Origin of the sequence: Amycolatopsis sp. GA6-003 (assembly GCF_046267895.1) — a bacterium.
Classification (GTDB): domain Bacteria; phylum Actinomycetota; class Actinomycetes; order Mycobacteriales; family Pseudonocardiaceae; genus Amycolatopsis.
The window spans coordinates 2,387,133-2,502,475 of the sequence record NZ_CP176499.1 but is presented as its reverse complement, the minus strand read 5'-3'; the positions used below and the strand labels follow the sequence as shown (position 1 = coordinate 2,502,475).

General features: G+C 70.9%; 99 protein-coding genes and 1 pseudogene (2 of these 100 cut by a window edge). 73 read left to right on the top strand and 27 right to left on the bottom strand.

What is annotated here, in order from left to right:
• The 3 genes from aroB to F9C12_RS10735 form a co-directional block, all read left to right on the top strand.
• Positions 1-946 carry the 3' portion of a 3-dehydroquinate synthase gene (gene aroB, locus F9C12_RS10745; RefSeq protein WP_409465763.1) on the top strand. The gene continues 170 nt to the left of window position 1, outside the view, so 946 of the gene's 1,116 nt are visible here — the last part of the coding sequence; its start codon lies off the left edge, out of view; its stop codon occupies positions 944-946.
• Positions 943-1,374 (top strand): type II 3-dehydroquinate dehydratase, encoded by a 432-nt coding sequence (gene aroQ / locus F9C12_RS10740; protein WP_409181835.1) that lies wholly within the window; start codon positions 943-945, stop codon positions 1,372-1,374. Before aroB ends, aroQ begins: the two co-directional genes overlap by 4 nt.
• Before the next feature lie 575 nt (positions 1,375-1,949).
• A complete protein-coding gene (locus F9C12_RS10735) occupies positions 1,950-3,440 on the top strand; it encodes a beta-xylosidase (RefSeq protein WP_409466989.1) in 1,491 nt (496 codons plus the stop codon).
• Here F9C12_RS10735 and F9C12_RS10730 read toward each other — a convergent pair.
• A complete protein-coding gene (locus F9C12_RS10730; RefSeq protein WP_409181834.1) occupies positions 3,364-3,963 on the bottom strand; it encodes a B-4DMT family transporter in 600 nt (199 codons plus the stop codon). The two genes, F9C12_RS10735 and F9C12_RS10730, sit on opposite strands and share 77 nt — an antisense overlap.
• 95 nt (positions 3,964-4,058) lie before the next feature.
• Here F9C12_RS10730 and F9C12_RS10725 point away from each other — a divergent pair, with 95 nt between their 5' ends.
• Genes F9C12_RS10725 through nusB form a run of 3 tightly spaced genes read left to right on the top strand, consistent with a single transcriptional unit; the run spans position 4,059 to position 6,215 of the window.
• A complete protein-coding gene (locus tag F9C12_RS10725) occupies positions 4,059-5,150 on the top strand; it encodes a M24 family metallopeptidase (RefSeq protein ID WP_409465762.1) in 1,092 nt (363 codons plus the stop codon).
• A 43-nt stretch (positions 5,151-5,193) separates the two neighbouring features.
• Positions 5,194-5,757 carry an elongation factor P gene (efp, locus tag F9C12_RS10720; RefSeq protein ID WP_009075786.1) on the top strand — a complete coding sequence of 188 codons (564 nt, stop codon included), beginning with the start codon at positions 5,194-5,196 and terminating at the stop codon, positions 5,755-5,757.
• Positions 5,757-6,215 (top strand): transcription antitermination factor NusB, encoded by a 459-nt coding sequence (gene nusB, locus F9C12_RS10715; protein WP_409465761.1) that lies wholly within the window; start codon positions 5,757-5,759, stop codon positions 6,213-6,215. The genes efp and nusB overlap by 1 nt, the downstream gene beginning before the upstream one ends.
• A 1,067-nt stretch (positions 6,216-7,282) precedes the next feature.
• Here the strand turns inward: nusB and F9C12_RS10710 are convergent.
• Positions 7,283-7,771: a transcriptional regulator gene (locus F9C12_RS10710; protein WP_003096372.1), complete on the bottom strand. Its 489-nt coding sequence runs from the start codon at positions 7,769-7,771 to the stop codon at positions 7,283-7,285.
• A 259-nt stretch (positions 7,772-8,030) separates the two neighbouring features.
• Here F9C12_RS10710 and pyrR point away from each other — a divergent pair, with 259 nt between their 5' ends.
• The 14 genes from pyrR (at position 8,031) to F9C12_RS10640 (ending at position 23,774) form a co-directional block, all read left to right on the top strand.
• Positions 8,031-8,627 (top strand): bifunctional pyr operon transcriptional regulator/uracil phosphoribosyltransferase PyrR, encoded by a 597-nt coding sequence (gene pyrR, locus F9C12_RS10705; RefSeq protein WP_406629558.1) that lies wholly within the window; start codon positions 8,031-8,033, stop codon positions 8,625-8,627.
• Entirely contained in the window at positions 8,624-9,556 is a 933-nt protein-coding gene (locus F9C12_RS10700) for an aspartate carbamoyltransferase catalytic subunit (RefSeq protein ID WP_009075805.1), read from the top strand. Before pyrR ends, F9C12_RS10700 begins: the two co-directional genes overlap by 4 nt.
• Positions 9,553-10,839 (top strand): dihydroorotase, encoded by a 1,287-nt coding sequence (locus tag F9C12_RS10695; protein WP_409465760.1) that lies wholly within the window; start codon positions 9,553-9,555, stop codon positions 10,837-10,839. Before F9C12_RS10700 ends, F9C12_RS10695 begins: the two co-directional genes overlap by 4 nt.
• Positions 10,839-11,342 (top strand): transporter, encoded by a 504-nt coding sequence (locus F9C12_RS10690; protein ID WP_409465759.1) that lies wholly within the window; start codon positions 10,839-10,841, stop codon positions 11,340-11,342. The genes F9C12_RS10695 and F9C12_RS10690 overlap by 1 nt, the downstream gene beginning before the upstream one ends.
• On the top strand, positions 11,294-12,466 hold the full coding sequence (gene carA / locus F9C12_RS10685; protein WP_409181829.1) for a glutamine-hydrolyzing carbamoyl-phosphate synthase small subunit: 1,173 nt from the start codon (positions 11,294-11,296) through the stop codon (positions 12,464-12,466). Before F9C12_RS10690 ends, carA begins: the two co-directional genes overlap by 49 nt.
• A complete protein-coding gene (gene carB, locus F9C12_RS10680; protein ID WP_409465758.1) occupies positions 12,466-15,783 on the top strand; it encodes a carbamoyl-phosphate synthase large subunit in 3,318 nt (1,105 codons plus the stop codon). Before carA ends, carB begins: the two co-directional genes overlap by 1 nt.
• The gene (gene pyrF / locus F9C12_RS10675; RefSeq protein ID WP_409181827.1) at positions 15,780-16,622 is read left to right on the top strand and encodes an orotidine-5'-phosphate decarboxylase; all 843 of its coding nucleotides are present in this window, start codon (positions 15,780-15,782) and stop codon (positions 16,620-16,622) included. The genes carB and pyrF overlap by 4 nt, the downstream gene beginning before the upstream one ends.
• A gap of 107 nt (positions 16,623-16,729) precedes the next feature.
• Positions 16,730-17,047, top strand: a complete 318-nt coding sequence (mihF, locus tag F9C12_RS10670; protein ID WP_003096398.1) for an integration host factor, actinobacterial type — start codon at positions 16,730-16,732, stop codon at positions 17,045-17,047.
• Positions 17,044-17,715 carry a guanylate kinase gene (gene gmk, locus F9C12_RS10665; protein WP_409181826.1) on the top strand — a complete coding sequence of 224 codons (672 nt, stop codon included), beginning with the start codon at positions 17,044-17,046 and terminating at the stop codon, positions 17,713-17,715. The genes mihF and gmk overlap by 4 nt, the downstream gene beginning before the upstream one ends.
• The gene (gene rpoZ / locus F9C12_RS10660) at positions 17,712-17,981 is read left to right on the top strand and encodes a DNA-directed RNA polymerase subunit omega (protein WP_020658117.1); all 270 of its coding nucleotides are present in this window, start codon (positions 17,712-17,714) and stop codon (positions 17,979-17,981) included. The genes gmk and rpoZ overlap by 4 nt, the downstream gene beginning before the upstream one ends.
• Positions 17,974-19,206: a bifunctional phosphopantothenoylcysteine decarboxylase/phosphopantothenate--cysteine ligase CoaBC gene (gene coaBC, locus F9C12_RS10655; protein WP_409465757.1), complete on the top strand. Its 1,233-nt coding sequence runs from the start codon at positions 17,974-17,976 to the stop codon at positions 19,204-19,206. Before rpoZ ends, coaBC begins: the two co-directional genes overlap by 8 nt.
• A gap of 89 nt (positions 19,207-19,295) precedes the next feature.
• Positions 19,296-20,498, top strand: coding sequence for a methionine adenosyltransferase (gene metK, locus F9C12_RS10650; protein WP_409181824.1), 1,203 nt, complete (start codon positions 19,296-19,298; stop codon positions 20,496-20,498).
• A gap of 151 nt (positions 20,499-20,649) precedes the next feature.
• On the top strand, positions 20,650-22,752 hold the full coding sequence (locus tag F9C12_RS10645) for a primosomal protein N' (RefSeq protein WP_409465756.1): 2,103 nt from the start codon (positions 20,650-20,652) through the stop codon (positions 22,750-22,752).
• Positions 22,753-23,228: 476 nt separating this feature from the next.
• A complete protein-coding gene (locus F9C12_RS10640) occupies positions 23,229-23,774 on the top strand; it encodes a GNAT family N-acetyltransferase (RefSeq protein ID WP_409465755.1) in 546 nt (181 codons plus the stop codon).
• A gap of 4 nt (positions 23,775-23,778) precedes the next feature.
• Here F9C12_RS10640 and F9C12_RS10635 read toward each other — a convergent pair whose 3' ends face one another.
• On the bottom strand, positions 23,779-24,915 hold the full coding sequence (locus tag F9C12_RS10635; protein WP_409465754.1) for a hypothetical protein: 1,137 nt from the start codon (positions 24,913-24,915) through the stop codon (positions 23,779-23,781).
• A complete protein-coding gene (locus tag F9C12_RS10630) occupies positions 24,912-25,979 on the bottom strand; it encodes a helix-turn-helix domain-containing protein (RefSeq protein WP_409181820.1) in 1,068 nt (355 codons plus the stop codon). The genes F9C12_RS10635 and F9C12_RS10630 overlap by 4 nt, the downstream gene beginning before the upstream one ends.
• Positions 25,980-26,232: 253 nt before the next feature.
• Between F9C12_RS10630 and F9C12_RS10625 the strand changes: the two genes are divergently transcribed.
• The 5 genes from F9C12_RS10625 (at position 26,233) to ggt (ending at position 30,014) form a co-directional block, all read left to right on the top strand.
• On the top strand, positions 26,233-26,853 hold the full coding sequence (locus F9C12_RS10625; RefSeq protein ID WP_409181819.1) for a hypothetical protein: 621 nt from the start codon (positions 26,233-26,235) through the stop codon (positions 26,851-26,853).
• 34 nt (positions 26,854-26,887) lie between these two features.
• Positions 26,888-27,550, top strand: coding sequence for a Crp/Fnr family transcriptional regulator (locus F9C12_RS10620; protein WP_409465753.1), 663 nt, complete (start codon positions 26,888-26,890; stop codon positions 27,548-27,550).
• 119 nt (positions 27,551-27,669) lie between these two features.
• Entirely contained in the window at positions 27,670-27,954 is a 285-nt protein-coding gene (locus F9C12_RS10615) for a hypothetical protein (protein ID WP_409465752.1), read from the top strand.
• Complete coding sequence (locus F9C12_RS10610; protein WP_409465751.1) at positions 27,951-28,181, top strand: hypothetical protein; 231 nt, start codon at positions 27,951-27,953, stop codon at positions 28,179-28,181. Before F9C12_RS10615 ends, F9C12_RS10610 begins: the two co-directional genes overlap by 4 nt.
• Positions 28,182-28,220: 39 nt before the next feature.
• Positions 28,221-30,014: a gamma-glutamyltransferase gene (ggt, locus tag F9C12_RS10605; RefSeq protein ID WP_409465750.1), complete on the top strand. Its 1,794-nt coding sequence runs from the start codon at positions 28,221-28,223 to the stop codon at positions 30,012-30,014.
• A gap of 362 nt (positions 30,015-30,376) precedes the next feature.
• Here the strand turns inward: ggt and F9C12_RS10600 are convergent, their stop codons facing one another.
• Positions 30,377-30,835: a GatB/YqeY domain-containing protein gene (locus tag F9C12_RS10600; protein WP_409181814.1), complete on the bottom strand. Its 459-nt coding sequence runs from the start codon at positions 30,833-30,835 to the stop codon at positions 30,377-30,379.
• 125 nt (positions 30,836-30,960) lie between these two features.
• On the opposite strand from F9C12_RS10600, the gene fmt reads away from it, so the two are divergent.
• From fmt to F9C12_RS10585, 3 genes are read left to right on the top strand one after another with little or no spacing between them, the layout of a single operon-like run.
• Positions 30,961-31,887 (top strand): methionyl-tRNA formyltransferase, encoded by a 927-nt coding sequence (gene fmt, locus F9C12_RS10595; protein ID WP_409465749.1) that lies wholly within the window; start codon positions 30,961-30,963, stop codon positions 31,885-31,887.
• Complete coding sequence (locus F9C12_RS10590) at positions 31,884-33,308, top strand: RsmB/NOP family class I SAM-dependent RNA methyltransferase (protein WP_409465748.1); 1,425 nt, start codon at positions 31,884-31,886, stop codon at positions 33,306-33,308. The genes fmt and F9C12_RS10590 overlap by 4 nt, the downstream gene beginning before the upstream one ends.
• On the top strand, positions 33,305-33,811 hold the full coding sequence (locus F9C12_RS10585; protein WP_409181811.1) for a flavoprotein: 507 nt from the start codon (positions 33,305-33,307) through the stop codon (positions 33,809-33,811). Before F9C12_RS10590 ends, F9C12_RS10585 begins: the two co-directional genes overlap by 4 nt.
• Before the next feature lie 46 nt (positions 33,812-33,857).
• Here the strand turns inward: F9C12_RS10585 and phoA are convergent, their stop codons facing one another.
• Positions 33,858-35,261: an alkaline phosphatase gene (gene phoA / locus F9C12_RS10580; RefSeq protein WP_409465747.1), complete on the bottom strand. Its 1,404-nt coding sequence runs from the start codon at positions 35,259-35,261 to the stop codon at positions 33,858-33,860.
• Between the two features lie 222 nt (positions 35,262-35,483).
• Here phoA and rpe point away from each other — a divergent pair, with 222 nt between their 5' ends.
• The 5 genes from rpe to F9C12_RS10555 all read left to right on the top strand — a co-directional run bounded on the left by rpe (position 35,484) and on the right by F9C12_RS10555 (position 39,178).
• Positions 35,484-36,167 carry a ribulose-phosphate 3-epimerase gene (rpe, locus tag F9C12_RS10575; protein ID WP_409465746.1) on the top strand — a complete coding sequence of 228 codons (684 nt, stop codon included), beginning with the start codon at positions 35,484-35,486 and terminating at the stop codon, positions 36,165-36,167.
• 85 nt (positions 36,168-36,252) lie between these two features.
• Positions 36,253-36,858 (top strand): riboflavin synthase, encoded by a 606-nt coding sequence (locus F9C12_RS10570; RefSeq protein WP_409181808.1) that lies wholly within the window; start codon positions 36,253-36,255, stop codon positions 36,856-36,858.
• 33 nt (positions 36,859-36,891) lie between these two features.
• The gene (locus tag F9C12_RS10565; RefSeq protein ID WP_409181807.1) at positions 36,892-38,223 is read left to right on the top strand and encodes a bifunctional 3,4-dihydroxy-2-butanone-4-phosphate synthase/GTP cyclohydrolase II; all 1,332 of its coding nucleotides are present in this window, start codon (positions 36,892-36,894) and stop codon (positions 38,221-38,223) included.
• Positions 38,220-38,726 (top strand): 6,7-dimethyl-8-ribityllumazine synthase, encoded by a 507-nt coding sequence (gene ribH, locus F9C12_RS10560; RefSeq protein ID WP_409181806.1) that lies wholly within the window; start codon positions 38,220-38,222, stop codon positions 38,724-38,726. The genes F9C12_RS10565 and ribH overlap by 4 nt, the downstream gene beginning before the upstream one ends.
• Before the next feature lie 5 nt (positions 38,727-38,731).
• Positions 38,732-39,178: a PH domain-containing protein gene (locus F9C12_RS10555; protein WP_409465745.1), complete on the top strand. Its 447-nt coding sequence runs from the start codon at positions 38,732-38,734 to the stop codon at positions 39,176-39,178.
• A gap of 3 nt (positions 39,179-39,181) precedes the next feature.
• On the opposite strand, the gene F9C12_RS10550 is transcribed toward F9C12_RS10555, so the two are convergent.
• Positions 39,182-39,967, bottom strand: coding sequence for an exodeoxyribonuclease III (locus F9C12_RS10550; protein WP_409465744.1), 786 nt, complete (start codon positions 39,965-39,967; stop codon positions 39,182-39,184).
• Between the two features lie 176 nt (positions 39,968-40,143).
• On the opposite strand from F9C12_RS10550, the gene uvrC reads away from it, so the two are divergent.
• From uvrC to F9C12_RS10525, 5 genes are all read left to right on the top strand, one after another.
• On the top strand, positions 40,144-42,171 hold the full coding sequence (uvrC, locus tag F9C12_RS10545) for an excinuclease ABC subunit UvrC (protein ID WP_409465743.1): 2,028 nt from the start codon (positions 40,144-40,146) through the stop codon (positions 42,169-42,171).
• Between the two features lie 50 nt (positions 42,172-42,221).
• Positions 42,222-43,079, top strand: a complete 858-nt coding sequence (gene rapZ, locus F9C12_RS10540; RefSeq protein ID WP_020658140.1) for an RNase adapter RapZ — start codon at positions 42,222-42,224, stop codon at positions 43,077-43,079.
• A gap of 1 nt (position 43,080) precedes the next feature.
• Positions 43,081-44,043, top strand: coding sequence for a uridine diphosphate-N-acetylglucosamine-binding protein YvcK (gene yvcK / locus F9C12_RS10535; protein WP_409187046.1), 963 nt, complete (start codon positions 43,081-43,083; stop codon positions 44,041-44,043).
• Between the two features lie 36 nt (positions 44,044-44,079).
• Entirely contained in the window at positions 44,080-45,069 is a 990-nt protein-coding gene (whiA, locus tag F9C12_RS10530; RefSeq protein ID WP_409465742.1) for a DNA-binding protein WhiA, read from the top strand.
• A 751-nt stretch (positions 45,070-45,820) separates the two neighbouring features.
• Positions 45,821-46,795, top strand: coding sequence for an LLM class flavin-dependent oxidoreductase (locus F9C12_RS10525; protein WP_409465741.1), 975 nt, complete (start codon positions 45,821-45,823; stop codon positions 46,793-46,795).
• A 48-nt stretch (positions 46,796-46,843) separates the two neighbouring features.
• Here F9C12_RS10525 and F9C12_RS10520 read toward each other — a convergent pair whose 3' ends face one another.
• Entirely contained in the window at positions 46,844-48,919 is a 2,076-nt protein-coding gene (locus F9C12_RS10520) for a PQQ-dependent sugar dehydrogenase (protein ID WP_409465740.1), read from the bottom strand.
• 175 nt (positions 48,920-49,094) lie between these two features.
• The gene (locus tag F9C12_RS10515) at positions 49,095-49,535 is read right to left on the bottom strand and encodes a PPOX class F420-dependent oxidoreductase (protein WP_409181799.1); all 441 of its coding nucleotides are present in this window, start codon (positions 49,533-49,535) and stop codon (positions 49,095-49,097) included.
• Positions 49,536-49,612: 77 nt separating this feature from the next.
• Here F9C12_RS10515 and F9C12_RS10510 point away from each other — a divergent pair, with 77 nt between their 5' ends.
• Genes F9C12_RS10510 through F9C12_RS10500 form a run of 3 tightly spaced genes read left to right on the top strand, consistent with a single transcriptional unit; the run spans position 49,613 to position 56,361 of the window.
• On the top strand, positions 49,613-51,076 hold the full coding sequence (locus tag F9C12_RS10510; RefSeq protein WP_409187045.1) for a hypothetical protein: 1,464 nt from the start codon (positions 49,613-49,615) through the stop codon (positions 51,074-51,076).
• Complete coding sequence (locus tag F9C12_RS10505) at positions 51,076-51,879, top strand: hypothetical protein (protein ID WP_409465739.1); 804 nt, start codon at positions 51,076-51,078, stop codon at positions 51,877-51,879. Before F9C12_RS10510 ends, F9C12_RS10505 begins: the two co-directional genes overlap by 1 nt.
• 12 nt (positions 51,880-51,891) lie before the next feature.
• On the top strand, positions 51,892-56,361 hold the full coding sequence (locus F9C12_RS10500; RefSeq protein WP_409465738.1) for a hypothetical protein: 4,470 nt from the start codon (positions 51,892-51,894) through the stop codon (positions 56,359-56,361).
• 41 nt (positions 56,362-56,402) lie between these two features.
• Here the strand turns inward: F9C12_RS10500 and F9C12_RS10495 are convergent, their stop codons facing one another.
• Positions 56,403-57,383, bottom strand: coding sequence for a YncE family protein (locus tag F9C12_RS10495; RefSeq protein WP_409465737.1), 981 nt, complete (start codon positions 57,381-57,383; stop codon positions 56,403-56,405).
• 109 nt (positions 57,384-57,492) lie between these two features.
• Here F9C12_RS10495 and F9C12_RS10490 point away from each other — a divergent pair, with 109 nt between their 5' ends.
• From F9C12_RS10490 to F9C12_RS10460, 7 genes are all read left to right on the top strand, one after another.
• Positions 57,493-58,389 (top strand): LysR family transcriptional regulator, encoded by an 897-nt coding sequence (locus F9C12_RS10490; protein ID WP_409465736.1) that lies wholly within the window; start codon positions 57,493-57,495, stop codon positions 58,387-58,389.
• Between the two features lie 54 nt (positions 58,390-58,443).
• Positions 58,444-59,874, top strand: coding sequence for a winged helix DNA-binding domain-containing protein (locus F9C12_RS10485; protein WP_409465735.1), 1,431 nt, complete (start codon positions 58,444-58,446; stop codon positions 59,872-59,874).
• 1,113 nt (positions 59,875-60,987) lie between these two features.
• On the top strand, positions 60,988-61,989 hold the full coding sequence (gene gap, locus F9C12_RS10480; protein ID WP_020658150.1) for a type I glyceraldehyde-3-phosphate dehydrogenase: 1,002 nt from the start codon (positions 60,988-60,990) through the stop codon (positions 61,987-61,989).
• Positions 61,990-61,994: 5 nt separating this feature from the next.
• A complete protein-coding gene (locus tag F9C12_RS10475) occupies positions 61,995-63,209 on the top strand; it encodes a phosphoglycerate kinase (RefSeq protein ID WP_409181793.1) in 1,215 nt (404 codons plus the stop codon).
• Positions 63,210-63,995: a triose-phosphate isomerase gene (gene tpiA, locus F9C12_RS10470; RefSeq protein WP_409181792.1), complete on the top strand. Its 786-nt coding sequence runs from the start codon at positions 63,210-63,212 to the stop codon at positions 63,993-63,995.
• Positions 63,996-64,132: 137 nt separating this feature from the next.
• Positions 64,133-64,363 (top strand): preprotein translocase subunit SecG, encoded by a 231-nt coding sequence (gene secG / locus F9C12_RS10465; protein ID WP_033292761.1) that lies wholly within the window; start codon positions 64,133-64,135, stop codon positions 64,361-64,363.
• Positions 64,364-64,439: 76 nt separating this feature from the next.
• Positions 64,440-64,784: an RNA polymerase-binding protein RbpA gene (locus F9C12_RS10460; RefSeq protein ID WP_009075886.1), complete on the top strand. Its 345-nt coding sequence runs from the start codon at positions 64,440-64,442 to the stop codon at positions 64,782-64,784.
• Between the two features lie 1,052 nt (positions 64,785-65,836).
• On the opposite strand, the gene F9C12_RS10455 is transcribed toward F9C12_RS10460, so the two are convergent.
• Positions 65,837-67,039: a sensor histidine kinase gene (locus tag F9C12_RS10455; protein WP_409181791.1), complete on the bottom strand. Its 1,203-nt coding sequence runs from the start codon at positions 67,037-67,039 to the stop codon at positions 65,837-65,839.
• Between the two features lie 523 nt (positions 67,040-67,562).
• Here F9C12_RS10455 and F9C12_RS10450 point away from each other — a divergent pair.
• Complete coding sequence (locus tag F9C12_RS10450) at positions 67,563-68,216, top strand: GntR family transcriptional regulator (protein WP_409187044.1); 654 nt, start codon at positions 67,563-67,565, stop codon at positions 68,214-68,216.
• 181 nt (positions 68,217-68,397) lie between these two features.
• Here F9C12_RS10450 and pgl read toward each other — a convergent pair whose 3' ends face one another.
• From pgl to tkt, 6 genes are all read right to left on the bottom strand, one after another.
• Positions 68,398-69,171 carry a 6-phosphogluconolactonase gene (pgl, locus tag F9C12_RS10445; protein ID WP_409181790.1) on the bottom strand — a complete coding sequence of 258 codons (774 nt, stop codon included), beginning with the start codon at positions 69,169-69,171 and terminating at the stop codon, positions 68,398-68,400.
• Complete coding sequence (gene opcA / locus F9C12_RS10440) at positions 69,168-70,220, bottom strand: glucose-6-phosphate dehydrogenase assembly protein OpcA (RefSeq protein WP_409465734.1); 1,053 nt, start codon at positions 70,218-70,220, stop codon at positions 69,168-69,170. Before opcA ends, pgl begins: the two co-directional genes overlap by 4 nt.
• 70 nt (positions 70,221-70,290) lie before the next feature.
• The gene (gene zwf, locus F9C12_RS10435) at positions 70,291-71,820 is read right to left on the bottom strand and encodes a glucose-6-phosphate dehydrogenase (RefSeq protein WP_409181788.1); all 1,530 of its coding nucleotides are present in this window, start codon (positions 71,818-71,820) and stop codon (positions 70,291-70,293) included.
• A complete protein-coding gene (locus tag F9C12_RS10430; RefSeq protein ID WP_409465733.1) occupies positions 71,817-73,436 on the bottom strand; it encodes a glucose-6-phosphate isomerase in 1,620 nt (539 codons plus the stop codon). Before F9C12_RS10430 ends, zwf begins: the two co-directional genes overlap by 4 nt.
• A gap of 10 nt (positions 73,437-73,446) precedes the next feature.
• On the bottom strand, positions 73,447-74,556 hold the full coding sequence (gene tal, locus F9C12_RS10425; RefSeq protein ID WP_409465732.1) for a transaldolase: 1,110 nt from the start codon (positions 74,554-74,556) through the stop codon (positions 73,447-73,449).
• A 13-nt stretch (positions 74,557-74,569) separates the two neighbouring features.
• On the bottom strand, positions 74,570-76,669 hold the full coding sequence (gene tkt / locus F9C12_RS10420) for a transketolase (RefSeq protein WP_409465731.1): 2,100 nt from the start codon (positions 76,667-76,669) through the stop codon (positions 74,570-74,572).
• 440 nt (positions 76,670-77,109) lie between these two features.
• Between tkt and F9C12_RS10415 the strand changes: the two genes are divergently transcribed.
• From F9C12_RS10415 to F9C12_RS10405, 3 genes are all read left to right on the top strand, one after another.
• On the top strand, positions 77,110-78,090 hold the full coding sequence (locus F9C12_RS10415; RefSeq protein WP_409465730.1) for a heme o synthase: 981 nt from the start codon (positions 77,110-77,112) through the stop codon (positions 78,088-78,090).
• A 100-nt stretch (positions 78,091-78,190) separates the two neighbouring features.
• Entirely contained in the window at positions 78,191-80,431 is a 2,241-nt protein-coding gene (locus F9C12_RS10410) for a HelD family protein (protein ID WP_409465729.1), read from the top strand.
• Between the two features lie 9 nt (positions 80,432-80,440).
• Positions 80,441-80,947 carry an FKBP-type peptidyl-prolyl cis-trans isomerase gene (locus tag F9C12_RS10405; RefSeq protein ID WP_409465728.1) on the top strand — a complete coding sequence of 169 codons (507 nt, stop codon included), beginning with the start codon at positions 80,441-80,443 and terminating at the stop codon, positions 80,945-80,947.
• 1 nt (position 80,948) lies between these two features.
• Here F9C12_RS10405 and F9C12_RS10400 read toward each other — a convergent pair whose 3' ends face one another.
• A complete protein-coding gene (locus F9C12_RS10400; protein WP_409465727.1) occupies positions 80,949-81,920 on the bottom strand; it encodes a quinone oxidoreductase family protein in 972 nt (323 codons plus the stop codon).
• A 92-nt stretch (positions 81,921-82,012) separates the two neighbouring features.
• Here F9C12_RS10400 and F9C12_RS10395 point away from each other — a divergent pair, with 92 nt between their 5' ends.
• A complete protein-coding gene (locus F9C12_RS10395; protein WP_409181781.1) occupies positions 82,013-82,330 on the top strand; it encodes a hypothetical protein in 318 nt (105 codons plus the stop codon).
• A complete protein-coding gene (locus tag F9C12_RS10390; protein WP_409465726.1) occupies positions 82,327-83,169 on the top strand; it encodes a hypothetical protein in 843 nt (280 codons plus the stop codon). Before F9C12_RS10395 ends, F9C12_RS10390 begins: the two co-directional genes overlap by 4 nt.
• On the opposite strand, the gene F9C12_RS10385 is transcribed toward F9C12_RS10390, so the two are convergent.
• Complete coding sequence (locus tag F9C12_RS10385; protein ID WP_409465725.1) at positions 83,166-84,095, bottom strand: acyl-CoA desaturase; 930 nt, start codon at positions 84,093-84,095, stop codon at positions 83,166-83,168. The genes F9C12_RS10390 and F9C12_RS10385 overlap by 4 nt on opposite strands.
• Before the next feature lie 95 nt (positions 84,096-84,190).
• Positions 84,191-85,162: a COX15/CtaA family protein gene (locus tag F9C12_RS10380; protein ID WP_409465724.1), complete on the bottom strand. Its 972-nt coding sequence runs from the start codon at positions 85,160-85,162 to the stop codon at positions 84,191-84,193.
• A gap of 142 nt (positions 85,163-85,304) precedes the next feature.
• Here F9C12_RS10380 and F9C12_RS10375 point away from each other — a divergent pair, with 142 nt between their 5' ends.
• Positions 85,305-86,300, top strand: a complete 996-nt coding sequence (locus F9C12_RS10375; RefSeq protein ID WP_409181778.1) for a hypothetical protein — start codon at positions 85,305-85,307, stop codon at positions 86,298-86,300.
• Between the two features lie 20 nt (positions 86,301-86,320).
• Here F9C12_RS10375 and F9C12_RS10370 read toward each other — a convergent pair whose 3' ends face one another.
• The 3 genes from F9C12_RS10370 to mptB are packed head-to-tail and all read right to left on the bottom strand — an operon-like array spanning position 86,321 to position 89,664.
• Positions 86,321-87,109 (bottom strand): ABC transporter permease, encoded by a 789-nt coding sequence (locus tag F9C12_RS10370; RefSeq protein WP_409465723.1) that lies wholly within the window; start codon positions 87,107-87,109, stop codon positions 86,321-86,323.
• Positions 87,106-88,032 carry an ABC transporter ATP-binding protein gene (locus F9C12_RS10365; RefSeq protein ID WP_409465722.1) on the bottom strand — a complete coding sequence of 309 codons (927 nt, stop codon included), beginning with the start codon at positions 88,030-88,032 and terminating at the stop codon, positions 87,106-87,108. Before F9C12_RS10365 ends, F9C12_RS10370 begins: the two co-directional genes overlap by 4 nt.
• Positions 88,033-88,038: 6 nt before the next feature.
• Positions 88,039-89,664, bottom strand: a complete 1,626-nt coding sequence (mptB, locus tag F9C12_RS10360; RefSeq protein ID WP_409466988.1) for a polyprenol phosphomannose-dependent alpha 1,6 mannosyltransferase MptB — start codon at positions 89,662-89,664, stop codon at positions 88,039-88,041.
• A 164-nt stretch (positions 89,665-89,828) separates the two neighbouring features.
• Here mptB and F9C12_RS10355 point away from each other — a divergent pair, with 164 nt between their 5' ends.
• The 8 genes from F9C12_RS10355 to F9C12_RS10320 all read left to right on the top strand — a co-directional run bounded on the left by F9C12_RS10355 (position 89,829) and on the right by F9C12_RS10320 (position 96,870).
• Positions 89,829-90,680, top strand: a complete 852-nt coding sequence (locus tag F9C12_RS10355; RefSeq protein WP_409465721.1) for a helix-turn-helix transcriptional regulator — start codon at positions 89,829-89,831, stop codon at positions 90,678-90,680.
• Positions 90,677-92,125: a Fe-S cluster assembly protein SufB gene (gene sufB, locus F9C12_RS10350; protein ID WP_409181774.1), complete on the top strand. Its 1,449-nt coding sequence runs from the start codon at positions 90,677-90,679 to the stop codon at positions 92,123-92,125. Before F9C12_RS10355 ends, sufB begins: the two co-directional genes overlap by 4 nt.
• 2 nt (positions 92,126-92,127) lie before the next feature.
• A complete protein-coding gene (sufD, locus tag F9C12_RS10345) occupies positions 92,128-93,300 on the top strand; it encodes a Fe-S cluster assembly protein SufD (protein WP_409181773.1) in 1,173 nt (390 codons plus the stop codon).
• A 41-nt stretch (positions 93,301-93,341) separates the two neighbouring features.
• Positions 93,342-94,112 carry a Fe-S cluster assembly ATPase SufC gene (sufC, locus tag F9C12_RS10340; protein ID WP_409465720.1) on the top strand — a complete coding sequence of 257 codons (771 nt, stop codon included), beginning with the start codon at positions 93,342-93,344 and terminating at the stop codon, positions 94,110-94,112.
• 49 nt (positions 94,113-94,161) lie between these two features.
• On the top strand, positions 94,162-95,478 hold the full coding sequence (locus tag F9C12_RS10335) for a cysteine desulfurase (protein WP_409465719.1): 1,317 nt from the start codon (positions 94,162-94,164) through the stop codon (positions 95,476-95,478).
• Complete coding sequence (gene sufU / locus F9C12_RS10330; RefSeq protein WP_409181770.1) at positions 95,475-95,924, top strand: Fe-S cluster assembly sulfur transfer protein SufU; 450 nt, start codon at positions 95,475-95,477, stop codon at positions 95,922-95,924. The genes F9C12_RS10335 and sufU overlap by 4 nt, the downstream gene beginning before the upstream one ends.
• Positions 95,921-96,319 carry a metal-sulfur cluster assembly factor gene (locus F9C12_RS10325; protein WP_409465718.1) on the top strand — a complete coding sequence of 133 codons (399 nt, stop codon included), beginning with the start codon at positions 95,921-95,923 and terminating at the stop codon, positions 96,317-96,319. Before sufU ends, F9C12_RS10325 begins: the two co-directional genes overlap by 4 nt.
• Before the next feature lie 128 nt (positions 96,320-96,447).
• Positions 96,448-96,870: a hypothetical protein gene (locus tag F9C12_RS10320; protein ID WP_409465717.1), complete on the top strand. Its 423-nt coding sequence runs from the start codon at positions 96,448-96,450 to the stop codon at positions 96,868-96,870.
• A 703-nt stretch (positions 96,871-97,573) separates the two neighbouring features.
• Here F9C12_RS10320 and F9C12_RS10315 read toward each other — a convergent pair.
• On the bottom strand, positions 97,574-99,505 hold the full coding sequence (locus F9C12_RS10315; RefSeq protein WP_409465716.1) for an ABC1 kinase family protein: 1,932 nt from the start codon (positions 99,503-99,505) through the stop codon (positions 97,574-97,576).
• A gap of 173 nt (positions 99,506-99,678) precedes the next feature.
• Between F9C12_RS10315 and F9C12_RS10310 the strand changes: the two genes are divergently transcribed.
• The 3 genes from F9C12_RS10310 to F9C12_RS10300 all read left to right on the top strand — a co-directional run bounded on the left by F9C12_RS10310 (position 99,679) and on the right by F9C12_RS10300 (position 102,490).
• Entirely contained in the window at positions 99,679-100,221 is a 543-nt protein-coding gene (locus F9C12_RS10310) for a snapalysin family zinc-dependent metalloprotease (RefSeq protein WP_409465715.1), read from the top strand.
• A gap of 425 nt (positions 100,222-100,646) precedes the next feature.
• Positions 100,647-101,846 (top strand): sensor histidine kinase, encoded by a 1,200-nt coding sequence (locus F9C12_RS10305; RefSeq protein WP_409465714.1) that lies wholly within the window; start codon positions 100,647-100,649, stop codon positions 101,844-101,846.
• Entirely contained in the window at positions 101,843-102,490 is a 648-nt protein-coding gene (locus F9C12_RS10300) for a response regulator (protein WP_409465713.1), read from the top strand. The genes F9C12_RS10305 and F9C12_RS10300 overlap by 4 nt, the downstream gene beginning before the upstream one ends.
• Here F9C12_RS10300 and F9C12_RS10295 read toward each other — a convergent pair.
• Positions 102,474-104,153 carry a GGDEF domain-containing protein gene (locus tag F9C12_RS10295; protein ID WP_409465712.1) on the bottom strand — a complete coding sequence of 560 codons (1,680 nt, stop codon included), beginning with the start codon at positions 104,151-104,153 and terminating at the stop codon, positions 102,474-102,476. The genes F9C12_RS10300 and F9C12_RS10295 overlap by 17 nt on opposite strands.
• Positions 104,154-104,298: 145 nt before the next feature.
• The gene (locus F9C12_RS10290) at positions 104,299-105,405 is read right to left on the bottom strand and encodes a lycopene cyclase family protein (protein WP_409465711.1); all 1,107 of its coding nucleotides are present in this window, start codon (positions 105,403-105,405) and stop codon (positions 104,299-104,301) included.
• A 38-nt stretch (positions 105,406-105,443) separates the two neighbouring features.
• On the opposite strand from F9C12_RS10290, the gene F9C12_RS10285 reads away from it, so the two are divergent.
• The 6 genes and pseudogenes from F9C12_RS10285 (at position 105,444) to F9C12_RS10260 (ending at position 112,997) form a co-directional block, all read left to right on the top strand.
• Positions 105,444-107,006 (top strand): deoxyguanosinetriphosphate triphosphohydrolase family protein, encoded by a 1,563-nt coding sequence (locus F9C12_RS10285; RefSeq protein WP_409465710.1) that lies wholly within the window; start codon positions 105,444-105,446, stop codon positions 107,004-107,006.
• Positions 107,007-107,047: 41 nt separating this feature from the next.
• Positions 107,048-107,539: an N-acetyltransferase family protein gene (locus F9C12_RS10280; protein ID WP_409465709.1), complete on the top strand. Its 492-nt coding sequence runs from the start codon at positions 107,048-107,050 to the stop codon at positions 107,537-107,539.
• Between the two features lie 321 nt (positions 107,540-107,860).
• Complete coding sequence (locus F9C12_RS10275) at positions 107,861-110,665, top strand: S8 family serine peptidase (protein WP_409465708.1); 2,805 nt, start codon at positions 107,861-107,863, stop codon at positions 110,663-110,665.
• Between the two features lie 305 nt (positions 110,666-110,970).
• Positions 110,971-111,510, top strand: a pseudogene (locus F9C12_RS10270) (ATP-binding cassette domain-containing protein); the annotation flags it as partial.
• 216 nt (positions 111,511-111,726) lie between these two features.
• Positions 111,727-112,608 (top strand): ATP-binding cassette domain-containing protein, encoded by an 882-nt coding sequence (locus F9C12_RS10265; RefSeq protein WP_409466987.1) that lies wholly within the window; start codon positions 111,727-111,729, stop codon positions 112,606-112,608.
• A 179-nt stretch (positions 112,609-112,787) separates the two neighbouring features.
• A complete protein-coding gene (locus F9C12_RS10260; protein ID WP_003071237.1) occupies positions 112,788-112,997 on the top strand; it encodes a helix-turn-helix domain-containing protein in 210 nt (69 codons plus the stop codon).
• On the opposite strand, the gene F9C12_RS10255 is transcribed toward F9C12_RS10260, so the two are convergent.
• Entirely contained in the window at positions 112,984-114,294 is a 1,311-nt protein-coding gene (locus tag F9C12_RS10255) for a glycosyltransferase 87 family protein (protein WP_409187041.1), read from the bottom strand. The two genes, F9C12_RS10260 and F9C12_RS10255, sit on opposite strands and share 14 nt — an antisense overlap.
• A 226-nt stretch (positions 114,295-114,520) precedes the next feature.
• Between F9C12_RS10255 and F9C12_RS10250 the strand changes: the two genes are divergently transcribed.
• Positions 114,521-115,343: the 5' end (the start) of an ABC transporter ATP-binding protein gene (locus F9C12_RS10250; RefSeq protein WP_409465707.1), read on the top strand. It continues 1,043 nt past the right edge of the window; only the first 823 of its 1,866 coding nucleotides appear in the window; the start codon lies at positions 114,521-114,523; the stop codon falls past the right edge of the window.

The following is a 115,343-nucleotide window of genomic DNA, read 5'->3' as shown; positions in this document are numbered from 1 at the left end:
GCTGGCCGCGGCCGGGCTCGACGCGCACCGCGTCGAGATTCCCGACGCGGAGGACGGCAAGGCCTTCTCGGTCGCCAGCTTCTGCTGGGAGGTGCTCGGCCGGATCGGCCTGGACCGGCGCGGCGTGGTCGTCGCGCTCGGCGGCGGGGCGGTCACCGATCTCGCCGGGTTCGTCGCGGGCACCTGGATGCGCGGCGTCCGGCTGGTGAACGTGCCGACGACGCTGCTCGGCATGGTCGACGCGGCGGTCGGCGGGAAGACCGGGATCAACACCGAAGCGGGCAAGAACCTCGTCGGCGTCTTCCACGAGCCCTCGGCCGTCCTCGTCGACCTCGCGACGCTGGAATCCTTGCCGCGCAACGAACTCGTCGCCGGGATGGCCGAGATCGTCAAGACCGGGTTCATCGCCGACCCGCGGATCCTCGAACTGATCGAGGCCGACCCGGAGCAGGCGCTCAACCCGGCCGGCGACGTGCTCGCCGAGCTGGTCCGCCGCTCGATCCAGGTGAAGGCCGACGTCGTCGCCGCCGACCTGCGCGAATCCGACCTGCGCGAGATCCTCAACTACGGCCACACCCTCGGCCACGCCATCGAACGCCGTGAACGCTACCGCTGGCGGCACGGCGCGGCGGTCAGCGTCGGCCTGGTGTTCGCGGCGGAACTGGCCCGCCTGGCCGGACGCCTCGACGACGCCACCGCTGACCGGCACGCCTCCGTGCTCAAACTGATCGGCCTGCCCACCACCTACGCCCCGGACGCGCTGCCCCAGCTGCTGGAAACCATGAAGGGCGACAAGAAAACCCGCTCCGGCGTGCTGCGGTTCGTGGTCCTCGACGGACTCGGCAAACCCGGCCGGCTGGAAGGCCCCGACCCGTCGCTGCTCGCCGCCGCGTACTCGGCGATCGCGGCCGAGGCCCCGGAAAACGGCGGGAGCGTGCTGCTGTGAAGGCGTTCGTGTTCAACGGCCCCAACCTCGGCAGGCTGGGAAAGCGCGAGCCGGACGTCTACGGCTCCACCACGCACGACGATCTCGCGCACCTGTGCGTCACGACCGGCCAGGAGCTGGGCCTCGACGTCGAGGTGCGGCAGACCGACCACGAAGGCGAACTGGTCGGCTGGCTGCACGAGGCCGCCGACGCGGGCGCGCCGGTCGTGCTGAACGCGGGCGCGTGGACGCACTACTCGATCGCCGTCCGCGACGCCGCCGCCCAGCTCACCGCGCCGCTGATCGAGCTGCACATCAGCAACGTGCACAAACGCGAGGAATTCCGGCACCACAGCGTGCTTTCCGACATCGCGACCGGAGTGATCGTCGGTCTCGGGGTGGAGGGTTACGGCCTCGCGTTGCGCTGGATCGCCGCGCACCAGTCCTGAACTGACGGCCGGAAACCGCCGTGACGAGGCAGTTGCGGCGCCGCGCGGTTTCCGGAAGGCACGGCGCGTTGCGGCCTTCGTCCTGAGTTGACGGGGCGAACCGCGCCTTGCGGCCGAGTAAACCGGCAGTACCGGACGCTCTTCGGTGTTGTGGCCGGGCGATCGTCGGCCGTGGGATGGACCGTTGCGTGAACGCGGTGGACGGGTGCGGTGCCGTGTGCTTTCCGGCGTTGCGGCCGGGCGAATGTCGGCGTGGCTGGTTACGCGAACGTGGCGGGCAGGAGCGGTGCCGCACCGTCAGGCGTTGCGGCCGGAGTGCTCAGCAGAGGCGCCGCCCCTGCCGAGCAGGCGGCCGCGAAACCACCCGCAGCAGGGCAGATCCGGCAGCACAACCCGTTCCCGCCGCCGTCAGCCGCCTCCTCCATCGCGGGCCTGGCAGCCGAAAAGCAAGCCCTCGGCAAACCCGCCGCCCGACCGGCAGATGCGCGACGTGGTTCACCCATCCGGTGCCGTTGTCGCTACACTCGGCGATCATGCACCCGTTTCGTCGTGGGGGTCGGCGACCCGTGCGTCAGCTGCTCTCGCTGCTGATCGCCGGGTCTCTCGTTTCCGGGTGCAGTCAGACGTTGGCCCAGCCGCAGGCCGAGGGCACCGGGCACGGCGGGATCGCGGGCGGGGCTTCGCAACCGCCCAAGGAGCCGCCTCGGGCGGCGGACGTCGCGTTGGCCGCGGGGGCCAGCAGGCAGAGCGGCGGCGTGGTCGTGGCGGGGGCCGCGGACGCGTCCTACAACTACGGCCCCACCGTGATGGTCGAGAACGGCCGCACCCGGATCTGGTGGTGCAGCCAGTACAGCAGCGCCCCGCCGCCGGGCGACGACATTCTTTACGCCGAAGGCCCCTCGGCCGACGGGCCCTTCACCGGGCCGGGTGGCGGCGCGCCCGCCGCGGTGCTGTCCGGCGCGCCCGGCAACTTCGACGGCATGCACACCTGCGATCCGTCCGTGCTGCGCGTCGGCGGCACCTACTTCATGTACTACACCGGCGCGGCGGGCGACCACGCGCTCGGCAACGCGATCGGCATGGCCACCAGCCCGGACGGCATCCACTGGACCCGGTCGAACGGCGGCAAACCGATTCTCGGCGCGTCCCACGACGTCCACCGCGCCAACGTCTACGGCGCCGGGCAGCCCTCGGTGGTCTTCCTCGACGGCTGGTACTACCTGATGTTCACCGACACCACCGGTCGCGCCGCGGGCTGGAACGGGGCCGGCCAGTTCGTGATCCGGGCGCACGACCCGGCGTTCCGCGAGGGCGTGGAAGCGTTGGGGGAGAAGGGATTCGAGCCCACCGCGACGACCGCCGCGCCGCGGACCCGTTCGGTGGTCGACGCGTTCAGCGTGGATCTGGAGTGGGTCGGCGCGCTCGACGCCTTCGCCATCGCGCACGAAACCTCCGACGGCACCACGATCACCTTCTGGGACCGCGATTTCACGATGCAGCCGTACAAATCGGTCGTGATTCCGGGCGCGTGGAAGGAAGGCCCCGGCCTCGTCCGCCGTCCCGACGGGCACGCGCCGACGTCGGTCAGCGATCCGTGCGACCTGGTTTCGCTGGACGTCGTGCGCGCCACCGAGATCGGCCCGGCGGGCGCGCCGACCGGGCTCAAGCACTTCGGGCTCGACGTGAAGGGCGCGGGCGGCTGCTCGACCCACTCGCGCAGCACGGCGACCTTCGACGGCGTCGCGATGCCGTCGCCGGACCGGATGATCGACCTGTACCGCCGCGGCGAGCGGATCCGGGTCGACCGGCGTTCAGTCGCCGCGGTGCTCGCCGGGGAACTGGTCGACCGGCCGCTGCCGCAGGTGCCGGAGGTGCCGGTCAAAACCCGTCTGCGGTCCGGGGCGACCGTCGTGCACGCGTACGGCCGCGGCTACGGCATGGTGCTCGACGGGCAGCTTTACGGCCTGCCGGACACGACGATCGTGGACCTCAACGGTTCCGGGGTGCAGGAGATCGACCCGCGACAGTGGGACGGCGCCGCGCGCGGCTTGCCGCTGGGCGGCTGACCGGCGACGGCTTCGGAGCGGTCCGCGGGGTCGGGCTCGGCGGGAGTTCGAGTTCGCCGGAGCGGCTGCCGGTTCCGTCTTCGTCCTCGTCGTCCGGCTCCGGTGCGGGCTCGGAATCGTCCTCCGCCGCCGGACGGCGCATCCGGCCGCCGACGAACAGCCCCAGTCCGGCGGGCACGAGCACCAGCAGCGCGGAGAACGCCGCCCCGCCGGTGAGCGCCGCGCCCAGTTCGGAAACCCCGGTCTGGTCGACGAAAATCGCCCGCCCGAGCACGTACAGGATGCCGGACACCACGCCCGCGACCAGCGCGGCGATGAACCACGCGCGCCCTCTGTCGCGCAGGCCGCGCCAGCCGTCGATCGCGCTCCACAGCGCCGCCAGGCCGACCAGTACGGCGATGGTGAGCGACGTGAACAGCGTCTGGCCGGTCGGGTGGAACACGGACCACTTGGCGAGCAGCGTCATCGCGGCGGCGTGCACGACCGCCATGACCAGCCCGCGCGTCAACCAGGCACCCAGCATGGACGGAGTGTAGGCGCGCCGAAGTTAACCGCCAGTAGGCCGTCCTGAAACCGCGGCCGGAACGAGGCCCGGAAGCCGCTGGTTAAGCTGGCCGGGTGCCGGAAATCCACGCTCACCGCCGTGCCGCGCTCGCCGCCCTGCTCCACGAGAACGGGGTCGACGCGCTGCTGGTCACCAACCTGCTCAACATCCGCTACTTGACCGGGTTCACCGGGTCGAACGCCGCGCTGCTGCTGCACGCGGACGGCGACGCGAAGACCGTGTTCTGCACCGACGGGCGCTACACGACCCAGTCGGAATCCGAGGTGCCCGACCTGCGGCGCGTGCTCGACCGCGCCAGCGCCCGCGCGCTCGCGGCGCACGCGGCGGAGCAGGGCTACGGCCGGACCGGGTTCGAGAGCCAGCACGTGAGCGTCGAGGAGCACGAGAACCTCAAGGTGCGCTTCGACCGCGTCGAACTGGTCCGCACGCCGGGGCTGGTCGAGCAGCTGCGGGTGGTCAAGGACGAGGTCGAGATCGCCGCCCTGCGCGCCGCGTGCGCCGCCGCCGACCGCGCGCTGGCCGCCCTGATCGAGGCCGGGGGAGTGCGGCCGGGCCGGACCGAGCTGGAAGTGGCCCGCGACCTGGAGAACCGGATGCTGGAGCACGGTTCGTCCGGGATCTCCTTCGAATCCATCGTCGCCGCCGGGCCGAACTCGGCGATTCCGCACCACCGCCCGACCGGGGCCGAACTGCGCCGCGGCGACTTCGTGAAATTCGACTTCGGCGCCACCGTCGACGGCTACCACTCGGACATGACCCGCATGGTCGTCCTCGGCGAACCCGCGGACTGGCAGCGCGAGATCTACGACCTCGTGCACCGCGCCCAGGCGGCGGGCGTCGAGGCCGTCCGGCCCGGCGCGGTGGTGTCCGAAGTGGACGCCGCGGCCCGCTCGGTGATCGCCGACGCCGGGTACGGGGAGCAGTTCGCGCACGGTCTCGGCCACGGCGTCGGGCTGGAAGTGCATGAGGCACCGAGCCTCGCCGCGGCGGGCGTCGGTACACTGTCCGCCGGTATGGCGGTCACCGTCGAGCCCGGCGTGTACCTCGCGGGGCGCGGTGGCGTGCGCATCGAGGACACGCTCGTCGTGCGGGACTCCGGACCCGAACTCCTCACCCTGAGCACCAAGGACCTCGTGGCCGTCTGACGGCCGCGGCCGAAGAGATCGAACACAGGAGACCTGAAGACTCGTGGCCACCACCAACGACCTGAAGAACGGACTCGTCCTCAACCTGGACGGCCAGCTGTGGAGCGTCACCGCGTTCCAGCACGTCAAGCCGGGCAAGGGCGGCGCGTTCGTGCGCACCACGCTCAAGCACGTGCTGACCGGGAAGGTCGTCGACAAGACCTTCAACGCGGGCACGAAGGTCGAGACCGCCACGGTGGACCGCCGGAACATGACGTACCTGTACAAGGACGGCGCGGACTTCGTCTTCATGGACGGCGACACCTACGACCAGATCACCGTGCCCGCCGAGACCGTCGGCGACAACGCGAACTACATGCTCGAGAACACCGAGGTCCAGGTCGCGGTGCACGAGAACGAGCCGCTGTACGTCGAGCTGCCGACCTCGGTCGAGCTGGTCATCCAGCACACCGACCCGGGCCTGCAGGGCGACCGCTCCACCGGCGGCACCAAGCCGGCGACGCTCGAGACCGGCGCGGAGATCCAGGTCCCGCTGTTCCTCTCGACCGGCGAGAAGATCAAGGTCGACACCCGCGACGGCCGTTACCTCGGCCGCGTCTCCAGCTGATGGCGGACAAGCTTCCCCCGCACCCGAACCGCGGCGGCGCGATCAGCAGGCGGCAGGCCCGCCGGCGCGCGGTCGAGATGCTGTACGAGGCCGCGCAGCGGTCCGCCGACCCGGTCACGCTGCTGGCCGACCGGGTCGGCGCGGTCGAGGTCGACCCGATCGCGGACTACACGATCACCGTCGTCGAGGGCGTCACGGCCCACCGCGAGCGGATCGACGAACTCCTCGCCGAACACTCGCAGGGCTGGACCCTGGAGCGGATGCCGCCGGTGGATCTGGCGGTGCTGCGCGTCGGCGTGTACGAAATGCTGTGGTCGGAGGACGTCCCCGACGCGGTCGCGATCGACGAAGCGGTCGGCCTCGCGAAGGAACTTTCGACGGACGACTCGCCCCGGTTCATCAACGGCGTGCTCGGCCGCATCGGCACGATCGCCGACCGGCTGCGCGCGATCCTGTAGCCCTGACGGCTCGGTAGCCGGAGGTAACCCGGCTGGGGGAAACGGCCACCTGAATGGCCGCTGCCTGATCGGGTCACCGCCGGCCCGAGGCGGCTGGTGCGAGGGGCGGTCGGAGAGAAAATTGATCACCGAGCGGAATCAGAACCGGTCGGCAGGCGCCCTTCGCGGGCGTTCGGCCGGGCCGGTTTTCCGGCGATCCGGCGCGGTTGGGGCGGCGGGTTCCCGGACTCGCTGCGGTGAGTGAGCACTTCGCCGGAGCGGTGCGAGAGCCGGTCGGCGGACCTCGGGAAATCGCGGCGGGGCAGGCCATTCCGGTGGCTGGGTGAGGAGCTGGAATCGCGGCTGGGGCGGAAATGTCCTGGTAGGAATGCGGCGAAGCTGGGCTGCCAGGGGTCTGGCGGGGGAGCGCGGCGGGGCAAGCTTTCCGGTGGCCGGATGGGAAGTCGGAATCGCGGCTGGGGCGGAAATGTCCTGGTGGGAATGCGGCGAAGCCGGATGCCGGGAGTTTTGGCGGGGGAGCATGGCGGGGCAGGCCATTCCGGTGGCCGGGCGGGGAGCTGGATCGCGGCTGCGGTGGAAATGTCCGGGTGGGAATGCGGCGAAGCCGGGCTACCAGGAGTTTTGGCGGGGGAGCGCGGAGGCGCCAGCTTTCCCGTGGCCGGTGGCACACCGGAATCGCGGCCGAGGCGGAAATGTCCTGTCAGGTAGCGGCGAAGCCGCATTTCGGAAGAGGCGTCCCGCGCGAAAACCGGTCGCGGACGAAGTAAAACCCCAGGCCAGGCAAGGAATCCGCCAGCCTCCGAAGCTCGCGGCGGGAAGCTGCCAGGGCGGGAAACAGCCTCGGCGTGGAAATGCGCCGGAATTCGCCGGGGATTCCGGGCAGAACAACAGGCGGAGGTCGCCGATGCGCCGCACGGGTGGAACAGAGCAGGTCAGCGCTCCCGGTCAGGCCGGATCACCCGAGGTCCGGCCAGTCGCGGCGGCGAAGCGAAGCGCGGCGGGCGTTCCCGGTTCCCCGGGCGCGGGAAGCCCGCCGCGTCGTGCGCGGCCGCTGCCGCCATCAGTGCTCAGTCCTCTTTGGACGGGCGGGCTTCCGGCGGGAGGACGCCCCAGTCGATGAGCTGCTCGGTCAGCTCGCCGGGGGTCATGTCGTAGATGATGGCGAGCGAGCGCAGGTCCTCGGTGCGGATGGAGAGCACCTTGCCGTTGTAGTCGCCGCGCTGGCTCTGGATCGTGGCCGCGTACCGGGCGAGCGGGCCGACCTTCTCCGCGGGCAGCTGCTGGAGCCGCTCCAGGTTGATCACGATCTTCGTGGCGGGCTCGGCTCCCGAGGGGACCCGGCCCTCCGGCAGCAGTTCGACCACCGGCACGCCGTAGAAGTCCGCCAGCTCGGCCAGCTTCTGGACGGTCACCGCCCGGTCGCCGCGCTCGTACGAGCCGACCACGACGGCCTTCCAGCGTCCGCCGGACTTCTGCTCGACCCCGTGCAGGGACAGGCCTTGCTGCTGGCGGATCCCGCGGAGCTTGGCCCCGAGCGCCTTGGCGTAATCGCCCATCTGGTGGTTCTCCGTTTCATCGCCCCTGCCCGGCCGGAGGACCGGAGAGGGGACTCCTCGAGTCGAATACTCAGAGTAATGGTTACGCATAGTTGTCACCAGGTCAAGCAGAAGGTCGGTCCGCGCAGGTGGCGGCCGTGCGCGTACCACCCGGAAGACTGATTGACCGCGCCTGCTACTGTCGGTGCGGTTTCCGGCAGCAGCCGGTTGCCGACGTCCTTTAAGGACCCGTCCAGAGAGGCGGGGAAGGAGGTCCGCCTTGTCGTCACGTCCGCGTGGCGCGGCGGAGCCGGCGGGAGAGCGCGAGCTGCTTTCTGCCGGCGATGTCGCGCGCACGATCGCGAGGATGGCCCACCAGGTCATCGAGAAGACCGCTCTCGGAGCCGGTCCGCCGGAGCAGTACCCGGTGCTGCTCGGCATCCCCACGCGCGGCACTCCGCTGGCCGCGCGCCTCGCCGGGAAGATCGGCGAGTTCGCCGGGGCCGAGCCGCCGCACGGCGCCCTCGACGTCACGCTCTACCGCGACGATCTCCGCCGCCGTCCGCCGCGCGCGCTCGAGCAGACGCAGCTGCCGCCGGACGGGATCGACAACCGGGTCGTCATCCTCGTCGACGACGTCCTGTTCTCCGGCCGCACCATCCGCGCCGCCCTCGACGCCCTGCGCGACCACGGCCGCCCGCGTGCCGTCCAGCTCGCCGTGCTCGTCGACCGCGGCCACCGCGAGCTGCCGATCCGCGCCGACTACGTCGGCAAGAACGTGCCCACCGCGCGCGCCGAAGGCGTCTCCGTGCTGCTGTCCGAAACCGACGGCCGGGACGCGGTGCTGCTGCGCGCGCCGGAAGGAGAAACCCGGTGAAGCACCTGCTCGCCACCGACGGGCTCGACGCGGACACCGCGACCGCCGTGCTCGACACCGCCGACGAGCTGAAGCACACGCTGCTCGGCCGCGAGGTCAAGAAGCTGCCGACGCTGCGCGGCCGCACCGTGATCACGCTGTTCTACGAAAACTCCACGCGCACCCGGGTGTCGTTCGAGATCGCCGGGAAGTGGATGAGCGCGGACGTGATCAATGTCTCCGCGTCCAGCTCCTCGGTCAACAAGGGCGAATCGCTGCGGGACACCGCGCTCACGCTCGCCGCCGCGGGCGCCGACTGCGTGATCATCCGGCACCCCGCCTCGGGGGCCGCGCACCGGCTGTCGGGCTGGCTCGCCGGTCCGGGCACCGCGGTGGTCAACGCGGGCGACGGCATGCACGAGCACCCGACGCAGGCGCTGCTGGACGCGGCGACGCTCCGCGAACGCCTCGGCTCGCTGAAGGACCGGCGGATCGCGATCGTCGGCGACGTCCTGCACAGCCGGGTCGCGCGGTCGAACATCCACCTGCTCAGCACCCTCGGCGCGGAGGTGGTGCTCGTCGCGCCGCCGACGCTGCTGCCGGTCGGCGTGGAGAAGCTGCCGGTCACGGTGTCCCACGACCTCGACGCCGAGCTGCCCGCGGTCGACGCGGTGATGATGCTGCGCGTCCAGGCCGAGCGCATGCACGGGGGCTTCTTCCCGTCGGCGCGCGAATATTCGATCTCCTACGGCCTCTCCGAACGCCGCCAGGCGCTGCTGCCGGACCACGCCGTCGTGCTGCACCCCGGCCCGATGCTGCGCGGCATGGAGATCTCTTCCGCGGTCGCGGATTCCCCCTCCTCAGCCATTACCGAACAGGTCCGCAACGGCGTGCACGTGCGCATGGCGGTCCTCTACCACCTCCTGGCCAGTGAAGGAGCTGCCGCGTGAGCATCGTGATCAAGGGTGCCCGCCCGTACGGCGAGGGCGAGCCGGTGGACGTCCTGGTCGAAGACGGCGTGATCGCCGCGATCGGCAAGGTGAGCGTTCCCGAGGGCGCCGAGGTGCTCGACGCCAAGGGCCAGGTCCTCCTGCCCGGGTTCGTCGACCTGCACACCCACCTGCGCGAACCGGGCCGCGAAGACACCGAGACCATCGACACCGGTTCCGCCGCGGCCGCGCTGGGCGGATACACCGCCGTGTTCGCCATGGCCAACACCAACCCGGTTGCCGACAACGCGCTCGTCACCGACCACGTGTGGCGGCGCGGGCAGGAAGTCGGCCTGGTCGACGTCCACCCGGTCGGCGCGGTCACCGTCGGGCTCAAGGGCGAGAAGCTCGCCGAACTGGGCACGATGGCCAAGGGCACCGCGGCGGTGCGGGTGTTCTCCGACGACGGCGTGTGCGTCGCGGACCCGCTGCTGATGCGCCGCGCGCTGGAGTACTCGACCGCGCTCGACGCGGTGATCGCCCAGCACGCCGAGGAACCGCGGCTCACCGTCGGCGCGCAGGCGCACGAGGGCGAGCAGGCGTCGCGGCTGGGCTACGCGGGCTGGCCGGCGTCGGCGGAGGAGTCGATCGTCGCGCGCGACTGCCTGCTGGCGCTGCACGCGAACGCGCGGCTGCACGTCTGCCATGTCTCCACCGCGGGCACGGTCGACGTGCTGCGCTGGGCGAAGGAACGCGGCACGAAGGTGTCGGCCGAGGTCACGCCGCACCACCTGCTGCTGACCGACGACCGGCTGGAGACCTACGACCCGGTCAACAAGGTCAACCCGCCGCTGCGCACCGGCGGCGACGCGGAGAAGCTGCGCGCCGCGCTGGCCGAGGGCGTCGTGGACTGCGTCGCCACCGACCACGCCCCGCACGCCCCGCAGGACAAGGACACCGAATGGGCCGCGGCCCGGCCCGGCATGCTCGGCTTGCAGACCGCGCTGTCGGTGGTCGTGGAGACGATGGTCAAGACCGGTCTGCTCGACTGGCGCGGCGTCGCCCGCGTGATGAGCGAGCGGCCCGCGCAGGTCGGGAACCTGGCCGGGCACGGCCGTCCGATCGAAGCGGGCGAACCGGCGAACCTGACGCTGGTCGACCCGGACGCCGAATGGACCGTGCGCGGCGCCGAACTGGCCAGCATCGCGGCCAACACCCCGTACGAGGGAATGCGGTTGCCCGGCGTGGTGACGGCGACCCTGCTGCGCGGGCGGATCACCGCGCGCGAGGGGAAGATCTGCTGATGGAGCGGTTGCTGCTGACGCTGGGGATCGTCGCGTTCTTCCTGCTGTGCCTGTGGGGCATGTGGGTGGGCTGGCGGCGCAAGGCGCGTTCGCAGAGCGCGCGGATCGCGCCGTTCCCGGAGATCCCGGCCAATCCCGGCGAGTTCAAGCTGGAATCGACCGGCGTGTACGTGGGCACCACGACCGCGGGCAACTGGCAGGACCGGGTCGTCACGCGAGGCGCGGGCCCGCGCTCCGGCGCGGTCTGGCGGCTGCACCCGGACGGGATCGCCGTGGAACGCGGCGGGCTGCCGGACTTCTGGATCCCGCGCGCCTCGATCACCGGGATCCGCCGCGACTCCCGGCTCGCCGGGAAGGTCACCGGCACCGACGTGCTGCTGGTGATCACCTGGCGGCTCGGCGAGGTCGCGCTGGACACCGGATTCCGCGGCGACGACCTCGACGACTATCCACAATGGATCGAAGAACTTTCCGATCACGACATCAAGGGAGGTGCCCAGTGAGCACCGGCACTCGCGGCCCCGCCGCCCTGGTTCTCGAAGACGGCCGGGTGTTCCGCGGCGCGGCGTACGGCGCGCGCGGGCGGACCCTCGGCGAGGCGGTGTTCTGCACCGGCATGACGGGGTACCAGGAAACGCTGACGGATCCGTCGTATCACCGGCAGATCGTGGTGCAGACGGCGCCGCAGATCGGGAACACGGGCTGGAACGACGAGGACGACGAGTCGTCCCGGATCTGGGTTTCCGGTTACGTGGTGCGGGATCCCGCGCGCACGCCGTCGAGCTGGCGGGCGAAGCGCACGCTGGACGAGGAACTGGTGCGCCAGGGTGTGGTCGGGATTTCCGAAGTGGACACCCGGACGCTGACGCGGCATCTGCGCGAGCAGGGAGCGATGCGTGCCGGGGTGTTCTCCGGCGACGCGCTGGGCAGCGACGAGCAGATGGTCGCGGAGGTGCTGGCGAGTCCGCAGATGAAGGGCGCGGATCTCGCCGGGGAGGTCTCCACGGAGCGGCCGTATGTCGTTGCGGCGCAAGGCGAACGCCGGTTCCGGGTGGCGGCGCTGGACTTGGGCATCAAGTCGAACACGCCGCGGCTGATGACGCAGCGGGGCATCGAGGTGCACGTGCTGCCGTCGAGCACGAGCGCGGAGGAGCTGCTGGCGCTGGAGCCGGACGGGGTGTTCCTGTCCAACGGACCGGGCGACCCGGCGACGACGACGCACGCGACGGCGTTGACGAAAACCGTTCTGGAGCAGCGGATCCCGTTGTTCGGGATCTGTTTCGGCAACCAGATCCTGGGCCGCGCCCTGGGTTTGGGCACCTACAAGATGCGCTACGGGCACCGGGGGATCAACATCCCGGTGATCGACGTGGCGACCGGCCGGGTCGCGATCACCGCGCAGAACCACGGCTTCGCCCTCGAAGGCGAGCCGGGCCAGCGGTTCGATTCCCCTTACGGGGCCGCGCAAATCAGCCACTACTGCCCGAACGACGACACGGTCGAGGGCGTGCGCGCCTTCGACGTCCCGGCGTTTTCCGTGCAGTACCACCCCGAAGCGGCCGCGGGTCCGCACGACGCCGCGCCCCTGTTCGACGAATTCGTTGAGTTGATGGAGAAGAAGGCCTGATGCCGAAGAGGACGGACATCCAGCACGTGCTGGTGATCGGCTCCGGGCCGATCGTGATCGGGCAGGCGGCCGAGTTCGACTACTCGGGCACGCAGGCCTGCCGGGTGCTGCGGGCCGAGGGCCTGCGCGTGTCGCTGGTGAACTCGAACCCGGCGACGATCATGACGGACCCGGAGTTCGCGGACGCGACCTACATCGAGCCGGTGACGCCGGACTTCGTGGAGAAGGTCATCGCGGCGGAGCGGCCGGACGCGCTGCTGGCCACGCTGGGCGGGCAGACGGCGCTGAACTGCGCGGTGGCGCTGCACGAGCGCGGCGTGCTGGAGAAGTACGGCGTGGAGCTGATCGGCGCGGACATCGACGCGATCCAGCGCGGCGAGGACCGGCAGAAGTTCAAGGACATCGTGCGCACGGTCGGCGCGGACGTGCCGCGGTCGCGGGTGTGCCACGACATGGACGAGGTCCGCGCGACGGTCGCGGAACTCGGGCTGCCGGTGGTGATCCGGCCGTCGTTCACGATGGGCGGCCTCGGTTCGGGCATGGCGCACACGCCCGAAGACCTGGAGCGGCTGGCCTCGACCGGGCTGGCGGAGTCCCCGGTGACCGAGGTGCTGATCGAGGAGAGCGTGCTCGGCTGGAAGGAGTACGAGCTCGAGCTGATGCGCGACAAGCACGACAACGTGGTGGTCGTGTGCTCGATCGAGAACGTGGACGCGATGGGCGTGCACACCGGCGACTCGGTCACCGTGGCGCCGACGATGACGCTGACCGACCGCGAGTACCAGGTGATGCGCGACGTCGGGATCGCGGTGCTGCGCGAGGTCGGGGTGGACACCGGCGGCTGCAACATCCAGTTCGCGTTCAACCCGGTCGACGGCCGGATGGTCGTGATCGAGATGAACCCGCGCGTGTCGCGAAGCAGTGCGCTGGCGTCGAAGGCGACGGGTTTCCCGATCGCGAAGATCGCGGCGAAGCTGGCGATCGGCTACACGCTCGACGAGATCCGCAACGACATCACCGGCGAGACCCCGGCGTCGTTCGAACCGGCGCTGGACTACGTCGTGGTGAAGATCCCGCGGTTCGCGTTCGAGAAGTTCCCGGGCGCGGACCCGACGCTGACCACGACCATGAAGTCGGTCGGCGAGGCGATGTCGTTCGGCCGCAGTTTCCCCGAGGCGCTCGGGAAGGCGATGCGGTCGATCGAGACGAAGGCGACCGGGTTCTGGACCCGGCCCGACCCCGAGGGCGCGACGTTGGAGTCCACTTTGGACTCGCTGCGCACGCCGCACGAGGGCCGGCTCTACGAGGTGGAGCGGGCGCTGCGGCTGGGCGCGACCGTGCAGCAGGTGCACGAGGCGAGCGGGATCGACCCGTGGTTCATCGACCAGATCGCGTTGATCGGCGAGGTCGGCGCGGAGGTCCGCGACGCACCGGTGCTGGACGGCGAGCTGCTGCGGCGGGCCAAGCGCACCGGCCTGTCCGACCGGCAGATCGCCGCGCTGCGCCCGGAACTCGCGGGCGAGGACGGCGTGCGGGCGCTGCGGCACCGGCTGGGGGTGCGGCCGGTGTTCAAGACGGTCGACACCTGCGCGGCGGAATTCGCGGCGAAGACCCCGTACCACTACTCGGCCTACGAGACCGACCCCGCCGCGACCTCGGAGGTCGCGGTGCAAAGCGACAAGCCGAAGGTGCTGATCCTCGGGTCCGGGCCGAACCGGATCGGGCAGGGCATCGAGTTCGACTACTCCTGCGTGCACGCGGCGATCGCGCTGCGCGAGGCCGGGTTCGAGGCCGTGATGGTCAACTGCAACCCGGAAACCGTGTCCACCGACTACGACACCAGCGACCGGCTGTACTTCGAGCCGCTGTCGTTCGAGGACGTGCTCGAGGTCGTGCACGCCGAGCAGCAGTCCGGCACCGTGGCCGGGGTGATCGTGCAGCTGGGCGGGCAGACCCCGCTCGGGCTCGCTCAGCGGCTCGCCGACGCCGGGGTGCCGGTGGTCGGGACGCCGCCGGAGGCGATCGACCTGGCCGAGGACCGCGGCGCGTTCGGCGAGGTCCTGGCCGCGGCCGGGCTGCCCGCGCCGAAGTACGGGACGGCGACCTCGTTCGAGGGCGCGAAGCGGATCGCCGACGAGATCGGGTACCCGGTCCTGGTCCGCCCGTCCTACGTGCTGGGCGGGCGCGGCATGGAGATCGTCTACGACGAGGAGTCCCTGGCCGGCTACATCCGCCGCGCCACCGAGGTCACCCCCGAGCACCCGGTGCTGGTCGACCGGTTCCTCGACGACGCGATCGAGATCGACGTGGACGCCCTGTTCGACGGCGAGGACCTCTACCTCGGCGGCGTGATGGAGCACATCGAGGAAGCCGGCATCCACTCCGGCGACTCCTCCTGCGCCCTGCCGCCGATCACCCTCGGCGCGCAGGACCTCGACGCGGTCCGCCGCTCCACCGAGGCCATCGCCCGCGGCGTCGGCGTCCGCGGCCTGCTCAACGTGCAGTACGCGCTCAAGGACGACGTGCTCTACGTCCTGGAAGCCAACCCGCGCGCCTCCCGCACCGTCCCGTTCGTGTCCAAGGCCACCGCCGTCCCGCTGGCCAAGGCCGCGGCGCTGGTGATGACCGGCTCCACGATCAAGGACCTGCGCGCCTCCGGCGTGCTGCCCGCCGAGGGCGACGGCGGCCGGATGCCCGCCGACTCCCCGGTCGCGGTCAAGGAAGCCGTGCTGCCGTTCCACCGGTTCCGCACCCCGGAAGGACACGGCGTCGACTCCCTGCTCGGCCCGGAAATGAAATCCACCGGCGAAGTCATGGGCGTCGACACCTCCTTCGGGAAAGCATTCGCGAAATCCCAAAGCGGCGCCTACGGATCCCTTCCCACCTCGGGCCGGGTATTCGTCTCCGTCGCCAACCGCGACAAGCGTTCGCTGGTGTTCCCGGTGAAACGGCTGGCCGACCTCGGCTTCGAGATCCTCGCCACCACCGGCACTGCGGAAGTGTTGCGGCGCAACGGGGTTGCCTGTTCGGTGGTGCGCAAGCACTCCGAGCCGGACCCGGGAACCGGCGAGCCGAACATCGTCGACGTGATCCTCGCCGGCGACGTCGACATGGTGATCAACACGCCGTACGGAAACAGCGGACCGCGCGTGGACGGTTACGAAATCCGCACCGCCGCGGTGTCGCGCGACATTCCGTGCATCACCACGGTGCAGGGCGCCGCGGCGGCCGTGCACGGCATCGAAGCGCTTATCCGCGGCGACATCGGCGTGCGCAGCCTGCAGGACCTCCAGGCCGCGCTGAAGGCGACGTCGTGACCGCGCGATTCGGGGCGCGGCTCGCCGAAGCGGTGGCCGCGCGCGGGTCGCTGTGCGCCGGGATCGACCCGCATCCGGGCCTGATCGAGGCGTGGGGCCTGCCGCTCGACGCGAGCGGGCTCGAACGCTTCGCGCTCAGCGCCGCGGAGGCGCTGGGCGAGGTGGCGGCGATCGTGAAGCCGCAGTCGGCGTTCTTCGAGGCGTTCGGCCCCGCCGGGGTGGCGGTGCTCGAACGCGTCGTAGACGTGGCTCACGACGCCGGAGCGCTCGTCCTGCTGGACGTCAAGCGTGGAGACATCGGCTCCACCATGGCGGCCTACACGGCGGCGTACGTGGCCGAGAAGGCGGCTTTCACCGCCGACGCGGCCACGGTGTCGCCGTACCTCGGCTTCGGCGCTCTCGACGCGGCTGTCACGGCGGCGCGCGAAGCGGGCAACGGGCTCTTCGTGCTCGCGCGCACGTCCAACCCGGAAGCGGACGCGTTGCAGCGCGCGCGGCTCGAAGACGGCCGTACGGTCGCTCAGAGCGTCGTAGACGCTGCTGCGGACCACAACGCAGGTGCTGAGCCCTACGGCGACGTCGGCGTGGTCGTAGGGGCCACTGTGGCTCCCGGGGAAGTCGACCTGAGCCGGCTCAACGGACCGGTGCTCGCGCCCGGTTTCGGGGCGCAGGGGGCAACTGAGGCGGATTTGCGGGCAGTTTTCGGGGAAGGGCTCCCGGGCCTGCTCCCGGCGTCCTCGCGAGACCTGCTGCGCCACGGGCCGGACCCCGCCGCGTTACGCCGTGCGGCCCAAGAGGTGAACGGCCGGTTGGGCCGACTGCGCGAAAAAGGCCAATAGCAGGCCCCGGAATCGCGCTCCACCAGCCACCCCCGCATTGTGGCCCCTGCTCAGGGGTGGGTACCGTCGCGTCACCCACCCAGATGTGAGAACTACCGGAGGAAAACGTGGCACTTCCCCAGCTGACAGAGGAACAGCGTGCTGCGGCGCTGGAGAAGGCCGCCGCCGCCCGCCGCATCCGTGCTGAGCTGAAGGAGCGGCTGAAGCGGGGCGGTACCACTCTGGTCGACGTGCTGAAGCAGGCCGAGGAGAACGAAGTCCTCGGCAAGATGAAGGTTTCGGCCTTGCTCGAGGCGCTCCCCGGCGTCGGCAAGGTGCGCGCCCAGCAGACGATGGAACGACTGGAGATCGCCCCCAGCCGCAGGCTCCGCGGGCTCGGCGACCGGCAGCGCAAGGCGCTGCTGGCCGAGTTCAGCGGCGAGTGAGCGGCGTCGGTCAGGACTACCCGGTGACCCGGGGCGCCGACCGCGGCAGTGAGCCGGTGGCGGGGGAGTTCTCCCGCCCCCGGCTCACGGTCGTCTCCGGCCCTTCCGGCGTCGGGAAGTCGAGTGTGGTGGGACAGCTGCGCCGGCTCGAGCCGAACCTGTACTTCAGCGTTTCGGTGACGACGCGGGCGCCGCGGCCGGGCGAGGTCGACGGAAACCATTACCACTTCGTGGATTCCGCCGAATTCGACCGGATGGTGGCCGGGAACCGGCTGCTGGAGTGGGCCGAGTTCGCGGGCAACCGGTACGGGACGCCGCGCGAGCCGGTGGAGAAGGCGCTGGCGGAAGGCCGTCCGGCGGTCCTGGAGATCGAACTGCAGGGCGCCCGCCAGGTCCGGGCCGCGATGCCGGAGGCGCGGCTGGTCATGCTGATGCCGCCGTCCTGGGAGGAGCTGGTCGGCAGGCTCACCGGCCGGGGCACCGAGACCGAGGCCGCGGTGGCCGCCCGGCTGGCCGAGGCGGAACGCGAACTGGCCGCGGCCGGGGAGTTCGACGAACGGGTCGTGAACGCCGACGTCGAGGTCGCCGCGCGGCGGTTGCTAGACTTGATTACCGGCGGTGGCGATTCCGCCGCCGATCGATGTGACGATACGGAGCAGCACGAGTGACTGTGCAACAGGCGACGCTGGAAGAGCTCGAAGGCATCACCAACCCGCCGATCGACGACCTGCTCGAGAAGGTCTCCTCGAAGTACGCGCTGGTGATCTACTCGGCCAAGCGGGCCCGGCAGATCAACGACTACTACGCGCAGCTGGGCGAGGGCCTGCTGGAGTACGTGGGCCCGCTGGTCGAGCCCGGCCCCCGCGAGAAGCCGCTGTCGATCGCGCTGCGCGAGATCCACGGCGGGCTGCTCGAGCACACCGAGGGTGAATGACGCCAGGCCCAGGGTCGTCCTGGGCGTGGGCGGCGGGATCGCCGCCTACAAGGCGTGCGAGGTCCTGCGGGGCCTCACCGAAACCGGGCACGACGTCCGCGTCGTGCCCACCGAGGCCGCGCTGAACTTCGTCGGCGCGGCGACCTTCGAGGCGCTGTCGGGGAACCCGGTGCACACCGGGGTCTTCACCGAGGTGCCGCAGGTGCAGCACGTGCGGGTCGGCAAGGAGGCCGACCTCGTGCTGGTCGTCCCGGCGACCGCGAACCTGCTGGCCAAGGCCGCGCACGGGCTCGCCGACGACCTCCTCACCACCACCCTGCTCACCGCCCGGTGCCCGGTCGCCTTCTTCCCGGCGATGCACACCGAGATGTGGGAGCACCCGGCCACCCGCGACAACGTGGCGCTGCTGCGTTCGCGCGGCATGGTCGTCACCGAACCCGCCGCCGGCCGGTTGACCGGCGTCGACACCGGCAAGGGACGGCTCGCCGACCCGGCCGAGATCGTCGACCTGGCCCGGCTGCTGCTCGCCGAGCCCCGCGCGCTGCCGCGGGATCTCGAAGGCCTGCGCGTGGTGATCTCCGCCGGCGGCACCCGCGAACCGCTCGACCCGGTCCGCTACCTGGGCAACCGCTCGTCCGGCAAACAGGGCTTCGCGCTCGCCCGCGTCGCCGTTCAGCGCGGGGCCGAGGTGACGCTGGTCGCCGGGCACACCGACGAACTGCCGCCCCCGGCGGGCGCGACGCTGCAGCGCGTGTCGACCGCGGAGGAAATGCGCAAAGCGGTGCACGCCGCCGCGGCGGACGCGGATGTCGTCGTGATGGCCGCCGCGGTCGCGGATTTCCGCCCTGCCACGCGGGCCGACCACAAGATCAAGAAGTCCGACGACAGCCCGGACCCGGTGATCACGCTCGACCGCAACGCCGACATCCTCGCCGAATTGGTGCAGGCGCGGCGTTCCGGGCAGATCGTGGTGGGTTTCGCCGCGGAAACCGGAGACGAGAACGGCAGCGTGCTGGACCACGCCCGCGCGAAGCTCCGGCGCAAGGGCGCGGATCTGCTCGTGGTCAACGCGGTCGGCGACGGCAAAGCGTTCGGCACCGAGGACAATTCGGGCTGGCTGCTCGCCTCGGACGGCGCTGAGCAGGTCATCTCGCAGGGCGCTAAAGCCCGGCTGGCGGCCACATTGTGGGACGCCGTAACAGCGTTGACCGAACGTCGACTCTAGCTACAGGCCCGCTGGGTAGGGTGGGCTGTGCCAAGAGCGCCTGAAATCCGGTGGGGCGCCACCGCTTGACCGAGGGAAGTGACGAGGTCGTGTCTGCGTCCACGAAAAGGCTGTTCACGTCGGAATCCGTGACAGAGGGCCACCCCGACAAGATCTGTGACGCCATCAGCGACTCGATCCTCGACGGCCTGCTGAGCAAGGACCCGCGCAGCCGGGTCGCCGTCGAGACCCTGATCACGACGGGCCAGGTGCACGTCGCGGGAGAGGTGACGACCGAGGCGTACGCGGACATCCCCACCATCGTGCGGGACGTCATCCTGCGCATCGGCTACGACTCGTCGGCCAAGGGCTTCGACGGCAACTCCTGCGGCGTGAACGTGGCGATCGGGTCGCAGTCCCCGGACATCGCCCAGGGCGTCGACACCGCGTACGAGTCGCGGGTGGAGTCGGACGAGGACGAGATCAACCGCCAGGGCGCGGGCGACCAGGGCCTGATGTTCGGCTACGCCTGCTCGGACACGCCCGAGCTGATGCCGCTCCCGATCGCGCTCGCGCACCGCCTGTCGCGCCGGCTGACCGCGGTCCGCAAGGACGGCGTGCTGCCGTACCTGCGCCCGGACGGCAAGACCCAGGTCACCATCGAGTACGCGGGCGAGCAGCCGGTGCGGCTCGACACCGTCGTGGTGTCCACCCAGCACGCGGACGGGATCGACCTGGAGCAGATGCTCGGGGTCGACGTGCGCAAGCACGTGGTGGAGCCGGAGCTGGCCGAGCTGAGCCTCGACACCGACAGCACCCGGCTGCTGGTCAACCCCACCGGCCGCTTCGTGATCGGCGGCCCGATGGGCGACGCCGGGCTCACCGGCCGCAAGATCATCGTCGACACCTACGGCGGCATGGCCCGCCACGGCGGCGGCGCGTTCTCCGGCAAGGACCCGTCCAAGGTGGACCGTTCGGCCGCGTACGCGATGCGCTGGGTGGCCAAGAACGTGGTCGCCGCGGGCCTGGCCGGACGGGTCGAGGTGCAGGTGGCGTACGCGATCGGCAAGGCCGCCCCGGTGGGCCTGTTCGTCGAGACGTTCGGCACCGAGACGGTCGACCCGACCAAGATCCAGTCGGCCATCAGCGAGGTCTTCGACCTGCGTCCGGCCGCGATCATCCGCGACCTGGACCTGCTGCGCCCGATCTACGCCCCGACCGCGGCGTACGGCCACTTCGGCCGCCCCGACCTCGACCTCCCGTGGGAAAGCACCGCCCGCGCCGACGCCCTGCGCTCCCTGGCCGGCGCCTGACCCGCTTCGCTTGGTCCGTGAAGGGCTCCCTGGGGGAATCAGATTCCCCCAGGGAGCCCTTCACGGCTTTCCGGCCCGGGCCAGGTCGGCGAGGGAAGCTTGCTGACTCTCGACCGCAGACCTGTCGCCCCCGTCTGGTAGAGATCTTCAGGTGACCAGCTCCGAACCCGCCCCCCTGTGGGATCTCCCGGAGCCTTCGCGCTCCGCCCCGGAGCCGAAGGCCACCCCGGCGAAGAAGCCCGCGCGCAAACCCGCTCGCTCCACAAAGGGCCAGCAAACCCCGGCTCCCGAACTTCCGGTCGCGAAGATCGTCGTAGACATCCCTCTGGCCCACCTGGACCGCCCTTTCGACTACCAGGTCCCGGAGAAACTGCACGAATCCGCGGTCCCCGGCTGCCGGGTGCGCGTCCGCTTCGCCGGGCAGCTCGTCGACGGGTACCTCATCGAACGCACCGACAAGACGGAGTACGAGCGAAAACTCGCCTACCTGGAACGGGTCACCTCCAGCGAACCCGTTCTCCCGCCGTCTCTGCACGCCGTCTGCCGCTCGGTAGCCGATCGCTACGCCGGAACCCTGTCCGACGTCCTGCGCCTGGCCCTGCCCCCGCGCCACGCGAAGGTCGAAGCCGAACCCCCCGCGGAACCGGCCCCCGCGCCGGACGCCCCGGACGTCTCCGCCTGGTCCCGCTACCAACGTGGCGAAGCCTTCCTGGAAGCGATCGCCGAATCCCGGCAGGCGAACGCGGTCTGGCAAGCCCTCCCCGGCGAAGACTGGCCCCGCCGGCTGGCCGAAGCGGCCGCGGCCGCGGCGGCTCAGGGCCGAGGCGCGGTTCTGGTAGTCCCGGACCACCGCGACCTCGCCCGGGTGCACGAGGCCTGCATCGAGCTGGTGGGGGAGAAGGGCGTCGCCGCGCTGATCGCCGGGCTGGGGCCGGCGGAACGGTACCGCCGCTGGCTTTCCGTGCTGCGCGGCGCGGTCCGCGTGGTGGTCGGCACTCGCGCGGCGATGTTCGCGCCCGTCGCCGATCCCGGGTTGTTCGTCGTGTGGGACGACGGCGACGATCTGCACCTGGATCCGCATGCCCCGTACCCGCACGTACGGGATGTGCTGATGGATCGGGCGCACGCCACGAAATCGGCATTCCTGGTCGGCGGTTTCGCCCGGACCGCCGAGGCTCAGCTGCTCGTGGAATCCGGCTGGGCACAACAGGTCCAGGCCGATCGCGCCGAACTCCGGGCCGCCGCTCCGCGCGTGACCCCGGTCGGCGAAGACTTCGACGTAGCGCGCGACGAAGCCGCCCGCGTCGCCCGCCTGCCCGCGGTCGCCTTCGAAGCGGCCCGCCAGGCTTTCGCCGCCGGACTACCGGCTTTGGTCCAGGTTCCGCGCCGCGGCTATGTCCCCGGATTGTCCTGCGGCCAATGCCGAACGCCCGCGCACTGTCGCCGCTGCGCCGGTCCGCTCGCGCTGCCCGGCGGTTCGGCCGACGGCGCCCCGCGTCCGCCCGCCTGCCGGTGGTGCGGCGTTCCGGAGACCGCTTTCCGTTGTCCTGCTTGCGGTTCCGTCCGGTTGCGGGCGGTGGTGGTCGGTGCGAAACGCACTGCCGAAGAACTGGGCCGGGCTTTCCCCGGGGTGCCGGTGCGGACCTCCGGCGCGAGTGAAGTCCTGGCGACGGTGCCCGGACGCCCCGCTTTGGTGGTCTGCACGCCAGGAGCGGAGCCGGTCGCCGAGGGCGGTTACGGCGCGGCGCTGCTGCTGGACGGCTGGGCGTTGCTCGGGCGGCAGGATCTGCGTGCCGCGGAAGAAACGCTCCGCCGCTGGATGGCCGCCGGCGCGCTGGTCCGCCCGGCGTCGGCCGGGGGCCGGGTGATCGTCGGCGCGGAAGCCGGGCTGGCGGTGGTGCAGGCCCTGGTGCGCTGGGACCCGGGCTGGCACGCGAGCCAGGAACTGGAGCAACGCCGGGAACTGGGTTTCCCGCCCGCGACGCGGATGGCGAGCGTCGAGGGAAGCCCGGCCGCGGTGGCGAGCGTGCTGGACGACCTCCCGCTGCCGGACAGCGGCGAGGTCCTGGGCCCGGTCCCGCTGGGCGACTACGACGACGAGGGCAACGCGGAACGCGAGCGGGCGCTGGTGCGCGTGGCCCGCCCGGACGGCCGGACCCTGGCGACGGTGGTGCGCGACGCGGTGGCCCGCCGAGACGCCCGGAAAGCGGTCGAGCCGGTGCGGGTGCAGCTGGATCCGCTGGACCTGATCTAGCCCGGTCGTCCGGGGAGCGCGGTCCGCGACTGGATCCGCTGGATCTGACTGAGCCCGAGGCACGGGTGCCCGGAAAGCGGTCCGCGACTGGGTCCGCTGGGCTTGTTCAGCCCGGTCGTCCCGGGAGCCCGGAAAGCGGGGCGCGCGACTGGCGAATGCCGCTGGATCCGCTGAATTCCCTTCGCCAAACCGCTTATTCCCGCACCACATCCCCGCTTAACACAGTTTTGCGCACTGCCGCGCGATTTCCGTTTGAACCGGTTCGTCCCGGGGTGTATTGGGGACGTGGAAACCGGGGGAGGGGCGCGGTCGCGCGGGACGGCCGGTTGCTCCGTTCGCGGGACCGGGCTGCGGCATTCGCCGTCTTCGCGCCTGCCGGGCGCGCGCTTACCCTTGAGGCCGGGCGGCGAAGATCAGGACCGCGGCGCGGGCCGTCCGCTCGTGTGCCCCGGTCCTGCGGACAGGAGTCGGCGTTGATGGGCGACGTCTCGATCCGGCCGGCCGAGCAGGCGGACCTCGCGGCGCTGGCGGAAATCCTCGGCGACCGGGGGTTTTTCGAGGACCGGTTCACCCGGCAGGCGAAGGGGCTCGGCGTCCTGTTCACCGCGTGGTGCTCCGCGCGGCCGGTCGGCGCCGTCTACCTCTGGCTGGAGGACGCCGAGGAACCGCCGATCCGCGGCCATCTGCCGGGCGTTCCGCTGCTGAACCGCCTGGAAGTGGCCCCGCAGGCACGCAACCGCGGCATCGGCGCGGCTCTCGTGCACGCGGCCGAGGACTACCTGGTCGGCCACGGCCACGCACTGGGCGCGCTCGCGGTCCGCACGGACAACACCCGCGCCGCCCGGCTGTACGGCCGCCTCGGATACCACGACTGGGGACACGGCACGGTGATTTGCTACGCGGAACGTGTCTCGCCGGACGGACGCACGGTCTCCGAGGCCGAGCGTTGCCACGTGCTGGTGAAGAGGCTGCCGGACGATCGTTCCGCACCGTTGGCCAGCCGCAGTTGCGGTGAGCGTTGAGTTTTCAGGATTTGTGCACGATTTCGGCGATCCCCAGCGTGTCGAACGCGGCGTCCGGATCGCCCGTCGAACCGTGTCGGGCGCGCAGTGACAGGAGATGCGTCTGCCACGCCTCCTGATCCTGCCGCCAAGCGCGCAGGTAGCTGACGCACAGTTCCGGCTCGATCAGCAGGCTGCGGCCGTGCGCGGCCTTCAGCGCCGAGATCATCCGCTGCTCGTACGAGCCGGTCAGGTACGGCGCGTCCAGCACCTGGCGCAGCGTGGTGCGGATGAACGCTCGCCGGCTTTCCAGGAAGTCCGCCCAGTACGCGGCGGTCGCGTCGGCGATGCCGAGGCCGTTGTCCAGCAGGCAGTAGATGCCCTCGGCGAGCGTGTCGCCCAGTTCCTCCGACCGGGCGCGCATGGTGTCGCGATAGGGATCGTAGTCGCCCTGGTGCGCGGTGCCGGTGACCGCGGTCGCGCGCAGGCCGGTGTCGCCGAGGAGGAAGAACCAGTCCTCGTTGTAGATGTCCGGGAAGAACGAGGAGAACGCGTCCCGGCCGACGGCCAGCGCGCCGCCGCCGACGAACGTGTCCTGCTGTCCTCCGGATTCGCGGTAGGCGTGGCACACCACGGAGTTGTCCGGCATGCCGGTGTTGGCGAGGCCGACCGCCGCGTACTCGTCGAGCAGGCCCGCCGCCGCGCGCAGGTCGGCGGGGCGCGAAAGATGGATGTCGTCGTCGAGGAAAAGGATGCGCTGCCAGCCCGCGAGGTCCGCCACGAGCACGCCGAGGTTGCGTTTGAAGCTCGTGTCGGCCCGGCGCAGCATGCGAGCCCGCTTCTGCAGCAGCTTGCTCGTCTCGAACGGCGGGATGGCGCCGAGACCGGCGGCCTCGTCGGTGTCGATCGCGCGGACTCGCACCCCGGCGCGCTTCGCGGCGAGCACCGCGTCGGTCGCGCGCGCGTTCTTGCTGCACAGCAGCAGAAGCGTGGCGTCGACCTCGCGGGCGGCGCGGAACGCGTCCTTGAGGTAGGCGGCGGGGCGGCCGTTGGGCACGACGATCGCGTCGAGCCGGGCCTGCGGCGCGTCTTCGGCGGCGACGTGGTGCAGCAGCCGCTGATGCGTCGTGTGCTGCGCCGGCGCTGCGACGGTCGCGGTCATGCGAGGCTCGATTCTGGCCACTCGTGCAGCCGGTTTTCTGGCAGGGTCCAGTCAGGGGTGAGCCCTTGGTTGTCGAAGACCGGGACCCGGCTGATGATGCTGAAGGAATCCGCCCCCGCGAAGCGCTGGTCGAGGTAGGCCTGGTTGCGGTCGCGGAAACGGCGGTCGGTCAGCGCCCGGACAGCCCCGAGGGTGCCGCGGCTGTACATCCCGTTGCACACGGTCACGGTGCGCTTGCGGTTGAGCGGGCTGACGCCGTGGTAGAAGTGCGCGACGTCCTCGATCAGGACGCCGTTGCGCAGTTTGGCGCTGAACAGCTCGGTCGTGCCGTCCGGGCGGGTCACTTCGAACCCGGTCTCCAGCTGTTCCTCGTCGCCCGCGCGGCTGATCTGGCGGACCGGCACGTCGACCCGGTCGAGCAGCGCGCGGGTCTGCGGGTTCCAGTCGACGCCGCCGAGCAGCACCAGGTGCGCGGTGTACTCGTCCGCCGACAGCGTCGTGTGCTGGTCGGTGGTGCGGAAGGTGACCTCGCTCGCCGGGTTGCACGCGCGGATGTGGCCGTAGAGCTCGAGCAGCGCGTCCGGGTCGGCGTAGGTGTAGAGGTTCACGAAGTCCGGGCTGGACGGGTCGGTGTAGGCGATCCGGTACTTCTCCGGCAGCTGCGCGCAGACGATCACGATGTCCTGGTTCGGCGGGAAATGCCACAGGCTCGAGGGCGCGAAGACCGGCTGGGCGGGCGGGTCGTCGAGGTCGCCGCGCAGCGCCTGCAGCTCCGCGAGCAGCTCCTTGCGGACGGTGTGCTCCTCGTCGGTCAGGTTCTCCAGGTCCAGCAGGCGGAGTTTGGGCCCCTGCACCGAACGGCGGGTGGCGAAGAAGGTCGCGTACGCCTCGAGCCGCGGCTGCGGGGGCGTCACCGGTTTCGCCACGTTCTCCCACGACGACAGCAGGCCGGTGCTCACGCCGAAGGCCTCGGCGAGCTGCTTCTGGGTGAGCACCACGTCGGACCAGCTCTCCTTGCGCAGGGTGCGCAGTCGAGCGGCGAGCGCGGGATTGGGCTGAGACACGACTTCAGACCCTTCAGTGAAGTTCAGTCAGGCGTGACTGGCGGGATTCTACACCCGGGAGGCCGCGGTGGCCGGACGGGCTGGGGGTCGAGTGTCGGCGGACATTCAGGGGTGGCCAATCTCGGACTGGACCCGTAGCTGAACTGAAGATGTCGTGTGCGCGACACCATTGTTTCAGTCCGGGCCCACCCTTATAGTAGCTGCTGTGAAAGTCTACTAGATTTCAGTAGCTTCCTGAAATAGGGGGGCGGTCATGGACACCTCAGCAGTACAGGCACCAGTACACCGAGCCATCGTGGTGGTCGACATCGAAGGGTCGACCACCCGTACGAACCCGGCTCGGGCCGGGCTCCGTTCGGTCCTGTTCGCCCTGCTCGACGAGGCGTTCCGGGCCGGCGGCATCACGGAGGAGTTCCGGGATCCGTTCGTCGACCGGGGCGACGGCGCGCTGTGCCTCGTCCGGCCGGTCGACGAGGTGCCGAAGACGGTCCTGCTCGCCCGCGTGGTGCCCGCGCTGACAGAACTGCTCGCCCGGCACGGCGACCAGGACCCCGAACTGGCCTTCCGGCTGCGCGTTTCGGTGCACGCCGGCGAGGTGCACTACGACGCGCACGGACCGTACGGCGAGGACATCGACATCGCCTGCCGGCTTCTCGACGCGCCGGATCTGAGACGCAGGCTGCGTGGTTCCTCCGGCCCGCTCGCGCTCGTCGTCTCGAACGCGATCCACCGTTCGGTCGTCCGGCACGGCTACGCCGGGATCGACCGCAGCGGTTTCGCCCATGCCTTCCACGTGCGCGTCGGCGGCCAGCGGACCCGGGGCTGGGTCCGCACCACCGACGCCGTCCGGCCGGGAGCGGGACTGATCGCCTGAACGGTCCGGCCGACGACGAGGAGGGGGGACCGCCGTGGAGGCGATCGGGTTCTGGCCGGCGCTGGCCGCCGCGGACCGCGCGAAGCTCGAAGCGCTGGCGGTCCGCAAGGCCTACCGGCGCGGGGACGTGCTCTGCCGCGAAGGCGAGCGGGCCTCGGTGGTGCTTCTCCTGCTGGCCGGGCACGTCCGGATCACCAACGCGACGCCGGACGGGCGCGAGGTCGTGGTCGGCGTCCGCGGCGCCGGCGAGGTGATCGGCGAACTGGCCGTGATCGACGGCGGACGGAGGTCGGCGACCGTGCAAGCCCTCGACGAACTGGACGTCCTGGTCGTGCCCGCCGCGCGGTTCGTCGCGCTGTGCCGGCGCGAGGCGGCGATTTCCTGGGCGCTGCTGCGGGTTCTCGCCGACCGGATGCGCGACGTCGGACGGCAGTGGCTCGATCTCGGCGGCGGGACGACCACCCGCCGCGTGGCCGCGCAGCTGATGCAGCTGGCGGTGCAGCACGGCGTGCGGCGCGGCGCGGACATCGAGGTCGCGGTGCCCGGCACGCAAGCGGAACTCGCGATGACCGCGGCGATTTCGCGCGAATCGTGGGCGAGGGTGACGCGGGAACTCCGCCGCCAGGGGGTGATCAGCACCGCGCGCGGCCGGGTGACCATCCACCGGCTCGCGGAATTGCGGCGGCTCGCCCGCTGAACGTGTCAGCTGACACAGATTTCCCGGCGCCGCCGGGGTTTTCTGGGAACACACCACCGAGGGAGGCAGTCATGGAACCGTTTCTTCCCGCTCCTCAGCCGGTTCGCTGGCGTCGGGGGGTGTACGCGGCAGCTCTGGTCGTCCCGTTCACCGTCGCCCAAGTGTGGGCGCTGCTGGTGTTGCTGAGCCTCGACTCGCTCCACGGTCTCGCCGGACAGGCCTTCCTGGTGACCCTCGCCGGTTCCGTCGTCGCGACGGTCGTCGGCTGGCGGTGGGTGTGGCAGCTGGGCTCGGAACGCCGGCGGGTGCGGGCGCGCGAGGAAATGCGCAGGCGGGCTTACGAGAACATGCGCGAATTCGGCCGCGAGGACCTGCGCGAACCGCGGATACAGGTGCGGCTGTGAGCACCGTGCTGGCCGTCGCGCAGGAAAGCGGGCAGGGGGTGCCGGCCGCGGTGCTGGTGCTCGCGCTGGTGGTCCTCGTGGCGGTGATCCGGGTGCTGCGCTGGATCGCCGGGCTGGCGGTGCGGCTGGCCGCCTCGGTCGCGGCGATCTCCGGGCTGGTCGTCGGGGCGGCGGGCGTCGGCGGGCTGGCGACCCTGACCGCGGTGGCGATGGTGGCTTCGAAGTGAGTGTGGACACCGGTTCCGCCGCGGGGCAGACTCGCCCGCATGCCCACGACCGGAAAGCGCATCCTCGCGGCGGCATTCGTGGCCGTCCTGGTGTCCACGGCCGGGGCGGTCGACGCCTCGGCCGCCGTTCCCACTCCTAAATCGCCTGTCGCGACCGGCTATCTCGGCGCGGTGTCGAGCATCGACGCCGACGCCACGGCCACCGGCACGCAGGTGCTGCGCGGCGGCGGAAACGCCGTCGACGCGGCGGTCGCCGTCGCGGCCGCGCTCGGCGTCACGGACCCGTTCTCGGCCGGCATCGGCGGGGGCGGGTTCTTCGTGTACTACGACGCGAAAACCGGCAAGGTCCACACGCTCGACGGCCGCGAAACCGCGCCTCGGACCGCGGACGAGAACCTGTTCGTGGAGAACGGCAAACCGCTGCCGTTCGCGGACGCGGTGACCAGCGGGTTGAGCGTGGGGGTGCCGGGTACTCCGGCTACTTGGCGGGAGGCGTTGCGCAAGTGGGGGACCCGGTCGCTCGCGCAGTCGATCGCTCCGGCGGAGCGGTTGGCGCGCAAGGGATTCGTGGTGGACCAGACGTTCCATGATCAGGTCGCGCACAATGCTGACCGGTTCGCCGCGTTTCCTTCTACCCGGTCGCTGTATCTGCCTGGGGGACAGCCGCCGGCGCCGGGGACGGTGTTCCGGAATCCGGATCTGGCCGCTACGTACGGGCAGCTGGCTCGGCGCGGGACGGATGTGCTGTACCGGGGCGAGATCGGGGCGGACATCGCCCGGACTGTGCAGCGGCCGCCGGTCGATCCGGCTTCTTCGCTGAAGGTGCGGCCGGGGAAGCTTTCCGTCGACGATCTCGCTGCTTATCAGGCTGTTGAGCGGGTGCCTACGCATACGCGGTATCGCGGGCTCGAGGTGTATGGGATGCCCGCGCCTTCGTCTGGCGGGCTTACTGTGGGCGAGGCGTTGAACATCCTGGAGAATTACGATCTTTCGAAGGCCGGCCAGGCGGATTACCTGCAGTATTTCCTTGAGGCTTCGCGGTTCGCGTTCGCCGATCGGAATCGGTGGATCGGGGATCCCGCGTTTGTGGATGTCCCGGCTCGGGAGTTGCTGAGCCAGAAGTTCGCGGACAGCCGGGCTTGTTCGATTTCCCGGGAGCGGGCCGCGGTCAGTCCGGTTGCGCCTGCTGATCCTCGGGACCCGCAACCCTGTGCGGCGGGTTCGGTCGGCGCGCCTACGCCTTATGAGGGGGAGAACACCACGCATCTGACTGTGGCGGATCGGTGGGGGAATGTTGTCGCTTACACCCTCACTATCGAGCAGGAGGGCGGTAGTGGGATTGTCGTTCCTGGGCGTGGGTTTTTGTTGAACAACGAGTTGACTGACTTTTCGTTCGTTCCCGTTACGCCTGGGGTGCCGGATCCTAATTTGCCTGGGGCAGGGAAGCGGCCTCGGTCGTCTATGGCGCCTACTGTGGTGTTGCGGGGCGGGAAGCCGTTTTTCGCCGCTGGGTCGCCTGGGGGTGCTTCGATTATCACCACGGTGTTGCAGGTGGTTTTGGGGCGGGTCGATCGCGGGTTGTCGTTGGAGGGGGCGATTGCTGCGCCTCGGGCTTCTCAGCGGAATTCCGCTCGGGCTGATGTCGAGAGCGGGTTTCTCGCTCAGCCGGAGGTTGCCGAGTTGCGGGGGCGGGGGCAGGGGTTTTCTACGGCTCCGGCGGAGATCGGGGCGGCTACCGGGGTGGAGTATTTAGGGGGTGGGCGGTGGGTTGCCGCTGCTGAGCCGGTGAGGAGGGGGCAGGGGGCTGCTCAGGTGGTGTTGCCTTGGGGGTGAGGCGGCTCGTCGCCTGGCGGCGACATTGCTGTTGATGGGCTGCGTGGGGCACCCCGAAGCTTGATTGTGCTGACGGTTCGGGGGTGCTTGTCAAGGCGGGAAAGATGCCTTGACAAGCACCCCCGAACCGCAGGGAGGCTTCGTATCGGGGTGCGGGGGAGGGGCTGGGTGCCTCGCTGTTTTGGTGCATCGGCGGCGGTTTTAGGGCTTGAAGAGCCGTGAGGGAATCAGAGTTCGTGAAGGTTCCCCTCGCGGACGTCGGCTGGTCGTGAGGGGAACCTTGAGGGACTCTGAGTCCGTGAAAGTGGCCCTCACGGACCGCGGGGCGGGTGTGATGGAAGGGCCAGCGGGCGAGGGACGGGTCAGCTCGCGGAGAGCTGGCGTTTCACCTCGGCGGCTACGCGCGAACCCTCGGCGCGGCCGGCGACCTTCGGCTGTACTGCCTTCATCACGGCGCCCATTCCGGCCATTCCGGAGGCGCCGGTTTCCGTCACTGCTTCGGTGACCAGGGTGCGCAGCTCGTCGTCCGAGAGCTGGGCGGGCAGGTAGGCGGTGAGGACCTCTGCTTCGGCTCGTTCGCGTTCCGCGGAGTCCGCGCGGCCTGCCTTGTCGAAGGCTTCAGCGGCGTCGCGGCGTTTCTTCACCTCTCGGGTGATGATTTTCAATACCTCGTCGTCGGAGAGTTCGCGGGCGCTGTCTCCCGCGGTTTCTTCGTAGCCGATCGCCGAGAGGGTCAGGCGCAGGGTTGCCGAGCGCAGCTGGTCCCTCGCCTTGATCGCGGTCGTCAGGTCGTCGTGCAGGGTCGCCTTCAGCGTGGTCATGTACCCGATCCTGGCGCCCGCCTCGGCTGGCTGCCCGCGCCGCGCCGTCGGAGGCGGGGTCTTCTAGACTCGCTTCCGATGTCCGACCAGCCTGAAATCCCCTTTTCCCTGCCGGAGGTGCGGTGATGCGTCTCGTTTTCGCCGGCACCCCGGAACCCGCCGTGCCGTCGCTGCGCGCGCTGATCGAGTCCGGGCGGCACGAGGTCGTCGCGGTCGTCACGCGGCCGGACGCCCAAGCCGGGCGCGGGCGCAAGGTGTCGCGTTCCCCGGTGGGCACGCTCGCCGACGAGCACGGCATCGAGGTGCTCACGCCTTCCCGCGCTGGTGACCCGGCGTTTCTCGCCCGGCTGCGCGAGCTGGCGCCGGATGTCTGCCCGGTCGTCGCGTACGGGGCGCTGCTGCCGCAGTCCGCGCTCGACATCCCGGTGCACGGATGGGTCAACCTGCACTTCTCGCTGCTGCCCGCGTGGCGCGGCGCGGCCCCGGTGCAGGCGGCGATCCGCGCGGGGGACGAGATGACCGGCGCGTCCACCTTCCGGATCGTGAAGGAACTCGACGCGGGGCCGGTGTTCGGCGTGGTGACCGAGCCGATCGGGCCGGCCGACACGTCCGGCGCGCTGCTGAGCAGGCTCGCCGAGTCCGGGGCGCACCTGCTGGTGTCCACCGTGGACGGCATCGAGGACGGCACGCTCCGCGCGGTCGAGCAGCCCGCCGAGGGCATGAGCTACGCGCCGAAGGTGACCGTCGAGGACGCGCGCGTGTCGTTCGCCGACCCGGCTTCGGCGGTCGACCGGCACATCCGCTCGGTGACGCCGGACCCCGGCGCGTGGGCGGAGTTCCGCGGCGAGCGGTTCAAGCTGGGGCCGGTCACCGTGCTCGACGAACCCGGTCCGCGGCCGGGCGAGCTGGTGGTCGAGCGCAAGCGCGTGCTCGTGGGCACGGCGACGAAACCGGTGTGGCTGGGCGAGGTCCAGGCGGCCGGCAAGAAACGGATGGCGGCCACCGACTGGGCGCGCGGCACGAGGATCGACGAAGGAGAGCGCCTCCAGTGAACGAGCGTGGAGAACGGCGGCCCTCGCGGCCGCAGCGGGGCCGTCCGGCTCCGCGCAAACAGGGACCCCGTCGCCCGCCGGAGGTCGATCCGGCCCGCCAGGTCGCGTTCGACGTGCTGCGCGCGGTCCGCGAGAAGGACGCGTACGCCAACCTCGTCCTCCCGCAGCTGCTGCGGGAACGCCGCGTGAGCGGCCGGGACGCGGCGCTGGCCACCGAACTGACCTACGGCGCGGCCCGCGCGCAAGGCCTGCTCGACGCGGTGATCGCCGCGTGCGCCGACCGGCCGATCGAGAAGACCGACCCGGTGGTGCTCGACGCGCTGCGGCTCGGCGTCTACCAGCTGCTGCGCACCCGGATCCCGGAGCACGCCTCGGTCGGGTCCACTGTGGACCTCGTGCGGGCCGAAGCCGGCTCGTGGGCAACGGGATTCGCGAATGCCATCCTGCGTGCGGTGTCCACAAAGGACGAAGCGCAGTGGCTGGACGAACTGGCCCCGGACGAAGCGGCCGACCCGATCGGCGCGTACGCGCTCCGCACCGCGCACCCGCGCTGGGTCGCCCGCTCCTTCGCGGAAGCCCTGGGGGACAAGGGCGCCGAGCTGAAGGCCGCCCTCGAAGCGGACGACGCCCGCCCCGCGGTGCACCTGGTCGCGCGTCCCGGCGAGATCAGCGCCGACGAACTGGCCGCCATCACCGGCGGCGACCCCGCGCCGTACTCGCCCTACGGCGTGCACCTGCCGGCCGGAGCGGGCGACCCGGCAGACGCGGAACCGGTGCGCGAACGCCTCGCCGCGGTGCAGGACGAAGGCAGCCAGCTGTGCGCCGTCGCCGTCACCAAGGCGCCGCTGGAAGGCTCCGACGAACGCTGGCTGGACCTGTGCGCGGGCCCCGGCGGCAAAGCGGCGCTGCTCGGCGCGCTGGCCAAGATCAGCGGCGCGCACGTGGACGCCGTCGAGAAGGCCCCGCACCGCGCCCGGCTGATCGAGAACGCCACCGAGGGCCTGCCGGTCACCGTGCACGTCGCGGACGGCCGCGAAAGCGGCCTCGAACCGGGCTACGACCGGATCCTGGTCGACGCCCCGTGCAGCGGCCTCGGAGCGTTGCGCCGCCGTCCCGAGGCCCGGTGGCGACGCAAGCCGTCGGACGTCGCGGACCTGACCAAACTGCAGGGCGAACTGCTGATGGCGGCGCTGGACCTGGTGCGCCCTGGCGGCATCGTCGCCTACGTCGTCTGCTCGCCGCACCTGGCTGAAACCGAAGGCGTGGTAGGCGAAACCGCGCGCCGGACCAAGTCCGAGATCGTGGACGCCCGCGAGTTCTTCCCGGACGTCCCGCAGCTCGGCGACGGCCCGTACGTCCAGCTGTGGCCGCACCGGCACGGCACCGACGCCATGTTCTGCGCGGTGCTGCGCAAACCGTGACGGATCTAGGCTTGGTCGCCAGCTCGTGCGGCGGACTCGACACCCGGTTCACCGACGAGCTGGCGAAACCAGCGGTCGCCCGAGGCTGGCGGCTGGCCATCACCCTCACCCCGACCGCCTGGGGCTGGCTGAAGGCGACCGGCGGCCTGGGCGAACTCGAAGCCACGACGGACCTGCCGGTGCGCAGTGCGTCCCGGCTGCCCGGCGAACCGCGCCCGCATCCGGACCCGAAGGTTTTCCTCTTCGCGCCCGCGTCGGCGAACTCGGTGGCGAAGCTGGCGCTCGGGATCGCGGACAACCAGGCGCTCACGCTCCTCGGCGATGTCCTTGGCGCACCAGGGATCACCATCGTCGTGGCCTATCAGGTCCAGGACACCCGGGAGCACCACCCGGCCTGGCGGCGGCACCTCGACACGTTGTCCGAGGCCGGCGTGCGGCTGCACCGACTCGACCCGCGCCGCCCGTGGTCGGAACCGCTCGACCTGCTGCCCTCGCCCGCGTGAAAGCCGGGAGGGGAACCCCGAGGGATTCCCCTCCCGGACTCGAGGCTCAGCGCAGGCGAAGAGCGCGCTTCACCGTGCCGAACAGATCGGTCTGGTTGGTCAGCCCGACCACGTTCGCCGCCTGCGGCCCGTAAGCCGCGATCCGGACCTGCGTCCCGGTGTGCTCCATCGAGGAACCCGGCAGCGCGGTCCCGTAGTTGAGAGTCATGTTCGCGCCCTCGTTCGTGATCAACGTGGCAGTCTGCCCAGGCGTCTTGGCGTCGTTGGACACGATCTGGCTGGTGTGCCCGTGGTCCGCAGTCACCACGACGAGCGTGTCGGGGTGGCTGCGCGCGTAAGCGAGCCCAGCGGCAACGGCAGCGTCGAAATCGATCGTCTCGCCGATCTGCCCGCAGGGGTCGGCCGCGTGGTCCTGCTTGTCGATCGAAGCCCCTTCGACCTGCAGGAAGAAGCCCTTGTTGCTGCGCCGGTCGTCCAGCAGCTGCAACGCCTTCTGCGTCTGCGCCACCAGCTTCGGCTGCGTCTTCGGCAGCGCCGGGTTCGCCGTGCAGCGGGTCGGCGCGGTGCCGCCCTGCGTCGCTTTCGGGCCAGTCCAGTTCACCGGCAGGTTGCCGGGCGCGAACAGCCCGAGCAGCGGCTTGCCCGGCTGGGCCCTGGCGAGGTCGTCGGCGGTGTTGACCACGGTGTACCCGGCGGCCTTGGCCTGCTCCAGGACCGGCTTGCCCTTGAACTGCCCGGCGGTCGCCTTCTGGTCGAAGTACTTCGCGCCGCCGCCGAGGAGCACGTCCGGGCGGGTCTGCACGAGCTGTTCGGAAATCGAGCCCGCGCCGCCGTTCTCCTTGGCGTTCTGCGCGCACTTCTTGGTCGTCTCGTCCGGGCCCTTGCAGTCGCGGTCGACGACGTGCGCGCCGAGCACGGCCGGGGTCGCGTCCTGGACCTCGGCGGTGGTCACGTCGCCGGTGCGCAGGCCGCTGCGCTTGGCGAGCTCGAGCAGGGTCGGGACCGGATTGCCGTAGGCGTCCACGGAAATCGCGCCGTTGTAGGTCTTCGTGCCGGTCGCCCAGCCGGTGCCGGACGCCGCGGAGTCGGTGACGTAGTCCGGCTTGGCCGGGTTGCCCTTCTCGACCGAGTAGGTGGTGTAGTCGCCGGTCAGCGGGAACTCGTCCATCGCGAGCCGGCCGGCCGCGCCGCGGTCGTAGTTGCGCGCCGAGGTGATCTCGGACTGGCCCATGCCGTCGCCGATGAACAGGATGACGTTGCGCGCGTGCCCGCCCTGGATCGCCTGGCGGACCTCCTGCGTGCGGTCGCCCGCGCCGGCCGAAGCGGCGCGCGCGCCCTGGTCGTCCTGGTTGCCCTGCGCGGCGATCGCGACCGGGGCGGCGGCGACCAGCGCGACGCCGAGCGCGCCCGCGGCCACCCACTTGCGGCGGCCTGCCAAGACGGTTCTCATGGTTCTCCTCGGGGTGCTTCTCGTCCGGAACTTCCGGAGGTGACCCATCTCCTCCGTCCTCCCCTCCACCGCCCTCAACGGTGTGGCGAAGCCACGCAGAGTTTTCTTCGGCGATGTGTTCGACGCGGAGATTCCGGATGAGCGCCCGGTGTCCGGAAAGCGAACTCCGGTGCGGTCACGGCCGGTGAACGGCCGGGAACCGGGTCCTCTTACACTCGGGTCGTGGCTTCACCTCTCATCGCACCCAGCATCCTGTCCGCCGACTTCGCCAAGCTCGGCGAGGAGATCGCGGCCGTCGCGCATCCCGGGGACACCCGGGCCGACTGGGTGCACGTGGACGTCATGGACGCGCACTTCGTGCCCAACCTGACCCTCGGCCTCCCGGTGGTCCAGTCGCTGCTCAAGTCGACCGACCTGCCGCTCGACTGCCACCTGATGATCGAAGACCCGGACCGCTGGGCGATCGGCTACGCCGAGGCCGGCGCGTACAACGTCACGGTGCACGTGGAAGCCGCCAAGGACCCGGTCATGCTGGCGAAGAACCTGCGCGCCGCGGGCGCGAAGGCAGGCCTGTCGATCAAGCCGGGCACGCCGCTCGAACCGCACCTGGAAACCCTCAAGCACTACGACACGCTGCTGGTCATGTCGGTCGAACCGGGCTTCGGCGGGCAGTCGTTCATCGCCGACGTGCTGGAGAAGGTGCGCACCGCGCGCCGGCTGGTCGACACCGGGCACCTCAAGCTGGTCGTCGAGATCGACGGCGGGATCAACTCCGACACCATCGAACAGGCCGCCGAAGCGGGCGTGGACTGCTTCGTCGCGGGCTCGGCCGTCTACGGGGCGCAGGACCCCGGACGCGCCGTCGCCGCCCTGCGCGAGCAGGCCGCCCGTCTCCGCGTCAGCTGACCTTCCCGTCCCGGGAAGCTCCCGGGGCCGGGCGGGTGTTGGATGGAGGGGCCACCGAAGGCGGTGGCCGGGCGAGGAGGCAGCAGTGTTCACGGGAATTGTCGAAGAGGTCGGCGAGGTCACCGCGGTCGAGCAGCTCACCGACGCGGCTCGGCTCACCGTGCGCGGCCCGCTGGTCACCTCGGACGCGGGGCACGGCGATTCGATCGCGGTCAGCGGCGTCTGCCTGACCGTCGTCACGGTCTCCGGCGGCGAGTTCACCGTCGATGTGGTGAACGAAACACTCCAGCGTTCGAGCCTCGCGAAGGTGGCCGTCGGAGACGCGGTGAACCTCGAGCGCGCGACCCCCGCGGGCGGACGGCTCGGCGGGCACATCATGCAGGGCCACGTCGACGGCACCGGCGTTTTCCTCTCCCGCGACGAACGCGGCGTGACGACGTTCTCCCTGCCCCCGGCCTTGGCGCGGTACGTCGTGGAGAAGGGTTCGATCGCCGTCGACGGCGTTTCGCTCACCGTCGCGAGCATCACCGAGGACCGGTTTTCGGTCGCGTTGATCCCCACCACGCTCGAGGCGACGACCCTCGGCAGGCGCGAAGAGGGCGACCTCGTGAACCTCGAAGTGGACGTCGTCGCGAAGTACGTGGAGAAGCTCACTGCGCCACACGTGGCGGCGAACGCGCACAATGTGTGACATCCACCCGGCGGCGGCAGCGAAGGAGCACCCGTGAGCGAGACGAAGGCGGCCGAGCCGCAGACCGGATGGACCCCGTGCGGAGCAGGCGCGGCGGTCGACGTGGACGCCATCGAGGCCGCGATCGCGGACATCGCCGCCGGGCGCGCGGTGGTCGTCGTCGACGACGAGGACCGCGAGAACGAGGGCGACCTCATCTTCGCCGCCGAGAAGGCGACGCCGGAGCTGCTCGCCTTCATGGTGCGCTACACCTCGGGCTACGTGTGCGTCGCGCTGACCGAATCCGAGGCGGACCGGCTCGACCTGCCGCCGATGTACCACACGAACCAGGACCAGCGCGGCACCGCGTACAGCGTCACGGTCGACGCCGCGGACGGCATCACCACCGGCATTTCCGCCGCCGACCGCGCGCACACCACGAGGCTGCTGGCCAACCCCGAGGCCACCGCGAAGGACTTCCGCCGCCCCGGCCACGTGGTGCCGTTGCGCGCCAAGGAAGGCGGCGTGCTGCGCCGTCCCGGGCACACCGAGGCCGCGGTGGACCTCGCCCGGCTGGCCGGACTGTCCCCGGCGGGCGTGCTCTGCGAGATCGTGTCGCAGAAGGACGAGGGCGACATGGCCCGGCGCGACGAGCTGGAAGTGTTCGCCGCCGACCACGACCTGAAGATCATCTCGATCGCGGAGCTGATCGCCTACCGCAGGCGCACCGAGAAGCAGGTCGAACGCGTCGCCGAGGCGCGGATCCCGCTGGCCGCCGGCACGTTCCGCGCGGTCGGGTACGACAGCCTGCTCGACGGGATCGAGCACGTCGCCTTCGTGTACGGCGAGATCGGCGACGGCGAGGACATCCTGGTCCGGGTGCACTCCGAATGCCTCACCGGCGACGTCTTCGGCTCGCTGCGCTGCGACTGCGGCCCGCAGCTGGACGCCGCGCTGCAGAAGGTGGCCGACGAGGGCCGCGGCGTCGTGCTGTACATCCGCGGGCACGAGGGCCGCGGCATCGGGCTGCTGCACAAACTGCAGGCGTACCAGCTGCAGGACGCGGGCGCGGACACCGTCGACGCGAACTTGGCGCTGGGCGTCCCGGCGGACGCGCGCGACTACGGCACCGGCGCGCAGATCCTGTGCGACCTCGGCGTCCGGTCGATGCGGCTGCTCACGAACAACCCGGCGAAGCGGGTCGGACTCGAGGGCTACGGCCTGCGCGTCACCGGGCGGGTCTCGCTGCCGATCTCGCCGAACCCGGAAAACCTGCGGTACCTGCGCACCAAGCGCGACCGGATGGGGCACGACCTCAGCCAGCTCGAGCACTACGACCAGGTCGGGGCGGCCGACCAGGGCACCGAGGAGGACACCACGCGATGAGCGGCGAGGGGCGGCCGGACACCGCGCTCGACCTGCGCGACTGCAAGTCCCTGCGGCTGGCGGTCGTCGCGACGCGGTGGAACGCGAAGATCACCGACGTGCTGCTGGAGCGCGCGCTCGCCGCGGCGAAGGACGCCGGGCTGGAGGAAGAGCCCACGGTCATCCGCGTGGCGGGTGCGGTGGAGCTTCCGGTCGCGGCGCAGGCGCTGGCCCGCAACCACGACGCGGTCGTCGCGCTGGGCGTCGTGATCCGCGGCGGCACCCCGCACTTCGAGTACGTGTGCGACGCGGTCACCGCCGGCCTCACCCGGGTCGCGCTCGACGAGAGCACCCCGGTCGGCAACGGCGTGCTGACCTGCGACACCGAACAGCAGGCGCTGGACCGCTCCGGCATGCCCGGCTCCGTCGAGGACAAGGGGTACGAGGCGGCCGTGGCGGCGCTCGACACCGCGCACGTGCTGCGCGGCCTGGGCAAGCCGTGGACCGAGCGGGGATTCGTGTGAGCGTGATGACCGAGCAGCAGCCCACCCTCGTGATCCGGCCGCGTCGGGCGCTGATCATGTGCAGCGTGCTCGCGGTGGCGCTGCTCGCGGCGTTCGTGGTGGTCGCGGTCCTGCTGCGCAGCTCGCACACCGGCGTCGTGTTCGAGGCGGCGGACCAGATCGCGATGATCGGCATCGGCGTGGCGCTGTCGGCGGGCACGATGCTCTTCGGCAACGCCCGGGTCCGTGCGGATGCCACGGGGATCGAGGTCCGCAACGTGCTGGCGCGGCGGGTGTTCACGTGGGATCAGGTGCTGTCGATCAGCTTCCCCGACGGTGCTTCGTGGGCTCGGCTGGAACTGCCGGACGACGAGTACTTCTCGGTGATGGCCGTGCAGGCGGTGGACCGGGAACGAGCGGTGCAGGCGGTGCGCGCGCTGCGTCGATTGCACCGCGCCGCCACCGGGGCCTGAGTTCTACAGCTCAAGATCCACGACGATCGGCGCGTGGTCGGAAGGCCCCTTGCCCTTGCGGGCTTCGCGGTCGACGTAGGAATCGGTGACCGCCTTGGCGAAAACCTCGTTCCCGTAGACGAGGTCGATGCGCATTCCCTTGTTGTTGGGGAAGTTTCCGGCGCGGTAGTCCCAGTACGTGAACGGGTGGTCGTACTTCAGCGGGCGCGGGAACACGTCGGACAGCCCGGCGTCGCGGAGCTTCTTCAGCGCTGCCCGCTCGGGCTCGGTGACGTGCGTGGACTCGGCGAACAGCGAGATGTCCCAGACGTCGTCGTCGGTGGGCGCGACGTTGAAATCGCCGAGCACCGCGAACGGGCGCGCGTGCCGGAGTTCTTCGCCGACGAGGTCGCTGAGCTTCTCGAGCCACTCGAGTTTGTAGGCGTAGTGCGGATTCTGCGGCTCCCGCCCGTTCGGCACGTACACCGACCAGACACGGATCCCGCCGCACGTCGCGCCGATCGCGCGCGCCTCGGCCTGCCCGTCGAAGCCCGGCTCGCCCGGCAGCCCGCGCACCACGTCGTCGAGCCCGATCTTCGAGAGGATCGCGACGCCGTTCCACCGCCCGAGCCCGTACGCGGCGACCTCGTACCCGCGCGCGACGATCTCGCCGGCGGGGAAGGCCTCGGTGGTGTTCTTGAGTTCCTGCAGGCACAGCACGTCCGGAGCGGTGGTGTCGAGCCAGTCGAGCACGCGGGGCAGCCGGGGAACGATGGAGTTGACGTTCCAGGTGGCGACGCGGACGGTCATGGCTGCTCCCTGATCGTTCGACGGCTCGGCGAGGCCAGGCTACGGCAGGCGTCCGGCGACGGTGCAACGCGACCGGGCCGTGCGCCGCGACCCGCCCGGACTGATCCCGGACCGCGGGCGGCCCGCAGCAAGGGGTCTCCCGGAAACTGTCGGACCCTCGCCATACAGTGGGGCACGTGGCTGATCCGACCACCTACCGACCTCAGCCGGGGAGCATCCCGGACTCGCCTGGCGTCTACAAGTTCCGCGACGACGCCAAGCGGGTCATCTACGTCGGCAAAGCGAAGAGCCTGCGCAGCAGGCTGAACTCGTACTTCGCCGACCTGTCCGGCCTTCATCCGCGCACGCGGCAGATGGTCACCACCGCGGCGAGCGTCGAGTGGACCGTCGTCGGGACCGAGGTCGAGGCGCTCCAGCTGGAGTACAACTGGATCAAGGAATTCGACCCGCGCTTCAACGTCCGCTACCGCGACGACAAGAGCTACCCGGTCCTCGCCGTCACGCTGAACGAGGAATTCCCCCGGCTGCACGTCTACCGCGGCGCGCGCAAGAAGGGGGTCCGCTACTTCGGGCCGTACTCGCACGCGTGGGCGATCCGCGAAACGCTCGACCTCCTCCTGCGCGTTTTCCCCGCTCGCACCTGTTCCGCGGGCGTCTTCCGGCGGCACGGGCAGATCGGGCGGCCGTGTCTGCTCGGCTACATCGACAAGTGCTCGGCACCGTGCGTCGGCCGGGTGTCCGCGGACGAACACCGGGCGATCGTCGAAGATTTCTGCGACTTCCTCGCCGGCCGCACGGACGCGATGGTGAAGCGGCTCGAACGCGAGATGGCCGCCGCTTCCGAGGAGCTGGAGTTCGAGCGCGCCGCGCGGCTGCGGGACGACCTGGGCGCGTTGCGCCGCGCGATGGAGAAACAGGCCGTGGTGTTCGGCGACGGCACAGACGCCGACGTCGTCGCCTTCGCACACGACGAACTCGAGGCCGCCGTCCAGGTGTTCCACGTGCGCGGCGGGCGCGTGCGCGGGCAGCGCGGCTGGGTGATCGACAAGGCCGAGGAAATGGACGTCCCGGCGCTGGTCGACCACTTCCTCACCCAGTTCTACGGCGAGGAGTCCGACCGCGCGGGCCGCGACGACGTCGAGACCGGTCCGGTGGTGCCGCGCGAGGTGCTGGTGCCGGAGCTGCCCGCGGACGCCGACGCGGTCGCCGAGTGGCTGTCCGGCCTGCGCGGGTCGCGCGTGCGGCTGCGGGTGGCGCAGCGCGGCGACAAGAAGGCGCTCGCGGAAACGGTGGAGCGCAACGCGAAGGAAGCGTTCACCCAGCACAAACTGCGCCGTGCGGGCGATCTCACCGCGCGGTCCGCGGCGCTGCAGGAGCTCCAGGACTACCTGGGGCTCGACAGCGCGCCGCTGCGCATCGAATGCATCGACATCAGCCACATCCAGGGCAGCGACGTCGTGGCGTCGCTGGTGGTGTTCGAGGACGGGTTGCCGCGCAAGTCCGAGTACCGCAAGTTCGCGCTGCGCGAGGCGGCGACCGAGGGCGACGTCGCGTCCATCGCCGAGGTCGTGCGGCGGCGGTTCTACCGGTACCTCAAGGAAACGGCCGAAAACGCGGCGGAGACAACGGAAACCGCGCCGGACGCCGACGAAGCCGGGGACGAGGCGGTGGAGCCGGTGCGCGCCGGGATCGACCCGGAGACCGGCCGGCCGCGCAAGTTCGCCTATCCGCCGAACCTGCTGGTCGTCGACGGCGCGGGCCCGCAGGCCACCGCGGCCGCGGACGTGCTCGCCGAACTGGGCATCACCGACATCGCCGTCGTCGGGCTCGCGAAGCGGCTCGAAGAGGTGTGGCTGCCCGGCGAACCGGATCCGATGATCCTGCCGCGCACGTCCGACGCGCTGTATCTGCTGCAGCGGCTTCGCGACGAGGCGCACCGGTTCGCCATTCGCTACCACCGCGAAAAGCGCGCCAAGCGCATGCAGACGTCCGAATTGGACAGTGTGCCCGGACTCGGGCAGGCTCGGCGCACCGCGCTGATCAAGCACTTCGGCTCGGTGAAGAAGCTCAAACAGGCCCGGGTCGAGGAAATCGAAGCGGTGCCCGGTTTCGGCAGGCGCACTGCCGAAGCCGTGGTGGCGGCGCTGGCCGGGGAGACCGGAGCCGCATCGCAGGCAGTGCCGGGAGGGGACCAGGGGTCGTGATCGGGAAGGAAGCACACGTGAGTGCGGAAGAGGAAAAACGGGGCAGCGGGATGGAGGTCGCGGTCGTGTCCGGCCTGTCCGGCGCGGGCCGCTCCACGGCGGCGAAATGCCTGGAGGACCTCGGCTGGTTCGTCGTCGACAACCTGCCGCCGGAGCTGATCGCCACGATGGTCGAGCTCGGCGCGCAGGCGCGGGGGGCGATCACGAAGGTGGCGGTGGTGATGGACGTGCGCTCGCGCGCGTTCACCGACGACCTGGCCTCGGTGATCAAGGACCTGGACGCGCGCGGGTACAAGCCGCGCGTGCTGTTCCTGGAGGCCACCGACGCGGTGCTGGTGCGCCGCTTCGAATCGGTCCGCCGCGGCCACCCGATGCAGGGCGACGGCAGGCTCGCCGACGGCATCACCGCCGAGCGGAAACTGCTTTCGCCGCTGCGCGAGGAAGCCGACCTGGTGCTCGACACGTCCGCGCTGTCGGTGCACGACCTGCGCGCGAAGATCGAGGACGCGTTCGGTTCCGAGGCCAGCACGCAGACCCGCGTCACCGTGCTGTCCTTCGGCTACAAGTACGGTTTGCCGATGGACGCCGACCTGGTGATGGACGTGCGGTTCCTGCCGAACCCGTTCTGGATCCCGGAGCTGCGCGAGCACACCGGCCTCGACGGCGAGGTGCGCAATTACGTGCTGTCGCAGGAAGGAGCCGAGGAATTCCTCGACCGCTACCACCAGCTGCTGCGGCTCATCGGCGCGGGCTACAAGCGCGAGGGCAAGCGGTACCTGACGCTCGCGGTCGGCTGCACCGGCGGCAAGCACCGCAGCGTCGCGATCTCCGAGGAACTCGCCCAGCGACTGTCCAATGAGGACGGCATGGCAGTAAAGGTGGTGCACCGGGATCTTGGCCGGGAGTGACGTGCGCGCGGTGGCGCTGGGCGGAGGACACGGGCTGCACGCGACGCTGACCGCGCTCCGGCGGATCACCCGCGCCGTCACGGCGGTGGTCACGGTGGCCGACGACGGCGGGTCGTCCGGCAGGCTGCGCCGCGAACTGGGGCTGCTGCCGCCGGGCGACCTGCGCCAGGCGTTCGCCGCGTTCGCCGCGGAGGACGGCGGGCGGCTGTGGGCCGAGGTGTTCCAGCACCGTTTCGGCGGCGACGGCGCGCTCGCCGGGCACGCCGTCGGCAACCTGCTGCTCGCCGGGCTGTTCGAGGTGCTCGGCGACCCGGTGGCCGCGCTCGACGAGGCGAGCAGGCTGATGGGCATCTCCGGCCGCGTGCTGCCGATGTCGCCCGAGCCGCTGGAGATCGAGGGCGAGGTCAGCGGCCTCGACAGCGAGGACCCGGACGCGATCCGGCGCATCCGCGGCCAGGTCGCGGTCGCCAGCACGCCCGGCCAGGTGCATCGCATCACACTGCACCCGGCCGGCCGCCAGGAACGCCCGCCGCGCGGCTGCCCGGAGGCGATCGAGGCGGTGCTGGAGGCGGACGTCGTGTTCCTCGGTCCCGGCTCGTGGTTCACCAGCGTGCTGCCGCACCTGCTCGTCCCGGATCTGCACGACGCGCTCGTGCGCACGAAGGCCACCAAAGTCGTCGTGCTGAATTTGGTCCCCCAACCGGGGGAAACCGGCGGATTCTCCCCGGAGCGGCATCTGGACGTACTCTTCGAGCACGCGCCCGCGCTGCGGGTCGACGCCGTGATCGCGGACCGGGATTCCGTCCCTGACCCGGCAAGCCTCCGCCGGGCCGCCGAACGCCTCGGAGCCAGGGCCTGCCTGGGGGCGGTGGGCGACCCGGTCGTGGCGGGACGGCATGATCCTGGTGCGCTCGCCCAGTGCGTGCGAGAGGCACTCGGCCTCGGCGGGGAGCACTGTGGGTGACGGCGGGCGCGCAGCGAAAGGCAGGAGGGGCAGTACATGGCGATGACCGCCGCGGTGAAGGACGAACTGAGCCGGCTCGAGATCACGAAGATCGGGCCGCGCCGGGCGGAGGTCGCGTCGCTGCTTCGCTTCGCGGGCGGGCTGCACATCGTGGCCGGCCGGGTGGTGGTCGAGGCGGAGCTGGACACGGGTTCGGTCGCGCGGCGGCTGCGCAAGGAGATCCACGAGCTGTACGGACATCATTCGGACGTGCACGTGATCACCGCGAGCGGCGGCCTGCGCAAGGGGACGCGGTACGTCGTGCGCGTGGTGAAGGACGGCGAGGGCCTTGCCCGCCAGACCGGTCTGATCGACCAGCGCGGACGCCCCGTGCGCGGCCTGCCCGCCGCCGTGGTGTCCGGCGGAGTGGCCGACGCCGAAGCAGCCTGGCGCGGCGCCTTCCTGGCCCACGGCTCGCTGACCGAACCGGGCCGCTCGTCGTCCCTGGAAGTCACCTGCCCGGGCCCGGAAGCGGCCTTGGCCCTCGTCGGCGCGGCGCGACGGATGGGCATCCAGGCGAAGTCGCGCGAGGTCCGGGGCGCGGACCGGGTCGTGGTCCGCGACGGTGACGCGATCGGCGCCCTGCTGACCCGCCTGGGCGCGCACACGAGCGTGCTGCAGTGGGAAGAACGCCGGATGCGCCGAGAGGTGCGAGCGACCGCCAACCGCCTCGCGAACTTCGACGACGCGAACCTCCGCCGCTCGGCCCGCGCCGCCGTCGCCGCGGCCGCCCGGGTGGAACGAGCCCTGGAGATCCTCGGCGACACCGCTCCGGACCACCTGCTCGCGGCCGGCCGCCTGCGCTTGTCGAACCGCCAGGCGTCCCTGGAGGAACTCGGCCAGCTGTCCGACCCGCAAATGACGAAAGACGCGGTAGCCGGCCGAATCCGGCGGCTGCTGGCGATGGCGGACAAGCGGGCGAAGGCACTGAACATCCCGGACACCGAATCGGCGGTGACCCCGGAAATGCTGGAGGAAGAAGCCTGACGCGGTGGACGGCGGGGTTAGAGGCGGGATGGCCTGGCCCCGCCGCGGTGGTTGGGGTGGGGTTGGCTTGGCCCTGCTGCGGTGGGTTGGGTGCGGATGGCCTAAGCCCTGGTGCGGTGGGTTGGGTGCGGATGGTCTGGCTTCGCCGCGGTGGTTGGGGCGGGGGAGTGGCCTGCCTGGCCCGGTTTGCGGCTTCTCGGCGGGAAGCCCGCTGCGCCCGGTCGCGTTGGTCTGGGCGGCCTGCCTGCTCCCTTCGCGGTGGCTTGCGACGGCGGAGCAGTCCCGCCTCGGAAGACCAGCCGCGGCCGCCCGGGACCTGCCCGATCGTCGGCGGGAGTCTCGTGAGTGCCTATGCCGGTTCTTACCGGCAAAAACACTCACGAGGGTGCGCCTGCCGAAGAAACTCTCGCCGCGCTGGCCGAGCACGGCATCATCCCTTGCTCCGCGAACCTTCCGCTACGCCTTCAGCAACACGTCCCACCCCACCCTGCGTTTTCCGCAGCACATGCCCGCCTCACCGCCGGCCCGCGCCACCCCGTCTCACCCTGCGTTTTCGCGGCGCCTACCCGTCCCGTCCCGCCGCCGAGCCCACCCCACCCACCCCATCTCACCCTGCGTTTTCCGTGGCACCTCCCCGTCCCGCCCCGCCGTCGAGCCCACCCCACCCGCCGAGCCCGCCCGGCCGTCAAGACTTCGTCCACAGTGGACAAATCACCCCCACCACACCGCGGTGTTCGCTACCGTGGAGGGCATGATCGATCTGCCGCTCTCCGTACTTGAACTCGCGCTGGTCGAAGCCGGGCAGTCGGCCACCGCGGCGCTCGAACCGCTCTCCTCTGTCGCGCGCAGGGTGGACGACCTCGGCTACCGCCGGCTCTGGTTTGCCGAGCATCACGGTTCCCCGGCCATCGCCAGTGCCTCCCCGCAGGTGCTCGCGGCGCACGCGGGCGCGGTGACGTCCCGGGTCCGCGTCGGGTCCGGCGGGGTTCTCGCGCCCAATCACGCGCCGTTCGCGTTGGCTGAGCAGTTCGGCACCCTGTCCGCGCTCAACGGCGGCCGGGTCGATCTCGGCGTCGGGCGCGGGCCGGGCGCGCTCGATCCGGAGATCATCCGGGCGTTGCGCCGCGGGGCCGAGCCTGCACAGGAAGCCGACTATCACGCCGATGTCGACGAGCTTCTGAAGTATCTCGGCAGCGACCAGGTGCTTCCCGGCGGCGTGACCGTGCCGGAGCCGTGGCTGCTCAGTTCCAGCCCGGCGGGCGCGGAGGTGGCGGCCGAGCGCGGGTTGCCGATCGCGTTCGCACATCACATCCGGCCGGACAACACCGCGCCCTCGCTGGAGCGGTACCGGGAGAAGTTCCGGCCCTCGAAGTGGCGTTCCGCGCCGTACGTGCTGCTGTGCGTCGAGACGATCTGCGCGGACACCGAGGCCGAGGCCGAATACCTGTCCGGGCCGATGAACGTCCTCAAATCCCACCTGCTCACCGGCGGCGGGGGAGACCAGCCGATGCTCACGCCCGAGGAGGCCGCGGGGTACGAGTTCGCGCCGGAGATGGTGCCGCAGCTCGAACACTTCCGCGCGGCGCAGGCGTACGGCGAGCGGGAGCAGGTCCAAGCCCGGCTCGCGGAGCTGGCGAAGCAGACCGGCGCGGACGAAATCATGGTCACCGTGCCGGTTTTCGACGCGAAGGCGCGCATCCGCTGTTACGAGCTGCTGAAAGAATGAGGTGCGGCAGGGGTGACCGGCGCCGCTCCGGTCACCCCTGCCGCGGCTTTATCCGGCGAGTGCCGCGCCGGGGAACTTCAGCTGCACCACCACGTTGTCGATGGTGTCCGGCGTGCCGCCGAGCTTGTCGTTGTTCGTCGAGGTCACCCACAGGCGCCCGTCCGGCGTCTTGGTCACCGAGCGCAGCCGGCCCCAGCGGCCGGAGAACACCGCGGACACGCTGCCGATGCTGTCGCCCTTGATCTGCGTCGCGAACAGCTGCTTGCCGGTCACCGCCGCGATGTAGATCCAGTCGTTCACGATCTCGATGCCCGACGGTCCGGCCTGCGAGGTCGGCCACGTCTTCTTGGGCGCGATCGTCCCGCCGCAGTCGCCGATCGTGCCCTCGCAGGCCGACCAGCCGTAGTTGCCGCCCTTCTGGATCAGGTTCAGCTCGTCCTGGCTGCTCTCGCCGAACTCCGACGACCACAGCCGCCCCTGCGAATCCCAGGCCAGGCCCTGCGGGTTGCGGTGCCCGTAGCTCCAGACGTACCGCGCGTTGCCGCCGGTGGCGTAGAACGGGTTGTCGCTCGGCGCGGACCCGTCCGGGTTGAGCCGCAGGATCTTGCCGTTGAGCGAACTCTTGTTCTGCGCGTTGGCCTTGACCTTCGCGTCGCCGACGGTGGCGTACAGCTTGCCGTCCGGGCCGAACGCGATGCGGCCGCCGTTGTGGTACTGGTTCTTCGACATGCCGGTCAGCACCGGAGTGGTCGTCTTCGACAGCGTGGTGCCGTCGTAGGTGACCTTCACGATCCGGTTGTCGCTGGACGACGTGTGGTACAGGTACACCGCGTGGTCGGTGTTCCACTGCGGCGAAATCGCCAGCCCGAGCAGCCCGCCCTCGCCGTTCGTGGTGACCACGCCGGGGATCTTGCCGAGCGTCGTCTTCTTGCCGTCCGGGGTGATCTGCAGCAGTTCGAACCGGTCCCGCTCGGTCACCAAGGCGTTGCCGTTCGGCAGGAAACCGACCGCCCACCCGAGGTCGACCTTCGCGATGTCCTTGTCGTACGAAGGAATTCCGCCGCCGGAACCGCTGCTGCTGGTGGTTTTCGCGGTGACCGCGTTGCTCGCCGCGGAGGCGTTTCCGTTGGGGTCACGCGCTTTTACGGTGAACGTGTACGACGTGTTCGGCTTGAGGTCGGTGACCGTCGCCGACGTCTGCGTCGTGGTCGAGACGACGTTGCCGCTCTGGTACACGTCGTAGCCGGCGATCGAGCCGCTGTCGTCGGTGGAAGCCTTCCAGGACAACGAAATGCTGTCTGAGGTGCTGCCGGTGACCTTCAGTGAACCGGGCACGCTCGGCGGGGTTTTGTCGTCGCTGGGCGGGGTTTTCACGCCGACGACATTGCTCGGCTGGGACGGGTTGCCCGCCGCGTCGTAGGCGATCACCGAGATGTCGTACGACGTGTTCGGCGTCAGCTGGTCGACGGTCGCCGACGTGGTCTTGCCGTCCACGACCTTCAGCGTGTTGCCGCCGCGGTTGATCTCGTACCGCGTGACGCCGACGTTGTCCGTTGCCGGGTCCCAGCGGAAATCCGCCGCGGTAGGCCGGATGTTCGACGCCTGGAAGTTCTTCGGCGGCGTCGGCGGCTCGGTGTCGGCCGGGGCGGAAAAGCTGTCGGTGAGCTTGTCGGTGTTGGGCCCGCCGTTCGCGGACGCCGAAACGGTGCGCACGTGGTTGACGCCCGCGGTGAGCTGGACGGTCGCGGTGACGGTCTTCCACGTCGTCCAGGAACCGGTGCTGGGGAAGGAAACCGTGCCCTTGTCGCCGCCGTCGACCACGAGCTTCATCGGCCGGTCGTCGGCGGTTCCGTTGGCGTAGCGGAAAGTCAGTGTGTGCGTGCCGGCCTGTGCCGCGTTGACCGAGTAGTCGGCGTAGCTGCCGACGAGGTTCTCGAAGTCCACGAATCCCTTGCCGGAGTAGCCGGAGTGGTTCGTGGCGATCTTGGCCTGGGAGAGCGTCGCGTCCTCGGACTCGTAGTCCCCGGTGGCCGCGGTGGCGGTCACAGGGGTCAGCAGTGCGCAGCCGAGCGCGGTCGCCGCGGTACCGGCGAACAGCGCGCTCAACGTCGAGCGTCGTGCCACGGGGGCCTCCTGCGTGAGGGGGATCGGGGCGGCGGCGGGGATGAAGTCTTCGTTAGGAAACTTTCCTATTTATGGGGACAGATCACACACCCTCGGCAGCGCGGTGTCAATAGTGCGATGGCGGCATTACGCTCCGCAGCCGAAGCCGCGGAGCGCCCTCGAGGGAGCGGGCGGGTCAGAAACCGGCGATGTCCGCCCGCGCGATCACCTTCGTGATCCTCGCCCGGACGAGGGATTCTTCCGGGACGGCGTTGCGCTTGCCGTAGGCCGGGCCGTTCTCCTCGCCCATGTACCGCGCGCCGAGCCGGGTGGCCCACTCCAGCATTTCGTCCAGGTCGTGGTGCAGTTCCGCCTCGGCGGTGAACTGGACGTAGGAGAACGGCGGCCGCTGGTCGTCCACGGCGAGCGAGATCCGCGGGTCGCGGCGCAGGGCCTTGCCTTTCAGCGTGTCCGTGCCGGTGGTGAAGATCAGCTCGTCGCCGTGAGGCCCCTCGTTCAGCAAGAACCAGACGGGCGTGACGACCGGGGCCCCGTTCGCCCGCACGATCCCCAGCATCCCGGTCCGCGTGCCCTCGCTCGCGAACTTCCACCACTCCGCCCTGGTCATCTCCCGCATGCCTGCCACGCTAGCCGTCCGCGTGTGCGGGCGCTCGGCCGGGCCGACTAGCCTGACCTGCTGTGCGATACGACGAGATGGGCGCCGCCGGGCTCGCCGACGAGGGGCTGACCCGTCGGCTGAAGGCGCTCGCCTGCACCGCGCCGTTGCACGACCTCGACGCGCGGAAGGCGAAGCTCGACTGGGCCGACGCCACGGTGTACCAGATGGCCGAGATCGCGCTGCACACGATCGACCAGGTCACCATCGCGATGGACTTCGACACCGGGGCCGGGCACGACCAGGTGATCGACCGACTGCTGCCGTTCATCTCGCTGCAGGCGCCGTCGCGGACGCCGGAAGAGCACGTGCGCGTGGCCAAGTGGGTGCTGGACAACCTGATCAACGTCGGCACCACCGACCGCGGCTTCCGGCGCGTGTACGGCTCGCTCGGCCCCGGCGGCTACCAGCGTCGCCAGTTCGACTTCAAGCTGCTGGTCGAACTGGCCGCCCCGGACGGCGAGGTGTACCTGCGGGCCACCGACGAGGCGATCAACGTGCTGGTCGGCGCGCTGGACACGGACGTCGAATCGGCGCAGATCGCGGCCGAGGTGAAGCTGGAGAACCTGATCAACCGAGGCCGCCTCGCCGACGCGAAGCTCGCCGCGGAGCAGGCGCGCTACCGCACCGTGCAATACGGCGAGACGCTGCGCGCGAAGCTCGACGCGACCCGCCGCGACGTGCGCGCGGTCGACTGGGAGCAGGAGGTGCCGGAGCTGATCGAATCAGCGCTCGGGCACATCGAGTCCCGGTTCCGCGCGGAGAACGCGATCCTCAAGAACATCACCACCGCGCGCGACGAATCCGAGGATCCCGACCACAAGCGCCGCGCGGCCGAGCTGGTCGACATCGTCGCGGACTGCATCCGGCGGCACACCCGGCTCCAGTCCCGGCTGGCCGACGCCGGTGCGGTCTTCCGCGCCGAACAGGACCGCCAGCAGTTCTCCGGTCCGCCGCAGCGGGCCACGATCGACCTGTTCGGCCAGCTCCTGATGCCGACGCTCGGCTTGCCGCTCGCCGACGCCACCGCGCCCGCCGAGCACTTCTTCCACGCCGTCGCCGGGATCACGACGCCGGTCGTGCCGTCGCTGTCGTCGCTGGTGTCGCTGCTGCTGCGGCCCGCCCCGGAACGCGACCAGCTGGTCGGCGAGGTGCCGGAACCGGAGCTGGTGCCCGCCGAGGTGACCGACCGGTTCGGCGACGACGTGTGGCGCCTCGCCGACGAACTGCTCGACCTGCCCGACGTGCCGCGCCGGCTGTCCGGGCTGCTGGAGGACGCGCGCCGCTCCGGGCAGCCGAACCTGGCGTCCCTGGTCGCGCTGCGTGCCCTGCACGCTTACAGTCCCGAGGTCGGCGCGGCGCGCCGGCAGGGGGAACGCCACGTGCTGCTCGCCGTCGACGACGGCACCCTGCTCGACGACCCGGAGTTCGGCGGCGCGGATCTGCTGCTGTCCACCGCGGAGGTCGAACGAGCGGACGACGAGACCGAGGAGGTCGCCTGATGCCGGTGACGCACACGAGCGTCGACGCCGAGGCCGCCGCGCGCCTCGTCGCGTTCGGGATGCGCCCGAAGCAGCTGCCCGCCCGCGACGTCGTGTACGGCGAGCTGGTGCGCCGTTACGGCGAGGACAACGCGTTCAAGGCGCTGACCCACGCGGTCGCGTCCGGGCTCGGGCTGATGGTGCTCGAGGTGACGCAGCAGGCCGGCTGCGTGCTCGCGGCCACCGACGAGTCCGTCTTCGAGATCAAGATGGACAGCTACGCGCGCCAGGCCAAGATCCGCGAGCGGCGCGAGACGGAAAAGGTGCTGCACGGCCTGATTCACCTCGCGACGGCCGCGCTCGGCTATCCGCGGCCGGACGATCTGGCCAACGACACGTACATCGGCCGCGTGAGCGTCGAGCAGGTCGACGCGATGGTCCGCGAAGCGGCGCGCGTGCTCGACGAACGCGCGCAGCTGGCCGAGGCGAACAACGACCCGCTGGCCGACGCGCCGGAGCTGGAACAGGCGTGGCGCGCGTACGCTCGGCGTCCGGCCGCCGCGGCGACGAAGGACGGCCGGATGGCGGCGGACACCACGCGCGGCATGGTGTCGCGGGCGCTGCGATTCCTTGCCGACCAAGGCTTTCTGGTGCCGGTGAGCGACGAACAGGGCGGCACCTACCGCACGACGCCGAGGTACCAGATCCAGGTGCGCGAGCTGGCCGCGGACGCCGCGTTCGACGACCTGCTCGCGCTCGGCGTCGTCGCGGTCGCCGGGCCCGGGGGGACGCTGCGCGCGACGGCCTCGGACACGCTGCAGTAAGAGGGGAAACGGATGTACGAGCTTTCGCGGGTCCGCCTGCATTCGGTGGGCCCGGCGGGCGCCCGGTACCAGGACGTGGTGCTGGACTTCAGCGGCGTCGGGGCCGAGATCACCGCGCCGAAACAGGACGCGCTGTTCTCCGCGGGCATCCACGCCGGCGGACCGGTGCGCCGCCCGTCTCCGGCGAGCGTGCTGTTCCTGGAGAACGGCGGTGGCAAGTCCGTGCTGATCAAGCTGATCTTCTCGGTGATGCTGCCCGGGCGGCGCCAGGTGGTCGGCACCACGAGCACGAAGGTGCTGGAGAAGTTCGTGACGGCCAAGGACGTCGCGCACGTGGTGCTGGAGTGGCTGCACGTCGAGACCGGGCAGCGGGTGATCACCGGCAAGGTGTCGGAGTGGCGCGGGCACGTGACGTCGGCGGACTCGGAGAACCTGGTCGACTCCTGGTACTGCTTCCGCCCGACCGCCGAGCTCGGCCTCGATTCGCTGCCGCTGACCGAGGACGGCCGCCTGCTCACCATGTCCGGCTTTCACGACCGGATTGCCGGCGCGGCGATGGCCGAACCGGAGCTGGAGCTGTTCTGGACGCGCCGGCACCACGAGTGGACCGGACGGCTCGACCAGCTCGGCCTCGACACGGAGCTGTTCCGCTACCAGCGCGCGATGAACGCGGGCGAGGGCGAGGCGGCGGACGCGTTCCAGTTCTCCACCGACGAGGCGTTCGTGGAGTTCTTGCTGCGCGCGGTGCTGTCCGAGGACGAGCCGAAGGACCTCGCCGAGGTCGTATCGACGTATGCGAACAATCTGTCGCAGCGCGGCGATCTGATGGCGGAGAAGGAATTCGTCGAGGGAGCGCTGGAACTGCTCGGTCCGCTGGCCGAGGAGGAAGGCGTCGCGGCGGCTTCGCGGCGGATCGCCGAATCCGCGCGGGAGGACCTCAGCGAGCTGGCCGGGCGGATCCACGCGCGCAACGAGCTGGAGAACGCGCGGCTGTCCGGCCTCGAAGAGCACGTCGAGGAGGTGCGGACCGCGGAGAAGCTCGCCGAGGGCGACCATCGGCGGCTGACCGCGGGCGTCACCGAGCTCCGGCGGCTGGTCGCGGTGCTGCGGCTGGAAGAAGCGCAGATCGAACGCGAGCGTGTCGACGGCGAGCTGACCGAGGCGAAGACGCAAGCCGAAGCGTGGCGCGAAACCGCGACCGTGCTGAACCGGTTGAACGCGGCGCGCAAGGCGAAAGACCTGCGCGAGCTGGTCGGAAACCGCGAGGAGAAGGCGAAGCCGGCGCTGGCCGCGCGGGATGCGGCGGCGGTCGCGTTGGGGCGCGGTCTGCTTTCGCTGGCGCGGGATGCCCAGCGACAGGCGGACAAAGCCGAGGCGCACGCGGACGCGTTGCGCGCCGAAGCGGAGAAGGCGCAGACGGAACGGGACGAGGCGGCGAATCTGGCAGCTGGCCGTCGGGCGGAGGCGCGCGGGCTGTCGTCGCGGATCGCTGAGCTGCGCGAGGAAATCTCCGAGTCTGTCCGAAGCGGACTGCTGCCGGCCGGGGCGGACGTGGCGGAAGCGGCCCGGTCCGCGCGGGCGGAAGCCGAGGCCGCGGCGGCGGAATCGGTTCGCCGGGAACAGGAACTCGACCGGGTCGGCGAGGAGCTGCAAGCGGCGCAGCGTGCGGTGAACGAGGCGCACCAGCTCGCCGGGTCCGCTCAGGACCGGCTCGTGCGCGCTGCCGAAGACCTCGAACGCGCGCACCGGCGGACCGACGCGCTGGCCGCCGAACCGCGGTTGATGGAGCTGCTCGGCGCGGACGACGTCAAGCTGGAGAGCGACCTTCCGGTGCTGCTGCAGCGGTTGCGCGACGCGAGCGCCGCGGTCGAGAAGGAACAGACCGCGCTGCGGATGGAGGAGCAGGCCGACGAACGGGCGCTGGCCGCGCTCGGGTCGGGCGGGCTGCTGCCGCCGCCGGAGGACGTGCAGGCCGCGCTGGACGCGTTGGAGCAGGCCGGGATCACCGCGTGGTCGGGCTGGCGGTATCTGTCCAAACTGGACTCCGTGCGGCGCGACGAGGTGCTGGAGCGGATGCCGCAGCTCGTCGCCGGGGTGCTGCTGAACGACGCGGCGCAGGTGAAGCGGGCGCGCGAGGTGCTGGAGGCTTCCCGGCTGCTGCCGAGCGCGGTCGTCGCGGTCGGCACCACGGACGCGTTCCAGGCGGCGGATGTTCCGGCTGCGTCGGGGGTCGAGTTCCTCGTGCCGCCGAACCCGGCGATGTACGACGAGGAAGCCGCCGACACCGAGCGGGAAGCCGTGGCGCAGCGGCACGCGGAACGGCAGCGCCGGCTGGAGCAGCTGTCGGAGTCGCTGGCCGCCGACGGCGCGCTGACGTGGAAGCTCACCACCTGGCGCGAGGACTACCCGGCCGGTGCCATCGGGACGCTCGCCGAGCAGGCCGAAAGCGCTCGGGTGGCCCGGGAGACCGCGCAGACCGCACTCGCGCAGGCTGAAGCGGAATTCGCCCGGTTGAGCGAAAAAGTCACCGCTTTGCGGGAGCGGGTTCCCGCGTTGCGGACCGCTGCCGCGGAAGCGGAGGAGAAGGCGCGTCGGCTCGGCGAACTCGCTACGAGGGCGGCGCGGGTCGCGGAGTGGACCGAAGAAGTCGAGCGGGCAACGGAAATCGCGGAACGCGCGGAGACGTCGGCGGCCGAGGCGTCGGCTCGGGCGGCGCGGTTGCGCGAGCAGGCGGCGGAGGAGCAGCGGACCGCTGACGGACACCGTCGCACCGTCACCACCGCGCGGTCCGAGCTGGCCGAGGTGCCGGGCGCGGCCGACCTGCCGGAGGACGTCGAAGCACCTTCGGAACCGGTGGACGCGTTGCGGCGCACCTTCGCGTCGGCTTCCGAGGCGTACGCGAAGGTCGAGGTCGGCAGTGATCTCCGGGCCGAGCTGGAGCAGGCCGAATCCGCCGAAGCCGCGGCGTCGTCCGCCTTGGAAGCGCTGGACGAAGAGGTCCGGGTGCGCGCGGCGGCGTTGCTGGAGACGCCGGACGGTTCGGACGCGTCCACCCGGGCGGCGGCGTTGGCGAGGGCGCGGCGAGTCGTCGACGCGCTGGAGGAGGAGCGCACCGAGGTCATCGGCCTGGTGTCGACGCGCCGGGCCGAGCTGGACGTGCTGCCGTTGCAGACCGGCGTCGCCTCTCCGGCCGAGCGGCCGCGCGACATCGAGCACGGCCTCGAGCTGATCGACGCGGCTTCGCTGGAAGTGTCCGCGGCGGCCCGGAAATGGGAAGAGCTGCAGGAACGCCGGGCAGCGGCGGAAGCGACGCTCGACGCGGCGAAGGCTTCGGCGTCCGGCTTCGGCCTGCTCTCGGAATCGTTGGCACACCTGCGTTCCGAGGAGCCGGCCGAGGCCTACGACGGCGATGTCGAATCCGCGCGGACCCGGTACAACCAGCTCAACACGGTCCTGAACGACGCGCAGGCGGCGGCCGATTCCGGCGATCGCCGGGTGCGCGCGGCGGCGGATCAGCTGGCGCAGTACGCGACCGAGAAGCGGTTCGAAAAGCTCAGCACGCCGGTGCGGCAGCAGGTGATTTCCGTGAAACGGGACCAGCTTCCGGCGCACGCGGCGGAATGGAGCGAGGCGCTGCGGCCCCGGCTGCGGACGCTCACCGACGACCTCGCGCAGATCGACCGGCACCGCGGCGGCATCATCACGCGGCTGCAGGGCATGGTCGAAGGCGCGTTGCGCACTCTGCGGTCGGCGCAGCGGGTGTCGCGGCTGCCGGACGGGCTCGGCGACTGGTCCGGCCAGGAGTTCCTGCGGATCCGGTTCACCGAGCTGGAAGACCATGTGCTGGCGGAAAAACTGGGCGAGGTCGTCGACGAGGCGGCCGCGGGCAAGACCGCCGACGGCCGCGACGTGAAGCGCGACGGGCTGTCGCTGGTGCTGCGCGGGGTGCACGTCGCCGCGCCCAAGGGGTACCGGGTCGACATGCTCAAACCGGACTCCGTGCTGCGCACCGAACGTCAGCGGGTGTCGGAAATCCGCGACGTGTTCTCCGGCGGCCAGCAGCTGACCGCGGCGATCATCCTGTACTGCACGCTCGCCGCGCTGCGCGCCAACAACCGGGGCAAGGCGCGGAACCGGCATTCGGGCGTGCTGTTCCTGGACAACCCGATCGGCCGGGCCTCCGCCGGGTACCTGCTGGAACTGCAGCGGGCGGTGGCCGAAGCGCTGGGCGTGCAGCTGATCTACACGACGGGCCTGTTCGACGCGGGCGCGCTCGCGGAATTCCCGCTGATCGTGCGGCTGCGCAACGACGCGGACCTGCGGGCCGGGCGGAAGTACCTGTCGGTGGACGCGACGATCCGGAACTCCCTCGACGACCTCGGCGATCCGGACGGGGTGGCGCGGCTTTCGGCGACGCGGATGTTCAGCCGCACTTCGCCGTCTCCCTCGGCGGAGCCGTCGGAGGAAGACCAACTCGCTTGACGGGCTGGCTGGCGCGCGGGTCCGTACCGCGCGCCAGCCGGTCAGCCGGCGGGTACGTACGCCAGCCCATGTCCGCCTGGCGCCCCGGCCGTCTTCGTGTCCAAAGTGGTCACCAGCGTCCGGGTCTCGAGGTCGATGACCTCTACCGCGGTCGAGGCCGCTCCGGACACGAAGGCGACCCGTCCGTCCGGATCGGACAGAATGGCCAGCGGGAACTCCGTTTTCAGGTCGATGGATCCGAGGAATTCGTTGCTGGCCGCGGAAAACGCCAGCAGCCGCCCGCCCAGCTCGGCGGCCAGCACCTCGCCGGACGCCGTGCTGTGGACCGGCAACACCGGATGTTCCGTCGGCAGCAGGGTTTCGGGCGCTCCGGTGACCGCGTCGAACACCCGGATCCCGGGCGCCGCGCGGACCGGTTCGGTGCCGTTGTCGAGATACGGCACCGCGACGTACAGCCGCTTGCCGTCCCGGGAAAGCTCCAGCCCCTCGCTGCCGGGAACGGCGATTTTCTCGATCTCCCCGCTGTCCAAGTCCACAATGGACACAAACGGCGCTTCCTTGTTGGTCACGTACCCGAGCCGCCCGTCCGGGCTGATCGCGACCCAATGCGGCCCCGGCGCGCCGGTGGCGAGATGCCTTAGCGGCCGTCGCGTCGCGGTATCGACGACCACAAGACCGCCCTCGTGCTCTGGACCGGCCTCGACGGTGACGTACAGCAGCCCGCGCACCGGATCGAGCGCCAGCCCGTGCGGCGCGTGCTCCGGCGAAAGGTCGACAACCTCCAGGATCTCGCGCGAATCCGGATCGATCGCGGTCAGCTCGGTCGCTCGGTCACCGTGGCGGTGATAGGCGCCGTGGCGGTACGCGCTCGCGCACCAGACCACGCGGTGGACCGGGTCGAAGCAGAGGTCGTGCGGCTGGGCGGGCACTGCGACCGTGCCGAGGTGCTTCCCGGACCCGACGTCGAAGAACGCGACCGCCGGCCCTTGCGCTCCCGCGACCGCGAGTATCGCTTCTCGCATAGGTGTTCTCCCCTTTCGTTCGGCTCTACTTTGGGCTGCCGCGGATTGCCCGTCGATGCAAGAATCGGCACGGAATTCTTCCGCTGAACGCAAACCTTCCGGAGCGGCCATGGACCTCAACCTCTTGCGCGTGCTGGACGTGCTGCTGCAGGAAGGCAGCGTCACGCGCGCCGCCGCCCGGCTGGGCAGCTCGCCCGCCGCAGTGAGCCGCACGCTCGCGAAACTGCGCCGCGCCGCCGGTGATCCGCTTCTGGTGCGCGCAGGCCAAGGCCTGGTCCCGACCCCGCGCGCGCTGGAACTGAAGGACGAAGTCGCCGCCCTCGTGCACCGCGCCGACCGCATCCTGGCCCCGGGTCCCGGTTTCACTCCCGCGGACCTTCGCCGCACCTTCACCGTCCAGGCAGCCGACCTGGTGGTCAGCGGCCTGGCTGCCTCGTTGACCGCCCGCATCCGCGCCGAAGCCCCGCACGTCGAGGTCGTCTTCGTCCCGGAGTCCACAGAGGACAGCGGAGCGCTGCGCGACGGCCGGGTAGACCTCGAAATCGGCGCCCCCGGTCATCACGACCCGGAAACCCGCACCGAGCCCCTGCTGCGCGCTGAAGTGATAGGCATTGCGCGGCAAGGAAACCCGCTCTTCGACGCGCCGATGGACCCGGCCCGCTTCGCCGCCGCCGAGCACCTCGGCATCTCCCGCCGAGGCAAACAGCAAGGCCCGATCGACACCGCCCTCGCCCGGCTGGGCTTGCGCCGCCGGATCGCCGCGGTCGTCCCCGGACACCCGAGCGCGCTGATCCTGGCCAGCGAAAGCGATCTGGTGACCATCGGCATCGAGGGCTGGCTGGAGCCGTTCCTGACCGCGCTGGGCCTGCGAACCTTCCCCATCCCGCTCGACCTGCCGCCGATCGAACTGGGCCTGGCCTGGCATCCCCGGACCGCCGCCGACCCCGCTCAGCGCTGGTTCCGTGCCCGCGCGCGCACCGCCATGCTCGGCAGTTCTGTCTCCTGACCAGCGCGGATGCGTTTTCTGTCGGACCCTCCTGGTAGAACTCGGAGGGTGAAGATGACCCTCGCCCAACGCCGGGCGCGCCTCGGCGTTCGCCACCGTCTCGCGCAACGGGCGACGACCGTCGAGGAAGCAGTCGACGGCGTCGTCGCACTGCACGCCACCGATCCCGCTTCGGTGTACCTGTCCGCCTGGTCGCGGGTAAGCGCGGTCTCGGTCGCCGACGTCGAAGACGCGCTGTACTCCCGGCGCACCCTGCTGCGAATCCTGGGCATGCGGCGCACGGTCTTTGTCACCGACGTCGCCACCGCCGGTGTGGTGCAAGCTGCGTGCTCGTACGACATCGCCGCGCGGCAACGCCGCCTGCTGGAGAAGCAGCTGGGCACCCAGGGCTATCCGGAGAATGTCCCGCGCCCGGGGGAATGGCTGGACGAGGTCATGGCGAGTGTGGAGAAAGCGTTGCGCGCCAGAGGATCGGCAACCGCCCAGCAACTGGCGGACGACGAACCGCGCCTGCGGCAGCAACTGCTGATGGCGAAGGGAAAACCGTACGAGTCGATCGGCAACGTGACCAGCCGGGTGCTGTTCCAGCTGGCCGCGGAAGGCCACATCGTGCGCGGCCGCCCGAGGGGGAGCTGGCAGAGCACGCAGTACCACTGGTCGCCGATGGCTGATTGGCTGGCGGGTAGTGCGGGTGTTTCGGCTTCTGACGGGGGAGGCAAGCCGGGCCGCTCTGGATCCGGTGCCGCCCGCTCTGGTGCTGGCGCGGCTGGCGGTTCCGCTTCTCGTGTTGCCGATGGGGCAGCTGTCTCTGGTCCTGGTGTTGGCGCGGTTGGCGGGTCTTCGTCTCGTGCCGCCGCTGGTTCTGCTTGTGGTGGGGAAGCCGTGCCGGGCCGCCCCGAGCCCGGGGCCGCTCGCTCTGGCGGTGGCGCGACTGGGAGCACCGGTGACTGGCCAGGCCTCTCCGAAGACGAAGCCCGCGCCGCCCTGGCCCGGCGATGGCTCTGCGCCTTCGGTCCCGCCCCGGTCGCCGACCTCCGCTGGTGGACCGGCTGGACCGCGGGCCAAACGAAGAAGGCCCTGACCGCCGTGGCCCCCGCCGAGGTCGACCTGGACGGAGAACCCGCGATCGCCCTGCCCGGCGACCTGGCCCCGGTCGCCGCTCCCGACCCGTGGGTGGCCCTGCTCCCGGCGCTGGACCCGACCGCGATGGGCTGGCAGTCCCGGGATTGGTACGTCGGCGCGCACCGCGCCGCCTTGTTCGACCGCAGCGGCAACATCGGCCCGACCGTCTGGAGCGACGGCCGGATCGTCGGAGCCTGGGCACAGCGCCCGTCGGGAGAAGTCGCGGTCCGCCTGCTGGAGGACCTCGGAGCCGAAAAGACCGCCGCGGTGGACGCCGAAGCCGCCCGGCTGAGCGACTGGCTGGGGGAGGCGCGAGTGGTGCCGAAATTCCGGACCCCGGCGGAGAAGGAGCTGTCTGGATAGAGCTTCCTGCCGGGGCCGGAAGGCGCGCTGTTCGAACGGCTCGGGCGCCGGACTTCCTGGCGACCCGGGGTGCCTGACGCCCTACCGTTGCGCACCCGGACGAGTTTCTCGCGGGCGGACCGATCGGCTGCCCGCGAGCAAAGCTGCTTGTACGCCTTGAACGAGTTCAGGAACTTGTCCTTGTCCGCTGGCGTCAGGTTTTGGGATCCGTCGACCCCCCGGACCCCGGACCCGCGGACCCCGCTGCCCGAGCCGTGCTGCTCGCTGAGCGGCGGTGCCCGTCGAGGGGTGCTGCCTGCCGAGGGGTGGTGTCCGCCGAGCGCGCTGCCTGCCGAGCGATGCTGTCTGCTGAGCAGTGCTGCCTACTGAGCGGTGGTGTCTGCCGGGCGGTGGTGCCCGCTGAGCGGTGCTGCCTGCGGGCGGTGCTGCCTGCTGAGCAGTGCTGCCTGCGGGCGGTGCTGCCCGCCGAGCCGTGCTGCCTGCCGAGCGCGCTGCCTGCGGGGCCGTGCTGCCTGTCGAGCGGCGCTGCTCGCTGAGCGGTGGTGTCTGCCGGGCGGTGGTGCCCGTCGAGCGGTGCTGCCTGCGGGCGGTGCTGCCCGCGGGGCCGTGCTGCCTGCCGAGCGGTGCTGCCTGCTGAGCCGCGCTGCTCGCTGAGCGGTGCCGCCTGCTGAGCCGCGCTGCCCGCTGAGCGGTGCCGCCCGCCGAGCAGTCCCGCCGCCAGCCCTGCCGTCTCCGCCACCCCACCCCGCCCCGCCCCGCCCGGCGAAACCGCCCCGCCCGGCGAAACCGTCCCGACAGCGTGAACCGGGGCACCAAGACCGATCAAGCCACTGGTCCGCTCCCGCCGCCCGGCCCCGGGGGAGCGGTCGCCCCGTTTCCGGTCCTCACCCGGCTGAGCTGGGTTCTTAATCGATTCTTGACGTCTCCCGGCAGTGGTGGAAGTCTCGTCAGGGCAGTCCGGGGCAACGGGGCCCGCACGCTAGGGTTGCACCGATTCCGGAAGTCGCAGAGGTCTTCCGGGGCGGGCGCCCCGGGGAACTTCCGCAGTGACCAACTTCAGCGGTCGGCGGCCGGCGCGCCGTCGCCGTGATCAACACCAGAGGAGTGGCAGCAGTGACCGTTCGCGTAGGTGTCAACGGCTTCGGCCGGATCGGCCGCAACTTCTTCCGTGCCGTGAAGGCGAGCGGTCACGACATCGAGGTCGTCGCGTTCAACGACCTCGGCGACGTCGCCACCATGGCCCACCTGCTCAAGTACGACTCGATCCTCGGCCGCTTCCCGGGCGAGGTCAGCGTCAGCGACGAGGGCATCGTCGTCGACGGCAAGACCATCAAGGCCCTCGCCGAGCGCGACCCGGCGAACCTGCCCTGGGGCGACCTCGGCGTGGACGTCGTCGTCGAGTCGACCGGCTTCTTCACCAACGCCGACGCCGCCAAGGCGCACATCGCCGGCGGCGCGAAGAAGGTCATCATCTCCGCGCCGGCCAAGGGCGAGGACCTGACCGTCGTCCTCGGCGTCAACGACGACAAGTACGACGGCTCGCAGACGATCATCTCGAACGCGTCCTGCACCACCAACTGCCTCGGCCCGCTGGCCAAGGTCCTCAACGACGCCTTCGGCATCGAGCAGGGCCTGATGACCACGATCCACGCCTACACGCAGGACCAGAACCTGCAGGACGGCCCGCACAAGGACCTGCGCCGCGCCCGCGCCGCCGCCCTGAACGTCGTCCCGGCCTCCACCGGCGCGGCCAAGGCGATCGGCCTCGTGCTGCCGGAGCTGCTCGGCAAGCTGGACGGCTACGCGCTGCGCGTCCCGGTCCCGACCGGCTCGGCCACCGACCTCACCGTCACCCTCAAGAAGTCGGCCACCGTCGACGAGATCAACGAGGCGTACAAGGCCGCCGCCGAGGGCCCGCTGGCCGGCATCCTGCGCTACTCGGTCGACCCGATCGTGTCCTCGGACATCGTCACCGACCCGGCGTCCTGCATCTACGACTCGCCGCTCACCAAGGTGATCGGCAACCAGGTCAAGGTCGTCGGCTGGTACGACAACGAGTGGGGCTACTCCAACCGCCTCGCCGACCTGATCAAGCTCGTCGGCTCGAAGCTCTGAACCAGATGAGCGTCAAGAACCTCGACGACCTGCTGGGCGAGGGCGTTCAAGGCCGCTACGTGCTGGTGCGCAGCGACCTGAACGTCCCGCTCGACGGGTCGGCCATCACCGACGACGGCCGGGTCCGGGCCGCGCTGCCGACGATCAAGAAGCTCGCCGACGCGGGCGCGAAGGTCGTCGTCGCCGCGCACCTCGGCCGCCCCAAGGGCGAGCCGGACCCGAAGTTCACGCTCGCGCCGGTCGCCCAGCGGCTGGGCGAACTGCTCGGCTCCGAGGTCCCGCTGGCGGGCGACCTCGTCGGCGAGTCGGCGAAGACGCTGGTGGCCGGACTGGCCGACGGCAAGGTCGCCCTGCTGGAGAACGTGCGTTTCGACGCGCGCGAGACCAGCAAGGACGCCGTCGACCGGTCCGAGCTGGCCGCTGAGCTGGCCGCCTTGGTGCCGGGCGGGGCGTTCGTCTCCGACGGCTTCGGCGTCGTGCACCGCAAGCAGGCCTCGGTCTACGAGATCGCCTCGGTGCTCCCGGCGTACGCGGGCGGACTCGTGCTGGCCGAGCTGGACGTGCTGAAGAAGCTGACCGACGACGTCAAGCGCCCGTACGTGGTCGCGCTCGGCGGCTCGAAGGTGTCCGACAAGCTCGGCGTCATCGCGAACCTGCTCACCAAGGTCGACCGGCTGCTCATCGGCGGCGGCATGGCGTACACGTTCCTCAAGGCCAAGGGCTACGAGGTCGGCGCGTCGCTGCTGCAGGAAGACCAGCTGGACCAGGTCAAGGGCTTCCTCGCCGAGGCGGAGAAGCGCGGCGTCGAACTGGTGCTGCCGGTCGACGTGCTCGCCGCCGAGGGCTTCGCCGCCGACGCGGCGCACGAGGCCGTCGACGTCACCGCCATCCCGGCCGACCGCATGGGCCTCGACATCGGCCCGCGCAGCGCCGAGCTGTTCGCGCGGAAGCTCGCCGACGCGGCGACCGTCTTCTGGAACGGCCCGATGGGCGTCTTCGAATTCGAGGCGTTCGCCGGCGGCACCCGCGCGGTGGCCGAGGCGCTGGTGAAGAGCGACGCGTTCACCGTCGTCGGCGGCGGCGATTCGGCCGCCGCGGTGCGGCAGCTGGGCCTTCCCGAGGACGGCTTCTCGCACATCTCCACCGGCGGCGGCGCCTCGCTCGAGTACCTGGAAGGCAAGGAGCTGCCCGGCGTGGCGGCGCTGGAGGGGAAGAACTAAGTGGCACGCAAGCCCCTGGTGGCAGGCAACTGGAAGATGAACCTCAACCACCTCGAGGCCATCGCCCTGGTGCAGAAGATCGCCTTCGCGCTGCCGGAGAAGTACTACGCGAAGGTGGACGTGGCCGTGCTGCCGCCGTTCACCGACATCCGCAGCGTGCAGACCCTGGTCGACGCCGACAAGCTCTCGCTCACCTACGGTGCGCAGGACCTGTCGCCGCACGACTCGGGCGCCTACACCGGCGACATCTCCGGCCCGATGCTGGCGAAGCTGGGCTGCAGCTTCGTCACCGTCGGCCACTCGGAGCGGCGCGCGCTCCACGGCGAGACCGACGAGCTGGTCAACAAGAAGGTCAAGGCCGCGCTCAAGCACGGCATCACGCCGATCCTGTGCGTGGGCGAGGAACTCGAGATCCGCGAGGCGGGCGAGCACCTCGAGCACACCCGCAACCAGCTCGTCGAGGGCCTCAAGGGGCTCAAGGCCGAGCAGGTGCAGGCCGTGGTGATCGCGTACGAGCCGGTGTGGGCCATCGGCACCGGCAAGGTCGCGACCGCCGCCGACGCCGAAGAGGTCTGCAAATCCCTGCGCGGAACGCTCTCGGAGAAGTACGGCGACGAGGTCGCCACCTCGGTCCGGGTGCTCTACGGCGGTTCGGTGAAGTCCGGGAACGTCTCCGAACTGGTGGCCGCGGACAACATCGACGGGGCGCTGGTCGGCGGCGCGAGCCTCGACGGCGAGGAGTTCACCAAGCTCTGCGCGCTCGCCGCCGGTGGCCCGCTGCCCTGATCGTGAGCACTACCGGGTAGCCTGTGTGTTCGGTCCGTCACTAGAGCAGTGGACGAGTCCAGGGGTACGGTGAAGATCCGCACACCGCGTGCGGTCCGGCCGTACCCCTGCATGCTCCGACAAGCACAGAGGATGACATGAAGCTGTTCCTGCAAATCCTGTTGATCGCCTCCAGCGTGCTGCTGGTGGTGGCCGTGCTGCTGCACCGCGGCCGGGGCGGCGGCCTGTCGTCGCTGTTCGGCGGGGGGATGCAGTCGAGTCTCGCGGGATCCAGCGTCGCCGAGAAGAACCTCGACCGGATCACGCTGCTGCTCGGGGCCATCTGGCTGATCAGCATCGTGGGTCTCGGCCTCCTGCTCAAGGTCTGACCGGGTCCCCGGAAGGGGACTTGCGATCGGCGTGCCTATTGGGGGGCGCGCCGCCGATTCCAACGGGTGAGGATTCATGGTTGGCGGTAACGCGATTCGCGGCACCCGCGTGGGTGCCGGTCCTTCGGGCGAATCGGAGCGGGGTGAATCGGCGCCACGGCGCCGGGTGTCGTATTGGTGCGCGAACGGGCACGAGGCTCGCCCGTCGTTCGCGATGGACGCGGAAATCCCCGACGAATGGGACTGCCCGCGCTGCGGGCTCCCGGGCGGTCAGGACGAGCAGAATCCGCCCGCCGCGCCTCGTACCGAGCCGTACAAGACGCATCTGGCATACGTGAAGGAACGCCGCAGCGACGCCGACGGCGAGGCCATCCTCGCTGAAGCGCTCGAGCGCCTCCGCCAGCGCCGCGAATTGATCTGAGGCACGGTTTTTTCTCCGGGACCACCGGCTTCCCGCCCGCGAGGGCGAGGGCCGGTGGTTTTTTAGTTCCCGGGGTCAGTTCCGGGCGGGGAAGGGCCGGGCCGCACGGGGATCGGGTGGTCTGGACCTGGGGGGAGGCAGGTCCAGACCACTGTTGAGGGGTGCGGTTCGGCAGGGCGGCTCGGAAGGCGGGTGCGCGGCTTTGTTCGGCACTGCGGCGCTGTCCGGCAGACCACGGGGGCCGCAGGACACAGCGCGACGGCGGCTCGGCTCGGCAGGGCGTGGATGGGGCGACTCGACAGCGTGGGCGGTTCGGCTCGGCGCGAGTTAGGGCGGTTCGGCGGGCGGGGAGACCGGGAGAGTGCGGCGCGTGGGTGGCTTGGCGCGGGGGCGGTAGTCCGGCGGGGAGGAGGGCTAGCGCGGTTCGGGCAGGCAGCCCGGGAGGGAGCGGCGCGTGGGCGGTTTGGCACGGGGACGGCAGTCCGGCACGGCGCAGGATTAGCGCGGTTCGGCGGGCGGGCAGCCTGGGAGGGTGCGGCGTGTGGGCGGTTTGGCACGAGGGCTGCAGTCCGGCGGGGTGCAGGGCTAGCGCGGTTCGGGCAGGCAGCCCGGGAGGGAGCGGCGTGTGGGCGGTTTGGCACGGGGACGGCAGTCCGGCGGGGAGCAGGGCTAGCGCGGTTCGGCGGGCAGCCTGGGAAGGTGCGGCGCGGGGGCGGTTTGGCACGGACGAGGCAGCCGGCACGGTGCAGGACCAGGGCGGTTCGGGCAGAGCGGCGATCGGTTCTGTTCGAGCGGCCCACGGGCGCCGAAACAGGTGGTTCGGACCTTTGGCGGCTGGCCGGGCGGCTGTCTGGACCTGTGGCCGGGGGAGAGCGGCGTTGTGTCTCGTGAGTGCGGATCCCGGTTAGAACCGGGATCCGCACTCACGAGACCCCGGCGGGGACCGTCGTGGTGGGGCAGTCCTGTCGTGGAGCGGGCCGCGGCGTCTGGACCGGCGCCCATTCGCACCCCAGCCTCGAACGAGCACCGGCCGGTCCAGACCAATCCCGAGCTCAGCGGTCCAGCGGATACCGCGCCCGCACCCGGAATCCGCCGTCTTCCGTTCCTGACGTTTCGAAGCTTCCGCCCAGCAGGCGGGCTCGTTCGGCCAGTCCGGTGAGTCCGTGGCCGCCTGAGGGGAAGGCTTCTCCGGTGCGGCAGGCGCGGGCGTTTTCGACCTCGATGTCCAGTGCGCCGCTCGCCGCGTGGATGCGGATCGTCGCCGTTGCGCCGGGGGCGTGTTTGTGGACGTTCGTCAGGCATTCCTGCACCGTCCGGTAGGCCGCTGCCGAGACCTGGCTCGGCAGGGTGTCCGGGAGCTGCTCGACGGTCAGCTGCACCGGGACGTCCGAGGTGCGGATCAGGTGGTCCAGTTCTCCTATCCCGGGCCGCGGGCCGTCGTCTCCCGAACCCGAACGCAGCACGCTCACCAGCGAGCGCAGTTCCTCGAGCGTCCGCGTCGACAGCTGGCGGATGACCTGCGCCGTCTCCAGCGCCGGGCCTTCCTTCGCCTGCGCCTGCAGCGCGCCGGCCTGCATGGCGATCAGCGTGATCTGGTGCGACACCACGTCGTGCATCTCGCGGGCCAGCCGGGCGCGTTCCTCGGCTCGCACTGCGTCGGCGTGGAAGCGGCGTTCGCGGTCGCGGCTTTTCGCCAGTTCGCGCAGTTTCGCCGAGATCTCCGCGCGCGCCCCGATCAGCAGGCCGATCGTGATCGGCATCCCGGCGACCAGCACGCCGTAGATGCCGTCGAGGACGTGTTCGCGCCAGCTCAGCTCGGCGAACTCCTGCAGCGGCCACCGCACGAACCGGCAGGTGAACACCAATCCCGCGCCGACCCAGGTCTGCCAGTGCAGCTGCCGCCGCGTCGCGAGCATGCCCAGGTTGAGCATCGACGCGAGCTGCGCCCATCCGGCGAAGAATCCCGGTGCCGCGGCGAGCACCGCAAGGAACGGGAAGCGCCGGCGCACCACGACCGCGAGGCACGCGGCGGCCGACAGGTAGAGCGAATAAGGCTGTGCTTTCGGCGGCACGACGAGCCAGACGTCGAGCACCGCCAGCAGCACGACCACCGCCTCGACGGCGATGGTCGCGACGAGGGGTTTCCGGAACACGGCGAATGCCCCGGTCAGACTGGCGCGCCTGGCTCGCCGGGCGGCTCCGGCGGCGGAGCTGCTCATCGAGATGCCAGGAATCGAGAGTCCCTCAGTGCTCATCGCGGCGACCCCATTCGTCTTGTGGACTTAGTGATGAGATGCTCCGGCCACCCGATCGGGACGCGCGGCGGTGAACAAATGTGCGGATGCTAACGGGAACGTGTGTGTTGGCAGTAAGTTTCACCCAGAGTGGTTCTAGTGGTGTTGTAATCTCCACGACTGCTCCAACAGGATGAACGAAGCGCGGTCGACATCACCATGTGTCGATCACATCACCTTATGTTCACCATACGGCGGTTCCCACATACTGGTGAGCCGCTTTTTGGCCCAGTGTCAGTTGCTCCGTTTGCCGCCTGGTCGAGGCCGGATCAGGCCCCCACGAACAGGGGTGGGATCACCCGTGCGGGTGGGTGGAAGGTGTCGCTGCGCAGTCGGCGGTCGCCGGGTGGCGGCCGCGTCGGAGACCGGGACGGCGTGGCTGCTCGGCGGAGCCGATTCCTCTCCTCGGAGGCGGTATCTCATCGACGAGAACGCTGATCATCGATGATGCAGCGGATCGTCCTATCCTGGGCGCATGAAGCAGATGCTGTCCGAGCAGGTCTACGACCAGGTCCGCGACGCGATCATGCGCGGCGAGGTCGAGCCGGGGCAGGCGCTGAAACCGCAGGAGCTGGCGGCGCGGTACGAGGTGAGCCTCGCCGTGGTGCGCGAGGCGCTGGTCCGGTTGGTCGGGGAGGGGCTGGCGGAACGGCTGACGAATCGCGGGTTCGCCGTGCCCGCGCTCGCCGACCGGCGGTGGCAGGAGATCATCGAGGCGCGCCAGACGGTCGAGCCCGCGATGCTGCGGCTGTCGGTCGCGCGCGGAGATCTGGAGTGGGAAACGCGGGTGCGCGCGGCGGGGCACCGGCTCGCCCGGACGCCGATGTATGTGCCGGACGAAGGCAGCTACTACTCCGCGGCGTGGGCGGAAGCGCACCGCTTGTTCCACCGCACGCTGCTCGACGGCTGCGGGAACGCGGTTCTGTTGGAGAATTTCGACCGGATGTGGACGGCGAGCGAGCTGGCCCGGCGGTGGACGGTGCACCCGGCGTACCGGCTGCCGGTGGCGGATGTGCTGGCCCAGCACGAGGCGCTGGAGCGGGCGGCATTGAGCCGCGATCCGGACGAGGCGGCCGGGCTGCTGATGAACCACCTGGCGGCGACGGCGGCGGTGTTGAGCGGTGCGGGGGAGTCGTGAGTGGCGTTCCCGGTTAGAACCGGGAACGCCACTCACGACCCCCCGAGCCGCGCAACGGAATAACTGCAGCCGCTGGCGAACGAGTTGACGGCGACTGCGCCGAGCTACCCGCAAAACCCCTTGCCCCACAACGGAAAGGCTCCCCGCGAAAACCCGCGAGGAGCCTTTCCGGCAAACCGTCCTACTCGGCAGGCGGCTGATACACCTTCGTCAGCTTCCCGGCCGCCTCGCGGTCCAGCAGCCACAGCGTCCGCCGGTAACCGCGGGCTCCCGACACCGGGATCTGCGTTTCCGGCGCGCCGGCCAGTGCCTGCGCGACCGCGTCCGCCTTGGCGGTGCCTGCCGTCATCAGCCAGACCTCCCGGGCGCGGCGGATGGCGGGCAGCGTCAGCGACACGCGCGTCGGCGGGGGTTTCGGGCAGTCGCGGACCGGCACCACCGAGCGCTTCGTTTCGCGCACCTCCGCGGTTTCCGGGAACAGCGACGCCGTGTGGCCCTCGCCGCCGAGGCCCAGCAGCATGATGTCGAACTCCGGCACGTCCGCGCCGGGGCCCGCCGCGTCGGCCAGGACCTTCGCGTAAGCCTCGGCGGCCGCGTCGACGTCGTCGCCGAATTCGCCGTCCGACGGGGCCATCGCGTGCACTCGCTCGGGAGCCAGCGGCACGTGGTCGAGCAGGGCTTCGCGCGCGCCCTTCTCGTTGCGCTCGTCCGAATCCGCCGGGACGAAACGCTCGTCGCCCCAGTAGACGTCCAGCCGCGACCAGTCGATCGCGTCCCGCGCGCTCGACTCCCGCAGTTCGCGCAGCACGGCGATCCCGGTGCCGCCGCCGGTGAGCACCACCGACGCCGCGCCGCGGGCCGCCTGCACGTCCACGATCCGGGTCACCAGCCGGGCCGCGGCGGCCGCGGCCAGCAGGTCCGGGTTTTCGTAGACGACGACCTCGGTCCGGCTCATGAGCTGCTCTTTTCCGCGGTCTTGCGGGCCGCCTTCGGCTTGGCGGCGGCAGGCTTCGCCGCGGCAGGCTTGGCGGAAGCGGCGGCGGCAGCCTTGGCCGGAGCCTTGGCCGCGGCGGGCTTCGACCCGTTGGACGCGGCGATCTTGTGCAGCCCGTGCAGCGCGGCCTCGTAGATCTCGTCCGGGTCGAGCCGCCGCAGTTCCTCCACGAGGCACTCCGGATTGCTGCGCCGCTGCAACGCGATCCGCCGCGTCGGCTGGCCCGGCTGGGTCAGCGTGCCGACCCGCCCGTCCGGCCGCGTCAGCTCCACCGCGCCCGACTTCCGCTCCAGCTTCACCGAGATGATGCCCTGCGCGCTCGAGCTCTTGACCCGGTGCACCGGGGCCTTGAGGTACTCGGCGAGCCAGCCGGCGAGCAGTTCGGTGGACGGCGAATCGGCCTCGCCGGTCACCGTCGCGCTCGTGATCTTCTCGTACGGCGGCAGGTCCAGCGCCGACACCAGCTGCGCCCGCCAGCGGGTCAGCCGGGTCCACGCCAGGTCGGTGTCACCCTCCACATAGGACTTCGCGCGCGTGGTGAGAGCCCTTATCGGGTTCTTCTCCGCGGCGGAGTCGGTGATCCGGCGCTGCGCCAGCTGGCCCAGCGGGTCCTCCGCGGGAGCCTTCGGGCCGACGCCCGGCCACCAGGTGACGATCGGCGCGTCCGGCAGCAGCAGCGGCACCACCGCGCTCTGCCCCTGCGCGGCCAGCGGGCCGTACAGCCGCAGCACGATGACCTCGCTCGCCCCGGCGTCGCCGCCGACGCGGATCTGGCCGTCTATCCGCGGCGCGGCCGTGCGCGCGCCCTTCGCCACGACGATCACCCGCGACGGGTGCTCGCGGCTCGCGTCGTTCGCGGCCTCGATGGCGTCCTCGAGCTTGGCGTCGTCGTCCGCGACGATCACCAGCGTCAGCACCCGGCCGAGCGCGACCTGGCCGCCCTGCTCGCGGATCTCCACCAGTTTCTTGTTCAGCGCCGACGTCGTGGTCGACGGCAGGTCGATGATCAAGGCCGCCTCCAGTGTTTTTGCGGGATACCCGCACCCAGTCGGCGCCCGCGGTCCGCTTCGCGATTGTGCCTCACGGCCGCCTCCAGTGCCTGCCGGTACGTTCCATCATCTCGTCCGCCGACTTCGGACCCCAGCTGCCCGGCGGGTACTGCTCCGGAGCGGTGCCGAGCTTGGCCCAGTGCGAGAGCACCGGGTCGAGGATTTCCCACGACAGCTCGACTTCCTCGTTCACCGGGAACAGCGACGGCTCGCCCAGCAGCACGTCCAGGATCAGCCGCTCGTAGGCCTCCGGCGACGATTCGGTGAACGCGTGGCCGTAGCCGAAGTCCATCGTGACGTCGCGGACCTCCATCGTGGTCCCCGGCACCTTCGACCCGAACCGCAGCGTGATGCCCTCGTCCGGCTGCACGCGGATGACCAGCGCGTTCTGCCCCAGCTCCTCGGTGGAGGTGGAATCGAACGGCAGGTGCGGCGCGCGCTTGAACACGACCGCGATCTCGGTGACGCGGCGGCCGAGCCGCTTGCCGGTGCGCAGGTAGAACGGCACGCCCGCCCAGCGGCGGTTCTGCACCTCCAGCGTCACCGCGGCGTACGTCTCGGTCTTCGAGTCCTTCGCGAACCCGGCTTCCTGCAGCAGCCCCGGCACCTTCGTGCCGCCCTGCCAGCCGCCCGCGTACTGCCCGCGCGCGGTGGTCTCGTCCAGCGGCAGCATCGGCTTGGTCGCGGCCAGCACCTTGGCCTTCTCCGAGCGCAGCGCCTTCGGCTCGAACGACAGCGGCTCGTCCATCGCGGTGAAGGCGAGCAGCTGCAGCAGGTGGTTCTGGATGACGTCGCGCGCGGCGCCGATCCCGTCGTAGTACCCCGCGCGGCCGCCGAGGCCGATGTCCTCGGCCATGGTGATCTGCACGTGGTCGATGAAGTTCGCGTTCCAGATCGGCTCGAACAGCTGGTTCGCGAAGCGCAGCGCCAGGATGTTCTGCACCGTCTCCTTGCCGAGGTAGTGGTCGATGCGGAACACCGACTCCTCGGGGAAGACGTCGTTCACGATCGCGTTGAGTTCCTTGGCGCTCTTCAGATCGTGCCCGAACGGCTTCTCGATGACCACGCGCCGCCAGGTGTTCTCGTCGGCCTGCGCGAGGCCCGAACGCGCCAGCTGCTTGGTCACCACCGGGAACGCGCCCGGCGGGATCGACAGGTAGAACGCGGTGTTGCCGCCGGTGCCGCGCTCCTCGTCCAGTTCGCGCACGGTCTTCGCGAGCCGGTCGAAGGCCTCGTCGTCGTCGAAAGTGCCCTGGACGAACCGGATTCCTTCGGCGAGCCGGTTCCACACCGACTCCTTGAACGGCGTCCGCGCGTGCTCGCGCACCGAATCGTGCACCAGCTCGCCGAAGTCCTGGTGTTCCCAGTCCCGGCGGGCGAAGCCGACCAGCGAGAACCCGGCGGGCAGCAGCCCGCGGTGCGCGAGGTCGTAGATGGCGGGCATGAGCTTCTTGCGCGCCAGGTCGCCGGTGACGCCGAAGATCACCAGGCTCGACGGCCCGGCGATCCGCGGCAGCCGCTTGTCGCGGGGGTCCCGCAGCGGGTTGCGCCAGGTGGTCACTGGGCGGCCTCCTGCACTGCCCGGACGAGCTCGGCGAGCCCGGCGGCGCGGTCGGTCAAGTGCAGCCGCAGCACCGGGCGCCCGTGCTCGGCGAGCACCTGGCCGTCGCCGAGCGCCTGCGCGTGCTGGAGCTGCCCCAGCGTGTACGGGCGGTCCGGCACCGGCAGGTCTTCGCCGACCGCGCCGGTGATCTGCAGGAAGCTGCCGTTCTGGTGGCCGCCCTTGTGGTACTGCCCGGTGGAGTGCAGGAACCGCGGGCCCCAGCCGAACGTGGTCTGCACGCCGGTCCGCTTGGCGATTTCCGCGCGCAGCAAGGAAGTCGACGCGTCGTCCAGCCGGTCGAGGTAGGCCTGCACGGCGATATAACCGCCGTCGGCCACCGAGCCGAAGAACGCGCGCAGCACGTCGGCGAGCTTGCCTTCGGTCGAAACTCCTTCGCTGCCAAAGACTTCGACCGCACCGTCCACAGTGGCCGGTGCCTCGCCGCCCTTGAGCTTCTCCGGGTCGTCCAGCAGCGCGCGAGCCGCCTTCTTGGCCGCCTCGACGTCCGGCTGGTCGAACGGGTTGATCCCGATCAGCCGTCCGACGAGCGCGGTCGCGAACTCCCACACCAGGAACTGCGCGCCGAGCGGGCCGGTCACCGAGATCTGCGCCGCGCCCGCCGGGGCGCCGATCGCGACCGCGGTCGCGTCCTTGCCGTGGTCGGCGAACCCGGGCGCTTCCGGGCTCTCGACGGCCACCGGCAGCAGGCCGGTGCCGAGCTTGCCGGTGGACTCGGCGATGAGCTGCTCCGCCCAGTCCGGGAAACCCTTGATCCCGGAACCGGTGTCGGCCAGCACGACCTTCTCCGCGCCCGCCTCGTGCGCGGCCGCCCAAGCCGCGGCCAGTTGCACGGCCGGGTTCTCGGGCGCGTCCTCGGCGAGCGTTTCCGCCACCGAGGCGGCCTGGTCGAGCAGGCGCGCGACGTCCGCGCCCGCGAGACCGGCCGGCACGAGGCCGAACGCGGTCAGCGCGGAGTAGCGGCCGCCGACGTGCGGGTCGGCCAGGAAGGTCTTGCGGTAGCCCTCTTTCTCCGCCAGTTCGGAGAACGGGGAGCCGGGATCGGTCACGACGACGATGCGCCGCGCGGCGTCGATCCCGGCGTCCGCGAACGCCTTGGCGAAGATCCGGCGGTGGCTGTCGGTCTCCACGGTGCCGCCGGACTTCGACGACACCACGATGACCGTGCGCTCGAGGTCGCCCGCGAGCGCGTCGGCCACCTGGCCGGGGTCGGTCGTGTCGAGCACCGTGAGCGGGACGCCGGCGGTGGCGGTGATGACCTCCGGCGCGAGCGACGAGCCGCCCATGCCGGCGAGCACCACGCGGTCCACGCCTTCGCTGCGCAGTTCCGCGCGCAGCGACTCGATTTCCCCGATCAACGGACGCGACGACTTGTGCAACGTCGTCCAGGACAATCGGATCGACGCTTCGGACTCGGCGTCCGGACCCCACAGCGTGGAGTCCTGGGCGGCGAGCTTGGCAGCGGCGCCGTCGGCGGCCAGCCGCTGCGCCAGCGGCGCTGCCTTTTCTGCCAGTTCGGCGTCGACGATCACGACGCCGGTTTCGTCCCCGCTCATGGTCTCTGGTTCAGCCCCTCGCTTTGTTCAGCTGCCCGGTCACCGTGTCCAGCAGTTCCTGCCAGGACTTCTCGAACTTCTCGACGCCCTCGGTCTCCAGCGTGCGGAACACGTCCGGCACGTCGATGCCCGCCGCCGACAGCTTGTCGAAGACCGCCTGCGCCTGCTCGCCCTTTCCGGAAACCGTGTCGCCGGTGATCTCGGCGTGGTCGGCGACCGCGTCCATGGTCTTCTCGGGCATCGTGTTCACGACGTCGGCGACCACGAGCTGGTCGACGTACCGGGTGTCGGAGTAGGCCGGGTCCTTCACGCCGGTGGAGGCCCACAGCGGACGCTGCGCGTTCGCGCCCGCCTCGGCGAGCGCCTTCCACCGGTCGGTGGCGAACAGCTTCTCGAAGGCGTCGTACGCGAGCCGCGCGTTGGCGATGGCCGCCTCGCCCAGCAGCGCCTTGGCCTCGTCGGTGCCGATCGCGTTCAGCCGCTTGTCGACCTCGCTGTCCACCCGGGACACGAAGAACGACGCGACCGAGTGGATGCCCTTGAGGTCGTGGCCGTTGGCCTTCGCCTGCTCCAGTCCGGCGAAGAAGGCCTTGATGACGGCCTCGTAGCGCTCGACGGAGAAGATCAGCGTGACGTTGACGCTGATGCCCTCGGCGAGCACCGCGGTGATCGCCGGCAGGCCCTCTTCGGTCGCCGGGATCTTGATCATCACGTTCGGCCGGTCGACGGTCTTCCACAGGTCCTTGGCCTCGGCCACCGTCTTGTCGGTGTCCTTCGCCAGGCGCGGGTCCACCTCGATGGACACGCGGCCGTCGACGCCGTTCGTGGCGTTGTACACGTCGCGGAACAGGTCCGCGGCGTTGCGCACGTCGGTGGTGGTCAGCTCCCGGACGGTGCCGTCGAGGTCCGCCCCGCGCGCGGCGAGGTCGTTGACCTGCTCGTCGTAGGCGGCGCCGTTCGACAGCGCGTTCGCGAAGATGGTCGGGTTGGTGGTCACGCCGACGACGTGCTTGTCGCGGATGAGCCCGGCGAGGTTGCCCGAGTTCAGGCGCTCGCGCGAAAGGTCGTCCAGCCAGATCGAGACGCCTGCTTCGGACAGCTGTCCGAGTCGGTCAGTCATGATTGCGCTCCCTTCAGTTCTTGGTGTTGGCGATCGAACGGCGCGCGGCGTCGACCACGGCTTCGGCGGTGAAGCCGAACTCGCGGAACAGCGTCGCGGCGTCGGCCGAGGCTCCGTAGTGCTCGATCGACACGTTTTCGCCGGCGTCGCCGGTGAAGCGCTGCCACGGCATCGCGATCCCGGCCTCGACCGAAACGCGGGCCTTGACCGTCGGCGGCAGGACGGCGTCCTTGTAGTCCTGGTCCTGCGCGTCGAACCACTCGACGCACGGCATCGACACGACGCTGGCCGGGATGCCGTCGGCCTCGAGGGTCTTGCGCGCCTCGACGGCGAGCTGGACCTCGGAACCGGTCGCGATCAGCACGACCTCCGGGGCGCCGTTGGACGCCTCGGCGAGCACGTAGCCGCCCCGCTTGACGCCCTCGGCGTTGGTGCCTTCGAGCACCGGCACGTTCTGCCGGGTCAGCGCGAAGCCGGACGGGTGGTGCACGTCCTCCAGCACGGCCTTCCACGCGTACGCGGTCTCGTTGGCGTCCGCCGGGCGGACGACGTTGAGGCCCGGGATCGCGCGCAGCGCGGCGATCTGCTCGATCGGCTGGTGCGTCGGGCCGTCCTCGCCGAGGCCGATCGAGTCGTGCGTCCACACGTAGATGACCGGGGCCTTCATCAGCGCAGCGAGCCGGACCGGCGGGCGCATGTAGTCGGAGAAGGTGAGGAAGGTCGCGCCGTAGGGCCGGGTGCCGCCGTGCAGCGCGATGCCGTTGAGGATCGAGCCCATCGCGTGCTCGCGGATGCCGAAGTGCAGCGTGCGGCCGTACGGGTTGGTCTTCCACATGTCGGTGCCGGCCGAGGCCGGGCCGAACGAGTCGGCGCCCTTCATGGTGGTGTTGTTGCTCTCCGCGAGGTCCGCGGAACCGCCCCACAGCTCGGGCAGCGGCTCGGCCAGCGCGTTGAGCACCTCGCCGGAGGCCTTGCGGGTGGCGATGCCCTTGGCGTCGGGCTCCCACGACGGCAGGTTGTCCGCGAAGCCCTCGGGCAGCGTGCGGGTGGACAGCCGGTCGGCCAGCTTCTTGCGCTCCGGGTTCGCCGCGGCCCACGCCTCGAAGCGCTCCTGCCATTCGGCGCGCAGCTTTTCGCCGCGCTCCACGGCCTGGCGGGTGTGCGCGAGAACCGCGTCCTCGACGGCGAAGTTCTTCTCCGGGTCGAAGCCCAGCGCCTTCTTGACGCCGGCGACCTCTTCCGGGCCCAGCGCCGCGCCGTGCGCCTTGCCGGTGTTCATCTTCGTCGGGGCCGGGTAGCCGATGATCGTGCGCAGCTGGATGAACGACGGCCGCGTGGTCTCCGCCTGCGCCGCCTTGATGGCCGCCTCGATCGCGACGACGTCCTCGCCGCCCTCGACGGTCTGCACGTGCCAGCCGTAGGCCTCGTACCGCTTCGCGACGTCCTCGGACAGCGCGATGTTGGTGTCGTCCTCGATGGAGATCTTGTTGTCGTCGTAGAAGACGATCAGGTTGCCCAGCTCCTGGCGGCCCGCGATGGACGAGGCCTCGGAGGTGACGCCCTCTTCGATGTCGCCGTCGGAGGCGATCACGTAGATGAAGTGGTCGAAGATGCTCTCGCCGGGGGCGGCGTCCGGGTCCAGCAGGCCGCGCTCGCGCCGCGCCGCCATCGCCATGCCGACGCCGTTCGCGAGGCCCTGGCCCAGCGGGCCGGTGGTGGTCTCGACGCCCTTGGTGTGCCGGTACTCCGGGTGGCCCGGGGTCTTGGAGCCCCAGCGGCGCAGCTGCTCGAGGTCCTCCAGCTCGAGGCCGAACCCGGCCAGGTACAGCTGGATGTAGAGGGTCAGGCTGGAGTGCCCGGCGGAGAGGACGAACCGGTCGCGGGCGGGCCACTCCGGGTCGCTCGGGTCGTGCCGCATGGTGCGCTGGAACAGCGTGTACGCCAGCGGCGCCAGGCTCATCGCAGTGCCCGGGTGCCCGCTGCCGCAGTTCTCGACGGCGTCCGCGGCGAGCACGCGGGCGGTGTCTACGGCGCGGGTGTCGGTCTCGGTCCAGTCGGCCGGCACGTTGCGCCGGAGCAAGGGGTTGGTCTCGCTGCTAGAGGTTTCGGACACTGAACTCGAACTCCTGCGTCGGTGAAGTGGTGGCTGTATTCCGTGCGTGCCGCTCAAGTGCTGCGGTGTGCGCCCTCAGTTATCTCAATCGATCCCGAAGGGACGATATTCCTGCTGACGGCGCTGTGCAGGCGGAGCGAGCGGCCCGACGGTGTCACCCTAGTGCGTACGCGTGCGCGCGAGCGCGGGCGAGCACCCTGCGGGTGAGGTGATCCTGCCCGCCTGTCGTTCCCCGGCTACCCGCCGCGGGCCCTCCCGACTCATCCGGGCTCCCGGCGGCGGACGTGACGGAGGGAACACCGCCGGGCGTGTCCCGGACCCGCGGGCATCGGACCGGTCCGTCACGTCTACCATCGATCGCGGGCCAGGCACGGAAGTTCTCCAGGAGTTCCGCTTCTTTCTTCCGGGCCGCCCGGCCCAGGACTGACTCAGGGAGAGAAATGTCGTTGGTGAACGCTGCGCACGGACGCAGTGAAGACACCAGCGCCGTACCCCCGGACGGCGGACGGCCGAGCGGGGCCCGGCGAAGCTTCCGCCAGGTGGCCGGCGCGTACGCCGCGCTCGCGAAGCCGCGCGTGATCGAGCTTCTCCTCGTCACCACGATCCCCGCGATGTTCCTCGCCGGGCGCGAGGTGCCGAACCCGTGGCTGGTGGTCGCGACGCTGGTCGGCGGCACCATGGCCGCGGGCAGCGCCAACGCGCTGAACTGCGTGATCGACAGCGACATCGACAAGGTCATGAACCGCACCAAGCGGCGGCCGCTGGTGAAGGACGCGGTGCCGCGGCGCAACGCGCTGATCTTCGGCCTGGTCCTGGGCGTCGCCTCGTTCGTCGTCCTGTACTTCACGGTGAACCTGCTGGCCGCGGTCCTCGCGATCGCGACCATCCTGTTCTACATCTTCGTCTACACCCTCGGCCTCAAGCGGCGGACGTCGCAGAACGTGGTCTGGGGCGGCGCGGCCGGCTGCATGCCGGTGCTGATCGGCTGGGTCGCGGTCACCGGCACCGTGCAGTGGCCCGCGTTCGTGATGTTCGGCGTGATCTTCTTCTGGACGCCGCCGCACACCTGGGCGCTGGGCATGAAGTACCGCGACGACTACGAGCGCGCGGGCGTGCCGATGCTCCCGGTCGTCGCGACCGCCGAGCACGTGGCCCGGCAGATCGTCATCTACTCGTGGGTGATGGTCGCCTGGACCCTGCTGCTGCTCCCGGTCACCAGCTGGCTGTACGCGACCTTCGCGATCCTCGCCGGCGGCTGGTTCCTCTTCTACGCGCACCGGCTGCAGGCCGCCGTGCACCGCGGCGAGGAGACCAAGCCGATGGCGCTCTTCCACCGCTCGAACACGTACCTGATGATCGTGTTCGTCGCGCTGGCGGTCGACTCGGCGATCGGCCTTCCGGTCCTCGGCCTCCCCTTCTGACCCGTTTTCCGACCCGTTCCGCACCGGGCAGGAATGGCCCGGGATCCTCGCCGGTTGCACTCTTCCGGCCCCGATCCCGACCTGAAAGCAGGAGCTTTCCTTGCCCGAGGAACCGGCCTACGAAGCCGAGCTGCGCCGCGAGCAGGCCTACACCGACGCGTTGTTCGCGAAGCTCGACGCCGAACGAGCCCAGGCCCAGCGCCGGCTGGACGAGACGCTGCGCCAGACCGGCGGGACGCCGCAGGCGCGGACCGAACGCGAAGCCGCCACGACCTTGTACAGCGACCGGCTCGCCCAGCTCGGCTCGGTCGAGCAGGGATTGTGCTTCGGGCGGCTGGACTTCGTGCCCGGCAGCAGTGAGGAAGAGACCGCCTACATCGGACGGCTCGGGCTGTTCGACGAGGACGACGACTACCGGCCGCTGCTGATCGACTGGCGCGCGCCGGTCGCGCGGCCGTTCTACCTGGCCACCGCCGCGTCGCCGGACGGCGTGCGCCGGCGGCGGCATCTGCGCTCGCTGAGCCGCCGCGTCACCGGGTTCGACGACGAGATCCTCGACCTGCACGCCGCCGACCAGGGCCAGGACCTCGGGCTGGCCGGCGAGGCGGCGCTGCTGGCCGCGCTGGAGCGCCGCCGCACCGGCGAGATGGCCGACATCGTCGCCACCATCCAGGCCGAGCAGGACCGGATCATCCGCGCGCCGCTCGGCGGGGTGATGGTGGTGCAGGGCGCGCCGGGCACCGGGAAGACCGCGGTCGCGCTGCATCGCGCGGCGTATCTGCTCTACACGCACCGCCAGCAGCTGACCACGCGCGGCGTGCTGGTCGTCGGGCCGAACTCGACCTTCCTGCGCTACATCGGCCAGGTGCTGCCGTCGCTCGGCGAGACCGGCGTGCTGCTGTCGACCATCGGGCAGCTGTGGCCGGGGCTGGACGCCGACGGCGTCGAGACCCCGGAAGCGGCCGAGGTGAAGGGCCGGCTGGTGATGGCCGACGTGCTCGCCAAGGCGGTCCGGGATCGCCAAGGTGTACCCGATCCGGTGATCGAGATCGAGCACGAACGCGAGATCCTGAAGCTCGACCGGAAGACCTGCACGCAGGCGCGCGCCCGGGCCCGCCGTTCGCGGCGGCCGCACAACCTCGCGCGGCGGCTGTTCGTGTCCGACGTCCTCGACGCGCTCACCCGGCAGGCCTCCCGCGCGCTGGGCGAGGACCTGCTGGACGCGCAGGACGTGCAGGACATCCGCGCCGAACTGGCCTCGAGCCCGGCGGTGGCCGCCGCGCTGGACTCGCTGTGGCCGAAACTCACCCCGGCGGGCCTGCTGGACGACCTGTTCGCCGACCGCGAACACCTCGACCGGGCGGCCGGCGATCTGCTGTCCGAAGAGGACCGCAAGCACCTGGAAAGCGGCCGCGACGCGAAGTGGACGCCCGCCGACGTGCCGCTGCTGGACGAACTGGCCGAACTGCTCGGCAACGACGACTCCGAGGAGCAGGCTGAGCAGAAGCGGCGGGAACGCGTCGAGCGCGCGTATGCCGAGGGCGTGCTGGACATTCTCGAACAGGACGAGGAAATCCAGGACGAGGAGATCCTGCGGGTGTCCGACGTGCTGGACGCCGAGTTGTTCGCCGAACGCCAGCAAGCGCGCAGCGAGCTGACCGCGGCGCAGCGGGCCGCGCAGGACCGGACGTGGACGTTCGGGCACGTGATCGTGGACGAGGCGCAGGAACTGTCCGCGATGGACTGGCGGCTGCTGATGCGCCGCACGCCGAACCGGTCGATGACGCTGGTCGGCGACGTCGCGCAGACCGGGGCCGCCGGGGGAGCGCGGACCTGGGACGAGGTGCTGTCGCCGTATGTCGCGGACCGCTGGCGGCTGGAGCAGCTGACGGTGAACTACCGGACTCCGGCGGAGATCATGGAGGTGGCGGCGGGCGTGCTCGCCGAACTCGACGTGGACCTCGCCGCGCCGGTGTCGGTGCGGGAGACCGGGGTGCCGCCGTGGGGCGTGCGGGTCGCTTCGCTGGAGCAGGAACTGCCTTCGCTGGTGGACGCGGAACTGTCCGCTGTGGACGGTGGGACGGTCGCGGTGCTGGTGCCGGGCGGCCGCCTCGACGAGGTGCGGAAGCTGCTCCCGGAGGACGAGCGGCTCAGCGTGCTGACCGTGGACCGGGCCAAGGGGCTGGAATTCGACGGCGTCGTGCTGGTGTCGCCGGACGAGATCGTGGCGGGCTCGGCGCGCGGGCTCAACGACCTGTACGTGGCGCTGACCCGGGCGACGCAGCGGCTCGGCGTGGTGCGGACTGGTCCGGCGGTCCCTGCGCTCGGCGGGCTTGGCTAGTCTTCCGGAATGCAGAAATTTGGCAGGACTGCCGTCATCGGCGCGATCGCCGCGGTTGCCGCGTTCGGACTTACGGCCTGCGGCGACGACAGCAGCGCGGCGCCGAGCCGCGAGTGCACCGTGGACGACGTCAAAACCACGGGGAACTTCGGCCAGGTGCCGACGATCACGATCCCGGACGACTGCGCCCCGCCGAAGAAGCTGCTCACCAAGGACCTCTCGACGGGAACCGGGAAGGCCGCGGCGGCCGGGTCGAAGCTGTCCATGAACTACCTGGTCGTCACCTGGTCGAACAAGAAGAAGCTGGACAGCTCGTTCGACCGCGGCGAGCCGTTCGGCCTCGACCTCGGCGCCGGCCAGGTGATCGACGGCTGGGACCAGGGTCTCGTCGGCGTCAAACAGGGCGGGCGGCGGCTGATGATCATTCCGCCCGCACTGGCCTACAAGGACGGCGGACGCGGCATCGCGCCCAACGAAACGCTGGTGTTCGTGACGGACGCCCTCTCGGTCGGCTGATTCAGGGGAGCAGCAGCAGCTTCCCGGTCGTCCGGCGGCCCTGCAGGTCCTCGTGCGCCTTGCGGGCGTCGGCGAGCGGGTAGCGGCCGCCGACGCGGATGGCGAGCGAACCGTCCCGCACGGCGGCGAACAGTTCGCCGGCGCGCCAGTCGAGTTCCTCGCGGGTGCGCAGGTAGTGGGCGAGCGTCGGGCGGGTCAGGAAGAGCGAACCGCCGGAGTTGAGCCTCTGCGGGTCGATCGGCGGCACCGGGCCGCTGGCCGCGCCGAACAGCGCCAGCGTGCCGCGGATCTTCAGGCTCGCGAGGCTGCCGTCGACGGTGCTCTTGCCGACGCCGTCGTACACCACGGCGACGCCTTCGCCGTCGGTCAGCTCGCGGGTCGCGGCGGCGAAGTCCTCGCGGTCGTAGCGGATCACGTGGTCCGCGCCCGCGCCACGGGCCAGCTCGGCCTTCTCGTCGGTGGACACCGTGGCCAGCACTCGCGCGCCGCGCGCCTTCGCCAGTTGCACCAGCAGCAAGCCGACGCCGCCGGCCGCCGCGTGGACGAGGATGTCGTCGCCTGCCTTGACTTCGTACGTCGAGCGCACCAGGTAGTGCGCGGTCAGGCCCTGCAGCATGGCGGCGGCGGCGATCTCGTCGGACACGCCTTCGGGCACCTTCACCGTGGCGCTGGCCGGGACCACCGCGCGCTGGGCGTAGCTGCCGAGCACGCCTTGCCAGGCCACGTGGTCGCCGGGGGCGAATTCGGTGACGCCCTCGCCGGTCTCCAGGACCGTTCCGGCGCCTTCGGAACCGAGCACGAACGGCAGGTCGATCGGGTAGATGCCCTGGCGCTGGTAAGTGTCGATGTAGTTGACGCCCGCCGCGGCGAGTTCGACCAGCAGTTCGCCCGGACCCGGCGGACCGGGCTCGATCTCGGCCAGTTCCAGCACTTCCGGGCCGCCGGTCCGGGTCACCTGCACTGCGGTCGGCATGGTTCCTCCTCGAGATGTGCGCGTCTGGCGTCCACTATGGCCGAGAACACGGTCGGGCCGCGGGGGCGGGGGTCTCGGGTTAAGCTCCGGACGTGGCTGAGGAGACCGAAAACACGCCGACCGCGCCGACTGCCCGCCAGCTGGCGACCGCCCGCGACTTCGTGGCGAAGCACGGCAAACCGGCGCGCGCCGTGGTCGAGAACATCGGCATCGCCGGCGCGCGGGTCGTGCTCGTGGGCCCGGACGGCGCGATGGGCGACGTGCTGGTCGCCGGGGTCGAGACCGGGAACGCGCTGGTCGCCGGGGTCGACGACCTCGAGGCCGCGGAATGGGACAGCGAAACCGTGAAGACGGTCAAAATCGGAGCCGCGCACCGGCGCAAGATGGCCGGGCCGCGAGCGGGACGGTGACCCGCTCGGCGATTTTCGTCGGCTGCGCCGCGCTGCCCGAGGGCGACGGCGACGAGGCCGCGGTGCTGCCCGCGCTCGCGGACCTCGGATTCACCGTGAGCTGGGCGGCCTGGGATTCGGACGCCGACTTCGCCTCGGCGGACCTCGTCGTGCTGCGCGCGGCCTGGGACTACCCTTCGCGGCGGGAGGAATTCCTCAGCTGGTGCGAAGGCGTGCCCGGGCTGAGCAACCCGGCCGCGGTCGTGCGGTGGAACACGGACAAGACGTATCTCGGCGAACTGCTCGACGCGGGCGTGCCGACGGTGCCGGTCGAGATCGTGCCGCCGGGGGAGAAGCCGCGCTGGCCGAAGAAGCCGTTCGTGGTGCAGCCTTCGGTGGGCCGCGGCTCCGCCCGGTTCGAGACCGCCGGCGCCGAGGCGGAGAAGCATCTGCGCGCTCTGCACGACGATGGGCGCACCGCTCTGGTCCGGCCGTATCAGTCCAGTGTGGACACTCAGGGCGAGATCGCGGTGACGTTCTTCGGCGGCGTTTATTCGCACGCCTTCACGAAATCCGCGGAGTCCGATGCTTCCGGGCAGTACCGGGAAAAGCAGCTCGCGGCCGCGGTTCCGGCTCCGGAGGTGCGCGCGGCGGCGGAGGACGCGCTGGACGCGGCGTGCGGGTTGCTCGGCATTCTGCGGGCGGAACTCCTGTACGCGCGGGTCGACCTGGTCCGAGGCGACGACGGCCGTCCGCTGGTGCTGGAGCTGAAGGTGACCGAGCCGTCGCTGGGCTTCCGGCACGCGGACGCGGGTGCGCCGCTGCGGTTCGCGTCGGCGGTGCGGCAGCAGCTGGCCTAAGCCGTTCGCCGTTTGGCCGCGAGGCGTTCCGCGCGGGGCCAGCGGACGTCGGTCGCCCAACCCAGCCGTTCGAAGGCCCAGATCACCCGCGCCGAGACGTCCACCTGGCCGCGCAGTACGCCGTGCCGGGCGCAGGTCGGGTCGGCGTGGTGGGAGTTGTGCCAGGACTCTCCCATGGACAGCAGGGCCAGCGGCCAGAAGTTCGCCGCGCGGTCGCGGCTCGCGAACGGGCGGTGGCCGATCAGGTGGCACACCGAGTTCACCGACCAGGTCACGTGGTGCAGGAACGCGATCCGCACCAGCCCGGCCCAGAAGAACGCCGTCAGCGCGCCCTGCCAGGTGCCGCTGAACGCCCAGCCGAGCGCGGCGGGCAGGGCGAGGCTGAGCGTGATCCACAGCCAGAAGAACCGGTTCACCAGGCGCAGGTCGCGGTCGCCGACGAGGTCGGGGGCGAAGCGGTCGGCGTTGGTGACCTCGCGCTGGAACATCCAGCCCAGGTGCGCGTGCCAGAACCCGCGCAGCAGCGCCGACGGCGAGGTGCCGAACAGCCACGGCGAATGCGGATCGCCCTCGCGGTCGGAAAACGCGTGGTGGCGGCGGTGGCTCGCGACCCAGAAAATCACCGAACCCTGCACGGCCATGCTGCCCGCGATGGCGAGCGCGATCCGCAGCGGGCGGCCCGCTTTGAACGCGCCGTGCGTGAAGTAGCGGTGGTATCCGACGGTCACGCCGAGGGTGGCGAGTACGTAGAACACGGTCGCGAGGATCAGGTCGGTCCAGCCGATGCCCCATCCCCACAGCAGCGGCACGGCGGCGATCAGCGCGGCGAACGGTACGAGCAGGAACGTCTTGAGGACCAGCATTTCGGCGGTCCCGCGACGCCCGGAGAGAAGCGGTTTCGCGGCACGGGCAGGGGCGGTCGGCATAGCGGCACCTCGGGCTTTTCGGAAAGCCGGACGGCGACGACGGTAAGCCGCGGACCTGTCCGCCGGGCCGACGCGCAGTTACGCGTGGATGACCGTCAGTTCGCGGTGGCGAGTTCCCGCTTCTGCGCGGGCTCCAGCGAAGTGACCGGACCCCGGTCGCGGGTCCCCGTCCACAGCACGGCCGTCACGACGATCACGAGCGCCGACCCCAGCACGTGGAAGGAGACCATCGCCTCGGGCACGCCCAGCGCGTACTGCACCGTCCCGAGAACGCCCTGCAGCAGCGCGACAATCCACGCCCACGCGTACCGCTTCCAGACGCTCTTCGGCGCACCGACGCGCATCAGCGTGAGCCCGAAGACTCCCAGCACGACGAGGTACGCGATCAGCAATGCACTGTGGACCCGTGCCAGTTGCTCGATCGGGGCGTCGAGGCGGTGCGTGTTGACGTCGCCGCCGTGCGGGCCCGCGCCGGTGACCGTCGTGCCGGCGATCAGGACCGCCCACATCAGCACCGTCAGCAGCACCAGCATCTGCCGCCCCAGTTTCGGGACCAGCGGGCGCGCCGGTTCATCCCCTTCGCGGAACGCCTTCAGCAGCAGGACCGCCAGCCACACGAGCGGCGTGGAGGCGAGGAAGTGGATCGCGACCGTCCACCATTCCAGTTTCGCCAGCACCGTCAGCCCGCCGATGACCGCCTGCAGCACGACGCCTCCCGGCATCGTCCAGGCGAGCTTCACCAGCCGCTTGCGCTCCGGGTGGTCGATCTGGATCCGCCACGCGGTGAGCACGGCCAGCGCCGCCACCAGGATCACGACGCCGGTCAGCATCCGGTTCGAGAACTCGATCCACTGCGTGACCGCGTCGATGCCGGGGTGCTGCACCGGCACGAGGCTGCCCGCGACGCACTGCGGCCAGGTCGGGCAGCCCAGCCCGGACCCGGTCACCCGCACCACGGACCCGGTGACGCCGATGCCTGCCTGCGTGACCACCGCGGCGATCCCGACGCCGCGCTGGACCCCGGCGGACGGATACGGCAGGCGGGCGATCAAACTGCGAAGGGACACGCGGCCACGATACTCGTGAGCGGCAATCACGGTTCTAACCGGGATCGCCACTCACGACCACACCTGTCCCCAACCCTCTCGCCTATCCACAGATTTCGTGAGACCGCCGCCACAGCTTCGCCGCCACCGCAAAGGTGGATTCATGCCCCTTCACTCACGATGGTCGGAAAACGACCGGATACCCGCGGAGCAGGCTGGTGGCTGGCGTTCGATGGTGCGCAGCCAGGCAGGAGTGGTGTCGTTCGCGCAGCTGAGAGCCTACGGGCACAGCTGGCATGACGTCGCGTCGAATCTCGCTGCCCGCCGATGGCAGCGGGTGCTTCCCCGCGTATACGCGACATTCACCGGCGAGCCGAGCCGAACGGCTCTGCTGCACGCGGCTGTGCTTTACGGCGGAAAGCACAGCGTGCTTAGCCATCGGACCGCCGCGGAGGAATGGAAAATGGTGCCGATCGGCGCCGGCCCGATCGAAATCACGGTGCCGTACGGAAGTTCGGCAGTATCGAAGATGCCGGCCGTGCGGGTGCATCGGTCTCGTGCGCTCGCGTTCTCGGCACTGGCGAGCGTTCCGCCGCGAACGCGGAAGACGGACACGATCGTCGATTTGGCGGTGGCCGAGCCGGACGCGCGGTCGGCGATGTACCTGGTGATCGATCTGGTCAGCAGGCAGGCGTTGAGCGTGTCGGAAATGCTCGGGTGCATCGAGGCCAGGCCGCCGCTGCGCTATCGGGCGGCGATCGCCCGCGCGTTGCAGCTCGTCGGAGGCGGTCTGATGTCCGCGCTGGAGGCCGAGTACTTCGACGAGGTGGAACGGGCGCACGGCTTTCCGCCGGGCCGGCGGCAGGTTCCGGTCGTGGTCGACGGCAAGACGTTATGGGAGGACGTGGTTTACGAAATCGGTGGGCAAAGCCTCGTAGTCCGGCTGGACGGCCGCGCGGCGCACAGCGTGGGTGGCGTGGCGTTTCGGGACCGGCGTCGCGACAATGCGGCCGAACTCGCTGGCCGGGCCCGTCTTGTGTACGGCTGGTGGGACGTGCATCGCGACAGGTGCGGGGTGGCACGGGAGGTGGGGACGGTGCTCGCGCGGCTGGGGTGGGTGCCAGGGCCTCGTGAGTGTTTATGCCGGTTAGAACCGTGATTGGCACTCACGACCCCCTCCTACGTGAGTTTCGTAGTCCGCGTCGCCAGCACTCCGGCCACCACGGCCCACCCCGCCAGCACCACCGCGGCCCCGACCGGGAACTGCCCGTCCACCAGCGCCGCCCGCATGCCTTCCGCCAGCGCGCCCGACGGCAGCAGCGACACCACCACTCCCACGCCGGACGGCAGTGCCGACGGGGCCAGCAGAATCCCGCCCGCCAGCAGCAGCACGAACCACACGATGTTCGCCAGCGCCAGCACGGCTTCCGCGCGCAGCGCACCGCCCAGCAGCACGCCCAGCGCGCCGAAAGCGAGCGTTCCCAGCACCAGCAGCACGACCGCGGAACCGATCCCGGCAACCGACGGCGACCAGCCCAGGAAAGCCGCCACCACGCCGAGCACCACGGACTGCAGCGCCACCACGACCAGCGCCGCCACGACCCGTCCGGCCACCAGCAGCCAGCGCGGCAGCGCCGTGGCCGAAAGCCGTTTCAGCACGCCGTACCGCCGGTCGAAGCCGAGCGCGATCGCCTGTCCGGTGAACGCCGACGACAGCACCGCCAGCGCGAGGATCCTCGGCGTCATCCAGTCCACTTTGGACGTCGAGCCGAGCTGGCTGGCGGGCAGGATGTCCAGCAGGCTCAGGCCGATCAGCAGCGCGAGCGGGATGATCAGGGTGAGCAGCAGCTGTTCGCCGTGCCGCAGGGTCAGCGCGGCCTCGACGCGCGCGTGCGTGCGCAGCATCTTGCCGAGCGAACCGCGGCCGGGCGCGGGGGCGAAAGTGCCCGCGGGGAACGGAGAACTCATGCGCGCAGCTCCCGTCCGGTGAGTTCGAGGAACACTTCTTCCAGCGTCCGCCGTCCGACTTGCAGTTGTTCGGGCAGCACGCCCTGCTGCGCGCACCAGGCGGTGACGGCGGAGACCACCTGCGGGTCGACCGCGCCCTCCACCAGGTACGAACCGGGCGCGGTTTCGCTCACCCGGTAGCCCTCCGGCAGCGCGGCTTCGAGCAGCGTCGTGTCGAGTTTCGTGCGGGCGCGGAACCGCAGCTGCGCCGCCTCGCCCGCCTCCAGCGTCAGCGAATGCGGCGTGCCCTCGACGACCACCTTGCCGTGGTCCACGATCACCACCTGGTCGGCCAGCGTTTCCGCCTCCTCCATCAGGTGCGTGGTGAGCAGGACGCTCACGCCGTCCGCGCGCAGGGCCGCGAGCAAATCCCACACGAGCCGCCGCGCCTGCGGGTCCATCCCGGCGGTGGGCTCGTCCAGGAACACCAGCTCTGGGCGGCCGACCAAGGCGCACGCGAGCGAAAGCCGTTGCTGCTGCCCGCCGGAGAGCCGTTTGAACGGGGTCCGCTTCGCGCCGGCGAGCCCGAGCACGTCGAGCAGCCACGCCGGATCGTGCGGGTTCGCCGCGCAGGAAGCGACCAGCCGCAGCATTTCCTCCGCGCGCACGCCCGGGTACGCGCCGCCGCCCTGGGGCATGATGCCGACGCGCGGGCGGAGCCGGGCGCTGTCCACTACCGGGTCGAGGCCGAGCACGCGCACCTGGCCCGCGTCAGGTCTGCGGAAACCCTCGCAAATCTCGACAGTGGTCGTTTTTCCGGCGCCGTTCGGCCCGAGCAGGGCCAGCACGGAACCACGCTCCATGCGCAGGTCGATGCCGTCGACCGCGGTGGTGGAGCCGTAGCTTTTCGCCAAGCCGGAGATCTCGACGGCGGGGTTGTCCACAACGAATCACGATACGACGTCGGCGGGCGTGCGCGGTGCTGGGGACGCCGGAGGTGTCCTGGACAACAGCAGCGGCGAAACCCGGTACACGATCGCGAGGCCGCCGAGGGTCACCAGAGCGGCCGCGCCGTAGGCCCACGGCAGGACGTAGGAACGGCCGTCGAAGGTGCCGCCGGTGGGCGGGAGCAGGAAGGGCAGCCCGGCGCTGATCACCGTGGCGACCACGCGGAAGCGCGACGTCCCGGCCGCCGCGGCGAGCGGGATCACCGCCCACAGCAGGTACCACGGCTGCAGGTTGATCTGCAGGATCATCGCCGCGCCCAGCGAAACGCCGAGCCCGATGATCGGCCGGTAGCGCCATTTGAAGCTGGCCCACAGGAATTTGATCGTGACCGCCGCGGTGATCGCGTTGCCGAGCGTGCCGAGGATCGGCACCAGCGCGTCGGTGTGGTTGCCCAGCCCGAGCGCGATGCCGAGGACGCCGCTGAGGTTCGCGATCTCCGCGGTGGGGGAGATGAACGACCGCACCAGCCCGGGCGTGCTCGCCGTCGCGCCGATCCAGCCGAAGCCCAGCCCGGTGCCGACGCAGATCGCGGTGAGCACCACGCCGAACAGCACCGCCATCGGCGCGCCCGCCCACACCAGGTCCTTCAGCCGCCCGTGCCATCGGCGCGCGACCATCACCGACAGGAACGGCAACGCCAGCACCGCCGGGATCTTCACGGTGGCGCCGACGGTGATGATGACGACGCCGAGCGCGATGAACAGTAATTCGCCCTTCGCCAACGGCGGCGGGCTGTCGCCCTTCACCCGCACCGGCAGCCGCCGGATGCCGATCTCCAGCCCGGCCACCATGAGCCCGATGGCCAGCGAATCGTTGTGCGCGCCGGCGACGAAATGGAAGATCAGCAACGGGTTCGCCGCGCCGAGCCACAGCGCGGTGGCCGGCTGCACGCCGAACCGCCGGGCCAGCCGCGGCACCGCCCACACGATCAGCAGCACGCCGACCATCGCGAGCCCGCGCTGCAGCAGCACGCCGGCCACGATGTTGTTGCCGCCGACCGGGGCGAGCCAGCCGCCGAGCCGCAGCAGCAGCGGGCCGTACGGGGCGGGCGTCTCGCGCCAGATGTTGGTGACGCCCGCGGTGAGCGGGTCCGCGACGCCGAGCGCCTGCGCCGGGCCCAGCTGGTACGGGTCCATCCCGCGGTGCACGATCTCGCTCTGCGCGAGGTAGCTGTAGACGTCGCGGGAGAACAGCGGCGGGATCAGCAGCAGCGGCGCGACCCACATCGCCACGGTCCGGGCGAGCTGGCCGCTGGTGGCCAGCCGCGCGCTCGCCGGACGGGCGAACCGGGCGAGCATCAGCCAGCTCAGCACCAGGATGCCCATCCCGGAGAACGCGATCGCGAGCGAGACCGTCGGGATCCGGATGAACAGCCGCAGCACCGGAAGGTCCTGCACCGGGTTGATCACCGGCGCGGCCCCGGCCCCGAGCGAGCCGAGCGCGAGGAACAGGGAGCCGACCGTGCCGAAGCGGCGGACCGCGTCGAGGCCGCGGGTCTCGGCGGCGTTCAGCGGATCGGTGCGGCGCGGTCCGACCGGGGACGGCGCGGGGGCGGGCGAGGCGGGCACGGCGGCGGGAGCGTCGCCGGAAAAGTCCGGTTCCGGGGCCCGCTGGTCCGGGTGTTCGCCGACTGCCACGCCCGGAAGCGTATCGAGTCCGGTTTCGCGTGAGTCGGGTCACTGGGCGACACCCCGCCTTTGCCCGGGGACCGGAAATAAGACACACTTGTGTTGTGAAAAAGAACGGGACCACCGGCGAGGGGCGCGGCGACCGGCCGCGCACCGCGGCCGTCGGCGTTCCCGTGCAGGTCAGCGCCGCGAACGTGGCCGAGGGCCGCACCCGGCACGAGGTCGCCCGGCTGCTGCTGGAGCAGGGCCCGATGACCGCCGCGGTGGTCGCCGAGCAGCTCGGCATCAGCCCGACGGCGATCCGGCGGCACCTCGACGCGCTGCAGGCCGACGGCGAGGCCGAGACCCGCGACGCCCCGCGCAAGGGCCCGCGCGGCCGCGGCCGGCCGGCCAAGCTGTTCCTGCTCACCGAGGCGGGCCGGGCCCGCTTCGGGCACGCCTACGACGACCTCGCGGTGTCGGCGATCCGCTTCCTCGCCGAGCACGCCGGGCCGGACGCGGTGCGCGCGTTCGCCGAGCGCCGGGTCGAAAGGCTCGTCGGGCCGCACCGGCAGGCGATCACCGGATCGGCTGATCCGGTCGAGCGCGCCGAGGCCCTCGCGATCGCCCTGAGCAGGGAGGGCTACGCTGCCTCGACCCGCCAGATCGGCGCGGAAACCCCGGTCGCCCACGCGGGCGCCCAGCTGTGCCAGCACCACTGCCCGGTCGCGCACGTCGCCGCGGAATTCCCGCAGCTGTGCGAGGCCGAGACGGAAGCGTTCGCGAAGCTGCTGGGCACCCACGTCCAGCGGCTGGCGACCATCGCGCGCGGAGACAACGCGTGCACCACACACGTACCCGCCGGACCGGCGGGTATCCCGGCCCATCCCGAGCCGGACCGCACGACGCCCGGAAAAGCGGCCTCTCCGCCGGAAGGGCACGCACCACGGATCCCGAATGGAGGGAAACCCGCATGACTGCCGCTGCCGAGCAGCGCACTCCCACCACCGAGCCGTTGAGCCAGGAAGAGACCATCGCGTCCCTTGGCAAATACGCCTTCGGCTGGGCGGACTCCGACGAGGCGGGCGCCAGCGCGCGCCGCGGCCTGAACGAGGATGTCGTCCGCGACATCTCCGCCAAGAAGTCCGAGCCCGAGTGGATGCGCGACGCCCGATTGAAGGCGCTCAAGCTGTTCGACCTCAAGCCGATGCCGAACTGGGGCGCCGACCTCTCGGGGATCGACTTCGACAACATCAAGTACTTCGTGCGGTCCACCGAGAAGCAGGCGGCCAGCTGGGAAGACCTGCCCGAGGACATCAAGAACACCTACGACAAGCTGGGCATCCCCGAGGCGGAGAAGCAGCGCCTCGTGGCCGGCGTCGCCGCGCAGTACGAGTCCGAGGTCGTCTACCACCAGATCCGCGAGGACCTGGAGGAGCAGGGCGTCCTGTTCCTGGACACCGACACCGCGCTCAAGGAGCACCCGGAGATCTTCCGGGAGTACTTCGGCTCCGTGATCCCGGCAGGCGACAACAAGTTCTCCGCGCTGAACACGGCGGTGTGGTCCGGCGGCTCGTTCATCTACGTGCCGAAGGGCGTGCACGTCGACATCCCGCTGCAGGCCTACTTCCGGATCAACACCGAGAACATGGGCCAGTTCGAGCGGACGCTGATCATCGTCGACGAGGACGCCTACGTCCACTACGTCGAGGGCTGCACCGCGCCGATCTACCAGTCGGACTCGCTGCACTCCGCGGTCGTCGAGATCATCGTGAAGAAGGGCGCCCGCTGCCGCTACACGACGATCCAGAACTGGTCGAACAACGTCTACAACCTGGTCACCAAGCGCGCCAAGTGCGAAGAGGGCGCGACCATGGAGTGGGTCGACGGCAACATCGGCTCCAAGGTGACCATGAAGTACCCGTCGGTCTTCCTCATGGGCGAGCACGCCAAGGGCGAGGTCCTCTCGGTCGCGTTCGCGGGCGAGGGCCAGCACCAGGACGCCGGGGCCAAGATGGAGCACCTCGCGCCGCACACGTCCTCGACCATCGTGTCGAAGTCGGTCGCGCGCGGCGGCGGCCGGACCTCCTACCGCGGCCTGGTCAAGGTCGCCAAGCGGGCGCACCACTCGCGCTCCAGCGTGGTCTGCGACGCCCTGCTGGTGGACACCATCTCGCGGTCGGACACGTACCCGTACGTGGACATCCGCAACGACGAGGTGTCCATGGGCCACGAGGCCACCGTGTCCAAGGTCAGCGAAGAGCAGCTGTTCTACCTGATGTCGCGCGGCCTCGACGAGGCCGAGGCGATGGCGATGATCGTGCGCGGGTTCGTCGAGCCCATCGCGCGCGAGCTGCCGATGGAGTACGCGCTCGAGCTGAACCGCCTGATCGAGCTTCAGATGGAAGGGTCCGTCGGCTAGTCATGTCGGTTACCGAGAACAACGTCGCCGAGTCGCTGCGGGAGGGTGCCGTCATTCCGGCGGCCTCCCGCGCGGAGCGGTTCACCTCTTACGACGTCGCGGCCTTCGAGGTCCCCGGCGGGCGTGAGGAAAACTGGCGCTTCACCCCGATGAAGCGCCTGCGCGGCCTGCACGACGGGTCCGCCGTCGCCTCCGGCGAGATCACGCTGGAGGCCGAGGCCGCGCCGGAGCTGAAGATCGAGACCGTCGGCCGCGACGACGCGCGCCTCGGCGAGGCGGGCGTGCCGAGCGACCGCATCGCGGCGCAGGCGTACTCGTCCTTCGCCAAGGCCACGATCGTCACCGTGCCGAAGGAGACCGAGGCGTCGAAGCCGTCGGTGCTGCGGATCCACGGTCCGGGCGAGGGCAAGGTCGCCTACGGCCACCTGCAGGTGCGCGCCGAGGCGTTCGCCAACGCGGTGATCGTGCTCGACCACGTCGGCTCCGGCACCTACGCGGACAACGTCGAGTTCGTCATCGGCGACTCGGCCAAGATCACCGTCGTCAGCGTCCAGGACTGGGCCGACGACGCGGTGCACGTGTCCGAGCAGCACCTGCGGCTGGGCCGCGACGCGACGCTCAAGCACACCGTGGTCACCCTCGGCGGCGACCTGGTGCGCGTGTCGCCCACGGCGACCTTCGCCGACCGCGGCGGCGACGTCGAGATGCTCGGCCTGTACTTCGCCGACGCCGGCCAGCACCAGGAACACCGGCTGTTCGTGGACCACGCGGTGCCGAACTGCAAGTCCAACGTGATGTACAAGGGCGCCCTGCAGGGCGACGACGCGCACACGGTGTGGATCGGCGACGTGCTGATCCGGGCGGCCGCCGAGGCCACCGACACCTACGAGCTGAACCGCAACCTCGTGCTCACCCCCGGCGCGCGCGCCGACTCGGTGCCGAACCTCGAGATCGAGACCGGCGAGATCGAGGGCGCGGGCCACGCGAGCGCCACGGGAAGGTTTGACGACGAGCAGTTGTTCTACCTCCAGTCGCGCGGGATCGGCGAGGAGGCCGCGCGGCGGCTGGTCGTGCGCGGGTTCTTCCACGAGATCCTGGCCCGGATCGGCGTGCCGGAGGTGCGCGAGCGCCTCGAGGCCGCGATCGAGGCCGAGCTCGAAGCCGTGGGCGCCTGAGCCCGTCGTCCGTCCACTTCAGACTCTTTAGGAAAAGCAGAATGGCTACCCTGGAAATCAAGGACCTGCACGCTTCGGTGACCACCGAAGACGGAGCCAAGGAGATCCTCAAGGGCGTCAACCTGACCATCCGGTCCGGCGAGACGCACGCGATCATGGGCCCGAACGGCTCCGGCAAGTCCACCCTGTCCTACGCGATCGCCGGCCACCCGAAGTACACGGTGACCTCCGGCGAGGTGCTGCTGGACGGCGAGAACGTGCTCGAGATGAGCGTCGACGAGCGCGCCCGCGCCGGCCTCTTCCTCGCCATGCAGTACCCGGTCGAGGTGCCCGGCGTCTCGATGTCGAACTTCCTGCGCACCGCGGCCACCGCGGTCCGGGGCGAGGCTCCCAAGCTGCGCCACTGGGTCAAGGAGGTCAAGGAGGAGATGGGCAAGCTCGGCATCTCCCAGGAATTCGCCGAGCGCTCGGTGAACGAGGGCTTCTCCGGCGGCGAGAAGAAGCGCCACGAGATCCTGCAGCTGGCGCTGCTCAAGCCGAAGTTCGCGATCCTCGACGAGACCGACTCCGGCCTGGACGTCGACGCGCTGCGCGTCGTGTCCGAGGGCGTCAACGAGTACAAGGCGGCAGGCGAGGTCGGCGTCATGCTGATCACGCACTACACCCGCATCCTGCGGCACATCACCCCGGACTTCGTGCACGTCTTCGCCGACGGCAAGATCGTCGAGTCCGGCGGCCGCGAGCTGGCCGACGAGCTGGAGGAGAACGGCTACGTCAAGTACGCCGGTTCCCCCGAGCCGGCCAAGGCCTGACGCTTCCGCGCCCCGTTCCCGACGACACCGCGAGAGAGGAGTTGGCTCGATGACCACCACGGCTTCGAACAGCCCGACCAACTCTGTTCCCCTTGACGTGGCGGCACTGCGTGCCGACTTCCCGATCCTGACGCGCACCGTGCGCGACGGGAAACCCTTGGTGTACCTGGACTCCGGAGCGACCTCGCAACGGCCGGTGCAGGTGCTCGACGCGGAACGGCGGTACGTGTTCACGTCGAACTCGGCCGTGCACCGCGGCGCCCACCAGCTGTCCGAAGAGGCCACCGACGCCTACGAATCCGCGCGCGCCAAGGTCGCGGAGTTCGTCGGCACGGACCCGGAGGAGCTGGTGTTCACCAAGAACGCCACCGAGGGCATCAACCTCGTGGCGTACGCGATGAGCAACGCCGCCACCGCCGGTCCGGAAGCGGAGCGGTTCCGGATCGGCGAGGGCGACGAGATCGTCATCACCGAGATGGAGCACCACGCGAACCTGGTGCCGTGGCAGCAGCTGTGCCAGCGCACCGGGGCGACGCTGAAGTGGTTCAAGGTCACCCCGGAGGGCAGGCTCGATCTGTCCGATGTGGACAGCGTGATCACGCCGCGCACGAAGGTGGTCGCGTTCGCGCACCAGTCCAACGTGCTCGGCACGGTCAACCCGGTGGCCAAGCTGGTCGCCAAGGCGAAGGAGGCCGGCGCGCTGACGGTGCTGGACGCCTGCCAGTCGGTGCCGCACTTCCCGGTGGACTTCCACGCGCTGGACGTCGACTTCGCGGTGTTCTCCGGGCACAAGATGCTGGGGCCGTCCGGGATCGGCGTGCTGTACGGCCGGACCGAACTGCTGTCGGCGATGCCGCCGTTCCTGACCGGCGGCTCGATGATCGAGCTGGTCACGATGGAGCGCACCACGTTCGCCGCGCCGCCGCAGCGGTTCGAGGCCGGGGTGCCGATGACGTCGCAGGCGATCGGACTCGGCGCGGCGGTGGACTACCTGTCCGCCGTCGGGATGGACCGCGTCGCGGCGCACGAGCACGAGCTGGCCGCGGCGGCGATCGCGGGCATCAGCGAAATCCCGGGCGTGCGCATCGTCGGGCCGACCGGTCTGGAGGACCGGGGCGCGACCGTCGCGTTCGTGATCGACGGCGTGCACCCGCACGACGCCGGCCAGGTGCTCGACAGCCTCGGCATCGCCGTGCGGGTGGGGCACCACTGCGCGTGGCCGCTGCACCGGGCCTGTTCGGTGCCGGCGACCGTGCGGGCGAGTTTCTACCTGTACAACACGCTGTCCGAAGTGGACGCTCTGGTCGCCGGCATCCGCGAGGCGCAGAAGTTCTTCGGGGTGGCCCAGGACGGGGCCGCGAAGTGAACCTGGAGAGCATGTACCAGGAGATCATCCTGGACCACTACAAGAACCCGCACGGGCGCGGCCTGCGCGAGCCGTTCGACGCGGAGTCGTTCCAGGTCAACCCGACGTGCGGCGACGAGATCACCTTGCGGGTGAAGGTCAGCGACGGCAAAGTCGAGGACGTGTCCTACGACGGGCAGGGCTGCTCGATCAGCCAGGCGTCCGCGTCGGTGCTGACCGACCTGGTCGTCGGGCACAGTGTCGACGAGGCGTTCGCGACCATGGACGCCTTCGTGGAACTGATGCAGGGCAAGGGAAAAGTCGAACCGGACGAGGACGTGCTGGAGGACGGCGTCGCGTTCGCCGGCGTCGCGAAGTACCCGGCGCGCGTGAAGTGCGCCCTGCTCGGATGGATGGCGTTCAAGGACGCGGTGTCCAGTACCACCACGGGAGCTGAGAAGGCATGAGCGAAGAGACGGTCACCGACCCGCGCGAGGGGCGCACCGCCGCGGACCTGCCCGAGCAGGCCGCCGCCGCCCCCGCCGACATCGCCAAGATCGAGGACGTCGAGGAGGCGATGCGCGACGTCGTCGACCCGGAACTCGGCATCAACGTCGTGGACCTCGGCCTGGTCTACGACATCCGGGTGGAAGCCGACAACACCGCGACGCTGGACATGACGCTCACGTCCGCGGCCTGCCCGCTCACCGACGTGATCGAGGACCAGACGTCGGCGGCGCTGACGTCCGGCGGCCTGGTGAACGACTTCCGGATCAACTGGGTCTGGATGCCGCCGTGGGGCCCGGAGAAGATCACCGACGACGGCCGCGAGCAGTTGCGGGCGCTCGGGTTCACCGTCTGAGGTCTGTGGTTCGCGAAGGCCGCTCCCGGTTCGCCGGGGGCGGCCTTCGGCGTCTCCGGAAGTGGTGCGTTCGGGGGGATGCGGGCGGAACGCCGGTTTCTGTCGGGGCCGGGTGCTATCACTGAGCGATGACCGAATCTGTCTCTGAATCCGCGCTCGATGCCGAAGAAAGACCCAGCCGCGGCCTGGCCGTGGGAGCGGTGTCGGTGGCCGCGGTGAGTTTCGCGCTCGCGGTGCTGACCTGGCTGGCCTGGCTGCTGGTCCGGCCCCGGCTGCTGATCAGCGGTGTGTATCCGATCGTGGCCGAGGTGTTCGTCCTCGTGCTCGGCGCCCTGTGGTTCCTGGCGCTGCTGGCCGGAGTGCTGGCGACCGTGCTGGGCCTGCTCGGCGGAGGACGCCGCCACGGCGGAGACCTGGCCCGCACGGGCGCACTGCTGGGCGGGCTGACGATGGTGGTGGCGCTGGCCGGAACGGTCGCGTTCACGGTGAGCCCCGGCCCCTCGCCGATGTATCCCGCCGGACGGCCGCTCAATTCGATCATCCGCGAGTGAGCGGTGTATAACGACCTATACGGCGGCGGAGGTTCCAGGCTTCCCGGAAGCCGGGTCGCGTGACGGATCCGCGGTTCTGGTTCAAAGCTTGCGAGGCGAACGACGGTTTCCTGCGGCTGTTGTCGGTTTCCGGTGCGCCTGCCCGCGCTGCGGGACGGCGCGAGCGGTGACCTGATCGGCGGCGATGAGGTGCGCTGCGGCGACGGGAATGCCGGGCGGGCCCGTCTCTACGCGAGCGGTGACCGGTCTTCACGCGAGCGCGTTCGGTGACGGGTGGGGTGGGACGTTCCGGCGTGGTCGGTGAGCAGGCGTCTTTTCCGGCGAGAGTGCTGCGGGTGGGGTTTTCTGGGTGGCGGCCAGCGGGACGTCGCGAGCGGCTCCCGGTGGTGCGGGCGGTGGCCCGTTTCTCCACGCGTGCGCGTGTGGTGCCGGGTGGCGGGGATGTTTCGGCGGGGTCGTGGTCGGTGAGCAGGTGGCCTTCCCGCGAGAGTGCTACCGGGTGGGGCTTTCCTGGCTCGCGGCCAGCGGGACATCGTGGACGGCTCCCAGTAGCGCAGGCCGCGGAGCGGTGCCTTGTCCGCAGGATGCGGAGTCGTCTCGGCGACCGGGAATCTGTGCTGGGTCAGGCAGATCCCGGCGAACCACCGCGTTCGCCGCCGGATTCCTGGAGCGGCCGGGCCGGATCGCCGCCGGAGCGGGGGCCTCATCGGGTCCGCCGGTCTGCTCGGGACCGTCGTCCGGAGCGCCGGAAGACGACGAACAGCAGCCGCAGTCCTGCCAGTGCGCTGATCATCAGCAGGTTGTAGCCGAACACTTGATTCAGCGTCAGCCCGGGCACCAGCTGCGGGCCGCTCGAACTGGCCAGCAGCAGCACGGCCATGAGCCCGGTCGCGATGCCGACCAGGGCCAGCAGCACCTCGTGCACCAGGCCGGTCACCAGGTCGCGGTCGCGTTCGTCGGAGAACAGCCGCACGTTCACCGACAGGCGGCCTTCTTCCAGTGCCGCGCCGATCCGGTCGACGCGGCGCGGCAGGCGGCGGAGCACCGGCAGCAGGGCGGTGAACTCGTCGGTGACGGTGCGGCGCACCGTTTCCGGGCGCAGGCCGATGCGTTCGGCGGCGAACGCGCGGGATTCGGCGACCAGATCGAAGTCCGGGGCCAGCGTCGCGAGCGTGCCTTCCATGGTCGCCAGCGCCCGGAACACCGCGGCGATCGGCGGCGGGACGGCCAGGCGGAAGTCGGCGACGACGCGGAACAGGCCGGTGAACAGGTCGAGACCGGGCGTCCGGCCGGGGCCGAAGTGCCGGGCGAGCAGGGCTCCCAGCGCGCGTTCCAGGCGTTGTTCGTCGAGGTCGTCGGGGCGGTGGACGATCTCCAGCAGCCCGTCGCGGACGCCGGCCGGGTCGCCGCGGTCGATGGCGGGCAGCAGTGCTTGCAGGCCGGCGCGCAGGCCGGTGTCGAGGCGGCCCACGGAGCCGAAGTCGAGCAGGCCGAGGGTGCCGTCTTCGAGCAGCAGAACGTTGCCCGGGTGCGGATCCGCGTGGAAGACCCCGCCCAGCAGCACCTGGTCGAGCAGGCCGCGCAGAAAAGTACGGGCGAGTTCTTCGCGGGAGCATTCGGGACCGGCGGAAAGCGGTTTGCCGTCGAGCCTTCGCATCACCAGAACGCGCTCCGTGGACAGTGCTTTGTGGACAGTCGGCAGCGTGACGCCGGGGATCGGATGCCCGGCGATCGCTGCGATGTTCGCGGCTTCGGTGCGGAAATCGAGTTCCTCCTCAAGGGATTGCGCGAATCCGTCGGCCAATTCCAGCACCCCGAGCGAGCGCGCCCAGTCCGCGCGCTCGTGCAGCACGGCGGCGAGGCGGCGGACGATGTCGATGTCGCGTTCCACCTGCTCGCGGATCCCGGGCCGCTGCACCTTCACGACGACCTCGGCGCCGGACCGCAGCCGCGCGCCGTAAACCTGCGCGATCGACGCCGCGGCAAGGGGTTCGTCGTCGAGGTGGGCGAACGCGGCGAGGTCGATTTCCTCGCTCAGCACCGCGCGCACCTCGGCTTCGGGTGCGGGCGGAACCTGGTCGTGCAGCTTGCTGAGTTCGCGGATGTACACCGGCGGCAGGAGATCCGCGCGCGTCGAGAGCAACTGGCCGAGCTTCACGAACGTCACGCCGGCTTCTTCGAGGGCCAGCCGCAGCGACCGCGCGAGCTTCGCCGAACCGTCGGGGTCCGCGGTGCGGCGGCCGGTGAGGAACGAACCCAGACCGTGGCGGATCGCGATGCGCATGATCCGCGAGTAACGACGGGCGCGGGCCGCGCGGGACCGCAGTGACCGCAGCCGGGCGAACAATCCGGGCCCACCGGACGGAATCGCGAGTTCGGCGACGAAGAGGACCAGCAGGGTCACCGCGAGCGCGCTGCCCGCGAGCGGGATCAGCAGTCCGACCGCGACACCCGGGGCGGTCAGCACGGCCAGCGGGAACGTCTGGATCACGGTGCCCGCGACGAGCCAGCCCGCCAGCGCGGCGCCGAGCGCCCGGACGAGACCGACGCGCACCCCGAGCACCTTCCGGGCCGCCGCGACCAGCGGCCACAGCACGACGACGTAGGCCAGCAGGCCGAGCAGCAGCGTTTGCATGCCGACGAGCACACCAGCGCGGCCGCTGCCGCGGATCCAGCCGCGGCGGGACGGGCCTCCCTCCCGGGAGGGAGCGCCCTACTTTCGGACGTAGTCGCCCGCGGTGGTGAACTTCTAACGTCATCGAGCGGACAACGGGTTGCTTGCTTTCTCGACGAGGTACGGAGGACACGATGCACGCACGAGGGTTCCGGCGGATCGCCGCACTGGCCATGGGCGCCGCCGCTCCGCTCGGCCTGGGCCTGGCGACCGCACCCGCCGCGTCCGCCGCCGCGGCGACCACTGTCTACTACAGCTCGGCCGGCGCTCCGGACTACGTCTCCCAGATCGACCAGGGCGCGGCGAACTGGAACGCCGCGGTCAGCGACGTGCAGCTGGTGAAGGACGAGGGCAAGGCCACGATCGTCATCCACGAGGTGCACAGCGGCGGCTCGTACACGCAGACTGACGGCCACGGCAACGGCGACGTCTACCTGGACACGAGCCAGGTCGCCGAGGGCTACGACCCGACCCGCATCGCCGCGCACGAACTCGGCCACAACCTCGGCTTGCCGGACCACTACGAGGGTCCGTGCACCGAGCTGATGTCAGGGCACGGGCCGGGCACGTCGTGCACCAACGCGAAGCCGGACGCGCAGGAGTCGGCGAAGGTGCAGCAGTTGTGGGCCAACGGATTCCGCTTCGAGGGCACGCGGGTGACCAAGACTGTCTACTGAGGACCTCGTGAGTGCTAGCGCCGGTGAGAACCGGCGCCAGCACTCACACGCCAGTAACCCTCCGGGAAAGCCGCCTTCGGCACCGGTTTCGCCTCCCTCAGCACCGAAATCCGCAATCGGGCCGCGGCGAACGCACCGGTCATCGCGTACAGCGGCCGGTCCCAGGATCGCATCGGCGTGGTGCGGCCCCGGCCGGTCGATGCAGCAAGCGGATCCCCGCAGGCAAATTTGAGAAGAGCCAGCCCCACCCGTGCGGCAAGCGCTAGTCGGCGATGGTGCCGAACGCGTGCGGCACCACATCGCGCGTGGACAACACGTCCGCGGCCGACGCCAGGCGGTATCGGCCAGCCGACTGCCGGAAACCCGGCGGCAGGGTCCCGCTCGGGAGGGAAGCGCCCGCCGGGGCCGCCTGTCAGGATTGGCGGGTGCGTTTCTTCCGTCCGCTGGTCAGCGGGGTCACCTATCGCCGATGGGTGTACTTGATCCTCGGCGCCGCGCTCAGCGTGCCGTATCTGCTGCTCGCGATGGTCGCGATGCCGTCGCTGGTGCCGTTCGCCACGACGATGGGCTGGGCGAGCCTCTCCGGGTTCGTCGTGATGCTCGTGGTGCTGGCCGCGACCGCGTTCCTGCCCGCGGTGCGGGTGCTGGAGGCGGCGGCGGTGCGGGAACTGCTCGCCCAGCCCGCGCCGGGGCGCGGACGAGTGCGGTGTGCGGCGATGTTCGTGCTGCACGTCGTCGCGGGCCTGTGCACCGGGCTGGCGACGCTCGCGGTGCCGGCCGGGTTCGGGTTCGCGATCAACGCGGTCTTCACCGGTCGGCTTGTCGACACGCCGGATTTCCGGCTGACGGTTCCGCGCGGCTGGGCTTCGGCGTGGCTGCCCGCGGCGTTCGTGCTGGCTTTCGTCGTGCTGATCTACGTCGTGTGGGGCGTCGGCGGAGTGCTGCGCCGCGCGGCGGCCCGGTTGCTCGGCTGGTCCGCCGCCGAACGGATCGCGCAGCTCGAACGCCGCACCGACCAGCTCGCCGAACGCACCCGGCTCGCGCGCGAACTCCACGATTCCGTCGGCCACGCGCTTTCCGTGGTCACGGTGCAAGCCGGGGCCGCGCGGCGGACCTTGCACAGCGATCCGGGTTTCACCGAGGAAGCGCTCACCGCGATCGAGGAATCCGCTCGCACCGCGCTCGACGACCTCGACCACGTGCTCGGCCTGCTCCGCGACGAAGCCCGCGACCGGACGCCGCACGCGGGCCTCGCCAACCTGCCCGCGTTGATCACCGTGACGCAGCAGTCCGGCACGGAGTGCCGTCTCGAAGTGGAGGGCGATCTCGCGAAAGTGCCCGCGGTGGTTTCCCGCGAGGTGTACCGGATCCTGCAGGAATGCCTCACCAACGCGGTGCGGTACGCGGGCCGGGCGCCGGTCACCGTCGCGTTGGCCGTCGCGGACGGACGGCTGCGGGCCGCGGTCGCGAACCCGCTCGGCTCGGTCCGGCCGTCGCGCGCCCGCGGCGGACGCGGGCTGCGGGGCATGGCGGAGCGGGCGGAGCTGGTGGGTGGCAAGCTGTCCGCGGGACCGGTCGGCGATAACTGGGAGGTCGTGGTGACGGTGCCGTGGGGGAACCGGTGAGCGTGCGGGTCCTGCTGGTGGACGACGAGCGGCTGATCCGGGCCGGGCTGCGCGCGATCGTGGACAGCGAACCGGACCTGACCGTGGTCGGCGAGGCGTCCGACGGCGCCGAGGTGCCCGGGCTGGTCGGCCAGCTGCGTCCGGACGTCGTGCTGATGGACGTGCGAATGCCCGCGGTGGACGGGATTCGCGCGACCGGCCACCTTATGTCCACTATGGACAACCCGCCGAAGGTGATCGTGGTGACCACCTTCGAAAACGACGACTACGTCTACGACGCGTTGCTCGCCGGGGCGAGCGGATTCCTGCTGAAACGCGCTCGCCCGGAGGAAATCGTCGCCGGGATCCGCACGGTGCTGGCGGGGGATTCGCTGCTGTTCCCGGCGGCGATCCGGAGCATGGCCGCGCGGCGTTCGCCCGCGCCTTCCGCAGCGCCGCTGGATTTCCTGACCGAGCGGGAGCGAGACGTGCTGCGGTTGATGGCGGCGGGTCTGTCCAATGGGGAGATTGCCGCGGAGTTGTTTCTCGGCCTGCAGACGGTGAAGACGCATGTGGGGAATGTGTTGTCGAAGCTGGGCGCGCGGGACCGGACGCAGGCGGTGATCCGGGCTTACGAGTCGGGGTTCGTCAGGCCGAGCGGCTGATCGCGACGTCCCGGCCGATGCCGCGCAGCACTTCGACGCGGTCGCTGCCCGGGCGGCTGAGGACCCAGCTCGAACCGGGGACCGCTTTGGCGCGTTTCTTCAGCGGGGCGAGGAGGCGGGAAGCGTCCCGATAGGACGGGATCGTGCCGCTGCCGCACACCAGCGTGGCCAGGGAGACGGTGACCGGCAGGCCCTCGGCGGACCACTGCGTGTCCAGCAAAGCCGCGGCGACCGTGCCGATTTCGTCCACGTCGCACACGATCAGGAAGTCGTCGCCGCCGACGTGGCTCACGCGCATCCTCGGCAGCCGCCGGGCGAGGTCGGTGAGGGTTTCGCCCAGCGCGCGGATCAGGTCGTCGCCCGCGGCGAAACCGGCGTTGTCGTTGACCGACTTGAACGCGTCGACGTCCAGCCACGCCGCCACGAACTGCTCGCCGCTCGCGATCCGGCGTTCGACGTCGCGCGCCGCCGCTTCGCTGCCCGGCAACCGGGTGAGCGGGCTGAGCGTGACCGCCTCCTCGACCTTCGCCTCGGCGACCCCGCGCACGACCTCGGTCACCAGAACCACGCCGAGACAGCGGCCGGTCGAGTCGACCACCACGACGTCGTCGCCGGTGCGGCCCCAGTCGGCGTCGGTGACCAGTTCGAGGAATTCCAGCGCGCTCGCGCCCGCCTCGATCAGGTGCGGTTTGTCCGCCAGCCGCGCCGCGGGCCGCTTCGCGTGCAGGGCGTGGCCGTACGGGCCGGTGATGGTCACGAGGAACCGCGTGCGGTCGACCGACCATTGTGGACGGTTGTCCGCGTCGACGCCGACCACGCCGCTCGGCGCGTCGGCGGCGGCGAGCACCTCGCGGACGTCGTCGCAGGTCGCGTCGACCGGCAAGGTCGTGGCCGGGCGCAGGAAATCGCCGACGCGCGGGGCTTGCGGCGGCGCGGGCGTGCGCCGGTCCTCCGGGAGGACCGCGCCGGAGGCGGACGCGGACCGGTGCGCGGCGGGCGGCGCGAGCAGGTTGCCCTGCGCGATCCGGACGCCGAGGGCCTGCGCCGCGTCGAGCTGCGACTCGGTTTCGATCCCGGTCGCGACCAGCCGGATGTTCGTGCGCGTCGTGTAGTGCAGCAGCGCCTCGACGATCGCCGTCGACGCCGGGTCGCCGGGCAGGCCGCGCAGCACGCTGCGGTCGATTTTCACCAGGTCCACCGGCGACTGCGCGAGCAGCGCCAGCGGCAGGTCGCCGCGGCCGAGCCCGTCGAGCGCGAGCCGGAAGCCCTGTTCGGTGAGCGCGCGCATGCCGTCGAGCAGGCGGCCGGTGGGCAGGTGCGTGAACGGCGGCCCGACCTCCAGCACGACGTCGCGGGTGCGGCGGCCGGCCGAGCCGAGCTCGGCGATCAGCTCGGCGAAGGACTCCAGCGGCGACGCGAGCGTGCGCGCGGAGACGTTGAGGTGCAGCGGGAGCGCGCTGGGCCGCTCGGCTTCCTGGCGCACCGCGGCGGCGGCCAGCCCCAGGTCGACCTCGGTGAGCCGGCCCGCGCGCCGGGCCTCGGCGAGCAGTTCGTGCGCCGTGCCCCGGCCCGGCCGGGCCAGTGCTTCGTACGCGACGACTCCACCGGTGTGCAAGCTGTACATCGGCTGGAAGGCGAATCGGACCGCACGCAGCGTCGTCACGGACGCGATACTGGCACCGTCGAAGGCGGCTGCGAAACCGTTGTCAGCTGATGTTCACCAGCGCGGCACTTTGGCCACCGGATCGGAGTAACAAAACGCTTTTCCCGTTCCCTCGATCGGGCACGGGAAAATTCCCGGCGCTCCCTCAGCCCAGCAGCCTCCGGCGGAGGCCCCCGGGCGCGGCGCGGAACAGGTTTGCCATGGTGGCGGCGGTGCCGGGCAGGTCGGCGCGGCCCGAGGTGAACGCTCGCTGCGCCGGGACCGGAAGAGCGAAGAACAGGTCGAAAAATTGCGCCGACTGAGCGGGTGACATTCCGCACAATGCACGGAGTCCGTGGCGGCGCAAGGCATGCACGGCACGGGCTTCGGGCGGCCACAATGCCTTCCGCGCCGCACTGGCGGCGGCCGGTGGACCCGCGTCGAACGAGTCCGCGAGAGCGTCCGCGACGCGAGGGGCGAGTTGCAGTGCGGTCGCGAGGCTGTAGCCGGTCGCCGGGTGCACGAGCGCGCCCGCGACCCCGAACGGCACCGCCTGTCCGCGCTTTGGCAGCGGCACGTCGAGCACGATCCGCACGCGTTCGACCCGGCCCGCGGGACGGATGCCCGCCGCTTTGAGCCGCGCGTGCAGCCGCTGGGCGAGTTCGGCCACCGGGAGCCCGGGCTTGCGGGCCAGGGAAGTCTCCTCGACCAGTACGGAGCCGTCGCCGAGCGGCAGCAGGTAGCGGAAGCTGCCGGTGCCGTCGCGCCAGTCCGTGAACACCGCGGTGTCGGCCGGGGCCAGCCGTTCGGCCTGGTCCGCGGGAAGCACGAGCCCGTACGCGGTCTGCTCGGCGCGTGGGGCGCGCAGCTTGGGCGCGCCGGACGCGTCGACGAACACCGCCGCGGCCAGCCGTCGACCGTCGGCGAGCAGGACCGTCGAACCGTGCGGACCGTGTTCCGCGCCGGTCACCTTGCCTGGGATGACCTGGACCTTCGGTTCAGTGAGCCACTCGCGCAGCCCGGCGTTGTCGAGCACCCGATACGCCCGGTCGATGCGGTGCTCGCGGGTCCCGTAGGCCAGCGTCGTGGCCGGAGCCGCGGCGATCGCCTTGTCCGGCAGCTCCGGCACTTCGTCCGCCCACAGTCCGTAAGTATTCGGCCACTTTCGGTGCGGATCCGGGTCGAGCACGGCCGTTTCCAGCCCTCGCCGGGCGCACGCGGCCGCCAGCGCCCGTCCGGCCGGGCCGCCGCCCGCCACCAGCACGTCGGTCATCCCGCAATCCTGCCGGACGGCCGGATACGGTGGGACACATGGACGAGACCGATCGCAGGGCAGCGCGCCGGGACCCGGCGAACGGGGCGGGCGGGTTCACCGACCTGGCGACCAGCCCGTTCCGCGTCGACCGCGACCGGATCACCGCGTCGCCGTTCTTCGCGCGGCTCGGCGGGGTCACCCAGGTGGTCAGCGCGGGTGGCGCCGGGCTGCTGCACAACCGGCTGACGCACAGCCTGAAGGTCGCGCAGGTCGCGCGCGGGATCGCGGAGCGGATCACCGGGTCGAGCGAGTCGGCCGAACTGGCCGCGAAACTCGGCGGCTGCGATCCGGACGCGTGCGAGGCCGCCGCGCTGGCGCACGACCTCGGGCATCCGCCGTTCGGGCATCTCGGCGAGCAGACCCTCGACCGGATCGCGCGGCACCGGTTCGGCCTCGCCGACGGGTTCGAGGGCAACGCGCAGTCGTTCCGCATCATCACGACGACGGACGTGCGCGGCCCGTCCTCGATCGGACTGGACCTGACGACCGCGGTCCGTGCCGCGGTCCTGAAGTACCCGTGGGCCCGCCTGCACTACCCGCAGCCGCATCCGACCGAGATGCCGTTGCCTCCGCGAGGCGCCGCCGAACCCGACGACGCTCCCGGCACCGGGGCGAGCAAGTTTTCCGCCTATGTCACGGAATTGGACGACTTCGCGCAGGCTCGGGCACCGTTCGCCGGGCGGATCGAGCAGTGGCAGCAGACGGTGGAAGCGTCCGTTATGGACACTGCCGACGACATCGCGTACGCGATCCACGACCTGCAGGACTTCCACCGCATCGGCGTCCTGCAGCACGCGCCCGTCGCCGCCGAACTGGGGGAGTGGCTGGCGCACGCCGTCGAACTGGCCTCTTTGGACGACGCCCGGCTGACCGCGGAAATCCGCCGCCCAGGCCGTTCCCTGGAGCGGATGCGCCGCCGGATGCACTTGAAGGACAGCTGGATCGTGGACGACGACGCGTTCGCCGCGGCCGTCGCGCGCGTCCAGCGAGAACTGGTCGACGGCCTGCTCGCCGACGGTTTCGACGGTTCGACCGAAGCCGAGCAAGCGACCGCCGCGTTCTCGGCGAACTGGATGGCGCGGCTGGTGGACGGGGTTTTCGTGCTGCCGTCGCCGCCGATCCGGTCCGGCCACGTCTCGCTGCGGCCCGCGCAGTGGCACGAGGTGCAGGTCCTGAAGTTCGTCCACCGGCGGTTCGTGCTGCTGCGCCCCGATCTCGCCCTGCACCAGCGCGGCCAGGCCAGCCTGGTCACGACGTTGGTCGACGCGCTGGACGCGTGGCTCCTGGACCGCGACGAGGCCTCCCGCCTGCCGCGGCGGTTGCACGACCTGATGGAACTGGCGCGCAGCGAGTACTCGGACCTCGCCCGGACCGCGCCGGAGCTGCTGGTGGGCGCGACGGGCGAACGGATCGAGGGCGCGGACGCGGTGCGCGGGCTGGCCCGGGGCCGGGCGGTGGTGGACTTCGTGGCTTCGCTGACGGACAAACAGGCGGTGACCCTGCTGGAGGCGTTGTCCGGACGGTCGAGCCAGCCTTGGTCGGATTCCTTTGTGCTGTAAATAGGTTGCGCTCCCGGTGGTCCGCTGAGCACGGTAGCCGGATGTCGTTGACGATCCGGGAAGCCGGCGCCGGCGATTGGCCGGGGATCTGGCCGATCGTCCGGGACGTGGTGACCGAGCAGCAGACGTTCCCTTACGACCCGGCCATGACCGAATCCGAAGCCCGGCGGCAGTGGCTGGTCCCGGCCCCGGCGCGGGTGGTGGTCGCGGCCGACGGAGACCGGGTGCTGGGCACGGCGAACATGTACGCCAACCGGCCTGGTCCGGGCAGTCATGTCGCTTCGGGGAGCCTGATGGTGTCCCGTTCCGCACGCGCTTCGGGCGTCGGGCGGGCTTTGGCGGTGGACTTGATCGCCTGGGCGCGGCGGTCGGGGTTCGCCGCGATTCAGTTCAACGCGGTGGTCGAGACCAATGTGCACGCGATCCGGTTGTACGAGAGCCTCGGGTTCGTGACGCTGGGGGTTGCGCCGGGGGCGTTTCGGCATCCGGTCGAGGGGCGGGTGGGGTTGCGCATCATGTGGCTGGAGCTGTGACTCGGTTCGGGAAGGCGCTCGGCTGCCGGGGCAGGCGATCGGCACGTATTGGCTCGGCCGCTTCGCACTGAAGCCGGAGCTGACTCGCGCAAGAGCGGAGGCAGGCTCCGCCGAACGGCCTACGACGTCCGGCGGGCTGCGGATATTGCCTGACCAACGTCACCCCAACGGCCGTTTTTCCCGGACAGAAGTGGGACATAGCTGGATCCAGCCGGTGATCACCGGCGTTGGGCAGCGTGAGTCGGGGCACGCGGTGCGGGATCGGAGGCGCACGTGCGTCGTACTCGTTCACCCAGGGCCTCGGCCAGAAGACGGACGGGCGTGGTCGCCGCGGCGGTGCTGGCCGCCGGGCTGGCGGCCCCGCCCCTCGCGGATGCCCAGGAGTCCACTGTGGACTCCACGGCGAACAGGCAGATCGCCGCTTTGCAAGCGGTGAAGTCGGGACAGACCGCGGAAGAGTCCAAAATAGACAGCAAATTGCTCGTCCAGGAGAAAATGCGCACGCGGAGCCTGAGTGCGGCCGCGTTGCCGGGAATCGCCAAAGTCGCCGACAAGGCGCTGGTGGACATCCGCGTCACGAAGGTCAGCGACGGGCTTGTCAACGACCTGCGCGCGGCCGGGGCCGAAGTGCGGGCGGTGTCGAGTGCGGTGGCGAGCATTCGGGCCGAGGTGCCGTTGGCGGCGCTGCCGGAGATCGCGAAGCGCGGCGACGTGAAGCACGTCGAGACCGCGGACCAGGCGATGACTGCGCGGCAGCGGGAAAACAAAGACGGCACGGAAACGAAACAGCACAAGGCCGACCGCATTGATCGGCAGCTCAAGGAAGCGCTCGCGGCCAAAACTCAGGTGGTCAGCGCGGGCGACCGGGCGCACAACGCGGACACCGCGCGCCAGCAGTTCGGCGTGACCGGCACCGGCGTGAAGGCGTGTGCGCTGTCCGACGGGGTCGATTCCCTGGAGGTTTCCCGCACCAAGGGCGAGCTTCCGGCGGTCGATGTCCTGACCGGGCAAGCGGGCAGCGGCGACGAGGGCACCGCGATGCTCGAGATCATCCACGACCTCGCCCCGAACGCGAAGCTCGGTTTCGCGACGGCCTTCACCTCGGACGCGAGTTTCGCCGACAACATCCGCAAGCTCCGGTTCGAAGCGCATTGCGACGTCATCGTCGACGACGTCATTTACTTCAAGGAATCCCCGTTCCAGGACTGGATCATCGCGCAAGCGGTGAACGACGTGACGGCCGACGGCGCGCTCTACTTTTCCTCCGCGGGCAACGAAGGCAACGTCGCGGACGGAACCGCGGCGCACTGGGAAGGCGATTTCGTCGATTCGGGCGTTCCGATCGGCAAATTCGCCGGCACCGCGCACAACTTCGCCGGTGCGGCCGGAAGACAGATCTTCGAGCCGGTCTCGGACGCGTCGTCGGCCAACATCCCGGTGACGCTGCACTGGTCGGACCCGATCGGCGCGGCCGCCGACGACTACGACCTCTACCTCCTCGACGCGCGCGGCAACGTCGTGAGCTTCAGCCAGGACGTCCAGAACGGCACCCAGGACCCGTACGAGCAGCTGGCCACCCCGTTCTTCGGCGGCACCGGGCTGCGGCTCGCCGTGGTGAAGTTCTCCGGGGCCAGCCGGTATCTCTCGCTGACCGCGTTCGGCAGCCGGTTCCGCGACTCCGCCGACGGGCTGAAGGCGTACTCGACGCCCGGCGCGGTGGTGGGCCACGCCGCGGCGCGCAAGGCGTTCGCGGTCGCCGCGGCGCCGGCCGAGGCGGCGTTCGGGCGGCCGCTCGAACCGGGCGACCCGGCGAACCCGGCCGGACCGTATCCGGCGGCGTATTCGGCTGCCAGCAAGGCGGAACGGTTCAGCTCGGACGGTCCGCGACGCGTGTTCTACGAGGCCAACGGAACGCCGATCACGCCGGGCGACGTGTCGTCGACCGGGGGAGAGGTCCGGCAGAAGCCGGAAATCACCGCGGCCGACGGCGTGCACACTTCGGTGAGCGGGTTCGACCCGTTCTTCGGCACCTCGGCGGCCGCACCGCACGCGGCCGCGATCGCGAGCCTCGTGCTGTCCGGCAACCCCGGACTGTCCTCTTCGGACATTCGCGAGGCATTTCTGAAGACCGCCGTGGACATCGAAGCACCGGGCACGGACAATCTCACCGGTGCCGGCGTGTTGTTGGCGGACAAGGTTTTGGCCTACACCGGAGCCAGCCCGCAGCCGTACGCGGAGGCGGGGCAGCCGACGGTCCGCGGACCCAACGGCGGCAGCACGCTCAACCCCGGCGACACCGCGACGGTCACGCTGCCGGTGAAAAACAACGGCGACGGCACTGCGGTGTCCACGAGCGTCGTGCTCACCTCTCCGACCCAGGGCGTCACGATCGAGCCGCGGGCGAAGTCGTACGGCACGATCAGCCCCGGGCAGACCGGAATCAACGACTTCACCGTCACGGTTCCGGCCAGCCAGCAGCTCGGCTCGCCGGTGGTGCTCACCGCGAAGGTGACTTTCGCGGGCTCGTACTCGCCGCGCACCAGCTCGTTCTCGCTGCCGGTCGGCACGCCGTCGCCGGTCTCGCAGGCGTTCGCCTACGCCGGTCCGGCGGTCGCGATCCCGGACAACTCGCCGCTCGGCGCGTCGGTTCCGCTCGTGGTGAGCGGCGTCGGTCCCGCGGCGAAGGTCTCGCTTTCGATTGACGGCACCGCCTGCACCACGGCGGAGAAGGCGACCACGGTCGGCATCGACCACACCTACGTCAACGACCTGGTCGGCACGCTGACCTCGCCGTCCGGCGCGACGGCGACGCTGTTCCAGCGGGGCGGCGGCAGCGGCAACAACCTGTGCCAGGTCGTGTTCGACGATTCCGCGACCAAGCTGTTCAGCTCGACCGGATCCGCGGACGCGCCGTTCACCGGCGCCTACCGGCCGGTCACGCGGCAGAGCCAGCCGGGCGTCTCGGCGGACGGCACGTGGACGTTGAAGGTCGTCGACACCACCGGCGGCGACACCGGTTCGATCCGCAGCGTTTCGCTGCATGTCAACGGGTACGTGGCTGCCGGGCGTCCGGCGGACGTGCACAAGACGGTGACCGCGGGGCCGGTGCGGCCTCAGCTCGCCTGAGGGGTACGGGGCCGTCGCAGCGCGCGGCGGCCCCGTATCGTTGTCCTGTTTGGACTGTTGCGCGCGTAAGGCGAACGCCCCGGGCCGGCCGCAGCGACCCCCGCCGCGGAGCTGGCGGTGCGGGATCCGGCAGCGGGACCCGAGTGAATCCGGACACGGCCGGGAAAACCGCTCGACGCCGACCCGTACACTGGATGCGTGGTCAACAGGGCATTGGTGCGGATCCAGAGAGAGTAGCCGCCCGCCCCGCATCGCACGCGGTGCCGGGGCGCTCCAGCACGTCCATCTGACCGCCCCCGTCTCCGGGAGTTCTCTTGATCACGGCCACTGGCCTTGAGCTGCGCGCCGGTTCGCGCATCCTGCTCAACGGCGCCACCCTCCGCATCCAGTCCGGCGACCGCATCGGCCTCGTCGGCCGCAACGGCGCGGGCAAGACCACCTCGCTGAAAGTCCTCGCGGGCGAGGGCGAACCGCACGCCGGCGACGTCCGGCGCAGCGGCGAACTCGGCTATCTGCCGCAGGACCCGCGCGAGGGCGACCTGTCGGTCACCGCGAAGGACCGCGTGCTGTCCGCGCGCGGCCTCGACACCCTGCTGCGCGACATGGAAAAGGCGCAGACCGCGATGTCCGAGCTGGTCGACGACAAGCAGCGGGACAAGGCGATCAACCGCTACGCGCGGCTCGAGGAGCGGTTCTCCTCGCTCGGCGGGTACGCCGCGGAGAGCGAGGCGGCGCGGATCTGCTCGAACCTCGGCCTCGCCGACCGCATCCTCTCCCAGACGCTCAGCACGCTGTCCGGCGGCCAGCGCCGCCGCGTCGAGCTGGCCCGGATCCTGTTCGCCGCCGCCGAGGCGGGAGCCGGCGGCAAATCCGAGACGATCCTGCTGCTGGACGAGCCGACCAACCACCTCGACGCCGATTCGATCAACTGGCTGCGCGGCTTCCTCAAGCAGCACGACGGCGGGCTCGTGGTGATCAGCCACGACGTCGAACTGCTCGGCGACGTCGTGAACAAGGTGTGGTTCCTCGACGCCACGCGCGGCGAGATCGACATCTACAACATGAGCTGGCAGCGCTACCTCGACGCGCGCGCCACCGACGAGAAGCGCCGCCGCCGCGAGCGCGCGAACGCCGAGAAGAAGGCGTCCGCGCTGCAGGCGCAGGCCGCGAAGCTCGGCGCGAAGGCGACCAAGGCCGTCGCGGCCAAGAACATGGCCCGGCGCGCGGAGCAGATGCTGTCCTCGCTCGACGAGACGCGCCAGGCGGACAAGGTCGCCCGGATCAAGTTCCCGGACCCGGCCCCGTGCGGGCGCACGCCGCTGACCGCCGACGGATTGTCCAAGTCGTACGGTTCGCTCGAGATCTTCACCGGCGTCGATCTGGCCATCGACCGCGGCTCGAAGGTCGTGGTGCTCGGATTGAACGGAGCCGGAAAGACGACATTGCTCCGGCTGCTCGGCGGAATGGAAACCCCGGACACCGGATCCGTCGAACCGGGTCACGGATTGCGGTTGGGCTATTACGCACAGGAACACGAAACGCTCGACCACGAAGCGTCGGTGTGGGAAAACATCCGCCATCTCGCGCCGGACACCGGCGCGCAGGAGCTGCGGAACCTGCTCGGCTCGTTCCTCTTCACCGGCGAACAGCTCGACCAGCCCGCCGGAACGCTGTCCGGCGGCGAGAAGACCCGGCTCGCGCTCGCTGGACTCGTGTCCAGCCAAGCCAATGTGCTGCTGCTGGACGAGCCGACGAACAACCTGGACCCGGCCAGCCGCGCCCAGGTTCTCGACGCGCTGCGCAGCTTCGCCGGCGCGGTCGTGCTGGTGACGCACGACCCGGGCGCGGTCGAGGCGCTCGAACCCGAACGCGTGATCCTGCTTCCGGACGGAACCGAGGACCACTGGTCGGCGGATTATCTCGAGCTTGTCCAGCTTGCCTGACCGAGTGCGTCCGTTCGGGTGCTTACCGTGTCGGCGAAAGCACTGGAATGGCCCAATGTGATCGCGGTTTCGATCGTTTTACGGCTGTCGTCTGGCAATCCGGCGCGTAGTGTTCGATCATTGCCCCGGCAGGGGCCGCGAATGGCCCGGAACAACCACTCGGCGGGAAGGCGATCGACGTGGCTGATCTCAAGAAAGGCGCGCGGATCACCGGCAACACGCGCGACAAGCTGGCCGCTGACCTGAAGAAGAAATACGAGAAGGGCTCGAGCATCCGGGCGCTGGCGGAATCCACCGGACGGTCCTACGGGTTCGTCCACCGGGTTCTGTCGGAGTCCGGGGTCCAGCTGCGGGGGCGCGGCGGGGCCACGCGGGTCAAGAAGAAGTAGCGTCAGCGCGGCCGCTGCGCGGGGGGCGCACGGTCGGTCCGGAGGCCCGGAAGGTCAGCGCGGCTCCGAGGAGTACCAGCGGGTACACGAGGTAGCCGTACCGGGTGGCCGGGGTAAGCAGGATCAACGCGCCGAGTCCGACGGCGGTTCGCGTCAGTGCAGCGGATCCCGTCGCGGGGGGCCGGCGCGCCAGCCAGAGCAGCATCGCCGCCGCCGCGACGCCCACCAGCACCAGGGAAACCACGGTGCCTGCCGGTCCGGTCTGGGCGATCAGGTGCCCGGGAAGCGGGCTCGCCGCGGGGGAGCGGACCGCGCCCATGCCGAGCGGGAAGCGGATTACGTGCTCGGTGAACGCCGCCGGGTTCGCCAGGTACACCGGCAGATGCAGCGCGATCGTCGCCGCGGCCAGCGCGGCCGCGAAGCGACCTGTTGCCGCCCAAGGATTTTCGCCGCGAGCGCGCCGGTAAACGAATACCGCGAGCACCGCGGCCGCCGGCGCGACGATGAGTTTCGCGCTGATCACCAGCGCCAGCACGAACCCGGTCCATCCGGGACGCCCGGTCGCGGCGAGCGCGAACGTCAGCACGAGCAGGCCCACGATCGCGAGGTCCGGACCGGCCACCGCCCAGGTCAGCGCGGTGAGCGGGCACGCGATCGCGAGCTGTGCGGCGAAAACCGGAATGCGAGGCCGGTTCAGCAACCGCCAGGACGCGTACGCGCAGAGCACCGCGGCGAGCGCGAACATCCAGCGCGCGTCGGTCAGTGCATTGAGGACCGGAGTGCCGCCGAACACCGCGCGCGGCAGCCCGAAAACGGTCATCACCGGGCCGTACGGCGTGTAGTCGTTCACCTCCGGTGCGCGGCCGAGCGCGGCGAAGTCGACGTACGGGGTTCCGTTCCGCAGCAAGAGATCCGCGCTGCGTTCGATCACCCACACCTCGGGCTGCGCGGCCCAGGAGAACGGGGTGATCAGCCAGTCCGTTCCGGTCAGCCGGCGGATTACCAGCATCAGCAACGGCGCGCACATCGCGAGCACGACAACCGCGCCGATACCGATCCAGCGCGACCCGAATTTGCCGTTAGTTTGCATTCCGCGGCGCGCGGAAATCGTCAGCCAGGCGCTGTGCGCGGCCGCCAATCCGTATCCGGCGACCGCGAAATCGCCCCAGATCCGGTAGCCGTAGAACTCCGAAGCGAGCGCGGTGCCGAGCGCGAAGGCGAAGCAGCCGAGATAAAAGACGAGATCCCACGCGGCGACCCGCACCGGATGGGCCGCCTCGCCGCGCGCAGGGGCCATCAGCAGTTGCACCCGCGTTTCCTCCCCGGTTCGCCGACCCCGAAACGCCAGGCTACCGAGGCGGGCCGCGCCGCCCGTGCCCCGGCCCGGTCGCGGCGTCCCCGGGGAGAACCGGCCCCGGTTCCCGGGGTCGGGAAGAATGCCGCTCGCCCCGGTGTTGTGCTGGGCATCTCCGGAAAAAAGTTCAACTAAACTAGAGGTTTTTCACGAGCTGGGGGACACTCCAATGGACAACACCTGGGCGCTGCTGAGCTCCGCGATGCGGGCGGGCGACGCGCCGAAAGCGCTGACCAGGGGCACCGTCCGCCGGGTCGCGCGGTTCGCCCGGCCGCACTGGAAGCGGCTGCTGGCCTTCCTGGTGCTCACCGTGATCTCGGCGGTGCTGGCGGTGACGACGCCGGTGCTCGCGGGCAAGGTGGTCGACGCGATCGTCGGCGGGCACGAGCTGGACGTGGTGATCTGGCTGTCGGTGGTGATCGCGGCGCTGGCGATCCTCGACGCCGGGTTCGGCCTCGCCGAACGCTGGCAGTCGGCGCGGATCGGCGAAGGCATCATCTACGACCTGCGCGTGGCGGTGTTCGAGCACGTGCAGAAGCTGCCCATCGCGTTCTTCACCCGAACCCGCACCGGTGCGCTGGTCAGCAGGCTCAACAACGACGTGATCGGCGCGCAGCGCACGTTCACCGCGACTTTGTCCGGTTTGGTCACCAACATGATCCAGCTGGCGCTGTCGCTGGTGGTGATGATGTCGCTCTCCTGGCAGGTGACGCTCGTCGCGCTGGTCCTGTTGCCGATTTTCGTCCTGCCCGCCCGGCGGCTCGGCCGGCGCATGGCCGGGCTGCAGCGCGAGGCCGCGCAGCTCAACGCCGGGATGACCACGCAGATGACCGAACGCTTCTCCGCGCCGGGGGCCACGCTGGTGAAGCTCTTCGGCCGGCCGCGCCAGGAGGTCGCCGACTTCGGCCTCCGCGCCGGGCGGGTGCGCGACATCGGCGTGCGCACCGCGATGCTGACGCGCTGGTTCATGACCAGCCTGACGCTCGTGTCCG

Excerpts from the sequence above, each read along its gene's own strand:
- F9C12_RS10730 (WP_409181834.1), bottom strand. The coding sequence starts at position 3,963 with ATGCTGGGTGCCTGGTTGACGCGCGGGCTGGTCATGGCGGTCGTGCAC.
- nusB (WP_409465761.1), top strand. The coding sequence starts at position 5,757 with ATGGCGGACAAGCTTCCCCCGCACCCGAACCGCGGCGGCGCGATCAGC.
- F9C12_RS10710 (WP_003096372.1), bottom strand. The coding sequence starts at position 7,771 with ATGGGCGATTACGCCAAGGCGCTCGGGGCCAAGCTCCGCGGGATCCGC.
- F9C12_RS10690 (WP_409465759.1), top strand. The coding sequence starts at position 10,839 with ATGGAGCGGTTGCTGCTGACGCTGGGGATCGTCGCGTTCTTCCTGCTG.
- carA (WP_409181829.1), top strand. The coding sequence starts at position 11,294 with ATGGATCGAAGAACTTTCCGATCACGACATCAAGGGAGGTGCCCAGTG.
- carB (WP_409465758.1), top strand. The coding sequence starts at position 12,466 with ATGCCGAAGAGGACGGACATCCAGCACGTGCTGGTGATCGGCTCCGGG.
- F9C12_RS10640 (WP_409465755.1), top strand. The coding sequence starts at position 23,229 with ATGGGCGACGTCTCGATCCGGCCGGCCGAGCAGGCGGACCTCGCGGCG.
- F9C12_RS10635 (WP_409465754.1), bottom strand. The coding sequence starts at position 24,915 with ATGACCGCGACCGTCGCAGCGCCGGCGCAGCACACGACGCATCAGCGG.
- F9C12_RS10625 (WP_409181819.1), top strand. The coding sequence starts at position 26,233 with ATGGACACCTCAGCAGTACAGGCACCAGTACACCGAGCCATCGTGGTG.
- ggt (WP_409465750.1), top strand. The coding sequence starts at position 28,221 with ATGCCCACGACCGGAAAGCGCATCCTCGCGGCGGCATTCGTGGCCGTC.
- F9C12_RS10600 (WP_409181814.1), bottom strand. The coding sequence starts at position 30,835 with ATGACCACGCTGAAGGCGACCCTGCACGACGACCTGACGACCGCGATC.
- fmt (WP_409465749.1), top strand. The coding sequence starts at position 30,961 with ATGCGTCTCGTTTTCGCCGGCACCCCGGAACCCGCCGTGCCGTCGCTG.
- phoA (WP_409465747.1), bottom strand. The coding sequence starts at position 35,261 with ATGAGAACCGTCTTGGCAGGCCGCCGCAAGTGGGTGGCCGCGGGCGCG.
- ribH (WP_409181806.1), top strand. The coding sequence starts at position 38,220 with ATGAGCGGCGAGGGGCGGCCGGACACCGCGCTCGACCTGCGCGACTGC.
- F9C12_RS10555 (WP_409465745.1), top strand. The coding sequence starts at position 38,732 with ATGACCGAGCAGCAGCCCACCCTCGTGATCCGGCCGCGTCGGGCGCTG.
- F9C12_RS10550 (WP_409465744.1), bottom strand. The coding sequence starts at position 39,967 with ATGACCGTCCGCGTCGCCACCTGGAACGTCAACTCCATCGTTCCCCGG.
- rapZ (WP_020658140.1), top strand. The coding sequence starts at position 42,222 with ATGGAGGTCGCGGTCGTGTCCGGCCTGTCCGGCGCGGGCCGCTCCACG.
- whiA (WP_409465742.1), top strand. The coding sequence starts at position 44,080 with ATGGCGATGACCGCCGCGGTGAAGGACGAACTGAGCCGGCTCGAGATC.
- F9C12_RS10525 (WP_409465741.1), top strand. The coding sequence starts at position 45,821 with ATGATCGATCTGCCGCTCTCCGTACTTGAACTCGCGCTGGTCGAAGCC.
- F9C12_RS10515 (WP_409181799.1), bottom strand. The coding sequence starts at position 49,535 with ATGCGGGAGATGACCAGGGCGGAGTGGTGGAAGTTCGCGAGCGAGGGC.
- F9C12_RS10510 (WP_409187045.1), top strand. The coding sequence starts at position 49,613 with ATGGGCGCCGCCGGGCTCGCCGACGAGGGGCTGACCCGTCGGCTGAAG.
- F9C12_RS10505 (WP_409465739.1), top strand. The coding sequence starts at position 51,076 with ATGCCGGTGACGCACACGAGCGTCGACGCCGAGGCCGCCGCGCGCCTC.
- F9C12_RS10500 (WP_409465738.1), top strand. The coding sequence starts at position 51,892 with ATGTACGAGCTTTCGCGGGTCCGCCTGCATTCGGTGGGCCCGGCGGGC.
- F9C12_RS10495 (WP_409465737.1), bottom strand. The coding sequence starts at position 57,383 with ATGCGAGAAGCGATACTCGCGGTCGCGGGAGCGCAAGGGCCGGCGGTC.
- F9C12_RS10490 (WP_409465736.1), top strand. The coding sequence starts at position 57,493 with ATGGACCTCAACCTCTTGCGCGTGCTGGACGTGCTGCTGCAGGAAGGC.
- F9C12_RS10485 (WP_409465735.1), top strand. The coding sequence starts at position 58,444 with ATGACCCTCGCCCAACGCCGGGCGCGCCTCGGCGTTCGCCACCGTCTC.
- F9C12_RS10475 (WP_409181793.1), top strand. The coding sequence starts at position 61,995 with ATGAGCGTCAAGAACCTCGACGACCTGCTGGGCGAGGGCGTTCAAGGC.
- secG (WP_033292761.1), top strand. The coding sequence starts at position 64,133 with ATGAAGCTGTTCCTGCAAATCCTGTTGATCGCCTCCAGCGTGCTGCTG.
- F9C12_RS10460 (WP_009075886.1), top strand. The coding sequence starts at position 64,440 with ATGGTTGGCGGTAACGCGATTCGCGGCACCCGCGTGGGTGCCGGTCCT.
- F9C12_RS10455 (WP_409181791.1), bottom strand. The coding sequence starts at position 67,039 with ATGAGCACTGAGGGACTCTCGATTCCTGGCATCTCGATGAGCAGCTCC.
- F9C12_RS10450 (WP_409187044.1), top strand. The coding sequence starts at position 67,563 with ATGCTGTCCGAGCAGGTCTACGACCAGGTCCGCGACGCGATCATGCGC.
- pgl (WP_409181790.1), bottom strand. The coding sequence starts at position 69,171 with ATGAGCCGGACCGAGGTCGTCGTCTACGAAAACCCGGACCTGCTGGCC.
- F9C12_RS10430 (WP_409465733.1), bottom strand. The coding sequence starts at position 73,436 with ATGAGCGGGGACGAAACCGGCGTCGTGATCGTCGACGCCGAACTGGCA.
- tal (WP_409465732.1), bottom strand. The coding sequence starts at position 74,556 with ATGACTGACCGACTCGGACAGCTGTCCGAAGCAGGCGTCTCGATCTGG.
- F9C12_RS10415 (WP_409465730.1), top strand. The coding sequence starts at position 77,110 with ATGTCGTTGGTGAACGCTGCGCACGGACGCAGTGAAGACACCAGCGCC.
- F9C12_RS10405 (WP_409465728.1), top strand. The coding sequence starts at position 80,441 with ATGCAGAAATTTGGCAGGACTGCCGTCATCGGCGCGATCGCCGCGGTT.
- F9C12_RS10400 (WP_409465727.1), bottom strand. The coding sequence starts at position 81,920 with ATGCCGACCGCAGTGCAGGTGACCCGGACCGGCGGCCCGGAAGTGCTG.
- F9C12_RS10385 (WP_409465725.1), bottom strand. The coding sequence starts at position 84,095 with ATGCCGACCGCCCCTGCCCGTGCCGCGAAACCGCTTCTCTCCGGGCGT.
- F9C12_RS10375 (WP_409181778.1), top strand. The coding sequence starts at position 85,305 with ATGCCCCTTCACTCACGATGGTCGGAAAACGACCGGATACCCGCGGAG.
- F9C12_RS10370 (WP_409465723.1), bottom strand. The coding sequence starts at position 87,109 with ATGAGTTCTCCGTTCCCCGCGGGCACTTTCGCCCCCGCGCCCGGCCGC.
- sufB (WP_409181774.1), top strand. The coding sequence starts at position 90,677 with ATGACTGCCGCTGCCGAGCAGCGCACTCCCACCACCGAGCCGTTGAGC.
- sufD (WP_409181773.1), top strand. The coding sequence starts at position 92,128 with ATGTCGGTTACCGAGAACAACGTCGCCGAGTCGCTGCGGGAGGGTGCC.
- sufC (WP_409465720.1), top strand. The coding sequence starts at position 93,342 with ATGGCTACCCTGGAAATCAAGGACCTGCACGCTTCGGTGACCACCGAA.
- F9C12_RS10335 (WP_409465719.1), top strand. The coding sequence starts at position 94,162 with ATGACCACCACGGCTTCGAACAGCCCGACCAACTCTGTTCCCCTTGAC.
- F9C12_RS10325 (WP_409465718.1), top strand. The coding sequence starts at position 95,921 with ATGAGCGAAGAGACGGTCACCGACCCGCGCGAGGGGCGCACCGCCGCG.
- F9C12_RS10320 (WP_409465717.1), top strand. The coding sequence starts at position 96,448 with ATGACCGAATCTGTCTCTGAATCCGCGCTCGATGCCGAAGAAAGACCC.
- F9C12_RS10315 (WP_409465716.1), bottom strand. The coding sequence starts at position 99,505 with ATGCAAACGCTGCTGCTCGGCCTGCTGGCCTACGTCGTCGTGCTGTGG.
- F9C12_RS10310 (WP_409465715.1), top strand. The coding sequence starts at position 99,679 with ATGCACGCACGAGGGTTCCGGCGGATCGCCGCACTGGCCATGGGCGCC.
- F9C12_RS10290 (WP_409465711.1), bottom strand. The coding sequence starts at position 105,405 with ATGACCGACGTGCTGGTGGCGGGCGGCGGCCCGGCCGGACGGGCGCTG.
- F9C12_RS10285 (WP_409465710.1), top strand. The coding sequence starts at position 105,444 with ATGGACGAGACCGATCGCAGGGCAGCGCGCCGGGACCCGGCGAACGGG.
- F9C12_RS10280 (WP_409465709.1), top strand. The coding sequence starts at position 107,048 with ATGTCGTTGACGATCCGGGAAGCCGGCGCCGGCGATTGGCCGGGGATC.
- F9C12_RS10265 (WP_409466987.1), top strand. The coding sequence starts at position 111,727 with ATGAGCTGGCAGCGCTACCTCGACGCGCGCGCCACCGACGAGAAGCGC.
- F9C12_RS10255 (WP_409187041.1), bottom strand. The coding sequence starts at position 114,294 with ATGGCCCCTGCGCGCGGCGAGGCGGCCCATCCGGTGCGGGTCGCCGCG.